Consider the following 111,238-nt stretch of genomic DNA (forward strand, 5'->3'; position numbering starts at 1 on the left):
CGCGAAATGCTGAACATCCTGGCCGAGCGCCAGTTCCCGGTCGATGAACTGGTGCCGCTCGCGTCGCGCCGGAGCCTCGGCACAGAGGTCAGCTTTGGCGATCAGACCCTGAAGACTAAAGATATCGATGGGTTCGACTTCACCGGCTACGACATCGCGCTGTTCGCGATCGGCTCGGACGCCACGAAGAAATACGCGCCCATTGCCGCCAAGCAGGGCTGCATCGTGATCGATAACTCGTCGCTCTACCGCTACGACCCGGACGTGCCGCTGGTCGTGCCGGAGGTGAACCCGGAAGCCGTCGACGGTTACGCGAAGAAAAACATCATCGCGAACCCGAACTGCTCGACCGCGCAGATGGTCGTGGCGCTCAAGCCGCTGCATGACCGCGCCAAGATCAAGCGCGTCGTCGTCTCGACCTACCAGTCGGTGTCGGGCTCGGGCAAAGAGGCGATCGACGAGCTTTGGAACCAGACCAAGGGCATGTATGTCCCCGGTCAGGAAGTGGAGCCGAAGGTCTATCCGAAGCAGATCGCGTTCAACGTGATTCCGCATATCGACGTGTTCCTCGACGATGGGTCCACCAAGGAAGAGTGGAAGATGGTCGCCGAGACCAAGAAGATCGTTGACCCGGCGATCAAGCTGACCGCGACCTGCGTGCGCGTGCCGGTCTTCGTGGGCCACTCGGAAGCGATCAACATCGAGTTCGAGGAGTTCCTCGACGAGGACGAAGCGCGCGACATCCTGCGCGAAGCGCCCGGCATCATGGTCGTCGACAAGCGCGAAGATGGCGGCTACGTCACCCCGGTCGAATGCGTCGGCGATTTCGCCACCTTCATCTCGCGCATCCGTCAGGACTCGACCATCGAGAACGGCCTGAACATCTGGTGCGTGTCGGATAACCTGCGCAAGGGCGCGGCCCTGAACGCGGTGCAGATCGCCGAGACGCTGGGCAAGCGCGTGCTCAAGAAGGGCTGAGCGTTCGGCCTTTTGGGATTTGGGAAACGCCCGGTCGGAAGATCGGGCGTTTTTCTTTTGGCGGTGTTTTCTGAGACGAGGGTTTGCCCGGGCGTCCAGCCCGGGCCGCGCCCGACCCTCCCCCCGGGAGGGCGCATTGGCGATGTCTTCGCGCGCATAACCGTCACTCGGGCTTGCGAGATAAAGCGCCTGGCCACAGGCGGATCGAAGCGCCCACCCAAGGCTCGGGCGCGTCCCTTACCGCGTGACCCGCTTCACCCCCAGATACGGCCCTTCGCCCGCCGCCGCGATCCGCGCCTTGGCGGCCTCGATGCCCTCATAGGCCACGCTCATCGTATGACCGTTGGCATGGATCATCTTCTCGCCATTGCAGGCGAGCGCGACATGGCCTTTCCAGAACAGCAGGTCGCCACGCTGCAGCGGCGCGCCCTCCGGCACCACCTCGCCCATCTCCGCCCATTGCAGGTCGCTGTCGCCCGGCACGGATTGCCCGCACAGCGCGAAACCGATCTGCACCAGACCCGAGCAGTCGATCCCCGCACGGCTGTTGCCGCCCCACAGATAGGGTGTGCCCAGCAGCCGCTCGGCCACCGCGACGGGATCGTCCTCGGGCCGATCGAGAGCGCGCAGATGCTGGCGCGGCACGAAGCCCTCGGCGGTCACGGCGAACATTCCGTCGTCCCCGGTCACTGACAGATGCGCGCCCATCGAGATCTGCATGACTTCGCCGCGCTTGATCGCCGCCTCGCGATAGACATGCGTGGCCGGCGCAGTGACGACATGGGTGGCAGGTTCGGGCGTGCCAAAGGCATCGGCGGCGACCCAGCCGCAATATCCGTCCCATGCGGCCTGCACGAAGGCGAAGCCGTCGCGCTGGTCGATCACCGTCACCTCGGCGCCAAAAAGAAGCTGCCGGTCACGCAGGCTGCCCGGCTCTGGGCAGAGATCGGTCACGGGAACGACGATCCGCGCGGGCATCCCGTGGGTGAAACCCTCCGCCTCGATCTGACCGCGCAGGGTCTCCAACGCGATCTCGCCTGAATAGGGCAGGCGGCGACGGTCGGTCATTTCAGCACCTCGGGCAGGGCCGCGAGGATCGCCCGCGCGCCTTGGCCGGCCCCGCCTTTCGGGCGGGCGGGGGCGGCGGCGGGTTGCCAGCCGTAGATATCGAAATGGGCGAAACGCTCGGTCTGGGTCACGAAGCGGCGCAGGAACAGCGCGGCGGTGATCGAGCCCGCCATGCCGCCCGAGGGGGCGTTGTCGAGATCGGCGATGCCGGGCTCGATCTTCGCCTCGTAGGGCGCCCAGAACGGCATCCGCCAGAGCGGGTCTGCCACCGCGCCCGAGGCCGTCGCCAAAGCCTGCGCGACGCCCTCGTCATCGGTGTAGAACGGGTGGATATCGGGCCCCAGAGCGACCCGCGCCGCCCCCGTCAGCGTCGCCATGCAGATCATCAGATCGGGCGGGGTTTCATCGGCATAGGCCAGCGCATCGGCCAGCACCAGCCGCCCCTCGGCATCGGTATTGTTGATCTCGACCGTCAGCCCCTTGCGGCTGGTCAGGATGTCGCCGGGGCGGAAACTGTCGCCGCCGACCGAGTTCTCTACCGCCGGGACCAACACCCGCAGGCGCAGCTTCGCGCCGGTCGCCATGATCATATGCGCAAGCCCCAACACGGTGGCCGAGCCGCCCATATCCTTCTTCATCAGCCCCATCGAAGCGCCGGGCTTGAGGTTCAGCCCGCCGGTGTCGAAGCACACGCCCTTGCCGACCAGCGTCAGCGCCGGTCCTTCGCTGCCCCAGCTCAGCTCGATCAGCCGCGGCGTGCGCGGGGAGGCGCGGCCCACCGCGTGGATCATCGGGAAGTTCTGCGTCAGAAGATCGTCGCCCTTGATCACCTTGGCCTCTGCGCTGTGACGCTCGGCGAGCAGTCGAGCGGCGCCCTCCAGCTCGTCCGGGCCCATATCGGAGGCGGGGGTGTTAATCAGGTCACGGGTGAAAGCCTCGCCCTCGGCCACGGCTTCGATCTGCGCGGCATCCAAGCCCTCCGGGCAGACCAGCCGCGCTTTCGGCGGCGTGGCTTCGGCATAGCGGCCGAACCGATAGCCCGCGAGCAACCAGCCGAGCGCCGTTTCCGCCTTCAACTCTTCAGACAGGTCGCCCTCGATCCGCCATGCGCCTTCGGGCAGGGCCGAGGCCGCCCGCGTGAGCGAGAACCGCTCGCGCGCCCGTGCCGCATCAGTCCCGAGACCCAGCAGCGCCGCCTCCGCGCCATCCGGCCCAGGCAGAAGCGCGACCTGACCTGCGCTCGCCTTGAACCCCGTGGCCTCGACGAAGGCGCGCTGCGCGGGAGGCAGATCGGCCAGAGCCTGCTCCAACCCCTCGGGTGCGACGGCGATTAGCGCGCGCGCGGGCGCACCCGCCTCGGCGAAGCGCATCGCGGGGCGCGGGGCGAGAAAGGAAAAGTCGGCGGGCACGTTTGCGGTCTTGTCTGCGCTCATGGGGGGCGGCTCCTTGGCTCTGGTGGTTGCTTTCGTCCCAGAGCCTAGCGTTGCCGCGCCTGCCCGCAAGGGCCGATCGCTCACGCCTCAGGAAGACAGGTTGCCGATGTCCCAAACCTCGGTGAGCGAGCGTTCCGCGATCCGGCCCAGCCGCGCCATCACCGCCGCCTGCGCCACCGCATCGCCGCCCGAGAGGCAGTCCAGAAGGTCGCGCGCCGTGCTGACCATCGACACCAGCCCGACTTGTTCGGCAAGCTCCATCACCTCGACGATCGCGCGGCGCAGCTTGCCGCATTGGCCCGACTTCGTGGCCTCTTCCAACGCGCTGAGATGGAAAGCGAGATCTTCGACCGTGGCGCAGATCACCCGCTCCGCCGCGTCCTGTCCCAGCTCCGCATAGAGCACCACCAGCCGCGCCGTATCCAACGACATCTTTTCCTTGCAGCGCAAGCGAGACACCTGTGTCACCCCGACACCCCCTTCGATTTCACCATCACCCGGGCGGTAACGTGATCGAGAGGTCTCAAGATTTCGTTGAGCGATACGGAAAATCTTCTCGAAACCCGGCGCACATCGCGCTATTTGACGCAGCGATAAGACGCAAGACACCAGACGAGGGATCGATGAGAGAGCATGTGAAACCGCTGCCCAGCTACCTTGTGAGCCGATATCAAGGATGGCACGCCACCGCCTATGACGAGAACCGCGCCTGGTATCGCCGTCTCGCCTCCGAAGGGCAGCGCCCGCGTTCGATGATCATCGCCTGCTGTGACAGCCGCGTGCATGTGACCTCGATGTTCGGCGCCGATCAGGGCGAGTTCTTCATCCACCGCAATATCGCGAACCTCGTGCCGGAATTCACGCCCGATGGCGATCACCACGGCACCTCGGCTGCGGTCGAATATGCGGTGACCAGCCTGAAGGTCGCGCATCTGATCGTGCTGGGTCACTCCAATTGCGGCGGTGTCGCGGGCTGCCATGCGATGTGCTCGGGTCATGCGCCGGAGCTGGAGGAGAAAAGCTCCTTCGTCGGCACCTGGCTGAACCTGCTGCGCCCCGGCTACGAGCGCGTGAGCGAGCTGCCCGAGGATCAGCAGGTGCTGGCGCTCGAGCGTGAGGCTGTGAAAGTCAGCCTCGAGAACCTGATGACCTTCCCCTTCGTGCGCGAGGCGCTCGATGCCGACCGGATGACGCTGCACGGGCTGCGCCACGACATCGGCGAAGGCGTTCTCGAACAGTATGACGCCGACACGGATCGGTTCGAGACGTTCTGAGGCTTTGCCATTCCCGTTGGCCCCCGCGCGGGGCCGACGGCTCCGCTGCGGCGGAAATCCGACTGGTGTTCACGGGCTGTTAAGCTCGATGCGCGAGGCTGGGGAGACCCCGCCAATGCGAACGAGCTTCGATCCGCCATGTCACAATCTGCATCCCGCTCCCATTCTCAGCATCGCCTTGTGTCTCTGCGCCTGCCGCTCGATCTGATCGACCGCATCGCGGCGGAAGCGCGTGCGTTCGGTCTGCCCCCGGCAGAGCTGATCCGGCGCGTGTTGCAGGACGGTCTGGCGGAGGAGGCAGCGCTCGAAGCGCCTGCTGCGAAAACGCCGTTGCCGGAAATGCACGCGGTGCAGGAGGCGCTGGATCAGGCGCGCGACTGGTTCGATCTGCAACATCGGCTGCGGGGGGAGGGCTTCGTTCTGCGGCTTGCAGGCGGCGGGGCTTTGGGGCTGCATGCATGGCCTACCAACCGCTTCCTGATGCTGCTCGACGAAATCGGGCCGAGCCTGACGGAGCTTGTGCTGCGCTTCGGCGCGCCGTTTCCGGGCGACGATGGCGGGCGCACCAAGATCGTCGGAGCAACGGCGGGGCAGGGTGCGACCGTGGCGGAGGGCGCGACGGCACGGGCGGCTGCCGCCGAATATGCGGCAGCGCAGGCCGCGCAGGCAGTGGGGCCGCAAGCCGCGCCGGAGGAGAGGGCGCCCGAGGCGACAGAAAAGACCAGCGATGCAGAGGCACAGCCCCCCGAGGCAGCGAAGGCCGAACCTCCCGCGCGCGGGTTTTTGCGCCTGTCACCGGCACTGCTCGCGAAACTGCGCGCTGCGGCCGATCCGCGAAACGCAGCCTGAACGCGCGGGGCTGTTCGCGCAGCCTTGCCTTAGCGCAGCACCTGATCCGTCGGCCAGCTGAGCGTGGTCTCGGTGCGGATCGTCTTGGTCTCGCCTGCGCCCAGATCGAAGCGCCATGCGAGCACGCCGCGGCGATGGTCGTAATCGCTCTCGCTTGCGGGCGGGGTCGCCTTGGTCGTGATCTTCAGGTCTTCCTGTTCGGAATAGGGCACACGGTCGATCACCCGCATCGGCCAGCCTTTGTCGGTGAGGTTCTTCACCTCGATCTCGACCACCTCGCGGCGCTCGTTCGATTTCGAGATGAAGCCGCTATCGCCCTCCATCGTGTCGGGCATGCGGCGGTCCACGCGGATGCCTTCGATCGGTCCGAAACCGAGCGTCAGATCGTCACCTGCGGCCACCATCGGCAGTTGCGACTGGCCGACCAATGCCCCATCCGCATAGAGGTTCGCGGGGCCGGGCAACAGGATTTCGCCGGTGTCGTTCTTGCCCTCGGCTACGCGATAGGCCTGCGGATCGGTCAGCGGCGCGGCCTCTGCGAAGACCTCCATCGGAAGGGTCTTGGAATCGAGGCTCAGGCGCAGATCGTCCACCCCGTCGCGCAGGTCCACCGCGCTTGGGTAATGATAGGTCACCGTCTCGCCTTGCATCTGCAGATCGGCGCGGTCGCTGATCGCCGCCTCCATCATCGGGGCAGAGGCAGCGCCATCGGACGCGGCGAGGGAGCGCTTCATCGGCACCGGCGTGGGCGGCGCATCGGGATCACCGATCCGGGCCAGCCGCGGATAGACTTCGCCCGGCTCCGCCCGCCCGCCGGGACGTGCCGTCGAGAGGGTCAGGTCGACCCCGCGCCAATCCTCGCCCGTCGCCTGATGGACCGAGACGAACCGCTCCATGTCCACCGCACCCTTGTCGCGGTCGAGCCGTAGATCATAGGAGGGCTGCCAGCCCGCATTCTGGACGTAGGAGGTGATGGTCAGCGTGCCCGAACCCTGAACCTTGGCGCTCAGCACGTCACGATCCGTCGCCGGGTTCAGCAGCGCATCGAGCGCAGCCTGTGCCTGTTTCACCGTCTCTTTCGCGGGATCGAGCGCGGCTTCGGCGCGGCGCGCCTCGGCTTCGGCGGCAATTGCGCGTTCCGTTGCTGAGAGGATCTGATCCTCTACCATCTGTGCCAATGCGCGAAGCTGTTCGGGTGCGGTTACCTGCGAGTCGGTGTTCTTGAGATAGGTGATCTGGTCGCGCGCGGCCTGCGCCTTGGCGCGGATCACCGCCACCGCGTCTTCCTGTTCCGCAAGCGCCTCTTGCGCCGAGGCCAACCGATCGCGCGCAGATTTCACTGCGGCGCTGTCCTGCCCGCTGATCGCAGGCGCGCGCCCGGAGAGCAGGCTCACCGCGCCGATCTGCACACCGTCGCCCGACACGCGCAGCGTCGAGATGTCGGTGCCTTCGGGAAAGCCCGGCACCAGCAGGTCATGGCTGCCCTCGGGGGCGTCCAGCGTCACCTGCCGCACCACCTGCGCGCCTTGCGGAAAGAGCGTCACGGCCGTGATCTTACCCGGTGCCTCGATCGTGTCGGCCAAGGCGGGCAGGGCGGTCGCGGCCAGCAGGGCCGCCGTGAGGGTAATGCGCATCGGTTCCTCCCAAATCCGTTCTAGATCGAGCCTGCGTCGCGCCGCGCGCAGTTGCAAGCCATTGAAATCCGGCGCGGGTCGCCACTGGCGGGAACTCGCCAGAGCGTCCGTGCGCGGGGCAGGGACACTGTGCCTGCTTGCCCTTGCGTCCGCAGCCGCGCGCGCTTACGTTGCGCCCTACCTCGGGGTGCCGGACGATCCGGCTGAGATGCGATCCACGCGAACCCGTTGAACCTGAACCGGTTAAGACCGGCGGAGGGAAGGTAGCCGGATCTCCCGGCCCCACTCCGCCCGGCAAGCCCAAGGAGTGAGGCATGAAAACCCACCTGATGCTTGCGGGAGCCCTGAGCCTGATCGCCACGATGGCGGCGGCCGAGGACAAGCCCGTACTCACCGTCTATGCGCCCGATTATTTCACGAGCGAATGGGGCCCCGGCCCCGCGATCGAGAAGGGGTTCGAGGCGACTTGCGATTGCGATCTGAAATTCGTGGCGGGCGATGTGCTGCCGCGGATCCTGCTCGAAGGCGACAAGACCTCAGCCGATATCGCGATCGGTCTGAACACCGACGTGACCGCGAAGGCGCGCGCCACGGGCCTGTTCGCCCCGCATAACGAAGACACCTCCGATCTGACCATGCCGGTCAAATGGGACGATCCGATCTTCCTACCCTTCGACTGGTCGGAGCTGGCCTTCGTCTATGACAAGACCAAGCTGAAAAACCCACCCGCGAGCTTCCAGGACCTGCTCGATGCGCCCGATGACGCCTACAAGATCGTCATTGAAGATCCGCGCAGTTCGGTTGCGGGTCTGTCGCTGCTCTTGTGGGTGAAGGACATCTACGGCGACAAGGCCGAAGAGGCCTGGACGAAGATCGCGCCGAAGGTGTTGACCGTGACGCCGGGCTGGTCCGAGGCGTACGGGATGTTTACCGATGGCGAGGCGGATATGGTGCTCAGCTACGTCACTTCGCCCGCCTATCACATCATGGCCGAGGAGGATGACAGCAAGGTCGCGGCGATCTTCCCCGAGGGGCATTACTTCACCCCCGAACTGGTCGCGCAGCTCAAGACCTCGAAGCATCCCGAGCTGGCGCAGAAGTTCCTCGATTACGTGCTCAGCCCCGATTTTCAGGGCATGATCGCGACGGCGAACTGGTCTTTCCCGGCGAAACTGCCGAAGGATCAACTGCCGGAGGTGTTCCAGAACCTGCCGATGCCCGACAAGACGCTTTATCTGGGTGAGACCGAGGCCGAGAAACTGCGCGGTCCGGCGCTGGACGAATGGCAACGCGCCTTCTCCAGATAAAACGCGCGCCCCTCTGGGCGATGCTGGCGGGTGCGGCTTTGGCCGCGCTCGTCCTTGGCACGTTGGCGGCGGTGACGCTCCGCGCGGGCGGGCTGACGGGGCTGCGCGAGACCGACCTCGCCGCGATCCGCTTCACGCTCTGGCAGGCGGCGGCCTCGGCGCTGATCTCCTGCGTGCTGGCGATCCCGGTCGCGCGGGCGCTACATCGCCGTCGCTTTGCGGGGCGGGGGCTGCTGATCTCGCTCCTCGGGGCGCCGTTCATCCTGCCGGTGATCGTCGCCGTCTTCGGGCTGATCGCGGTGTTCGGGCGGCGCGGGCTGGTCAATGCGGCCCTCGCGCCCTTCGGCATCGATCCGATCTCGATCTATGGCGCGCAGGGCGTCATCATCGCCCATGTCTTCTTCAACCTGCCGCTGGCCACGCGGATGATCCTGCACGGTTGGGAGGCGATCCCGGCCGAGCGGTTCCGCCTTGCGGCCACCCTCGGCTTCGGCCCGGCCGAGGTCACCCGCCACCTCGAACGCCCGATGCTGCGTAGTGTCCTGCCCGGTGCGTTTCTCGCGATCTTCCTCGTCTGCCTGACCTCCTTTGCGGTCGCTCTGACCTTAGGGGGCGGGCCGCGCGCGACTACGGTGGAGCTGGCGATCTATCAGGCCTTCCGCTTCGATTTCGACATGGGTCGCGCGGCGAGCCTTGCGCTGGTGCAGGTCGCGATCTCGGTCGCAGCCCTGCTGGTCGCGGCGCGCGCCACTCTGCCGTCGAGCTTCGGTGCGGGGCATGACCGCCGCGCTACGCCGATCCCGCAGTTGTCCGGCGGGGCGGATCGCGTGGCCTTCGATACGCTCGCGATCCTTCTGGCGGCCGTCTTCCTGCTGCTCCCCATCGGGGCGGTCTTCGCCCGTGGGCTGCCTGCGCTGGCCGATCTGCCCGAGATGATCTGGCCCGCCACGCTGACCTCGCTGGTGATCGCGTTGGCCTCGACGATGATCACTCTTGCCATCGCCCTGCCGCTTGCGCTGGCCGCCACGCGGCAACGCTGGGCGGAGATCGCGGCGATGCTGCCGATGACCGCGTCGAGCCTCGTGATGGGCACCGGCGCTTTCCTGATCGCGCGGCCTTTCGTGAACCCCACGGACCTCGCCCTGCCGATGGTGCTGCTGACCAATGCCGCGTTGTCGGTGCCTTTCGCGACCCGCATCCTGATGCCCGAGATCCGCACGCTTCAGGCTGATTACGACCGGCTCGCCGCCTCGCTGAACCTGCGCGGTTTTGCCCGGCTGCGCCTGCTGACGGTTCCGCGCCTTGCCCGGCCGCTGGGCTTCTCGGCGGGGCTGGCCGCGGCCTTCTCGATGGGCGATCTGGGCGTCATCACGCTGTTCTCCGACGGGCAGACCCGCACCCTGCCGCTGGCGCTTTTCCAGCTCATGGGCTCTTATCGCATGGATCAGGCAGCGGGCGCTGCGAGCCTGCTCCTGATCCTCACCTTCGCGCTTTTCTGGGCGCTCGACCGCGCGGGGCATTATGCTGACCCTCGATAGACTGACCCTCACACAGGGCGATTTCCGCCTCGATGCCGATCTCACCATCCAGACGGGTGCGCGCGTCGCGCTGATCGGCCCCTCCGGCGCGGGGAAATCGACACTGCTTTCGGCCATCGCAGGGTTCTTGTCGCCCGCAAGTGGCCGCATCCTCTGGCAGGGCGAGGACATTACCGCGATGCCGCCGGGGGAGCGCCCGCTCTCGATCCTGTTTCAGGATCAGAACCTCTTCCCGCATCTGCGGCTCGAGACCAATCTCGCGCTTGGCCTGAACCCGAAAGGCAAGATCGACGCCACCGACCGCGCCCGGATCGAGACCGCGCTGGCGCGTGTGGGCCTTGAGGGGATGGGGAGGCGCAAACCCGGCGCGCTGTCGGGCGGGCAGCAAAGCCGGGCGGGGCTCGCGCGGACGCTGCTCCGTGGCCGCCCGATCCTGCTGCTGGACGAGCCTTTCGCGGCGCTGGGGCCCGCGCTGAAATCCGAGATGCTGGCGCTGGTGGCCGAGATCGCGCGCGAACAGGGCACGACGGTGCTGATGGTCAGCCACGATCCCGAGGATGCGCGTGCGCTTTGTCCGCAGACGGTTCTGGTGGCCGAGGGCCGCGCCCATGCGCCGCAAGAGACAGGGCCGCTTCTCGACGATCCGCCGCCTGCGTTGCGAGACTATCTGGGGAGTTAGGGGCGCTGCCCCTCTTCGCTGGCGCGAATTCACCCGGGGATATTTGACCAAGAGCGAAGGGGAGATCACTCCCTTGTCTTCGCCTTGGTTCAAATATCCCGGGGGTCCGGGGGCAGCGCCCCCGGCCTTGGGGTCAGTAGATCACGACCGAGCGGATCGACTCGCCCGCATGCATCAGGTCGAAGGCCTTGTTGATGTCTTCGAGCGGCATCGTGTGGGTGATCATCGAGTCGATCTCGATCTTGTCGTTCATGTACCACTCGACGAATTTCGGCACATCGGTCCGACCCTTGGCGCCGCCGAATGCGGTGCCTTTCCACGTCCGGCCCGTGACGAGCTGGAACGGGCGGGTGCCGATCTCGGCCCCCGCGGGTGCGACGCCGATGATGACCGACACGCCCCAGCCGCGATGCGAGCATTCCAGTGCGTCGCGCATCACCTGCACGTTGCCCGTGGCATCGAAGGAATAGTCCACGCCGCCGATCTGGTCGCGCTCGGTCTTGGTCAGGTTGACGATCTGCTGCACCACCGGAACGTCCGATTTCGACGGGTTCACGAAATGGGTCATTCCGAACTTGCGCGCCATTTCCTCTTTGCCGTCATTCAGGTCCACGCCGATGATCATGTCGGCACCCGCCATGCGCAGGCCCTGAATCACGTTCAGACCGATCCCGCCGAGGCCGAACACGGCGGCGGTCGAGCCGATCTCGACGCCAGCGGTGTTGATCACTGCGCCGATGCCGGTGGTGACGCCGCAGCCGATATAGCAGATCTTCTCGAACGGCGCGTCGTCGCGGACCTTGGCGAGCGCGATCTCGGGCATCACCGTGTGGTTCGCGAAGGTCGAGCAGCCCATGTAGTGATAGATCGGCGTGCCATCGAGCATTTTGAAGCGCGTGGTCCCGTCGGGCATCAGGCCCTGACCTTGGGTGTTGCGGATCGCGGTGCAGAGGTTCGTCTTGCCCGAGAGGCAGGACGGGCATTCGCGGCATTCCGGCGTGTAGAGCGGGATCACGTGATCGCCCGGCTTCAGCGTGGTGACGCCTTCGCCAACCTCGAGCACGACGCCCGCACCCTCATGGCCGAGGATGGTCGGGAAGATGCCCTCGGGGTCAGCGCCCGAGCGGGTGAATTCGTCGGTGTGACAGATGCCGGTGGCCTTGATCTCGACGAGCACTTCGCCCGCTTTCGGGCCGTCCAGCTCCACTTCCATGATTTCGAGCGGTTTTCCCGCCTCGAGCGCGACTGCGGCACGGGTTCTCATGGGCGCATACTCCTTGTATAAATTCCGCAATAGCCTGCGTTATCGGCGCGGCCAATGCAATGAAGGGTGCGACATGTTGAAACGATTTTTCGTCATGGGTTCGATGCTGGCGCTTGCGGCCTGCGATCCCGCGGGTCCGATGAGCGAGACCCCCACGGATGGCGCCGCTCCCGCGCCTCAGGCCGAAGCGCCCGCGCCCTATGTCACCCCGCCTGTCACCCTCACCAAAGGCGGCCTGCAGGAGCGCGAGCCCGACACTTGCGGCGCGGTGAACTACACCTCGGTCCTGGGTCAACCGGCGGCGCAGATCCAGACGCTGGGGATCACCAAACCCTATCGCATCGTGGAATGGCGCGGCGTCGAGGATCAGGTCTACAACCCGCAGCGCGTCGTGTTCCGGCTCGACTCGCGCGGGAACGTCTACAACATCGATTGCGGGTGAGCCTGATGGAACGGAGCAGGGCGCGGATCGGTCTGATCGTCACGCTTGGGGTCGCAGCCCTCGGGCTCGCTGCGTGCCAGCCGCACCGCATGCCGCCGCGGTCGGGTGCGCCCGCGGCCGGCACCTGTCCGCCGCCGGGGCTCGCAGCGCTGGAAGGGCGGCCTGAATCGGTGCTGGCGGGGCTTACCCTCGCGCGGCCCCATCGCATCATTCATCCGGACGATGCGGTGACGATGGATTACGCCCCGGATCGCGTGAATTTCGAGATCGACGAGAGCGGCACGATCGCGGCGGTGCGCTGCTACTAGGGCAGAGAGTGCGACGGATCGGGAAAAGGAAAAGCCCCGTGTCTGACCAGGACACGGGGCTTTTCTGCAGGAAGAAAAGCGCCCGACGATACGAACTGGGTGGGGGCTGTTTACCGCACCGTCGGGCTTTAGCGTTTTCCGCTGATTTGAAGATGGCGTGGAAACCCGGCAGGAAGGCGCAGGAATTCAGGCATTTTCGCGGTCTTATTCCGGCGCGGCAAAGGCGCATGCAACCTTAGCGCGGGTGGGCTTGATTTGCGCCACGCGCGATGTACCCTTTGAAAATGACGGTTCAAACGCCTTCCCCTCATCCGAACCCTTCCGGCGTGCCGGAGCAGATCGCCTTCGATCGCTCCGAGCTTGGCGTGATCCTGTCGCTTTACGGGCGCGCGGTCGCGGCCGGGGAGTGGCGCGATTACGGGATGAGTTTCCTGCGCGATGTCGCGGTCTTCTCGATCTTTCGCCGCGCCGCCGAAGTGCCGATCTACCGGATCGAGAAACGGCCCGCGTTGCGCTCGAAACAGGGGCAATATGCGGTGATCGGGCAGCAGGGGCAGGTGCTGCGGCGCGGCCATGATCTGCGCCAGGTGCTGCGCGTGCTCGAGCGCAAGCTGATCCGCGCGGTGGAGTGAGCGCGCCACGTGCAGTGACGGAGAGTGCCGCGCCGAATGCCATGCGCGTTGCCTCGCAGCCCCTGACTTGCTAAGCCAGCGCCGAAGGAAACCTGCGAGGCGCGCGTCCCATGTCGTTCAACACTTTCGGTCATCAGTTCCGCGTCACCACCTGGGGCGAAAGCCACGGGCCCGCGCTTGGCGCGACGGTGGATGGCTGCCCGCCCGGCATCGAGATCGACGAGGCGTTCATCCAGCAATTCCTCGACCGTCGCCGTCCGGGCCAGTCGAAGGAGACGACCCAGCGAAAGGAGCCCGATGCGGTGCGCATCCTGTCGGGGGTGTTTGAGGGCAAGACGACCGGTACGACGATTCAGCTCATGATCGAGAATACCGATCAACGCTCGAAGGATTACGGCGAGATCGCGCGGCAGTTCCGCCCCGGTCATGCCGATATCACCTATCACCAGAAATACGGTGTCCGTGATTATCGCGGCGGCGGGCGGTCGAGCGCGCGCGAGACGGCGGCGCGTGTGGCCGCCGGCGGTGTCGCGCAGGCCGCGCTGCGCCAATTGATCCCCGATCTGCAGATCTACGGCTACATGGTGCAGATGGGCGCGAAACATCTGGACCGCGCGAAGTTCGACCGGGACGCGATCCTGCAAAACCCGTTCTTCCTGCCCGATGCCGAGGCTGCGGATGAATGGGCCGATTACCTCGCCGCGATCCGCAAGGGTCAGAATTCGGTGGGAGCCGCGATCGAAGTTGTGGCCGAAGGCTGCCCGGCAGGTCTGGGCGCGCCGATCTACGCCAAGATGGATACCGAGCTGGCCGCTGCGATGATGTCGATCAACGCTGTGAAAGGCGTCGAGATCGGCGAAGGTATGGCTGCCGCGGCTCTGACCGGCGTCGAGAATGCCGACGAGATGGTGATGGGCCCCGAGGGCGTGGAATATCTGTCGAACCACGCAGGCGGCATCCTTGGCGGGATCACCACCGGCCAGCCGATCACGGTGCGCTTTGCGGTGAAGCCGACCTCGTCGATCCTGACGCCGCGCCGCTCGGTCAATGTCGCGGGCGAAGAGGTGGAGGTGATCACCAAGGGTCGCCACGATCCTTGCGTTGGTATTCGTGCGGTGCCGGTGGCCGAGGCGATGATGGCCTGTGTGATCCTCGATCAGTTCCTGATGGATCGGGCGCAGACCGGCGGTGTGCGCGGCACGGTCGGCTGAGGGGGGCTCTGCCTCCTTCGCGGGAGGGCGGCATTTGCGAGGAGAGAGGGGGCTCCGCCCCCGCTCCTGCGGAGCCCCCCGGGATATTTTGGCCAAGCCGAAGACAGGCAGCGGTCTGCCGGATCGCCGGTGCAGAGCGCCATGACGTCACGTGTGCGACCTTGCGGGATGTGAACCGCCCGGTTTATTCTGCGAGCCTGGGTCGGTTGCCCGGGACCGGAGGGCAGATGTCACAGGCAGATCAGATCAATCGCGGGCGTAAGTTCGATCAGGTGCTCGAAGGGGCGCGGACGATCTTTCTGCGTGACGGGTTCGACGGGGCCTCGGTCGATGACATCGCCAAGGAAGCGGGCGTGTCGAAAGCCACGCTTTACAGCTATTTCCCCGACAAGCGGCTGATGTTCGTCGAGGTCGTGCGCTCGCAACTGAAAGAGCAGACCGACAGCGCGGTCGCCACGATCGATTTCGGTGCGGCGCCCGAGGTGGTTCTGTCGCTCGCCGCTGCGCAGATCGTCGACTCGATGAGCTGCAAGCTGAATCAGGGGCTCTACCGGCTCTGCGTCGCCGAATCCGAGCGGTTTCCCGAACTGGGCCGCGCCTTCTACGCGGCGGGGCCGGAGTTGGTGCATGAGCTGCTGATGGAGTACCTGCGCTGTGCTGCCGATCGGGGCGAGCTGGTGATCGACGATATCGACCTCGCCGCCTACCTCTTCATCGAGCTGTGCAAGTCGGAACTGCACCCGAAGCTCCTGTTCGGGATTTGCGACAGCTTCACCGGCGAGCAGAAGGAGCGCGTGATCCGGGGCGCGGTCGCGATGTTCCTCGCACGCTACGGGGCGAAGGCCTGATCAGGCCAGATCGCGCACCATCCACTGATTGCCCTCGCCGCGCTGCAACTGGAAGCGGCCGGTCTTGATCAGCAGGTCCGAGAGTTTCGCGCTGCCATAGGTGCGGGTGTCGAAATCCGGGTTTGCCTGCGTGATGAACTGGCCGAGCTGGCCCAGCGAATACCATTCTTCTTCCAGACCGATCGCTTTCATCGCGTTGACGATGATCGGGATAGCAGCTTTGGGTTCCTGCTTGCCGCTCGAGGATTTGGGGGCGCTGGAGCTGCTGGTCTTGTCCGAAGTCGGCTTGGCGGTGGTGTCGGCGGTGCTATCGCCATTGCCGAGGTTCTCGACATAGATGAAGCGTTTGCAGGCCTTGCGGAAGGCCTCAGGCGTCTTCTGTTCGCCGATGCCGTAGACGTCCAGTCCCTGTTCGCGGATGCGGGCGGCGAGGCGGGTGAAATCGCTGTCCGAGGAAACCAGCACGAAGCCGTCGAACAGATCCGAATGCAGGAAATCCATCGCCGCGATGACGAGGCCGATATCGGAGGCGTTCTTGCCCTTCGTGTTGGCGAATTGCTGATCCGCGACGAGGCCCAGTTCGGCTACGCGCTTGGCCCAGCCCGCGAGGCGCTGCGCCGACCAGTCGCCGTAGATCCGGCGCACCGAGGCTTCGCCCAGCGACGCGATCTCTTCGAAAATCGCTTCGGCATATCCGGCGGGGACGTTATCGGCGTCGATCAGCACGCACAGGCGCGGGGCGCGGGAGGCGGGGCTGATATGGGGCAGCTCGGAAATGTCGGGCATTGTTACTCCTGTTGTCCCTTCCCAGATAGCCCTCTTGCCCGCGACATCCAAGAGTGCGGGCGCATTGCGCCGCGTCAGCAGAGGGAGAATTTCAGCGGCTCTCCGGCCCGTCATACTGGCGTTCGACCTTGGCGACACGCAACGCGTAGTGGCCATACCAGCGATCCTTGCCGAGTTGCTGCGCGAGCTGATGCTTCGCCACCGCCTTCCACGCGATCAGCGCGGCCTCGTCGGCCCAGTAGCTGACGGTCAGGCCGAAGCCTGTTCCATCGCGTGCGCTCTCCATCCCGATATATCCGGGCTGCTCTGCGGCGAGCGCGGCCATCTGTTCGGCCATCGCGCCATAGCCCTCATCGGTTGCCCCGCGCAGGGAGGCGAAGATCACCGCGTAATAGGGCGGGTCGGGCAGGGGCGCGAAACCGGGGGGCGGGGTGGACATCGGGCATCTCCAGAGAACGGAAAACGCCCCCTCGCGGGCGAGGGGGCGTTCATCAGTCTAGCAGGTCGAGCCCGGGCTTACAGGTCGAACTTCTTGCCCTTATGGGGCGCCCAGAGCTTCTTGTTGGTCAGGTACAGGAGCGTGCTCAGCACCGCCAGCATCAGTACCGCGACGAAGCCCCAGCGCTTGCGCGATTCCAGCTTCGGCTCGGCCGTCCACATCAGGTAGGCAGCAACGTCCTGAGCCATCTGTTCGACGGTGGCGGGCGTGCCGTCCTCATATTCGATGAGGTCTTCCGAGAGCGGCGGAGGCATGGCGATCCAACCACCCGGGAAGGTGTGGTTGCCGTAGAAATACGAGCCCGCCTCTTCCTTCTCTTCGCCGGTGTAGCCGGTCAGCACCGAGTAGATATACTCGGGGCCGCCGATGCCGCGGAAGAACTGGTTGATGCCGAGACCGTAGGGGCCGTGGAAGCCCGCACGCGCTTTCGCCATCAGCGACAGATCCGGACCCATGCCCATGCCGGAGATGAACGGGAAGTGGTCAGTCTCCTTGCCGGGGCGCTCTTCGCCGGTTTCCTTGTCCATCACGGTGAACTCGGCAGCATAGGCGCGCACCCAGGCCGGGTCCATCATCGGGCCGCCCTGATCAGCGAGTGTGCGGAAGGCGACATAGCGCAGGCCGTGGCAGGCCGAGCAGACCTCCCGGTAGACCTGGAAGCCGCGGCGCAGCTGCTGTTGGTCGAAGGTCCCGAAGGGGCCCTCGAAGGAGAAGTCGATATCCTCGACATGGCTTTCGCCGCTTTCGGCCGCCATCGCCGGGGAGGCCAGGGCGCTTGCCCCGATCACCAGCGCCGACAGGGCAGAGATCAGAAGATGTTTCATTTGGTGTCCCTCTTCCTTACTCATTCAGCCGATTTGATGTCGTAGTGGTGGTTGAAGTCTTCCTCGATCGTCGCCGGCATCGGTTGCGGCTTCTCGATCAGACCCAGCAGCGGCAGGATCACGAGGAAGTAGACGAACCAGTAGGTCGCGCCGATCAGCGAGATGTAGGGGTAGATCCCGTCGGTCGGCATCGCGCCCACCCACATCAGCACCATGAAGTCGATCGCCAGCAGCCAGAACCACCATTTGAACATCGGGCGGTAGGCGCCCGAGCGCACTTTCGAGGTGTCGAGCCACGGGGCCAGCGCCATCACGAGGATCGCGCCGAACATCGCGAGCACGCCGAAGAACTTCGCGTCGACGATGCCGAAGGTGATCCAGTTGACGAACATCACGGCCCAGACGTCCGAGGTGAAGGCACGCAGGATCGCGTAGAACGGCAGGAAGTACCATTCCGGCACGATGTGTGCGGGCGTCGCCAGCGGATTCGCCTCGATGTAGTTGTCGGGGTGGCCGAGATAGTTCGGCATGAAGCCCACGACCGCAGCGAAGACCAGCAGGATCACGGCGAGCGCGAAGAGGTCCTTGATCACGAAATAGGGCCAGAAGGGCAGAGTGTCCTTCTCGGCTTCCGCTTTCGAGCCGGTGCGGACCGGAACGCCGGTCGGGTTGTTGTTACCCGTGGTGTGGAAGGCCCAGATGTGAACGACGACGAGCGCCGCGATCACGAAGGGCAGCAGGTAGTGCAGCGAGAAGAAGCGGTTCAGCGTCGCGTTGTCCACCGCCGGGCCGCCAAGCAGCCAGGCCTGGATCGACTCGCCGATGCCCGGGATCGCGCCGAACAGGCCGGTGATCACGGTCGCGCCCCAGAAGGACATCTGACCCCAGGGCAGAACGTAGCCCATGAACGCCGTGCCCATCATGCACAGGTAGATGATCATGCCGATGATCCAGGTGATCTCGCGGGGCGCCTTGTAGGAGCCGTAATAGAGGCCGCGGAAGATGTGGATATAGACGGCGAGGAAGAACAGCGAGGCGCCGTTCGCGTGGATGTAGCGCAGCATGTAGCCGCCATTCACGTCGCGCATGATGTGCTCGACCGAGGCGAAGGCCAGATCGACATGCGGGGTGTAATGCATCACCAGAACGATGCCGGTGACGATCTGCAGCACGAGGCAGAAGGCCAGCACGATGCCCCAGATCCACCACCAGTTCAGGTTCTTGGGGGTGGGGATCATGATCGTGTCATAGATCAGCCCGATGATCGGAAGACGCTTATGCGTCCATTTCTCGAAGCCCGTCTTGGGCTCGTAATGGTCGTGGGGAATGCCCGACATTTAAATGCCTCCTCAGCCCAGCTTGATGGTGGTTTCATCGGTGAACTGGGCCACCGGGATATCGAGATTGCGCGGTGCGGGGCCTTTGCGGATCCGGCCGGCGGTGTCGTAATGCGACCCGTGGCAGGGGCAGAACCAGCCGTGGTAGTCCCCGGAGCCGTTGCCGATCGGCACGCAGCCCAAGTGGGTGCACACGCCGATCATCACCAGCCATTCGCCCGCTTCGTCGAGGGTGCGGTTCTCGTCGGTCGCTTCGGCGCCCGGCTTGTTCGCGTTCTCGGCGGAGGTGTCGACCAGATCGGAGAGCGGCACTTCACGCCCCAGTTCGATCTCTTCCTCGGTGCGGCGGCGGATGAAGACCGGCTTGCCGCGCCATTTCACCGTGAGCTGCGTGCCGGTCTCGACGCCCGAGATGTCGACATAGATCGACGAGAGCGCCTTGACGTCGGCCGAGGCATTCATCTGGTTCACCAGCGGCCAGACGGCTGCGCCGGTCACCACCGCGCCGGTGCCGGCGGTGGCGTAGTAGAGGAAATCCCTCCGGGTGCCTGCGTTATTATCTGCGTGGGACACGTTGTCTCTCCTTCCCGGGCCCGCGAGGGGGCCGATAGTGACGTGCCGGGGCACGTCGCGAGGTGCCGCCAAACATGGCCGCTCTCATACCAATCACGAATTTGTCAGTCCAGAACACATTCGCCTGAATTTGTGTTGAGGGGCAGTTAAATGTCGCTCTTGCAACAGATCACCCAAGGTCAATGGCCATGCGCATCGGCGAAGGGGGCCGCGCGAGAAGCTCGACGCACAAATACTGCTCCCTATTGGGGAAAAGCGATTCGTGGCCTTAAAAACATATAACAAATTCGCATTTTTGAAGATGATCGGGCCCCACGCGGCGCCTATCGCACCCCGTATGCTGGCCCCTCAACATGTAGTATCCGCCGTCCTTCCATTCAGTCGGGCGCGAGCAGGTAACCCAGACCGCGCACCGTCTGCAGATAGCGCGGCTCGCGGGGGTCGCGCTCGATCTTTCGGCGCAGGCGCGTGATCTGAACGTCGACCGCCCGATCGCCGCCGCCTTCCTCGCCACTGCCGCGCTCGCGGCCCAGCTCCTCGATCAGTTCCGTGCGGCTGACCACGTCGCCCGCATGAGTCGCGAAGATACGCATCAGCTGCACCTCGGTTGCGGTCAGCTTCACCAGCGCATCGCCATCCCACAGCTCGCCCCGCTCCTGATCGTATTTCAGGGGCCCCAGCGAGAGGTATTTCGGACCGCTCTCGGTCTCCTGCGGCACCCGGCGCAGGATCGCGTTGATCCGCAGCAGCAGTTCCTTCGGCTCGAACGGTTTCGCGAGATAGTCGTCGGCGCCCGCTTCCAGCCCCTCGATCCGCTCGCGTGTTTCGCCGCGCGCCGTCAGCAGCAGGATCGGCGTGGCGATCGATCTGGCGCGCAGATCGCGGGTCAGCGACAGCCCGTCCTCGCCCGGCATCATCACATCCATCACGATCAGGCTGAATTCCAGCCCCGACAGCAGCGACCGCGCATGGGCCGCGTCGCGCGCGGCAGTGACGAGAAAACCGTTGCGCTGCAGAAAGCTCTTGAGCAGCGTCCGGATGCGCTCGTCATCGTCGACGATGAGGAGATGAGGGTCGGCCGAGTAGGGCATCAATCGTCTTTCATCATTTGATAGAGCTTGTGCAGGTCGGGGCCCATCATCGCCTCCAGCACCTGCCGGAAGCCTGCCACCGCCTGCGGCCCCGCTGCGCGATAGGCAGAGCGCATCCGACCGCGCTGCGCCTCGGACAGCGCGCGTTCCAGCGTCTCGCCCTCGGCGGTCAGATGCAACCGCCGCTCGCGCTTGTCGCGGGTGCCGACGCGGCTTTCCACCAACCCGTCCTCGATCAGCGTGCGCAGCACCCGGTTGAGCGATTGCTTGGTCACGCCCAGAACCGCGAGCAGCGTCGTCACCGTCAGCCCCGGCTGGCGGTTGATGAAATGCAGCGCGCGGTGATGTGCGCGCCCGTAGCCGTATTCTTCGAGCAGACGGTCAGGATCGGCGGTAAAGGCGCGATAGGCGAAGAACATCGCCTCGATGCCCTTGCGCAATTGTTCGTCCGTCAGGAAAAGAAGTGTCTCGCCCCCGGGGCTTCCGCTATCTGCCATATCGTCCCTCTCTTTTGCGTGACTTTATGTCAGCCTTGTTGACTATCCAAGACTCAACTGCTACCGCAGAGCAGTTTTGACGCAACAAAGTGTCCACTTCGGACGCAAGTTGCGCAATATTCGTAAAATGGCGTGACTGCAAGGAGAGTAAGATGTCGGGCTCGTATGACGATCGTGACGGCAAGATCTGGATGGATGGACAGCTTGTGGAGTGGCGTGACGCCAATGTCCACATCCTGACTCACGCGCTGCATTACGCGTCCTCCGTCTTCGAAGGCGAGCGTTGTTACAACGGCAAGATTTTCAAAGGCGAAGAGCATTCCGCCCGCCTGCGCAAATCGGCGCAACTGCTCGACATGGAAATCCCCTATTCGGTCGAGGAGATCGAAAAGGCCAAATACGACATGCTGAAAGCCAATGGCTGGACCGACGCCTATGTGCGCGCGGTGGCCTGGCGTGGCGCGGGCGAGGATATGGGCGTCTCGGCGCGCAAGAACCCCGTGCGTCTGGCCGTCGCTGGCTGGGAATGGGGCAACTATTACGGCGATGCGAAGATGCAGGGCGCCAAGCTCGACATCGCGAAATGGCGTCGTCCCGATCCGCGTACCATTCCCGCCGAGGCGAAGGCCGCGGGTCTCTACATGATCTGCACCATGTCCAAGCACGCCGCCGAAGATCGCGGCTATTCGGACGCGCTGTTCATGGATTGGCGCGGCTACGTGGCCGAGGCGACCGGTGCGAACATCTTCTTCGTGAAAGACGGAGAGGTTCACACGCCCAAGGCAGACGTGTTCCTCAACGGGATCACCCGTCAGACCGTGATCGGCCTGCTTAAGGAAAAGGGCATCACCGTCCACGAACGCCTGATCGAGCCGACCGAGCTGGCCGAGTTCGAACAGTGCTGGCTCACCGGCACCGCAGCCGAGGTGACCCCGGTCAGTCAGATCCGCGACTTCAACTTCGAGGTCGGCGCGCTGACCCGCGACATCGCCGAGACCTACGAGAAACTCGTGCGCGCCTGATCCGCGCCTCGGTCGAGAAAACAGAAGGGCGTGCCCCCCGGCACGCCCTTTCGCGTTTTCACAGCTAGTGAGCGCCGATCAGGTCGTCAGGTGGCTTCAGCCCGCTCGATCCGCAGGAACTGTTTCATCCGCGCGCCGTGGTCGGGCCGCCCGCGTTTGCTGAGCTCCTTGATCGCCGGGTGGATGCCCTCGCGCCGCTGCAATTCGAGAAACCGCTTCACGCGCGGCCCTTCCGCCTTGAGTTCGGCGCGGTCGATGATGTGACGGGACATATCTTCCTCCTCTCGTCATCGCCTCTGATAGCGGGACTATAGCACGATTCGACCGAGTCGTGACGCAGGGGCAGGCAGGTTTATTGTCGCAGGCGGATCGGCGCTCAGCCTTGGGGGGGACCGGCCTTGCGTGCGCGTTTGCGCTCCAGTCCCAGCTGGTGTTCGCGCAGAATGATCGCGATGCCCGCGACGATGATCAGCGCCGCACCCGCGAGCGTCGCATGGGTCGGAACTTCGGCAAAGACGAAATAACCGATCAGGAGCGCCATGAGCATCGAGGCATAGTCGAAAGGTGCTATCAGCGAGGCGTCGGCGAAGCGATAGGCTGAGGTGATCATGATCTGGCCAGTGCCGCCGATGAGCCCGGCGAGGATCAACAGCGTCGCCTCCCACACTGTCGGCACGACCCAGCCGAAGGGCAGAGACAGGAGTGAAAGCACAGTGGCGGTGCAAGAGAACCAGAAGACGATGGCGGAGGTGCGCTCCGATCCGACCATGCGGCGGATCTGAATTTGCGCGAGCGCGGCGCAGGTAGCCCCCGCGAGTGCCAACCCCGCGCCAAGTGCCTCCGCGCCGCCTTCCGGCCCGCTACCGCCAAGCTTCGGCCAGAGCACGATCAGAACGCCGACCATCCCGAGCCCCACGGCGGAGAACCGGAACACCCGCACCGTCTCGCCCAGCAGGAGCGCCGCGAAGACGACCGTCAGCAGAGGGGCCGCATAGCCCAGAGCGGTCGCCTCGGGCAGTGGCAGGAAGGCAAGTGCGGCGAAACTCAGCGCCATCGCGGTGGTTCCCACGACCCCGCGCATGACGTGGTTGATCGGTTTCTCCACCCGCAACCCGCCCTGCAGCTCACCGCGCCACAGCAACCAGAGCAGGATCGGCACGATGCCGAAGAAAGACCGGAAGAACACCGCCTCGCCCGGCGGCACCCGGTCGGAGACCGATTTGATCAGCGCCTGCATGATGACGAAGCCCGTGACCGTGCCGAGCTTCAGCGCGATCCCGAGGAGTGGGCGAGGGGTCTGGGTGGTAACCGGTGTCATGACCGCGATCAGATAGGCCGTGAGCGGGGCGCGGCAATCGGTTTCGTCACGCTGCTTGCTCCAGCCGTGAGAGCGCCCATTGCGCGGCCTCGGCCACCACTGGATCGGGATCGTCCAGATGCGGGCGCGCAGCCTCGGCCAAACCCGGATCGCCAGAGTTTCCAATCGCATAGAGCACATTGCGCAGGAAGCGGTCGCGGCCGATCCGCTTGATCGGCGAGCCCGCGAACCGCGCCCGGAACCCGGCATCGTCGAGTGCGGCCAATTCCGCCAGAGGCGGCGCGCCGACGCCGCCGTGATAGCGCGCCTCACGCGCCTCGGCGGCGAACTTGTTCCACGGGCAAACGGCCAGACAATCGTCGCAGCCATAGATGCGGTTGCCCATCTTGGCGCGCAGCTCCTCATCGATCGGCCCCTTATGCTCGATCGTCAGATAGGAGATGCAGCGTCGCGCATCGAGTTGGTAGGGCGCGGGAAAGGCCTCGGTCGGGCAGATGTCGAGGCAGGCCGTGCAAGACCCGCAATGACTGATCTCCGGCGCGTCGGGCGGCAGCTCCACCGTGGTGAAGATCGCGCCGAGGAAGAACCAGCTGCCCAGATCGCGCGCCAGAAGGTTCGTGTGCTTGCCCTGCCAGCCCAGCCCCGAGGCCTCGCCCAAGGGCTTTTCCATCACCGGGGCGGTGTCGACGAAGACCTTGATCTCCTCACCTTCGGGCGCCTGATCGAGCAACCAGCGTCCGACGCGTTTGAGCCGCTTCTTCACCAGATCATGGTAGTCCTTGCCCTGCGCATAGGCCGAGATCACCCCGTGATCGCGCGCTTTCAGCAGGTCCAGCGGGTCGTATTCGGGCGTGTAGGTCTCGGCCAGCATCACGACCGAGCGCGCCTCGGACCACAGCGCTGTGGGATCGCCGCGCCAGCCCATGCGCTCTTCCATCCAGCCCATCTGGCCATGCATGCCCGCGCCCACGAAGGCGGCCAGCCGCTCGGCGGCCTGCGGGATCGCGTCAGGCGTGGTGATGCGCGCCTTCGAGAAACCCTCGGCAAGGGCCGTCTCGATCAACCGCGCTTTCAACTCCGCACTCATGGCTTCGCCTTGGTCCAAATATCCCGGGGGGCCGCGCCGCAGGCCGGCGGGGGCAGAGCCCCCTCGGCGCGTGACGAATGCGGCCCGATCGCACCGTCGCCGTATCCTTTCGAAGCCGGGCGGGCAAGACAAGGGGCGGGGCAGCACGCGTCAGGTGGCGAAATGCGCCTCCGCGTAAGCCGCCACCGCGCGGGCTGCGTCGGCAAGCGGCGCGCTCAGCGCGACATATCCGTCGGGCCGCACCAGCACCGCCGCGCCGTCGCGGCCGAAGACTTGCGTGAATTCCTCCGCGTGATCGGGCGCAGGGCGCAGTTTCAGGCTTTTGGCAAAAGGGCTTTCCGGGGCGGGGCCATCCCCCGCGCAGAGCAGGACGAAGCCCGACGGATCGACCAGATCCTGCGCGCGGGCCGGATGCCATGCCCCATCGCGCGCCACCTCCAAGAGCGGGTCGGGAAGCCGCGCACCCGGTGCGATGGTGCCGCGCGCATGCGGGCCGTCGGCGAGCGGCCCGCCCTCATAGCCGATCGCGATCTGGCCCATCCGGGCCGCGACTTTCTCCTGCACGAGGTCGCGGCTGCCGAGATAGGGGCTGATATGGTCGATCAGCATCCGGCGCACCGGCGAGGTCGAAGCCATATTGGCGGTCAGCGCCTCGGTCCCGTGCAACAGGTCGCGTATCACCGGCAGGCGCTCGGCCTCGTAGCTGTCGAGCAGGTTTTCGGGTGCCGTGCCCTCGATCACCCGCGCGAGTTTCCAGCCGAGGTTCATCATGTCCTGCATGCCGGTGTTCATTCCCTGACCACCTGCGGGCGAGTGGATATGCGCGGCATCGCCGCCCAGCAGGAAGCGCCCCACGCGCAGCGTCCCGACCATCCGGCTGTTGATCGCGAAGCGCGAAGACCACGTCAGGTCATGCAGCGTCGCAGGCAGATGGGCGCGGGCGTCGAAGACCTGCTGCAGCGTTTCAAGGTCGGGCTGTTCGCTGTCCGCAACATCCGAGGCGATCAGACGGAAACGTCTGCCACCTAAGGGGAACATGCCCAGAAAGCCCTCGCCGGAGGAAAAGATATGCAGTTCCTCGGGGGCCATCGCGCCGCTGACCATCTGGTCGCCGAGTACGAAACCCTGACCCACGGATTTTCCCTCGAAGGGCAGATTGAGCGTGCGGCGGATCAGGCTATGCGCCCCGCCGCTGGCGATCACCCAATCGGGGCGCAGCTCTTCGAGCGTGCCGCCGGGGCCGCGCAGCACCGCTATGGGGCCCGCCTGCGCATCATGGCCCTCGCGGGCGATCGCGACGAGTTCGGTGTTCCACTCCGTCTCGACGCCAAGGGCCGCGCAGGCCTCGCGCAGCACGGTCTCGGTTTCGACCTGTGAGACGAAGAGGATATAGGGGAAGCGGCTCTCGAGATGGGCGAAGTCGAGCCGGAAGAGCGGGGCGCCCTCGCCATAGAACTGCGCGATCCGGGTCTGCACGCCGCGCGCGACAAGGGCGTCCGCCAGACCGCGCTGCGCCAGCATCTCCAGCGTGCGGGCCTGAACCGCGATCGCGCGCGAGGTGGTGGCGGGGCTTGCAGATTTCTCGATCAGGCGGACGGGCACGCCCTGGCGGGCCAGTTCGTAAGCGGCGGTGAGACCGGTCGGGCCGGCCCCCACGATCAGCACGGGATGGGGCATGGCAGTCCTCGCTTTGCAGTCCGGGCCAAGCTCTGGATCGGCTTGGGCCTGTCCCTGAGGTAGCGAAGCGAATGATTAAATCAATTGTTTGAATTTTGCGAGACGCGCACCTTTGCGTGAGCCAGCACCGTGCCGCGCCAAATGACTGCGCCGCCCGCTGGGGCGGACGGCGCAGTGTAAGAATGGCGAGTTTGGGTAGGACGCGCGCGGCGCTTAGAAATCCAGCTCCGCATATTGCGACGCGGGCGGCATGCCGGGCAGCTGATCGGCCAGAAGCGAGCGGAAGGCCGGGCGCGACTTGATTTTCGCATACCAGTCCTTCACGGCCTCCTGCCGGTTCCAGTCGACGTCGGAAATGTAATCGAGGCAGCTCAGATGCGCGGCCGCCGAGAAATCCGCGAGCGTCATCACGTCGCCCGCAAGCCAGCGCCGCTGTTCCAGCAGCCAGCCCATGTAATCGAGGTGATACTTGATCGCCGTAAGGCCCGCCTTCACCGTCTTGCTGTCCGGATAACCTTCCTTGCGGACCTTCTTCCAGACCCGCTCGCCCATGATCCGCGCGGTGACCTCGGCGTTGAACTTGTCGTCGAACCACGCACACAGGCGGCGCACCTCGTAGCGCGCGGCCGGATCGCGCGGCATCAGCGGCGCGTCGGTATGGGTCTCGTCGATATATTCGCAGATCGCCTGACTTTCGGCCATCATCATGCCGTCCATCTTGAGAACCGGGACCTTGCCCGCCGGGTTGCGGCGCAGGAAATCGGGCTGCTGTTCCCAGTAGCGTTCCTCGACGAGTTCGACCTCGAGTTTCTTCTCGGCCAGCGTGAGGCGGACCTTGCGGCAGAACGGGGAGAGGGCGACATGGTAGAGGCGGATCATCGGGGCGACGCTCGCAATTCTCGTTGGGGGATTTGAGAAACTGATAACGGCGGGCGCGGGCGGGTTCAATGGCGACAATCCCGCCGATGGCGCTCCCTTGCCGGAAGGTGATCGGGACGGCACAGGTCAGATGCCTCCGGCGGGGATATTTTTGCCAAGTCGAAGGGGCGCCGGGACTAGGCTTTCGGTTTGGGTTTACGCTTTGGTTTGGGGGCGGGCAGGGCGGTCTCGATCACGCTCAGAAGGCCCACGAGCCACTCCGTGTCTTCCCAGAGGTCCGGGTCGATCTGCCAGTGATCCTTGGCGCGCGGATGGGGTTTGCCTGCGACGGGCGCGTGGCCGCTGTCTTCAAGGTAGCGCGTGGCCTCGGGCAATTGGCGCACGAACAGCGTGTCGTCGCACAGAAGAGCCACCGTCTTGCCGCCCATATAGACCGCGTATTCGCCGAACATCGGCCGGGTCGCGATCCGGTCGCCGAGACAGTCGCGCAGCAGCGCCTCCGTCTCGGGTCGGGTGCCCATCAGAAACTTTTGCGGGCGCGCAGCGCCGCCTGGATCGTGCCGTCATCGAGATAGTCCAGCTCGCCGCCGATCGGCACGCCTTGGGCAAGGCTGGTCACTGCGATGCCGCGCCCTTCGAGCGCCTCGGCGATGTAATGCGCGGTGGTCTGGCCCTCGACGGTGGCGTTGAGGGCGAGGATCACCTCGGTGATGCCTTCCTCGGTGGCGCGTTCGAGAAGGTCGGGGATGCGCAGGTCTTCCGGGCCGATCGCATCGAGCGCAGACAGCGTGCCGCCAAGGACGTGGTAGCGGCCCTTGAAGGCGTGGCCGCGCTCCATCGCCCAGAGATCGGCGACATCCTCGATCACGCAGATCTCGCCGGTGGCGCGTTTGGGGTCTTCGCAGATGTCGCAGATCGGCGCGGTCGAGATATTGCCGCAGCGGCTACATTCGCGCGCGGTGCGGGCCACTTGCGCCATCGCCTCGGCCAAGGGGCCCATCAGCTGCGCGCGTTTCGAGATCAGATGCAGCACCGCGCGCCGGGCGGAGCGGGGACCAAGCCCCGGCAGCCGCGCCATCAGGGCGATCAGCGCCTCTATCTCGTCGCGCGCGCCGCTCATCGGATCAGACCGGCAGGTCCATGTTCTCGGGCAGACCGAGTTCGCGCAGAAGGCGTTTCTGCTCTTCCTGCTCGCGGAACTTGGCCTTTTCCTGCGTGTCCTTGATCGCGGCGAGGATCAGGTCTTCGACGACTTCCTTTTCGGAGGCCTGCAGGATCGAGGGATCGATGGAGAGCCCGGTCAATTCGCCCTTCGCGGTGGCGCGGGCCTGCACGAGACCGGCCCCGGCCTCGCCGGTGACGACGATGGATTTGAGCTCTTCCTGGAGCTCGCCCATCTTCTCCTGCATTTCCTTGGCGGCCTTCATCATCTTGGCCATGTCGCCCATGGCGCCCAATCCCTTGAACATCGCTTTCTCCGTCACGTTTGGCTTGAGTGAGAGATACGCATCGCTGCGCGAAGGGACAAGGGACAAGGCGGGAAAACGGCGCGGCAGGGCGGCGCGTGCGATCGCGCGGGGCCGCCCTTGGCGTGGCTCAGCCTTCCTCGAAGGGGTCCCATTCGTCTTCGACCTCGGCCAGGGCCTCGGCCTCGATCGCGGCGGTGTCTTCCTCGGGCAGGATTTCGATCTTCGCGCCGGGGAAGCGGGCGAAGATCTCCGCCACCAGCGGGTTCTTCATCGCCTCGGCTTCGGCCTTCGCCATTTCCTCGGCCTTCACCTCGGCAATCGTGGGCGCGCCGCCTTCGGAGACGACCGAGACGCCCCAGCGCGCGCCGGTCCAGCCTTGCAGCCGTGCCGAGAGCGTCGCGGCGAGATCGCGCGAGGCCCGCGGGGTCGGTTCGAATTCGATCCGGCCGGGGCGGTAATTCACGAGACGCAGATTGCTCTCGACCTCCAGCAGCAGGGTCATGTCGCGCATCCGGGCGATCAGGTCGACAACGTCGTCGAAGCTCGCGAAACGGGCGAGCGCGTCGGCCATCGGATCGTGCTGCGGGGCAGGGGCCGCGGCGGCGACCGCGCCGCCACCGGCACGCCGGGCGCGCAGCGTCGCGCCATGGACCGGCCCGGTCGAGGGCGCGGGACCCCGGCCTGCGGCTTGCGTGTTCGTGCTGCCCTGCTGGATCTTCTTGATGAGCGTTTCCGGGTCGGGCAGGTCGGCCACATGGGTCATGCGGATCACGGCCATTTCGGTCGCCATCATCGCATTGGGCGCGCTCGCGACTTCTTCGAGCGCTTTGAGCAGCATCTGCCAGAGCCGCGAGAGCACCCGCATCGGCAGGGCGGCCGCCATTTCCTGACCGCGATTGCGCTCCTCGGGCGGAACGGTCGGGTCTTCGGCGGCTTCGGGCGTGACCTTGATGACGGAGACCCAATGGGTGATCTCGGCCAGATCGCGCATGATCGCCATCGGATCGGCGCCATCGGCATATTGTGCGGCAAGTTCGGTCAATGCCTCTGCCGCCTGACCGTGCAGGATCATGTCGAAGAGATCGAGGACGCGGGCGCGGTCGGCCAGACCCAGCATCGCGCGGACCTGTTCGGCGGTGGTCTCGCCTGCGCCATGCGCGATTGCCTGATCGAGCAGCGAAGTCGCATCACGGGCGGACCCTTCGGCGGCGCGGGTGATCAGCGCGAGCGCGTCATCGGCGATCTCGGCGCCTTCCGCATCGGCGATCCGGCGCAGCAGCGCGATCATTTCCTCCGGCTCGATCCGGCGCAGGTCGAAGCGCTGGCAGCGCGAGAGCACGGTGACTGGGACCTTGCGGATTTCGGTGGTGGCGAAGATGAACTTCACATGGGCGGGCGGTTCCTCGAGCGTCTTCAGGAGCGCGTTGAAAGCGCTCGTCGACAGCATGTGAACCTCATCGATGATGTAGACCTTGTAGCGCGCCGAGGCCGCCCGGTAATGCACGCTCTCGATGATCTCGCGGATATCGCCCACACCGGTGCGCGAGGCGGCGTCCATTTCCATCACGTCGACATGGCGGCCTTCCATGATCGCGCGGCAATGTTCGCACTCGCCACACGGGTCGGTCGTGGGGGTGCCGTTGCCGTCGGGGCCGATGCAGTTGAGCCCTTTGGCGATGATCCGCGCCGTGGTGGTTTTCCCGGTGCCGCGAATCCCCGTCATGATGAAAGCCTGCGCGATCCGGTCGGCCGCGAAGGCGTTCTTCAGCGTGCGCACCATTGGCGCCTGTCCGATCAGGTCGGCAAAGGTCTCGGGACGGTACTTGCGGGCGAGAACCTGATATTGGGTGTCGGTCATCGAAGCTCCGGTGTCATAGGCAGCCGTCAGACTAGGCCCCCGGGGCGTCGGCGTCCACCCGGCTCATTCCCATTCCATCTGGCTGAACACCGCCTGCGCGTTGCGTTTGGCGAGCGTGTCGAAATCCTCGAGATATTCGAACTGCGACTGGTCGACATTGACCGAACCGATGATGTCGCCGCCCTCGTCGATATAATCCGCCATCTGGCTGCGCAGATTGGTCAGGTAATCATAGGTGTCTTTCGTCGCGGTCGCGAGATCGGTGGCGGGGCCGTGGCCCGGAACGACATGGGCGGGCTCATAGGCGGCCATCGCCTCGAAGGCCTCGACCCAGCCGATTGACGAGGACATGTCGAGCACGCCGAGGATGCGGCCCACGAAGACGATATCGCCGGTGAACATCACCTTCTCCGCGGGCAGCCAGACGAAGCTGTCGCCGGGTGTGTGGGCGGGGTCGGGATGGGAGATCTCGATCTCGCGCCCGCCGAGGGTGAGCGTGTAGCTCTCGTCGAAGGTCGTATCGGCATAGACGGGTTCGGTGCCCGCGAGCGCCTCATTGCCCACCAGCGCATCCAGCATCGTCAGCTCCAGCGACGCGCGGGCCTTCTGGTCGGCGAGCGCATCCTCTGAGGTGATGATCTCGGCACCATGCTCTTTCCAATAGCCATTGCCGAGCCAGCGGTGATCCTGCCCGCCGGTGTCGATCACGTATTTCACCGGCTGATCGGTCAGCGTGCCGATCACTTCGTCGAGTGCCGCCGCCCCCTTATAGGTGCCGCCCGCATCGACGAGCACCGCGCCCTCATCCGTGACGATCAGCCCGAAGGTCGCGTTATTGCCGAGATTCTCGGCATCGCGCTGCCCGAAAGGGCCCTCGATCGCGTAGGTGTTCGGTGCGACTTCGACGGTTTTGAGCGTGCCCGCGAAGAGCGGCACAGGCAGAATGGCCAGAGTGGCCAGAGCGAAACGAAACATGGTGAACCTCCCTTTTGACGGGAAGATTAACGCGACGACGTCATCTCACAACCGGGCATGGTGACGCGGCGGTAAAACAGAAGCGAGCTTGTAGGGGATAGGGTGAGAGGCTGGACAGCGACCCAAGCGGGGCTCGTTGCGGCTGCTTCCTTCCGGACCTGACCGGGTTGGCGAGGCGCTCGCCCGCGCCAACCTCTCGAGGGGCGATATAGGAAACCCGGATCAGATTCGCAAGCGTTGTGCAGGAAGAGGTTGAAGGAGAGGGGGCGCTGCCCCCTCGGCGCGTCCGCGCCTCACCCCCGGGATATTTCAGCCAAGCCGAAAATGGGCCGATTTGTGCGGTCGAGCGGCCCGGCTTTACTCAGGCTGGAAGCCGTGGATCAGCTGGCGCAGGCCGATCAGACCGCCGATCACGATGGAGGCCAGCGTGACCGGTGCGGAGAAGGAGAGCACAGCCATCGCGCTCACCCCCTGGCCGATCGAGCAGCCGACCGCGATCGTGCCGCCGATCCCCATCAGGGCCGCGCCGCTGACCTGACGGCCCAGTTCGCGCGGGTCTTCGCAGGCTTCCCATTTGAAGAGGCCGCGAATGGCCGAGCCGAGGAAGGCCCCGCCCAGCACGCCCGCGACGAGACCCACGGAGAAGGTGAGCCCGCCTGCCGTGGAGGTCATGAAATAGAGGATCGTGCGCCCGAGCGGGGCGGTGAAGGACGGCGCTTCTACGCCGGTTTCGCCCATGCTCTCGGCGAAGAGATAGGAGGTGCCGACGTAACACCAGACCACTGCGAGACCCGCGGCCACGCCCCAGGCGAGGCGGCGTTTGTCGGCGCGCAGCGGCTGATAGCTCAGCGCCCAGGCAAGGAAGCCGGCGGCGACGGGCAGGGCGAAGACCAAGGGCGGAAGCCCGGTCCGCGCCGAGAGCCAATGCGCGATGCCTTGCGGGGTGTCGGCGGCCTGCTGGTCAAAGATCAGAAGGCGCAGATGGGCGAGGGGGCCGGACAGCGTCACGAAGGCGAAGATGCCCATCACCACGACCACGACCATCGCGCGCAGATCGCCGCCGCCGAAGCGCACCAGCGCTCCGAAGCCGCAATTGCCGGCGAGTGCCATGCCATAGCCGAAGACGAGCCCGCCGACGATAGAGGCGAGCGGCGACCATTTGATCGTGTGATAGAAGCTGCGGGTGATGTCGGCATAGCCCAGGGCTTCGGCCACGAAGGCGCCGGTGATCGCCACGCCCAGCACGATCCCCCAGAGACGCAGGCGCCTCTGGTCGTCGCCATAGGCCGCGCTCTCCAGCGCACCGAGGGTGCAGAAATCGCCCAGGCGCGCAGCGAGGCCGAGAATGATGCCGCCGATCGCCCCGACCATGGCTGCCAAGGCACCCATCGGAATCTGTTCCATTGCCCTTCTCCCTCCCGGATCACCCAGTGTCCGGTCTCATGGCTCACCGGCGTCAGTCGGTGGCGCAGAACATGTCGTAAATCGTCTCGACGAGGCGACGCGCACGCGGATCCGAGAGCGTGTAGTAGATCGCCTTGCCTTCGCGGCGTGCGCTGACGAGCCCCTCGAGACGCAGCCGCGCCAATTGCTGGCTCACCGCGGCCTGGCGCGATTCCAGCAGGTTTTCCAGCTCGGTCACCGATTTCTCGCCCGAACTCAGATGGCACAGAATCATCAGCCGCCCCTCATGGGCGAGCGCCTTCATGAGGTTGGAGGCGTCTTGCGCGCGATCGAGTAGCTCTTCTGCATCCATGCGGGAACACCTCGACTCGGCCGTGGCAGAGGCAAGCTTTTCGGCATGACCGTCAGGCACCAGATGCCGCACCGCATCGTCCTTCCTTGGAAGCCGCACAGAGTGCGACCGTATTGATCGAATGACTCAGGCTTTAGCATGTCGATTCGCTGGAACAAAGCCCGAGAGCGCAAAAACCCGCCAAAAGCGAGACAAAAGCGCGCAGGTCAAACCTCAGTTCGATGGGGCCTGATACGTCGCGCCATTCTTTTTCAGGGCCTGATCGAGCAGGCCCCAGAAGAAATCTTCGCTCGCATAGCCTTCGATGCGGGCGACTTCGACCCCGTCTTGCAGCAGGATGAAGGTCGGTGTGAAAAGCGGTTTGCCCCCGGTGATGGTGATGTCCTCGGGGAAGGGTTTGTGCAGATCGACTCGCTGCAGAGGGGCCGTCTTGCCCTCGGGAGTCTTCGGATAGATCGGCGCGAGGTCGTTGTTCCACATCCGGCAATAGATGCAGCCGACCTGCTCGACCATCAAAAGCCGGAACTCGCTGTCGGCTATCGCCTCGCTGGTCTCGGCCTCGGAGGTGGCGGCGACCGTCGTGTCGGCGGCTTGCGATGCGGTCTCGGCGCGCGCGACAACGCCCGTCGCGCCCAGCGTGACCGCCAGCGCCGCGGTGATGGAAATCGTATGCCACACAATGCGGAACATTGACGGACCCCTTTTTACATATAAAGATCGTAATGTGTTTGACGGGCCCCTTCAAGGACGGTTGGGAGACCGAGGCCATATAGGCTAGGGCGCGTCACGAGGGAGGAAACAGTGCCGATCGATATTACCTATGGCGGGGCGTTTTTTGCTGGCCTGCTGTCTTTTCTGACGCCGTGCATTCTGCCGATGGTGCCGTTCTACCTGTCCTACATGGCCGGGCTGTCGATGTCCGAGCTGCGTGGCGACGGCAAGATCGCCCCGGGCGCGCAGGCGCGCATGGTCGCGTCTTCGGTGGCCTTCGCGCTGGGCGTGACCACGATCTTCGTGCTGATGGGAATGGGGGCGACCGCGCTGGGGGCTGCATTCCGCGAATGGATGGGGCCGCTGAGCTGGGTGGCCGCGGCGATCCTGCTGGTTTTCGGTCTGCATTTCCTCGGCGTGATCCGCATCCCGTTCCTCTATCGCGAGGCTCGGATGGAGGCGAAGGCCGATCCTACGACCTTCCTCGGTGCCTATGTGATGGGGCTCGCCTTCGGCTTCGGCTGGACGCCCTGTGTCGGCCCCGCGCTTGCGGCGATCCTGATGGTGGCGTCGGGCATGGGCGATATCTCCAAGGGCGGGTTGCTGCTCTTTGCCTATGGGATCGGGATGACCTTGCCCTTCATCATCGCGGCCTTCTTCACGCGGCCTTTCCTCGCCTTCATGGCGAAGCACCGTGCCAAGCTCGGCTATGTGGAGAAGGCGATGGGGGTTATGCTGATCCTGTTCGCGGTTCTCATCGTGACCGGGGGGCTGCGCTACATTGGTGAGTTTCTGATCGACGTCATGCCGAGTGGGAGTCTCGGCTGACGGTCTGTTTCTAGGGAGGACGATCATGCGTCATTTTCTGACTGCCGCTTTCACCACCGCGATGCTGGCCCTGCCGGTCCATGCGGCCGAGCTGGGCGATGACGGGCTGCACAAGGAGCCGTGGTTCCACGACACGTTCAAGGACATGTCGGACGATCTTGCGACTGCCAATGACGAGGGCAAGCGCTTCATGGTCATCTGGGAGCAGCGTGGCTGCATCTACTGCAAGAAGATGCATGAAGAGGTCTTCTCCGACCCCGAGATCGCGAAATACATTACCGATAACTACTACGTGGTGCAGATGAACCTCTTCGGCGATGTCGAAGTGACCGATTTCGACGGCGAGGCTTTGCCCGAAAAAGAGATGGCGATGAAGTGGGGCGTGATGTTCACGCCGACCATGATGTTCTTCCCCGAAGAGGCCTCCGACCAGCCCGCCAACAAACAAGCTGTCGCGCAGATGCCGGGGGCTTTCGGGAAGGGCACGACGATGGCGTTGCTCGAGTGGGTAAAGACTCACGGCTATGAGAGCGGGCAGAACTTTCAGAAGTACGTTGCCGAGAAAGTTATGGCGAAGTGAGCGCTCTCTTGGCGATTCTGACAGAGTCGTGATCGCTTGCTTGCCAGTGCAGCATTCGTGCTGCACCCGCGAATGTTTCTGATTTTGCTAAAAAAATCTTGGGTATACGGCTGTATGCTTCGATATATCCGAGTGAACATATTGGAAAATATGCGGTTTTTTGAATTTATCCATTGCACCACTGTAGCGCGCTCGCTTAAAAGTGAGTCAGGGAGAGAATTTGGGAGGACTTCTATGAAACGCCACGTTGCGTGGGCCGCAATGGCCGTCACCTTCGCAGCCAGCGCCGCGATCGCAGAAACCGCGCCGATGGATGTCAAATTCACCGATGTGGGCGCGGTGGCCGAGTCGCTGACCGGCCAGCCGGGCGATGCAGCTAAAGGCGCAGAAGTCGCGGCGACCAAGTCGCTGGGCAACTGCGTGGCCTGCCATAAGGTCTCGGCGCTCGACGCGTCGTTCCAAGGCAATGTCGGCCCGGAGCTGAACGGCGCCGCCGACCGCTGGGACGAGTCGCAGCTGCGCGGCATCGTCGTCGATGCCAAGCACACGTTCGAAGGCACGGTAATGCCGGCGATGTATAAGACCGGCCCCTTCATTCGCCCCGGCGACGGGTACACCGGCAAGGCTGCGCCTGCCGATCTGCCGCCGATTTTGAATGCACAACAGGTTGAGGATGTGGTCGCTTTCTTGATGACCCTCAAGGAAGAGTGACCCTCTGAACGACAAACCCGAGAGGAGAAGATACAACATGACCATGACCAGACGTGACGCGCTGGCGCTGGCGATGGGCGGCGTTGCCGCTTCCATGCTGCCGCTGCCCGCGCTGGCCGATGCCGGTGCCGACGCCATCGCCAAGTTCACCGGCGGCGCCGACGCCGCAATGGGTGACGGCGTCACCCTGACCGCGCCGGAAATCGCCGAGAACGGGAACACCGTTCCGATCTCCGTGGATGCGCCCGGCGCAACCGAGATCGCGGTCTTCGCGACCGGCAACCCGACGCCCGACGTCGTGACCTTCAAGTTCGGTCCGTTGGCTGGCTCGCAGATGGCTTCGACCCGCATTCGCCTCTCGAAGACCCAGGACGTGATCGCTGTCGCCAAGATGGCTGACGGCAGCTTCGTCCAGGCGAAATCGACCGTGAAGGTCACCATCGGCGGCTGCGGCGGCTAAATTCGGTATCTGAGGAGACAAGACCATGAAAGGCGTGAGACCCCGCGTAAAAGTGCCGAAAAAAGCTTCGGCCGGTGACACGATCACCATCAAAACCCTGATCTCGCACCCGATGGAATCGGGTCAGCGCAAGGATAAAGACGGCAACGTCATCCCGCGCGAGATCATCAATCGCTTCACCTGCGACTTCAACGGTGAGAACGTCGTCGACGTGACCCTCGAGCCGGCGATCTCGACGAACCCCTACATCGAATTCGAGGCGAAAGTCCCGGAATCGGGTGAGTTCAAGTTCACCTGGTACGATGATGACGGCTCGACCTACGAAGACAGCCAGAAGATCGAAGTGAGCTGATCGGCCGAATGGCTAGCGGCGCGTGAGGGAGCGCGCCGCCTCACCAAGAACAGAGAACCGCGCCTGTTTGGGGAGATCGATGGGCGCGGGGCACACCCAGGGAGGACACAGAATATGACGTTGCGCACCAGCCGCACCATCCTAGCCGCCACTGCAGCCTTCGCGCTCAGCACCGCGGCGCTGCACGCCGAAATGGCTGACGACGAACTCGTCATCAACGGCGACACCCCGATCACGGTGAAGGCGCCCGCCGCCGATCACCTCGAAGGGCACCTCGACGAGGTCTATTCCGGCTGGCTCTTCCGCACGGACGAGACCCGCGCGATGGAACAGGACGACTTCGACAACCCGATCATGATCTTCGCCGAGCAAGGCCAGGAAACCTGGTCGACCGCTGACGGCTCCGAGGGCAAGTCCTGCGCGGATTGCCACGGCGACATCAGCGAAGGCATGAAAGGCGTCCGCGCCTCGATGCCGAAGGTGAACGAAGCCGGCAAGCTGTGGTCGATGGAAGATTACATCAACGATTGCCGCACCAACCGCATGGGCGCCGAAGCCTGGGGCTGGGACAGCACTCCGATGCACAACATGACCACCGCGATCGCGGTCGAGTCGCGTGGTATGCCCGTCAGCGTCAAGATCGACGGCGACGCCCAGCCTTTCTGGGAGAAGGGCAAGGAGATGTACTACACCCGCTACGGCCAGCTCGAACTGTCCTGCGCGTCGTGCCACGAAGAGAACTACGGCAACTACATCCGCGCTGACCACCTCAGCCAAGGCCAGATTCAGGGCTTCCCGGTATACCGTCTGAAGAACGCGGGCGTGGTTTCGATCCACAACCGCTTCAAAGGCTGTATCCGCGACACGCGCGCGGAAACCTACAGCCCCGGTTCGGACGAGTTCCGCAATCTTGAGCTCTACGTCGCCTCGCGCGGCCTGGGTCTCGACATCGAGGGCGGCGGCGTCCGTCCCTGACCTTTGACTTGATGCGCGGGGCAGGGGCCTCCCTGTCCCGCGCATTTCGTTTCAACATATTCAAAATTTCATATCTGTCTGAATTTGTTTGTCAATTTACCCGAATGAAACGACCGCCGGGCGCACGGGCCCGGTGAGAAGAAGGAGACACATCGCATGATTTCCCGGCGGGAATTTCTTCAGGCGAGCTTGGCCGCCTCGACTATCCTCGGTGCTTCGGGCCTGTCGCGCTGGTCGCGCGCCATGGCGCAGCAGTCGCTGACTCAGGACCAGCTCCTGCAGTTCGAGCCGCTGGGCAACGTCACGCTGATCCACATCACCGACATCCACGCGCAAGCGATGCCGATCTATTTCCGCGAGCCGGAAATCAACCTCGGCGTGGGCGAGGCCAAGGGCCGTCCGCCGCATGTCACCGGCGCGGATTTCCTCAAGATGTTCAACATCGAGCCGAACACGCCTGACGCCTACGCGCTGACCTACGAGAACTTCACCGATCTCGCGAAGTCCTACGGCAAAATGGGCGGCATGGACCGCGTGGCGACGATCGTGAAAGCGATCAAGGCCGAGCGTCCCGAAGCGCTGCTGCTCGATGGCGGCGACACCTGGCATGGCTCGATGGTCGCGCTGAAGACCAAGGGCCAGAACATGGTCGACGTCATGAACACGCTCGGCGTCGAGGCGATGACCTCGCATTGGGAATGGACCTATGGTCAGGACCGCGTGAACGAGATCGTCGACGGCCTTCCCTTCCCCTTCCTCGGCGCGAACATCTTCGACGCGGAGTGGGACGAGCCCGCCTACGAGCCCTACAAGATCTTCGAGCGCAACGGCACGCAGATCGCGGTCATCGGTCAGGCCTTCCCCTACATGCCGATCGCGAACCCCGGCTGGATGTTCCCCGACTACTCCTTCGGCATCCGCGAAGAGCGTATGCAGGCGGTGGTCGACGAGGTCCGCGAAAGGGGCGTCGATCTGGTCGTCTGCCTGTCGCATAACGGCTTCGACGTGGACCACAAGATGGCGAGCCGCGTGAAGGGCATCGACGTGATCCTCACCGGTCACACCCATGACGCCATTCCGGAGCCGGTCCTCGTGGGCGAGACGATCCTGATTGCCTCGGGGTCGAACGGCAAATTCGTCTCCCGCGTCGATCTCGACGTGCGCGACGGCAAGATGATGGGCTTCCGCCACAAGCTGATCCCGATCTTCTCGGACGTGATCGAGCCCGACAAAGAGATGACCGACGTCATCATGGGCCATCGCGAGCCCTACAAGGCCGAGCTCGAGGAAGTCGTGGGCGAAACCAACTCGCTGCTCTACCGCCGCGGCAACTTCAACGGCACCTGGGACGACCTGATCTGCGAAGCGATGCTGTCCGAGCAGGACGCCGAGATCGCGATGAGCCCGGGCGTGCGCTGGGGGCCGTCGCTGATCCCGGGGCAGAAGATCACCATGGAAGACGTGCTCAACGCCACTTCGATGACCTATGGCGAGAACTATCGCACCGAGATGACGGGCGAGCTGATCAAGACCATTCTCGAAGACGTGGCCGACAACATCTTCAACACCGACCCCTACTACCAGCAGGGCGGGGACATGGTTCGTGTGGGTGGCATGGGCTACCACATCGACGTTTCGAAGCCGATCGGCGAGCGGATTTCCAACATGACGCTCCTGAAGGACGGCTCCGATATCGACCCGGCACGCAACTACGTCGTGACGGGCTGGGCCTCGGTCAACGAAGGCACCGAAGGGCCGCAGATCTGGGACGTGATCGCCGATCACCTGCGCAAGATCAAAACCGTTGACTTGAAACCGAATGACTCGGTGGTCGTGACCGGCATTTAAGCCGGTCCCGCCCGTCGATGATTGCGCCCCGCAGGGGGTTAGAGACTGGAGGAAAACACATGGACGACAAGGAACGCCAGGGCAACCCGGCCACCAATGCCGCCCTCAGCCGCCGCGGGTTCCTCCGCGCAGGGGCTGCGGTCGGTGCGATGGCCGCAGGTGCTGGTGCCGCGCGCGCGCAAACGCAACCCGATCCGTTGATCACCGAAGTTCAGCCTTGGGCTTCGGGCTGGGGCGACGGGGTCGATGCAACCCCCTATGGCCTGCCGATCGAATTCGAAGATGACGTCATCCGCCGCAACGTCGGCTGGCTGACGGCGGACACGATTTCGTCGATCAACTTCACGCCGATCCACGCCCTCGACGGCACGATCACCCCCACCGGCTGCGCTTTCGAGCGTCACCACTCGGGCGCGATCGAGCTGAAGAAGGAAGACTATCGCCTGATGATCAACGGCCTCGTCGATAAGCCGCTGGTCTTCACCTACGAGGATCTGGAGCGTTTCCCGCGTGAGAACCGCACCTACTTCCTCGAATGCGCCGCGAACTCGGGCATGGAATGGGCTGGTGCACAGCTCAACGGTGCGCAGTTCACCCAGGGCATGATCCACAATATGCAATATTCGGGCATCCCGCTGCGGACGCTGCTCGAAGAAGCGGGGATCACCAATCTCGGCGACCAGATCAAGGACAAGTGGGTCTATGCCGAAGGCGCCGATGCGTCCTCGAACGGCCGCTCGATCCCGCTGGAGAAAGCGCTCGACGACTGTCTCGTGGCCATCAAGGCCAACGGCGAGGCGCTGCGCAAGGAGCACGGCTATCCGGTGCGCCTCGTGGTTCCGGGCTGGGAAGGCAACATGTGGGTGAAGTGGCTCCGTCGCCTCGAAGTCACCGACGAGGCCGTGCAGTCGCGCGAAGAAACCTCGAAATACACCGACACGCTCGCCGATGGCACGTCGCGCAAGTGGACCTGGGTCATGGACGCCAAATCGGTCGTCACCTCGCCCAGCCCGCAGATGCCGATCAAGCACGGCAAGGGCCCGCTGGTCATCACCGGCATGGCCTGGTCGGGTCGCGGTCACATCACCAAGGTCGACGTGTCGATCGATGGCGGTGCGAACTGGCAGGAAGCCCGTCTGGCCGAGCCGGGCACCGACAAGGCGGTCTCGCGCTTCTACCTCGAGATCGACTGGGACGGTTCGGAGATGCTCCTTCAGTCCCGCGCTACCGATTCCACCGGCTACGTTCAGCCGACCAAGGACGCGCTCCGCGCGATCCGTGGCGAGAATTCGGTCTATCACAACAACGGTATCCAGACCTGGTGGGTCAAGGAAAACGGGGAGTCCGAGAATGTCGAAGTGTCGTCGTAATCTGCTGCTGGCCACGTTTCTGGCCGCTCCGCTCGTCGCGACGCCCGCTCTGGCCGAGAAATACGGTCTGGGGCGCGAAGCGCTGCCCGAGGAAATCAACGCCTGGACCGTCGAGGTCTTCCCCGATGGCAAGAACCTTCCAGAAGGGTCGGGTTCGGTTGCCGATGGCGAGAAAATCTTCGGCGACAATTGCGCGGCGTGTCACGGCGACTTCGCCGAGGGCGTCGACAACTGGCCGAAACTGGCCGGGGGCGATGGAACGCTGGCCGACAAGGACCCGGTGAAAACCGTCGGTTCCTACTGGCCGTACCTGTCCACCGTCTGGGACTATGCGCACCGCTCGATGCCGTTCGGCAACGCGCAGACGCTGACCGTCGACGAGACCTACGCCATCGTCGCCTACATCCTCTACTCGAACTATCTCGTGGACGACGATTTCGTCCTCACGAAGGATAACTTCCTCGACGTGGAGATGCCGAACGCCGATGGGTTCATCGTGGATAACCGCGATGAGGTCGAAGTGCCGAAGTTCTCGGAAGCCGCTTGCATGAGCGACTGTAAGACCGACGTGCAGATCACCAAGAAGGCGACCATTCTCGACGTGACCCCCGATGAGGGCAACGGCGAGGACACGGCGGCTGCCGATACTGCGGCGGAAACCGACACGGCCCAAAGCGATACGGCCCAAACCGACACTGCCGAAGCTCCGGCGCAGGACGCTCCGGCGGCTGCGGAGGAAGCCAAGGCAGAGGCCGCACCGGCGGAAAGCCTCTCGGCTGACCCGGAGCTGGTCGCAGCTGGCGAGAAGGTCTTCAAGAAGTGTAAGGCCTGCCACCAGGTCGGCGACGGCGCGAAGAACCGTGTCGGTCCCGTGCTCAACGGGCTGATCGGGCGCCAGGCCGGGACGGTCGACGGCTTCAAATACTCGAGCGCGATGACCCAGCACGGCGAGGACGGTCTGGTCTGGACCGAGCAAACCGTCGAGGAGTATCTCGCCGACCCGAAGGGCTACATTCCGAAGAACCGGATGTCCTTCGCCGGTCTGAAAGACCCCGAAGACGTCAAGGCGGTGCTCGCCTATATCGAGAGCCAAGGTGGCTAATACCCTCCCCGGGCGGGGGCTTCGGTCCCCGCTCACTTAAACCGACAGGGGCCTTCCGCCTGATCGTGTTTCGACGCCCGCGCTCCCCGCGGGCGTCTTTTTATTTGGTTCTGCCTTTGGCTTGTCTTCCCCCGGCGGGGTTGCAGCCCGCCGCTCCCCGGGGATACTTGCACCAAACCACGGGGGGCAGGAATGGATCTGGAAGCACGCGCGCGCGAATTGTTCGACATCGGGGTGAAGACGGCCGACCCGGCAGCGGGGGTGACCCGCGCGATGGGCTGGGCGATGGACAACCCGCCGGGACCGGGCGGGCGCTGGCAGGTGATCGCGCTCGGCAAGGCGGCGCTAGCGATGACTGCGGCGGCGCTGGACGCGCTGCCCGAAGAGGCGCAGGCGCTGGTTGTCACCAACCCCGAGAATGCCGAAGCGGCGCCCCCGCGCGCGGGCGTTACGCTGATCGCGGGCGACCACCCCGTGCCGGGAGACGGCAGCGAGCGGGCAGGGCGCGCGATCCTGGAATGCCTGCAGGGCTGTGGGCCGGAGGATCGCGTTCTGGCGCTGATTTCCGGCGGTGGCTCCGCGCTGGCCGTCGCGCCCGCCGAGGGCTTGAGCCTGTCGGACAAGGCCGAGGTCAGCCGTCTGCTGCTCGGCTGCGGGGCGGATATCACGCAGATGAATCTGATCCGCCAGCAGCTTTCCCAGCTCAAGGGCGGCGGCTGGCTGCTTGCCAGCGCGGCCCCCGTGACCGGCCTGATCCTGTCCGATGTGCCGGGCGACGATCTGCGCGTGATTGCCTCGGGGCCTACGGTCGAGCCGATCGGCACGCGGGCCGAGGCGGCGCAGATTTGTCGTGATCTCGGGATCTGGGAGGCTTTGCCCGCCCCTGTGCAGGCGCATCTCGAAGCCTTGGGCGCAGAGCCCGCTTTGCCCGCCGCCCGCAACCGTCTGATCGGGGCGAACGGGCTGTCGGTCGCGGCGATGGTCTCGGCTGGAGCCGAGGCGGCGCCCTTCGCGCTCGACGGGGACGTGGCCGATCTCGCGCCGCAGATCGTGGCTCTGCTGCGCGATATGCCCGCAGGCGCTTTGGTCATGGGCGGTGAGACTACCGTGACGATCAAGGGTGACGGCCGCGGCGGGCGCAATCAGGAGCTCGCTCTGCGCGTGGCTTGCGCGGCGGAGGCGGCCGGGGTCGAGGGCGCGTGGCGCTTCCTCTCGGGCGGCACCGATGGCCGTGACGGGCCGACGGATGCGGCGGGCGGTCTGGTGGGGCCGGAGACCTGCGCGGCGGCGCGGGCGGCTGGCGTCGATTGCGACGCGGCGCTTGCGCGCAATGACAGCTATCACGTCCTGCAGGCGGCCGATGCGCTGCTGATGACGGGGGCGACCGGCACGAATGTGGCCGATCTCGCGGTTCTGGTGAAAGGCTAGCTTAGCCGCGCTCTGCTTCGGCAGAGCGCATCATCGGGCGCAGGCGGAGATAGGCTTCGCGAATGGCGGCGACGGTGATGATCGCGAGAGCGAGGGTGTCGAAAGCAACCATGCGTGTTTTCCTCGTAACGAAGCCTGAGTGGCGCGGCCTGAGCGGCGGGCGCCCTCGGAGCCTCGGCAAAGATTGAGGCGCAAAAAAGGCAGGATCACGACGATTGCGGGCCGGGCCCGCTCAGCGTTCGAGGATCAGCGTGCCGCGCGCGAATTCCACCTTCGCGAAGCGGGTGAGATAAGTCATGCCCAGAAGCGAAGTGTCCATCGAACCGCGATTGACCACGGCGCGCAGGTTGCTGTCGTGGATCGGCCCCAGATCGAAGCGCTCCAGCCGTACCGGCGCGGTCGCGACGATGCCATTGGCGGTGCGCGCCTGCCCGATATAGGCGAGATCGGAGGTGTTGATGCCCGCGCGCTCGGCGGCGCGCTGGGTCAGCACGATCTGGCTCGCGCCGGTATCGACGACGAAGCGGATCGGCGTGCCGTTGACCTCTGCGGTGAGGTAGTAATGCCCGTCGGCCGCTTGCGGAACCTCGATCCGGCCATCGCGCATCACCGCCTGATCGGGAATCGAGACCTGCCGCTGGATGTCGGTCCAAAGCCCGACCGCGGCGAGCGTGCCGAGAAAGATCAGCCCCCAGATCGCGGCCTGTTGCATGGTGCGACCGGGGCGGCGGCGGATCTCCAGCACGAAATACCCGCCCACGGCGACGAGCAGGAGGCTCAGATAGACCAGCCGTCCCCAGTTTTCGCTGATGATCGTCTCCACCATGATCCTCGTTACCCCTACCGATCTCTTTCAGATAGGTCCGCTCAGGTGACTTTCCCAGAGGGCGGATTGCCTCAGCCGGTCGGGACGCTGCCCATCAGCCCCGCACCGTGCAGCCCGTCGAGGATGAACTGGATCGCCAGCGCGGCCAGCAGCATCCCCAGAAGCCGGGTGACGACCATCGTGCCGGTGCGCCCCAGCGCGCGCTCGATCGGCGTGGCGAGCAAGAACATCACGAGGACGCAGCCCAGCACCAGAAGCATCATGGCGATGATCGCCACGACATGCAGCCAGTCGCCGCCCTCGCGCCCTGCCAGCAGGATCATCGTGGCCATCGCGCCGGGCCCGGCCAGCAGCGGCGTCGCCAGCGGGAAGACGGACGGATCGGTTTCGGGGTCGGCCTCGTGCTCCTCGCCTTGCGCCTCGCGGCGCTTGGTGCGGCGTTCGAACAGCATGTCGAGCGCGGTGAGGAACAGAAGGACCCCGCCCGCGATGCGGAAGGCGGGCATGGAGATGCCAATCCCGGCAAGGATCTTGTCGCCGAAGATACCGAACAGCGTCAGCAGCACGGCGGCGATGATGAGCGCGCGGAAGGCGATGCGCAGACGCGCGCGGTGGCTTTCGCCCAGCGTCAGCGCGATGAAGACCGGGGCCAGACCGATTGGATCGATGATGACGAAAAGCGTCACGAAAGCAGTGATGTATTCGGCACCGATCACGTGGGGGCATCCCTTCCAAGTTTCGCAGGCGAGCCTAGCGTCATCCCCGGTCCCCCGCCAGCCCTTCCCCGGCGTCTTCGGGAGAGGCTTCGGCGGGTGCAGAGGGCAGGGCGGCGCGGATCTTCGCGGCCAGGCTCGCGGCTCCTCCGGCAAGGCGCGGATCGTCCACCGCCTCGGCCAGATCGAGCAGGTGATCGAGTGCCGCCAGCTCCTCGCGGGTCAGCACCAGAGGCGGCAGGCCCACGGCCCGGCGCAGGATGTAGCCCACGCCGCGTTCGCCCTCTACCGGCACCCCATAGGCCGAGATTTCCGCCATGTCGCGCCAGATCGTGCGGGCGGAAACGCCCAGCCGCTCGGCCAGATCGCTGGCACGATGCATCTTGCCGTCGCGCAGGATGGCGATGATCTGTTGCAGCCGCTCGTCGCGGGTCATGGGGCTCTCCGATCGGGTCGCTAGAAGGGTAACGCGAGGGAGGGCAACTGACAATGAACTGTCAGTAATCTGCCCCTCAAAGCCCCGTTTGGGCGGAATCGGTCTAGGATTGAGGCCCGCATGATCCTAAAACTCGGGACCGACATAAGGCGCGGGCGGCGGGCCCGTGACCAGAGGAGAGACAACAATGCTCAACAATATCGGCCTTCCCGGCCTTCTTCTGATCGCCGTCGTGGTTCTGGTTCTTTTTGGCCGCGGCAAGATTTCCTCGCTCATGGGTGAAGTCGGCAAAGGCATCACCGCCTTCAAGAAAGGCGTGAGCGACGGCTCGAAAGAAATCGAGGACGGTACCGTCGACGAGGCACGTGACGTGACCCCGGCTGACGAAGTCCAGAAAGAAAAAGACAAGGCCTGAGCCTGATCGCATTCGGGGGTTGCGGGCGATTGCCCGTTTGCCTTTGCGTCCTCAATCGGCCGGAGGCCTGAGCACTCATGTTAGACATCGGTTGGAGCGAGCTTCTGCTGATCGGCGTCGTGGCGCTGATCGTCGTGGGGCCGAAGGATCTGCCCAAGATGTTCCACCAGCTTGGCCGCATCACTGCGAAGGCCAAGGCGATGGGGCGCGAGTTTTCGCGGGCGATGGAAGATGCGGCGAAGGATACCGGGCTCGATGAAGCCGCGGGCTCCGTGCGCGACCTGAAATCGCTGGCGTCCAAGAAATCGCTCGGGCTCGACGCGCTGGAAAAAGCGACCGACGCTTTCGAGAAATGGGAGCCGGGCCGGTCCGAGAGCGGGAAGACCTCGCTCAAGCCCGATCCCGAGGCGGAGCCGCCCAAGCCTGAGGCAGCCCAACCCGAGGCGAGCCCGGCCGAGACGGCCAAACCCGAGACATCCAAGACGGCAAGCAAGCCGGCGGCCAAGCCCGCTGCGAAGAAAGCCGCGCCGAAGACCGCAGCCAAGACTGGCGCCAAGACGACTGGCACCAAGACGGGCACTTCGACCGCCGCGAAATCCAGCGCCAAGCCGGCAACCAAGTCGAGCAGTAAACCCGCCGCGAAAACCGGTGCCAAACCGGCGGCCAAAAAGACGGCGGCGAAGAAACCCGCCGCGAAGAAGGGTGACGCATGAGCGACAATAACGAGATCGAGGAAAGCTCGGCCCCGCTGATCGAGCACCTTGCCGAACTGCGCACGCGCATCCTCTATTCGCTGGGGGCCTTCATCGTCGCGATGGTGGTCTGCTACACGGTCTGGAACCCGATCTTCAACTTCCTGACCCGTCCGGTCTGCTCGGCACTGGAATCGCGCGGCGAGCAATGCGGCCTCTACCTGATCAAGCTGCAGGAAGGCTTCTTCGTCGCGATCAACATCTCTTTCCTCGGCGGTTTTGCCCTGGCTTTCCCGATCATCGCCTATCAGATGTGGCGGTTCGTGGCGCCGGGCCTCTATCGCAACGAGAAGAACGCGTTCCTGCCCTTCCTGATCGCCTCGCCGGTGATGTTCTTCCTTGGCGCGGCGTTTGCCTATTACATCATCCTGCCGCTGGCCTTTAACTTCTTCCTCGGCTTCCAGCAGGGCGAGATCGGCGCGACTTCGGGCGCGAACGAGATGGCCGCCATCGGCTTCCAGGGTTCGGTGCAGGAATATCTCAACCTGACGATCAAGTTCGTCATGGCTTTCGGGATCTGCTTCCAGCTGCCCGTGCTGCTGTCGCTGATGGGCAAGGCGGGGCTCGTGTCCTCCGAAGGTCTCGGCAACATGCGCAAATACGCGGTGGTCGCGATCCTCGTGGTGGCGGCGATCGCCACGCCTCCGGATGTGATCTCTCAGGTCATTCTGTTCACGGTGGTTTACGGTCTCTACGAGATTTCCATCCAGCTCGTGAAACGGATCGAGAAGACCCGCGAAGCCCGGATGCGCGCCGAAGGCACCTGGATCGACCCCGACGAATGGGACGATGACGAGGACGAAGAAGACGAGAAGGACGGCAAGGCATGAGTGACGCGGCGCTGAACCGGATCGCCACGGCGCTGGAGCGGCTCTCGCCCGCTCCGCAGCCCGCGCCCGACTTCGCCTCGGCCAGCGCGTTCATCTGGCACACCTCGCCGGATCGGCTGGAGCCCGTGCCGCAGGTGAACCGCGTCGACCTCAGCCTGCTGCACGGCATCGACCGCTCGCGCGACACGCTGCTGGCCAACACGCTGCAGTTTGCGCGCGGGGCGGCGGCGAACAACGCGCTCCTCTGGGGCGCGCGCGGGATGGGGAAGAGCTCGCTCGTTAAAGCGGCCCACGCGGCGGCGGTGGCCGAAGGGCTGCCGCTCAAGCTGGTGGAGCTTGCTCGTGAAGACCTTCCCTCGGTCGGCCGTCTGCTCGCGCATCTGCGCGACGCGCCCGAGATGCGCTTCATCCTGTTCTGCGACGATCTCTCGTTCAGCCATGACGACCAGCATTACAAATCGCTCAAGGCGGTGCTGGATGGCGGGATCGAGGGCCGGCCCGCGAACGTGATCCTCTATGCCACGTCGAACCGGCGCCACCTGATGCCGCGCGACATGATCGAGAACGAACGCTCGACCGCCATCAGCCCGTCCGAGGCGGTGGAAGAGAAGGTCTCGCTGTCCGATCGGTTCGGGCTGTGGCTGGGCTTCCATCCCTGTTCGCAGGACGAATACCTCACGATGATCCGCGGCTATTGCGACAGCTACGGCGTGGAGATTTCCGACGAAGACCTGCGCGCCGAGGCCATCGAATGGCAGGCCACGCGCGGGGCGCGTTCGGGCCGCGTGGCATGGCAGTATTTCACCGATCTGGCCGGGCGGCGCGGCGTCGCGCTGTAAGCGCGTCTCTCCGCATCACTGGCGTCGCGGGCAGGGGGCTTACACCCCCAGCCGGTCGCGCAGCGCATACCACCACGACCCCGCGACCGAGTAAGGCACGCGGAAGGTGCGCCCGCCGGGGAACGGGATCCACGGCAGTTTCGCGAACGTGTCGAACCGGGTCAGATCGCCGTTGATCGCCTCCGACAGGATGCGTCCGAAAGTGTGCGAGCCGGTGACGCCGTGGCCCGAGTAGCCATGCGCGAAATAGGTGTTCTGCCCGATCCGGCCCATCTGCGGCACGCGGCTGAAGGAGAGCGCGAAATTGCCCGACCAGGCGTAGTCGATCTTGGTGCCCTTCAATTGCGGGAAGACCTTCTCGAGGTTCTTCCAGAGCTTCGCCTTGATGTCCTTGGGGTCGGCCCCGCCATAGACCGTGCCGCCGCCAAACAGCAGGCGGTTGTCGGCAGACATGCGGTAATAGTCGAGGATGTAGCGCACGTCCTCGATACAGGCGTCAGACGGCATCAACTCGTGGGCTTTCGCCTCGCCCAGAGGCTCGGTCGCCATCACCTGCGTCGAGACGGGCATCACGCGGCGCTCCAGCGTGGGCACCACATGGCCGAGATAGGCATTGCCACACAGCACCAGCGTCTTCGCGGTAATCTGGCCCTTCGCGGTCTTGATAACCGGGCGCGCGGCCTCGGTATCGACGGAGGTCACAGGCGACATCTCGTAGATCGTGCCGCCCAGTTTCTCGACTGCCGCCGCCTCGCCAAGTGCGAGATTGAGCGGATGCAGATGGCCGCCCTTATGATCAATCATCCCGCCCGCATAGAGGTCGGAATTCGCATGCTCGCGCATCTGCTCGCGGCTCAGCATCTCCTGGCTTTCGATGCCGTAGCTGCGCCAGAGCTTCCAGCGCGCTTCCAGTTCCTGCATGTGCTTGGCCGTAAGCCCCGCGAAGACATTGCCGGGCTTAAGGTCGCATTGGATGTCATAGGTCGCGACGCGCTCGCGGATGATGTCGCCGCCTTCCATCACGAGGCCGGCTACGAAATTCGCGGTGTCCTGCCCGTAGCGGCTCTCGATTACGTCGAGGCTGGCGTTCAGCCCGTTCACGACCTGACCGCCATTGCGGCCCGAGGCGCCCCAGCCGATGCGTGCGCCCTCGACGACGGTGACGCTATAGCCCTTTTCTGCCAGATGCAGCGCGGTGGACAGCCCCGAGAAGCCTGCGCCCACGACGCAGATATCCGCCTCCTGTTCACCCACCAGTTCTGCGCGCAAGGGCGCCGGATTGGCCGAAGCCGCGTAGTAGCTGCCGGTGTGGCTGCCGTCGCCCGCATAGGGATGGGTCTGATGGGTCATGTCGCGCACTCGTCTGAAAGGGGCGTTTGGCTTTCGGTGCCACGCGCGCGCGCCGAGCGCAAGCGGGGCTCAGCCCGCCCGCGTCAGCATCCCGAACAAATCGCGCGGATCGTCGGGGTCTGCCATAAGATCGAGCATCTGCGCGTAGTCGCCCCCCTTCACACGGTCGTGGATGTAGCGCAGCGCGCTGAAATCCTCGATCGCGAAGCCGACGCTATCGAACAGCGTGATCTGTTTCGCGTCGCGACGGCCCTCGGCCTCGCCGCGCATGACCTTCCACAACTCGGTCACCGGATGGTCTTCGTCGAGTGCCTGGATCTCGCCCTCGATGCGGGTCTGCGGCGGGTATTCGACGAAGATCTCCGAGCGGGTGAGGATGTCGCGGTGCAGTTCGGTCTTGCCGGGGCAGTCGCCGCCGATCGCGTTGATGTGGATGCCGGAGCCGACCATGTTGTCGGTCAGGATCGTCGCATATTGCTTGTCGGCGGTGCAGGTGGTGATGACCTGCGCGCCCTCGACGGCTTCCTCGGCCGAGCGGCATTTAGTGACGTTGAACCCCTGCGCGGTCAGGTTCTTCGCGGCCTTCTCGGTCGCCGTCGGGTCGATGTCATAGAGCCGCAGCGTGTCGATGCCGCAGATCGCACGGAAGGCCAGCGCCTGAAACTCGCATTGCGCGCCATTGCCGATCATGCCCATGACCGTCGCGCCTTTCGGGGCGAGGTATTTGCCCACCAGCGCCGAGGTGGCGGCGGTGCGCAGCGCGGTCAGCATCGTCATCTCGGTCATCAGCAGCGGATAGCCCGTCGCGACCGAGGACAGCACGCCGAAGGCGGTGACAGTCTGGTGCCCCGTGCGGCCGTTCTTGGGGTGGCCGTTGACGTATTTGAAGCCGTAATTCTCCGCGTCCGCGGTCGGCATCAGCTCAATCACGCCCTCCGCCGAGTGGCTCGCGACGCGCGGGGTCTTGTCGAAATCCGGCCAGCGGCGGAAATCTTCTTCGATATAGGCGGCGAGGTCGCGCATCACCTGTTCGGGGCCGATCTCGTTCACCAGCTTCATCATGTTGGCAACGGAAACGAAGGGCACGAAGGCCAGTTTGGAGGGGGCGAGAGGGGACATATCCATCAAAAGCTCCGTGTCATGCGGTCGAGAACGCGGCGGCCAAAGAGGCTGGCTGCGAGGTCGCAGAGCAGTTTCGCCGTGCGGCCGCGTTCGTCGAGGAAAGGGTTGAGCTCGACAATGTCGAGCGAGGTCACGAGGTCGCTGTCGCCGACCTCTTCCATGATCAGATGCGCCTCGCGGAACGTGGCGCCGCCCGGCACGGTGGTGCCCACGGCGGGCGCGATGCCGGGGTCAAGGAAATCGACGTCGAAGCTGACATGTAGAAGGCCGTTGGCTTCGCGCACGCGGTCGAGGAAGGCGCGCAGGGGCGCCAGCACGCCGGTCTCGTCGATGGCGCGCATGTCATGGACTTCCAGGCCGATCTGCTTGATGCGCGCGCGTTCCGCCGGATCGACCGAGCGGATGCCCATCATGCAGAAATTCTTCGGATCGATACTGGCTTCCAGCGGCGGGAAGGCCTCGAAATCGGGCTGGCCGGTGACATAGGCCACGGGCGTGCCATGCAGGTTGCCGCTGGTGGTGGTCTCCAGCGTGTGCAGGTCCGGGTGGGCGTCGAGCCACAGGACGAACAAGGGGCGATCTTGCGTCTTCGCGTGCCGTGCGAGGCCGCTCAGCGTGCCTGCAGCCAGCGCGTGATCGCCGCCGATGAAGATCGGGCGGTCATGGGTCTGCGCGGCATCGAAAGCCGCCTGCGAGAGCGCCTCGATCCAGGCACGGGTTTCGGCCAGATCGTGGATCGCGGGGTTCTTGTGCGGCACCGGCTCTTGCGGGGGAATCGACAGGTCGCCCAGATCATCCACCTCCCAGCCCAGCTCGGTCAGGATGTCGCCCAGCCCGGCGATGCGCAGACTGGCCGGCCCCATGATACAGCCGGGTTGCGAAGCGCCAGTTTGAATAGGCGCGCCCAGAATCGAAACTGTGCGTGTCATCGAAATCTCCCTTGTTGGTCTTAGTCTGACGAAATGGCGCAGAGGTTTCGCTTGTCAATTTGCGCAAAACGGAACTAAATTTGATCAATTCGACTAGACGATTGATCAAAACGGAGGGTAAATGCAGCTCGACGATACGGACCGCGCGATCATGGCCGCGCTGCGCGCGGATGCGCGGCTCTCGATGACCGATCTCGCGCTGCAGGTGGGGGTGTCGCGGACCACCGCGCGCGCCCGGCTGGAAGCGCTGGTCGCCTCGGGGCAGATCCGGCGCTTCACCATCGAGACAGAGACGGATGTCGAGGGGCAGGTGCGCGCGATCACGCTGGTCGAGTTGCAGGGCAAGATGTCGCGCGCGGTGATCCGGGCGCTGCACCGCATCCCGGAGGTGACGACGGTCTTCGCGACCAATGGCAACTGGGATCTGGTGGCGGAAATCCGGGCCGAGACCCTGGGCGAATTCGACCGGGCCTTGCGCGATATTCGTGAAATTCCGGGGGTGCTCAACAGCGAAAGCTGTCTGCTGCTCGCGCCTGTCGCGGGGTGAGCGGGCAGGGCGTGCGGGCGGGCCGGAACATCTCCGGCCCGCCGCGCAAGATCAGTTGAGGTAGGGCATCGGATCGACGGAATCGATCCCCTTGCGGACCTCGAAATGCAGATAGCCCTGATCGCCGGACGCGACCTTGGCGATGGTCTGGCCGCGCTTGACGCTCGCGCCTTTCTTCACCGTGATGCCGGTCACGTTGTAATAGACCGTCACCAGATTGTCGGGATGCTTGATCGCGAGGAAGGCGACATCGTCGGTGTCCTGGCTGATCAGCAGCACGGTGCCGCTCTCGGCGGCTTTCACCGCCGTCCCGGCCGAAGCCGAGATATCCACGCCGTCGTTCGAGCCCTTCTTGTAGGGTCGGATGATCGAACCCGGCACCGGCATCGCCATCTTCGACGTGTCCGACGCCTTGGTGCGATCGGTGCTCATGTCCGGAGTCTGCGTCTTGACCGGCTCGGATGCTTTCGGCGGCGTCTTCTGGGGCAGGGGCTCTGCCGCGGACGGCGGCACCGGGGTCGGCGAGCCGGTGCCCGGCGCGGTCGTGGCCGTCGCGGTCTCGACTTTCGCGGGCTGACGGCTCGACGCGACCGGGATGATCAGGACCTGACCTTCGCGCACCCGCAGATCGTTCGGCAACCCGTTCCACTCGGCCAGCGCCTTCACCGGCACCGAGTAGTAGCGCGCGATGGAATAGGCGGTCTCGCCGCGTGCGACCTTGTGGCGGATCGGCTCGGCGCTGTTTGTGGAGACCGGGGCCGAGGCCGGGGTCGGTTTGGCGGGTTGGTTCGCCTGCGATCTATCGATCGCGTTCGAGGCGAGCGAGGTGATGTCGATCGTCTCCGAGGTCAGCGCGCTGGAGTTGCCCGGCGTCGCGGAGCCGCCCGTGGTCGCGACCTTGTTGGGTAGGGCCAGGACTTCGCCCGCGTTCAGCACCGCATCGGGGGCGACCGCGTTATAGCGAGCCAGCGCGCCCGGATCGGTGCCGATCCGCTGCGCGACGGAGTTGACCGTATCGCCGCGGCGCGCCACGACGACCTGATAATTCGGGTAGGTGATGATGCCCTGATCATTCGGGCGCGGGCGATCCTGCACCGCCTGCCGGGCGGCGGCGCTCGTGTCGAGCCCGCCATTGCCATAACCGCGCATGTCCAGATCGAACCCGTTCGGGTTACAGGCGGCCAACGCCGTCAGCGCGGCTCCACCTGCCAGGATCAGCCGCAGCCGGGAAATCTTCGTTGCCATCCGCTCGTCCTCACTGTCTCTCAGACCTCTTCGGGGTCCGTTCTTACCTGCCACTTAGTCGTTTGCCACGCCCTCTACGAGGGGAACAAAGCGCACCGGACGTAATTCTTCGTAATCGAAACCCGTCTCGAGCCGGCGCACCCGGATCAGGCTTTGCACCGTGTCCGACTGGCCCACGGGCAGAACCATGATACCCCCGATCTTCAGCTGGGCCAAGAGCGGCCCGGGAGGGTCTTCCGCGGCGGCAGTCACGATGATTCGATCAAAGGGCGCCTGATCGGGCAGCCCGTGCGAGCCATCCCCGGAAATCGCGACGATATTGGTGAGCCGCAGCGCGTTGAAGACGCCTTCGGCCTCGCGCACCAGCCTGCGGTGTCGGTCCACAGTATAGACGCGGCGGGCGAGCTGGCTCAGGATCGCGGCCTGGTAACCCGAGCCGGTGCCGATCTCGAGTACGGTGTCGCGTGAACCCACATCTGCGGCTTGCGTCATCAGCCCCACGACCGAGGGCTGCGAGATCGTCTGCCCGCAGGCGATGGGCAGCGGCATGTCCTCATAGGCACGATCGGCGAAAATGCCGCGCACGAACTGGCCGCGGTCGATCCCCTCCATCGCGTGCAGCGTGCGCGCGTCGGTCACGCCCTTGGAGCGCAGTGCGAAGAGGAACCGCATCTTGCGCTCGGCCAGATCCTCTTCTGCGTCCTCGCTCATCCCAAACGGGCCTCCAGATCGGCGATCACGTCATGCGCGGTCAGATCGGCGCGCATCGGCGTGACCGAGATATAGCCGTCGAGGTTCACCGCCGCATCGGTGCCCGGCTGCGTCGGCGTGTGCTGCGGACCGCCCTTGATCCACAAGAAGCGCCGCCCCGAGGGCGCGTGATGCGCCTCGGTCGAGAAGAAGCAATCCTTGCGGAAGCCTTGGGCTGCGACCTTGTGGCCTTTTACGTCCTTGGCCAGCACCGGCGGGAAGTTGACGTTGTAGAAGACCCGGTAATCGCCGTCGTCCCAGATGCCATCATCGATCAGCTTGCGCACCAGCGCCGCGCCATGGACCCGGGCTGCCTCGAACATGTCGGGGGCGTTGAAGACCTCGGGGCCGATGAATTGCGACAGGGCGATCGCGGGCACGCCTTGCAGTGCCGCCTCCATCGCGCCGCCCAACGTGCCGGAATAGAGCGCGTTATCTGCGGAGTTGTTGCCCCGGTTCACACCCGAGAGCACCAGATCGGGCCGCTGACCTTCCAGCACGTCATACAGCCCAGCCATCACGCAATCGGCGGGGCTGCCTTCGGCTGCGAAACGGCGTTCGGCCAGTTTCGAGATCATCATCGGCCGGGTGTACGAGATGCAATGCCCGACGCCCGATTGCTCGAAAGCCGGCGCGACCGTCCAGACCTCGCCATCGGGGCCTGCAAGTTCTTCGGCGATCTCGCCCAGAACGGCCAGTCCCGGTGCGTCGATCCCGTCGTCATTGGTGATGAGAATACGCATGTTGCCCCCAGTTCGCCGTCGCGTCACCCGATGCTTACCGTGCGGCGGATGAAGGGTAAAGCGGGGGCGGGCGACAGCGCGGATGTGTCGCCAAAGCGCCGCAGCCGAAGGGCATTTCGGCGGCGCTTTGGTCGTTCTCAGAGCGTGTCGAGGATGCGCCGCGCCTCGGCGTGGCGGTCGGCCAGCGCGTCGCGATCTTCGCCGGGGAAGAACCGTCCGCGCAGCGCGGTCGCCATCGGCGCAGGCTCCGCAATCATCACGCGCGGCCCGATCTTCACGGTCTCGGCCTGCCACGAGCGCATCATCGCCATCTGCGCGGCTTTCGTAGCCCCATAGATGCCGAAGAATTTCTGCCCTGCACGCGGATCGTCGAAGGCCAGCGCGGTGCCTTCGCGCGCGAGCAGCAGCGGCTCCATCAGCCCGATCAGCTGCGCGGTCGCGGTCACGTTCACCTTGACCGAATTGGCCAGTTCCTTCGCGTCGATATGACCCGTCGGCGACAGCGGCGCGGCATGGATCGCCGTGTGCACCCAAAGATCGAGCCCACCCCAGCGCGCGCCGATCGACTGCGCGAGATGCGCCATCTGATCGGGTTCGGTCACGTCGAGCGGACCGAGCGAGGCGGTACCGCCCTTCGCCTGAATGCGGTCGTCGAGCTCTTCCAGCGCGCCGGTGGTCCGTGCGACGGCCATGACATGCCAGCCATCTGCGGCCAAAGCTTCGGCGATCGCCCCGCCAAGGCCACGCGAAGCGCCTGTGACAAGCGCCAGTTTCTTGCCCTGCGAAGGGTCTTGGGTCTGATCCGTGCTCATGGCGCGTTTCTTGCCACCACGCCCGCCGTCGCGCAAGCGTGCAGATGCACGTCCCGCGCCTTTCCCGCTGTTTTGCAGCTTGGCGCGCAGGCCGGGTTGGTCAGCTTTGCGGCGCCGCCACCCTCCTGACGGGGGGCGGCGCTACGCCTCGTCCTGAAGTCGCGCGAGAGCGGCGGCGCACATGCCCGCGCCCAGCCATTGGCATTCGGCGCAGATCGTCTGATGCACATCGGCGGGCAGGGCGGCCATCCGCTCCTGCGCCTCGCCCCATGTCAGCACATCGCCCGGCGCAATATCCAGCGCCTCGGCATGGGCCGCGTCCAGCCGGTCGATCTTCGCCTGCGCGGTGCATCCCGATCCGCGCCGCGACGGGCAGGGGCCGCAGATGTCATCCGCCGCGCCCACCACTTCGATCTCCACTGCGGCGCCCTCCGGTTGCCGCAAGCGTCCTTCGACGATCTCGGTCATATTCGCGGTGAAGCGATCCGAATATCCCTTCCCCTCGAAACCGAGCGAGCAGAGGAAATGATGCGGGCGATATGTCAGACGGTCAGCCATGTCTTCGCTCTTGGGTAAATATCCCGGGGGATGAATGGCGCAGCCAGAAGGGGGCAGCGCCCCCTTTTCCCGGGTATCAGAATAGAAAACGGGCCGGAAGGTCTCCCCTCCGGCCCGCAATGATTTGGCATACGCTCAGCGCTTGGCGATATCGACGTAATCGCGATAGGTCGCGCCGGTATAAAGCTGACGCGGGCGACCGATCTTGCCGGTCGGATCCTCGATCATCTCTTTCCACTGCGAGATCCAGCCGACGGTGCGCGAGAGCGCGAAGATCGGGGTGAACATCGAGGTCGGGAAGCCCATCGCCTCGAGGATGATGCCCGAGTAGAAGTCGACATTCGGATAGAGCTTCTTGGAGACGAAATAGTCGTCCTCCAGAGCGATCTTCTCGAGTTCCTTGGCGACCTGAAGGGTCTCGTTGTCGTGGATGCCGAGCAGGTCGAGCACCTCGTCCGCCGATTCCTTCATGACCTTCGCGCGCGGGTCGAAGTTCTTGTAGACGCGGTGGCCGAAGCCCATCAGGCGGAAGGGGTCATCCTTGTCCTTGGCGCGCTTGATGTATTCCGGGATCTGATCGACGGTGCCGATTTCGCGCAGCATCTCGAGGCAGGCCTGGTTTGCGCCGCCGTGGGCAGGGCCCCAGAGGCAGGCGATGCCGGCTGCGATACAGGCGAACGGGTTCGCGCCCGAGGAGCCTGCCAGACGCACGGTCGAGGTCGAGGCGTTCTGCTCGTGATCGGCATGGAGCGTGAAGATACGGTCCATCGCCTTCGCGAGCGCCGGCTCGATCTTGTAGTCTTCGGCCGGGACCGAGAAACACATGTGCAGGAAGTTCTCGGCGTAGCTCAGCTCGTTCTTCGGATAGACGAAGGGCTGACCGATCGAATACTTGTAGGCCATCGCGGCGATCGTCGGCAGCTTCGCGATCAGACGGATCGAAGCGACTTCGCGCTGCCACGGGTCCGAGATGTCGAGGCTGTCGTGATAGAAGGCCGAGAGCGCGCCCACGACGCCGACCATGGTCGCCATCGGGTGGCTGTCACGGCGGAAGCCCTGGAAGAACTGCTTCATCTGCTCGTGGATCATCGTGTGACGGGTCACGCGATATTCGAAATCTTCCATCTGCTGCTTGCTCGGCAGTTCCCCGTAGAGAAGCAGGTAGCACACTTCGAGATAGTGCGATTCCGAGGCGAGCTGGTCGATCGGGTAGCCGCGATACAGCAGCTCGCCCTTGCCACCATCGATGAAGGTGATCTTGGACTCGCAGGCTGCGGTCGAGGTGAAGCCCGGATCGTAGGTGAAGACGTCGGCTTGACCGTAGAGCTTGCGGATATCGAGCACGTCGGGACCAGCCGAGGGCGAGAGCACGGGAAGCTCATAGGTTTGTCCGTCAAGCGAGAGCGTGGCGGTCTTCGAGTTGTCTGCCATGTAAATTCCCTTTCATCCTCCGGCTGGGCCGCGCCGGTCTATCGCGTCCGGACAGGCGTCCGGAGAGGGCGGCCAGGCCTCAGGCCGCCTGATCGTCGAGTCGTGCCAGAGTTTCCTCTTGGCCCAAAACGAGCATCATATCGAATACGCTGGGGGTAGCCGCTCGCCCCGCCAAGGCCGCCCGCATCGGAGCAGCGACCTTCCCAAGGCCCAGTCCATGCGCTTCGGCAACCTGTCCGACGGCGGCTTCCAGGTCTTCCCGCGACCAATTAGCGCGTTGCAGCGCAAAGGTCAATTCACTCAGTATACCACGGGATACATCATCGAGCGCCTTGGCCGCTTTCTCTTCGATCTCGAGCGGGCGCTGCGTCAGAGAGAAGTGCGCCTTTTCAATAAGTTGCGGCAACATCTTCGCCGAGCCCTTTACGACGGGAAGCGTGCGCATAAGCGCAGATTTCTGTGCGTCACCCAGCGGGGGTTTTTCTGCAGCTGCGAGATAACCCTCAATTTCACGCAGCAATTCGGCCTCATCGGTGATGGCGATATGCTGACCGCAGATATTCTCGAGCTTCTTGAAATCGAGCCGCGCCGGCGCCTTGTTGATGCCGGTAATGTCGAACCATTCCTTCGCCTGATCGTCGGTGAAGAATTCGTCGTCGCCATGGCTCCAGCCGAGCCGCGCGAGGTAGTTGCGCATCCCCGTCGCCGGATAGCCCATCGCCTGATACTGCTCGAGGCCGACCGCGCCATGGCGCTTCGACAGCTTCTTGCCGTCGGGGCCGTGGATCAGCGGGATATGCGCGAAGGTGGGCACGTCCCAGCCCATCGCGCGATAGACCAACATCTGCCGCGCGGCATTGACGAGATGGTCGTCCCCGCGGATCACATGGGTCACGCCCATATCATGGTCATCGACGACAACGGCCAGCATGTAGGTGGGTGTGCCATCGGAACGTAAACAAATCATGTCATCGAGCTGATCGTTGCGGATCGTCACCTCGCCCTGCACGGCGTCGGTGATCACGGTCGTGCCTTCGCGAGGTGCTTTCAGGCGGATCACATAGGGCGCATCCGGGTGCGTCGCGGGATCGGCATCGCGCCACGGCGAGGGAAACATCTGCCCCTTGTTCGCCGGGTCCTCGCGGAAGGCCGCGATCTCTTCCTGCGTGGAGAAGCACTTGTAGGCGTGGCCCTTCTCCAGCATCTGATGGGCGACCTCGGCATGGCGCGCCGCGCCCGCAGCCTGGCTCACCACGTCGCCGTCATAATCGAGCCCCAGCCATTCGAGCCCCTGCAGGATCGCCGCCGTCGCCTCGGGGGTGGAGCGTTCGCGATCGGTATCCTCGATACGGAGCAGGAATTTGCCACCGCGCCCACGGGCATAGAGCCAGTTGAACAGGGCCGTGCGCGCACCGCCGATATGCAGATAGCCGGTGGGAGAGGGGGCGAAACGGGTGACAATCTGGTCGGACATGTCGGGACCTTTCTTCGCGGGCTCTTACCGGCCCGCGTTAACCTATCGGAAACCATCAAGCGCATAGGCTTTCTCGGCTCGATGCATAAGCAGGGACGGGGCCGAGGACAAGCATGGCGATCAATGCCGAACCCGGCGACTGGGCGCAGGCGGAGGGCGCGACGGGCGCGGGCCGCGCTCCGCGTCTGATCGCGGCGCTCTTCGGGGGGCTCTCCGATCCGCTGGGCGCGCTGGCGCGGGCGCGCGCGCAGCTTTTCCTGTGGATGCCGGTGGCGCTCGGCGTCGGGGTCGGGGCGTATTTCTCCCTCGGGGTCGAGCCGGGATGGTCTATCTACCTGACCGCACTCACAATCTGCGCGGTCTCGCTGACGCTTTGGCTGCGCGGCGCGGCGTGGTTTCGGCTGCCCGCGGCGCTGATCGCCCTCTCGGCTCTGGGGCTGATGCTCGCGGGGCTGCGCGCCCATCTCGTCGCCGCCCCGGTGCTGCAGTATCGCTACTACGGCCCCGTCAGCGGGCGGATCGTGAAGATCGATCGCGCGCGGTCGGACCTGATCCGGCTGACGCTGGACCGGGTGCGGATCGACCGGATTCCCCCCGCCAAGACCCCGGCGCGGGTGCGCGTGACGCTGCATGGCGATCAAAGTCAGTTCAGCCCCGAGCCCGGCACGCAGGTCATGCTGACGGCGAATCTCTCGCCCCCGCCGCCGCCCGCTGCGCCCCGGGGTTACGATTTTCGCCGCACCGCCTGGTTCGACCGGCTCGGCGCGATCGGCTATACTCGCGCTCCGGTGCTGCGCATCGCGCCTCCCGATCCCGGCGATTGGGCGATGGCGGCCCACCGTGCGCGGATGCGGCTTTCTGCGGCGATCCAGTCGCGGATCGCGGGCCAGCCCGGCGCGGTCGCGGCGGCTTTGATGACGGGCGATCGCTCGGGCCTCAGCGAGGCCACGCGGGAGGCGATGCGCCGCTCCAGCCTCGCCCATCTGATCGCGATTTCCGGGCTGCATATGGGGATGCTCGCGGGCTTCGTCTTCGGTCTGGTGCGCTACGGTCTGGCGCTGGCGGGGCGCCCGGCCCTGATCTGGCCTACGAAGAAACTGGCCGCCATCGCAGCGCTGATCGCGGCCAGCGGCTACCTCTGGCTCGCGGGGCCTGCTGTCTCGACCCAGCGCGCCTGGATCATGGTGTCGATCATGCTTCTCGCCGTACTGGCCGACCGCCGCGCGCTGAGCCTGCGCACTGTCGCGCTCGCCGCCTCGCTCCTGCTGATCTGGCGGCCCGAGAGCCTGACCGAACCCGGCTTCCAGATGTCCTTCGCCGCGACCACCGCGCTGATCGTGGCGCTGGGTCCGTGGACCCGCACGTCGCGGCATCTGCCGCGCCTGCTGCGCCCGGTGCTGATGCTGGTTGCGACCTCTCTGATCGCAGGCGCAGCCACCGCACCGATCGTGGCCGCGCAGTTTCACAGGCTCTCGGAATACGGGGTGCTGGCCAATCTCTTCGCGGTGCCCGCAATGGGGCTCGTGATCATGCCGATGGGCGTGCTCGCGGCGCTGCTCGCGCCCCTCGGCCTCGCTGGGCCCGCGCTTTGGGCGATGGGGCAGGGCACGGCGTGGATCTTGCGCGTGGCGGAGTGGGTGAGTGGCCTCGAGGGCTCGGTTCTCGCGATCGTCCAGCCGGGGCCGTGGGTGATCCCTTCGATTGCGCTTGGCGCGTTGGGGGGGATCCTGACGCGCGGGGCCGGGCGCAGCGCGAGCGTTGTGCTGATCCTTCTGGGCGGCGCCCTTTGGCTGCGCGCCGGGGCGGAGCGTCCGGCACTGCTGATCGCGCCCGAGGCGCAGCAGGTCGGTCTGATGACCTCGCAAGGCCGGGCGCTGTCGAAGCCGGGCGCGGGGTTCATCTCCGAGCGCTGGTTGGCTGCGGATGGCGACGAGGCCACGCTCGAAGAGGCCGCGGCGCGACCTGCTTTCTCTGGGCCGCGCGGTGCGCGGATTGCGCAGTTTAGACGCGCGCCGCTCACCCATCTCACGGGAAAATCGGCAAAAGAGGTCCTGCCTGCGATTTGCGCGAAGGGCGGCATTGTCGTGATTTCCACCGGGGTCGAAACCCCCACGGGCCCCTGCGATCTATGGGACGCCGCGCGCCTGCGCGAAACTGGTGCGGTCGCGATCAGCGCCAAGGGCGAGGTTACGACGACCGCGCAAATCAAAGGCCGCCGTCTCTGGACGCGCCCCTGATCTTCGCTCTTTCCAAATATCTCCGCCGGAGGCTCCAGCCCACGCCACCCGCGCGACATACGAAAAAGAGCGCCCCGCAGGACGCTCTTTCCCAGGAATTCACCAAATCTCAGTAGCTCCGGATCAGCCCGACGAGCCGCCCCTGCACCTTCACCTGATCGTCGCGCAGCAGCCGCGTCTCATAGGCCGGGTTCGCGGCTTCCAGCGCGATCATCCCGCTGCGCCGGTAGAAGCGTTTCAGCGTCGCCTCATGGCCCTCGACCAGCGCGACCACGATATCACCATTGTCGGCGGTGCCCTGTTCGCGGATCACCACAACATCGCCGTCGTTGATCCCGGCCTCGATCATCGAGTCGCCTTTGACCTCGAGCGCGTAATGCTCCCCACGACCGCTCAGCATGGAGCCGGGAACGGCAACATGATGCGAGACTTCCGAGATCGCCTCGATCGGGACACCGGCGGCGATCCGGCCCATCACAGGCAGTTCCAGCGCGTGAATCACGTCGACCGGCATCGCGCCGCGCGGCGGGTCGGTCTTGTCACCTTCGATCACCTGCGGCGCGAAGCTGCCAGCGCTATCGCCTGCGGGCGCGCCGAATTTCTTCTCCAGCGCCTCGGGCAGTTTCACGATCTCGATCGCGCGGGCCCGGTGGGCGAGGCGGCGGATGAAGCCACGTTCTTCCAGAGCGGTAATCAAACGGTGGATGCCGGATTTCGAGCGCAGGTCCAGCGCGTCCTTCATCTCGTCGAAAGAGGGTGGAACACCGTCCTTCATCATCCGTTTTTGAATGAATTCCAGCAATTCCAGCTGCTTGCGCGTCAGCATCCGCGACCCTCCGTTCCCCGGTCAAGGCACATGTTCAAGGATTGTTCTACCCTTGTTCACGGGGGCTGTCAACGCCCGAGGCGGGTGCGGCTCAATCCAGCGGCAGGATTTCGACCGTCTCGCCCGCCTTGCGCGGCCCGTCGCCCAAGGGCCGGATCAGCAGGCAATCGGCCTGCGACAGGAGGCTCAGCATCGCGGAGTCCTGATTGTCGAAGGGCGTGACGCGGGGCAGGGGATCGCCGGGCGCGAGGCGCGCGCGCATGTAATGGGTGCGCGGGCCGGTCGGGCCGGTATCGGTCGCGAGGATCGCCTGTTGCACGCGGCTTTCCGGCGGCAGACCCGAAAGCTTGCGCAGCATCGGGCGCAGGAACAGCTCGGCGCAGACGGTGGCCGAGACGGGGTTGCCCGGCAGGCCCAGCATCGCGGCCTCGCCGATCCGGCCCGCCATCAAGGGCTTGCCGGGGCGCATCGCGATCTTCCAGAAGCTGCGGTCGAGCCCCAGTTCCGCGGCGACCTCACCCACCAGATCATGCGCACCGACCGAGGCGCCGCCCGAGGTCACCACCAGATCGGCGCCTTTCGCGAGCTCGAACACGGTGCGCAAGCTGTCGCGGTCGTCGCGCGCGATCGGCAGCATGCGGGCCTCGGCGCCCATGCGCTCGGCCAGTGCCGCGACGATGAAGCTGTTGGAGCAGATGATCTGGTCCGGCCCCGGCTCTTCGCCCGGCATCACCAGCTCGTCGCCGGTGGCGATGATTGCGACGATGGGGCGGCGGCGCACGGTGACCGCGGCCACGTTCATCGCGGCCAGCAGGCCCAGATCGCGCGCGGTCAGCGGGCGGTCGGGGCAGAAGCTCTCGCCCTGCGCGAAGTCCTGACCCTTGGGGCGGATATTGGCGTTGCTATCAAGCTCTTGCGGCAGGGTGATCGTGTCGCCTTCACGCGTCACGTTCTCCTGCAGAACGACCACGCCATTCGGGCCCGGCACCGGTGCGCCGGTGAAGATGCGCACGGCTTGGCCCGGAGTCGGCGTGCCTTCATAGGCGCGACCGGCGGCGGCCTCGCCCTCGACGGTGAGCGTCGCGCCGGGCAGGTGGTCGGCCACGTCGATCCAGTAGCCATCCATCGCCGAGCCCGAGAACGGCGGCTGGGTCAGTTGCGCCGTGGCGGGCTCCGCCATGACGCGGCCAAGGGCGTGACGCAGGCTCACGCGCTCGGTGCCCAGCGGCTCGACCAGTGCCAGAACCTTTTCCAGCGCCTCTTCGACGGGCAACAGGCTCATGATGCGCTCCCTTCGGCCTCGTATTTGCCGGATTTCCCGCCGTCTTTCAGCACGACGCGGATACCTTCGATCTGCATGGATTTCTCGACCGCCTTGAGCATGTCATAGACCGTCAGCGCCGCCGCCGACACCGCCGTCAGCGCCTCCATCTCGACGCCGGTCTGACCCGAGGTCTTCACGGTCGCGCGAATCCGAACGCCGGGCAGCGCCTCGTCGGGCTCCAGGTCCAGCGTGACCTTGGTGATCGGCAGCGGGTGGCAGAGCGGGATCAGATCGGAGGTCTTCTTCGCGGCCATGATCCCCGCAATCCGTGCGATGCCCAGAACGTCCCCCTTCTTCGCGGTGCCCTTCAGGACATAGTCCAGCGTTTCGGGCAGCATCACCACGCGGCCCTCGGCCACGGCGATGCGGTCGGTCACCTCCTTATCGGAGACGTCGACCATATGGGCCTGACCGTCCTTGTCGAAATGCGACAGGCTCATGCGACCTCCAGAAGCGTCCGGGTGGCGCCCGCGACATCGTCCTGCCGCATCAGGCTTTCGCCGATAAGGAAGCGGCGCGCGCCGACCTCGGCCATCGCGGCCATGTCGTCGCGGGTGAAGATGCCGCTCTCGCAGACCAGATCGCGGCCTTCGGCGAGGATGCTCGGAGCAAGCTCGCGGGTCACGTCGAGCGTAACCTCGAAGGTCTTCAGGTTGCGGTTGTTCACGCCCAGAAGCGGCGATTTCAGATGCTTGAGGGCGCGTTCGGTCTCTTCCATGTCATGTACCTCGACGAGCACATCCATGCCCCAACCGAAGGCTGCGTCTTCCAGCTCGGCGGCCAGATCGTCCTCGACCGAGGCCATGATGATCAGGATGCAATCGGCGCCCCAGGCACGGGCTTCCGCGACCTGATAGGTGTCATAGAGGAAATCCTTGCGCAAAGCGGGCAGCGAGCAGGCCGCGCGCGCCGCCGACAGGAATTCCGGCGCGCCCTGGAAAGAGGGCGTGTCGGTCAGCACCGACAGGCAAGCCGCGCCGCCCTCTTCATAGGCTTTCGCGAGCGAAGGCGGGTCGAAATCGGGGCGGATCAACCCTTTCGAGGGCGACGCCTTCTTGATTTCGGCGATCAGCCCGTAGCCCGTTTCCGCCTTCGCGGTAAGGGCGTTGGCAAAACCGCGCGTGGACGCCTGCGCCTTGGCCTGAGCCTCAACTTCGCTCAGCGGGCGCGCGGCTTTGGCCGCTTTGATCTCTTCCAGCTTATAGGCTTTGATCTTGTCGAGGATCGTGCTCATCCGGCGACCTCCTGCGTGATGCGGGCGAGCGTTTCCAGCGCGGTCTTCGCCTTTCCGCTATCGATGCTCTCGGCGGCCATTTCCGCCCCGGATTTCAGGTCTGCGACCTTGTCGGCCACGACGAGCGCGGCAGCCGCGTTGAAGATCACCGCGTCGCGATAGGCAGAAGCCTCGCCATCCATCAGCGCGCGCAGGGCGGTGGCGTTCTCGGCCGCCGTGCCGCCAACCAGATCCTTGAACTTGTGCACGGGCAGGCCCGCATCCTCGGGGTGGATCTGGATCGACTCGATGCGGCCATTTTCCAGCGCGGCGACTTCGGTCGTGCCGCAAATGGTGATCTCGTCGGTCCCGTCCGAGCCATGCACCAACCATGCCTTCTCGGAGCCGAGCATCTGCAGCGTCTCGGCCATCGGGAAGATCAGGTCGGGCGCGAAAGCCCCGGTCAGCTGCCGCTTCACGCCTGCGGGGTTGGTCAGGGGGCCGAGGATGTTGAAGATCGTCTTGCAGCCCAGTTCCTGACGCACCGGCATGACGTGGCGCATCGCGGGGTGGTGGATTTGCGCCATCATGAAGCCGATCCCGGCCTCGGCCAGACCACGCTCGGTCGCCTCGGGACCGGCCATCACGTCGATGCCCAGCTCGGATTGCACATCCGCCGTGCCCGATTTCGACGAGGCCGCGCGGTTGCCATGTTTCGCGACCGGCACGCCCGCGCCCGCCACGACGAAGGCCGCAGCCGTCGAGATGTTGAGCGTGTGCATCCCGTCGCCGCCGGTGCCCACGATATCCATCGCGCCTTCGGGGGCTTTGACCGGCACGCATTTCGCACGCATCGCGGCGGCGGCGGCGGCATATTCCGACACGGATTCCCCGCGCGCCCGCAGCGCCATCAGCAAACCGCCGACCTGCGCGGGCGAGGCTTCGCCTTCGAACAGCAACTGGAATGCCATCTCGGCCTGCGCGCGGCTCAGCGGACCTTCCGACGCCGCGAAAATCAGCGGCTTCATCGCTTCGCTCATCGGTTGGCTCATGCGGGCACCTTCAGGCTGACGCCTGCCTCTGTCAGGAAATTCTTCAGCATCGCGTGGCCATGCTCGGAGGCGATGGATTCCGGGTGGAACTGGACGCCCTCGATCGGCAGCTCGCGATGGCGCAGCCCCATGATCGTGCCGTCGTCCAGCTCGGCGGTGATCTCGAGGCAGTCGGGCAGGCTATCGCGCTCCACGATCAGCGAGTGGTAGCGCGTCGCTTTCAGCGGAGAGGGCAGGCCCTTGAAGCAGCCTTTGCCCTCGTGGCGGATCTCGCCCATCTTGCCATGCACGATCTCGGAGGCGCGCACGACTTTCCCGCCAAAGGCCTGACCGATGGTCTGATGCCCCAGACAGACGCCGAACAGAGGCAGCTTCGCCTCGGCCGCGGCCATCACCAGAGGCAGGCAGATGCCCGCCTGATCGGGATCGCAGGGGCCGGGCGACAGCACGATCGCCTCCGCGCCCATGCCCATCGCCTCCTGCACGTTCAGAGCGTCGTTACGCCAGACCTTCACATCGGCGCCCAGCTCGCCAAAATAGTGCACCAAATTATAGGTGAAGCTGTCATAATTATCGATGAGCAGCAGCATGGCCGGGCCCTTTCGTTTGTTGGCCCCCGGCGTCCCCCATGCACTCAAGCGCCGATGCGCTTATCAAGGGGGGTGAACCGGGGAACGGGTCGGGCTATAGATGCTATCAGCGAAGGGTCGGGGTCAAGGGCAGTCCCCGGGAAAAGCCGCGCATCAAGAGCGGTGAAGATGGAGGCAGGCAATGATGCGATCTGTGATGAAGGGCGGACTGGCCGGTCTGCTGGTCGCGGTACTCGGTGCGGGCGTGATGTCGTTGATCTTCCCGGCGCCGAAAGAGCCCGGCGCAGAAATCAAGCTCGCCGGAAGCCCGACGCCCGAAGAACCGGCGAATGTGGACCTGCCCGCAGGCTCCGATTTCTCGCGCCCTGCGACCGATCGCACGCCCTCAATGCCGACGCCGGACGGGGCGCCGATTTCAGCGCCGACCAAGACGCCGCGCGTGTCCGAGCCGCAGCCGAGCCTCGCGCCGCCCAGTGCCGACGAAATCCAAAGCGCCGCACGCCCGGAGATGGCGACCGAGATGGCCGAGCCGCTTCCCGACGCGGACGGGGAGACCGTCGCGCTCGCCGAGCCGGTCACGCCGGAGGCAGGGGCCCAACCCGACAGCGCGCCGCCTGCCTCTTTGCAAGGCGCGCCCGCGCCCGATGCCACGCCCGAGATTGCCGCCGCGCGCGCGCCTGCGCCCGAAGCACAGCCGGAGCAGACCGCTGAAACTGCGCCCGCAGCCGAAATGCCCGCGCTGCCCGACGTGACCCTGCAGCCGCCGAAAGCGCCCGAGCAAGCGACACCGCCTGCCGATGAGGGAAACACGATTGTGGCGGCGAGCGAGATGCCCGCACTGCCTGAGGCCGAGATCACGCCCCCCGAAGCGCAGCCTCAAGCGGCCCCGTCGCTCGGTGAGATGCCCGCGGCGGATCAGTTGCCGCCCGAGGGCGAGGGGATCGACACTGCGCAGGCGGACAAACCCGAGATATCGAACGACCCGACCGCAAGCCCGGACCTGCCCGCCGGGCGCGCTCTGCCGCAAGGCGGAGATGCGGCCCCGATCAAGCCGCGCATCTTTTCGTTGCAAGACGCCCCGTCGCTGCCGGGCAAAGCGATGGGCGGGTTCAAATCCGCGCCCGGCGTGGTGGTGGATCGCCTGCCGCAAGTAACGCCTTCGACCGCGCCTGCGCCGGGGGAGGGCCCTGACGCGCAGTCTGCGCAGGACATGCCCGAGGTCGCCGCGGTCGATGCGGCCGATCTGAACCCGATCCGGAAATTCGCAGCCCCCGCACCGATCAGCGACAAGCCGCAAATATCGCTGGTGCTGATCGATCCGGGCGTGACGGCTGGCGGGCTCGACCCGGCGACGATCACGGCGAGCGATCTGCCGATGACCATCGCGATCGATCCGACCCGCGAAGGCGCGGCTGACGATGCGAAAGCCTTCCGCGCGGCGGGGTTCGAGGTCGCGATCCTTGCCGCCGGACTGCCCGCGAACGCCGCGCCCGAAGATGTCGAGGTGGCGCTGGAGGCCTGGCGTCACGTGATCCCCGAGGCGGTCGCCGTCGTGGAGCCGCCGCAGCCGCAATTCCAGAACAACCGCCCGCTTGCGCGCCAGATGATCTCGGCGCTCAGCCGCGGCGGGCTGGGTGTTGTTACCCAGAAGAAGGGCTTCGACAGCGCCAACCAGATCGCGACCTCCGCCGATCTGCCGCGCGCTCAGGTCTGGCGCGTGATCGATGACGGGCGCGAGAAGGCTGCCGTGATCTCGCGGATGCTGGCGCGCGCCGATTTCGAGGCGGAGCGCAACGGCTCGGTCGTGGTGATGCTTTCGGCCTGGCCGGAGTCGGTTCAGGGGATTGAGGACTGGTATGTCGATGCGCAAAACAAGGTGACGCTGACCCCGGTTTCTGCGCTGGCGCTGGATAGCGTGGTGGCTGGCGCTCCTGAAGCGGAGCCGGAAATGGAAAACGCGGGCCAGTAAGCCCGCGTTCTCAAAGCTTGGGAAAAGGCGACTGCCTCAGCCGTTGCCGCGAGTGGCCACGAACAGCCCCGCATCCTCGGCCGCCTTGCGCAGCGCCTTGGACTTGTTGACCGTCTCCATCCATTCGGCCTCGGGGTCGCTGTCATAGACCACGCCGCCGCCCGCCTGAATATAAAGCGTCTTGTCCTTCACCACCGCCGTGCGCAGCGCGATGCACATGTCCATCTCGCCATTGGCCGCAAAATAGCCCACGGCGCCGCCATAGATGCCGCGTTTCTCCGGCTCCAGCTCGTCGATGATCTCCATCGCGCGCACCTTGGGCGCGCCGGAGACCGTGCCTGCGGGCAGACCGGCCAGCAGCGCCGAGAGCGCGTCCTGATCGTCGGCCAGCTCGCCCACGACGTTCGAGACGATATGCATGACGTGGCTGTAGCGCTCGATGATGAATTTCTCGGTCGGGTGGACCGAGCCGATCTTCGCGACGCGCCCCACATCGTTGCGCCCCAGATCGAGGAGCATCAGGTGCTCGGCCAGTTCCTTCTTGTCGGCCAGCAGGTCTTCTTCCAGCGCCTTGTCCTCGGCAGGGGTCGCACCACGCGGACGGGTGCCCGCGATCGGGCGGATCGTCACCTCGCCCTCGCGCACGCGCACGAGGATCTCGGGCGAAGCGCCGACGATCTGGAAGCCCCCGAAGTTCAGGAAGAACATGAAGGGGGAGGGGTTGGTGCGCCGTAGCGAACGATAGAGCGCGAAGGGCGGCAGCGGGAAATGCGCCGACCAGCGCTGTGCCGGAACCACCTGGAAGATGTCGCCCGCGCGGATGTAATCCTTCGCCTTCTCCACTGCGGACATGTAGCCCTCTTTGGTGAAGTTCGAATGCATCTCGCCGACCTGCAGGCTCTCGCCCAGATCGCGGCTCTCCACCGGCGTGCGGTCGAGATCGCGCAGCGCATCCGAGACCCGCTCGGCGGCCTGCGCATAGGCCGCGCGCGCGGACTTGCCCTCGGCTTGGAAGGCCGGCGCACAGATGATCACGTCGCCCTTCACCCCGTCGAGCACGGCCACGACCGACGGGCGCAGCAGCATCGCGTCGGGCACGCCCAGCGGATCGGGGTTCACGTTCGGCAGCTTCTCGACCAGCCGGATCGTGTCATAGCCGAGATAGCCGAACAGACCAGCCGCCGCGGCGGGCAGATCGTCGGGCATCTCGATGCGGCTTTCCGCGATCAGGGCGCGCAGGCTGTCGAACGGGTGGCCCGGAAGGTCTTCCCACGCCTCGTCGAAGCGCGCCGAGCGGTTGATCCGCGCCTGCTCGCCACGGCATTCCCAGATCACGTCAGGCTTCATGCCGACGATCGAGTAGCGCCCGCGCACCTCGCCGCCGGTCACCGATTCCAGCATGAAGGAATTGGGCTGCGCCTCGGCGAGCTTGAGCATCAGCGAGACGGGCGTGTCCAGATCGGCCGCGAGCCGCGCGTAGACCAGCTGGTTTTCACCCTTGGCCCAGCGTTCCTCGAACGCCTCGAAAGAAGGGGAGAGAGCGACCACGGTGGGCCTCCTTACTGCATCTGCGACTGCACGGCGGTCACGGTCTGGTTGTCGAGATCGAGCCCGGCCTCCGACTCCACGGCGGTCGCGTAGAAATTGAGCAGGTCATTGGCCAGCGAATTCGACAGCTGCGTGCCGATCTGACCCGAGATCAGCTTGGTGTCGGCATCTTCCATATCCGCCGGGATGACCTTGTCGGTGACGAAGACATAGACCTTGCCGTTGGCGGTGATCTGCGCGGGCTTGCCCGGCTCGGTCTTGAAGACCTTCGAGATCACCGGCGGCGGGAGTTCGTCGGAATAGCCGCCACGGCCGATGCTCGCGACCTTCGTGGTCAGCACGCCGGTCTCGCCCAGCGACTTGCCGCCCTCGACCGCCGAGACGATCTCCTTGGCGCGGTCCTCTTCGGCTTTCACCACCTGATCGGCGCGCCATGCCGCTGCGACCTCGTCCTTCACATCGGCGAAGGGCTTGGGCTGGGGCGGCACGATCTTGTTGAGGCGCAACGCGAAGACGCCGCCATCCGAGAGCGTCTGCAGATCGGGATAGGCGTCGGTCGTTGCCTCATCAGCCGCTTTGCGGAATTCGTCATAGCCCGCGATGCCATCGGTGCTGTCGGCGGTGTAGTCGATCTGGCCAAGCTCCATATCGGTTTCCTTGGCCATCTCTTCGAGCGTCGCGCCGCCTGCCAGACGGTCCTGCAGGTCTTCGCTCATCTTGCCGATCTCGTTGCGCGCCTTCTCGGCTTCGGCATCGCCCGCGAGTTCGTCGCGCGCTTCGGCAAAGGAGGTTTCCTGCGCATCTATGATGCCGTTCACCTTGAAAAGGGCCGGGCCCAGATCGGTCTCGACCGGGCCGACCACGGTGTTGTTCTCGGCCGAGAAGACCGGATCGGCGGCCTTGCCCAGATTGTCGCGGGTCACATCGCCCAGATCGGCGTCGTCGAGCGACAGGCCGCGATCCTTGGCGAGATCGGCGAAGGTTGCGCCGCCATCCAGCTTGGCTTTCGCGGCCTTGGCTGCGTCCATGTCGGAGTAGACGAGACGCTCCACGAGGCGCTTCTCGGGCTGCTTGAACTCGTCGGCGCGGCGCTCGTATTCGGCCTTCAGCGTGGCGTCGTCGATCTTGACCTTGTCGGCCAGCATGTCCGGCGTCAGCCACGCATAGGTGATGTCGCGCGTCTGCGGCGCGGTGAACTGATCGATATGGTCGTTGTAATAGGTCTGAAGCTGATCGTCGGTCGGGTCCGGGATCGCCTTGGTCAGATCGCTTTCGCTTACCTCGGCCCAAGTGAAGCCGCGCTTCTCGCTGACATATTTGGTATAGGCGTCGACCACCGGTTTGGGCGCATCCACGCCGCCCGCGACGGCGCCCTGAATGATCGAGCGCGAGAGATCGTCGCGCAGCTGAGCCTCGAATTGCGGCTCGGTATAGCCCTGCTGGCGCAGCGCGAATTTATAGGTTTCGCGGTCGAATTTACCCGAAGCGTTCTGGAACGCCTGAACGTCGTAGAGCTGCTTTTGCAACTGCTGGTCGCCCACCGACACGCCAAGACGCCGCGCGCCTTCGCCGATCGCGGCCTGACCGATCAGCTTGCCCAGCACCTGCTGGTCGACGCCGGAGGACCGCATCTGCGCCATCGTGACCGGCTGGCCAAGCTGCTGGCTGCGTTGCTGCATCTCCTGACGCAGGGCGCGGGCGTAATCATCGACGGTGATCTTGGTGTCGCCGACCGCGCCGACCGCTTTGGCCGAACCGGAGAAATTGCGTAGCCCGAAACCGCCGAGACCAAGGATCAGCATGGCCAGCAAGATCCAGACGACGACACTCTTGCCGTGGCTGCGCATCTTCATCGGGGTTCCTCCTCGGGCATTGTTTGTTGGGCGCTGTTTAGGGCTTTGATTACTGGCCTGCAAGGCTAGCCGCGCGCGAGGCCCGCCAGCCGGTCGCGAAGGGCCGCGATCCCGTCCGTATCGACATTGGCGAAGGCGATCCGCATCTGCTGCGCGGCCCCGTTTGCGCCTTGCGGCATGAACATCGTACCGGGCAGCATCAGCACGCCCGCCTCGCGCACCAGAGCCTGCGCAAAATCAGGAGAGGGGCGGGGATCGGGATGCGTCACATAGGCGAAATAGGCCCCGCAGCCGAGCATCTTCCAGCCTTCCAGATCGGCGAAGGCGGCCTCCATGGCCGCGCGCCGGCGCAGGATTTCCGCGCGTTCGCCCGCCACCCATTGCGACAGGTGCAGCATGCCCCAAAGCGCGGCCATCTGACCAAGCTGCGAGGGACAGATAGCGACCGTGTCGAGGAATTTCTCGACCTCGGCGAGGCGTGCCTCGCCCGCGACGATGGCGCCGACGCGGTGGCCCGTCAGGCGATAGGCTTTCGAGAAGGAATAGAGATGGATGAAATAGTCCGGCCAGTCGGGATCCGAGAACAGGTCATGCGGCGCGCCGCTACGCGAGTCGAAATCGCGATAGGTCTCGTCCACGATCAGCGCGAGCTTGTGCTGCTTGGCCAGATCGGCGAAGGCGCGCAGCAATTCGGCCGGATATTCCGCCCCGCCCGGATTGTTGGGCGAGACCAGCACGATCGCGCGCGTTTTGCCGGTGATCTTCGCGGCGGCCTCATCGGGGTCGGGCAGAAGCCCCGCGCCGGGGGCCAGCGGCACCGTCTGCACGCCCGCCATGTCGAGCCACATCTTGTGATTGAAATACCAAGGCGTCGGCAGGATCACCTCGTCGCCGGGACCTGCGAGCGTGGCCAGCGTTGCGCAAAACGCCTGATTGCAGCCTTGGGTGATCGCGACCTGACGCGCTGCGATCTCGCCGCCATAGGCGAGGCCCCATTGATGCGCGAGTTCCGCACGCAAATCGGGCAGGCCCAGAACGGGGCCGTAAAGATGCGCCTGCGGATCGTTCAGCGCGGCCTCTGCGATCGCCTGACGCAAAGCCTCGGGCGGCGGATCGACAGGGGCTGCCTGAGAGACATTGATCAGCGGGCGATCGGCAGTGAACTCGACCCCGTCGAGCCAGCGCCGCGCCTCCATGACCGGGGGCGGGAAGGTGGCGGCGAGGGCGGGATTGAGCGGATGCGGCATGGGGGTCCTTCTGGATGATCGGCGCGAGATCAGCAGAGCGTCGCGCGCTTGGCAAGAGGCGGGAGCCTCCGGCGGGGATATTTGGATCGAGAAGAAGGGAGACTTTCTTCCTCTTGGCGGAACTATCCCGGGGGGCAGGCGCAAGCGGTGGGCAGAGGGGGGGGGGCAGCGCGCCCTAGCTGCGTCTCTCACGGTGGTTGCGCCAGGCAAAGCTGTGGCGCACGTACCATTCGCGCAGCGTCAGCGCGATCACCACGAGGTCCAGCACCGTCAGCGCCAGCATGCCCGCGCCATGGTTCAGGCTATAGAGATACATCTGGTAGGCCACGAAGCCCGTCATCATCACGATCGCCATCGGATAGGCCCAGATCAGCCCGCGGATCAGCAGCAGCACGACGACAAGTTTCAGCAGGCCGTGGCTGGTGAAATAGAAGCCGTAGAAATCCTGCGTCTGGATCGAGAAGTGATGGGCCGCGTTCAGGAATGCGTTGGCGATCCGGTCATTGGGATCCTCGCGCAGCTCGCGCGCGGTCAGCCAATGCGCCGCATCGAACAGCGCATTCTTCGGCAGGCCGAGCAGCGCGAGGCCAGACAGCGTTTCCGCGATCTCGAAGATTGCCTTGATGATCAGGCTGACCTCGAAGAGCCAGTGCAGGAACCGACCCAGAGGGGTTCCGGGCGCGCCGAATTTCACCGATCAGTCCGTGCCGCGATACGGCTGCACATATTGCAGCGCCATGTCCCAGGGGAAGAAGATCCAGGTGTCTTGGCTGACCTCGGTGATGAAGGTGTCGACCAGCGGCGCGCCCATCGGTTTGGCGTAGACGGTGGCGAATTGCGCCTTCGGGAAGAGGTCGCGCACCAGCTTCAGCGTGTTGCCGGTGTCGACGAGGTCGTCGACGATCAGCACGCCTTCGCCGCCGTTTTCCATCAGGCTCACTTGCGTCGGCTTGATGACCTGCGCTTCGCGCTGTTCCTGATGGTTGTAGCTTTTGACCGAGATCGTATCGACCGTGCGGATGTCCAGCTCGCGCGCGACAATTGCCGCCGGAACGAGCCCACCACGGGTGATGCCCACCACCGCGCGCCAGCTGCCGTCGCCCGGGCCCTTGCCGTCGAGGCGCCATGCGAGCGCGCGCGCATCGCGGTGGATCTGGTCCCAGCTGACATGGAAGCCTTTTTCATGCGGCAGACGATCGGACATCGGGGGTCTCCTCAGCTCAGAGCGAGTTTCAGACCGAGCAGCGCCAGCAGGCCGCCAAAGCAGCGCTCGATCACGGTTTTCAGGTTCAGATAGGCCGCGCGCGTTTTCTCGAGCGAGAAGATCCGCGCGACGATGACGTTCCATCCCGCATCGTTGAACATCACGATGCCGAGGATCGCGACATAGGCCCAGGCGGGTGCCGACGGCGGGATGAAGGTCAGGAAGACAGTGCCGAAGAACACGGCGGGTTTGGGGTTGGCGAGCTGGGTCGAGACGCCGAGCCAGATCAGCCGGGGGATCGAGCGGGTGCGCGGCAGGTCGGGGATTTCTTCATCCATCGGATCGCCCGCATGGCGCCACATCTTATAGGCGAGCCAGAGCAGATAGGCGGCGCCCGCGATCTTGAGCGTGGTCAGCAGGGCAGGGGCGACCTTGAAGACGAGGGCGAGGCCGAAAAGTGCCGCCGCTGCCCAGATCACCGCGCCCAGGCCGATGCCGAGCGCGAGCCAGATGCCGCGTCCGAAGCCTTCGCGCAGACCCGTGCGCGCAGCCAGCAGCACCGCTGGCCCCGGCGACATCGCCGCGGCCAGATGCACGAAATAGATCGCGGTGAGGGCCGCGAGGGTCATCTCATTCCTTCCGCTTGGTGACCACGTCGATATCGGGCGCGTCGACCGCTTTCATGCCCACCACGTGATAGCCAGCGTCGACATGCAGCGTCTCGCCGGTGGTGCCGGAGCCGAGATCGGAGAGCAGGTAGAGCGCGGCCTTGCCGACCTCTTCCTGCGTCACGTTGCGGCGCAGCGGCGAATTCAGCTCGTTCCACTTCATGATGTAGCGGAAGTCACCGATGCCCGAAGCCGCGAGGGTCTTGATCGGGCCGGCGGAGATCGCGTTGCAGCGGATGCCGTCCTTGCCCAGATCCTCGGCGATATACATCACGCTGGCTTCCAGCGCCGCTTTCGCCACGCCCATCACGTTGTAATGCGGCATGACCTGCTCGGCACCGTAATAGGTGAGCGTGAGCAGCGAGCCGCCCTCGTTCATCATCGCTGCGGCTTCCTTGCACACGGCAGTGAAGGAATAGACCGAGATGTCCATCGTGGTTTTGAAATTGTCGCGCGACGTGTCGACGTAGCGTCCGCGCAGCTCCGACTTGTCGGAGAAGCCGATCGCGTGGACGACGAAATCGATGCTGTCCCAATGGGTGCGCAGCGTCTCGAAGAGCGTCTGGATCGAGTCGCCGCTGGCGACGTCGCATTCCACGAGGATATCGGAGCCGAGCTGTTCTGCCAGCGGCCCCACGCGCTTCTTGAGCGCCTCGCCCTGGAACGAGAAGGCCAGCTCCGCACCGGCATCCGCGAGGGCTTTGGCGATGCCCCAGGCGATGGATTTGTCATTCGCAAGGCCCATAATCAGCCCGCGTTTGCCTGCCATCAGGTTGTTTGACATGTCAGGTTTTCCCCCGCTTCGCTCTGGTAAGTCCGAATGCTTTAGGCGAAAGGTGGAGACGCATCAAGGCTACTGACCTCCGGTCAAGCATGATCGTGTGGATCGTGTTGCAGATCGGGGCGTTGCGCCTGATGTGCGAAGCGGCGGCGAGACTGGAGGCGAGTATGAGTGACAGAACCGGAATTTTCGCAGGCGACGATCCTTTTGCCATCGCGCAGACATGGCTGGATGAGGCCGCGGACACCGAGATCAACGATCCCAATGCGATTGCCCTGGCGACGGTCGATCCGGACGGGTTGCCCAATGCGCGTATGGTTCTTCTCAAGGAAATCGAAGGGCGCGACATGCCCTCCGGCGGGGCTTTCGTCTTCTACACCAACTACGGATCGGTGAAGGCGCAGGAGATCGAAAGCGCCGGAAAGGCCGCCTTCGTGATGCATTGGAAATCGCTGCGCCGGCAGATTCGGGTTCGCGGTATGGTTGAGCGCGAGGAGGGGCCGCAGGCTGATGCCTACTACAAGTCGCGCTCGCTGAAATCGCGTCTCGGCGCCTGGGCCTCACGGCAAAGTGAGCCACTGAGTTCGCGCAGCGCCTTGATGGCGGAGGTCGCGAAGGTGACCGCGAGCCACGGCGCGAATCCCGATCGACCGCCGTTTTGGGGAGGGTTCAGAATCAAGCCGTTGGAGTTGGAATTCTGGGCGGACGGTTCTTTTCGCCTTCATGATCGCTTCCGCTGGAGCCGGCAAACCCTTGCCGATCAGTGGGTTGTAACCCGCCTGAACCCCTGACACTCGCGCTTCGTGAATTGCATAGGGTCTTGAAACTTTGGGCAATCTCTTGAAGTGTCCCCTAAACACCGCATTTCCAGAAGGACGTGCGGAGGAAATGCGAACAGGAAAGCCCGCGAATGCAAACGGGATGGAATATGCTGGGGGAGTCCGAGGCAGAGCTTCGTGAGGTGACCGGCACCGTCAAATGGTTCGACCCTGTCAAAGGGTTCGGCTTCATCGTCGATGGTGAAGGGGGGCCGGACATCCTTCTTCATGCGAATGTTCTGCGCAATTTCGGTCAGGGCTCGATTGCCGACCACGCACGGATTCGCGTCCAGATGCAGCTGACCCCGCGCGGCGCGCAGGCGGTCGAGGTTTTGGAGATTCTTCCTCCGGAAGGCGAGCCCGTCGCTCCGATCGAGGATTTGGGCGACAACACGTTCGACGATATCGCGGCGCTGCCATTGGAGCCTGCGCGGGTGAAATGGTTCGAAAAATCCAAGGGCTTCGGCTTTGCCAATGTCTTCGAGAATGACGAGGACATCTTCATCCATATGGAAGTTCTGCGCCGGTCGGGTTTTGCCGATCTTACCCCCGGCGAAGCGGTGTGCCTGCGCGTGATCGAAGGCAAGCGCGGTCGGATGGCGGCACAGGTTCTCGCATGGGATGCAGGCTTGAAATCCGGGCGCTGAGCGCCGCGCTTTTCCTTGCCGTAACGCCGGGCCTCGCCGCGGCGGAAGGGGCGCAGTGCCGCGATGACCTCGCCATTCTGCGCACCGGGGACCAGCCGGTCAGCTTCACCGTCGAAATTGCCGATAGCAGCGCCGAGCGCGCGCAGGGCCTGATGGGGCGGCGCGAGATGGACGAAGGGGCAGGGATGCTCTTCATCTACGAGCATGCGCGGGAGGTTGCCTTCTGGATGCATGACACGCCGCTGCCGCTCGATATGGTGTTCATCGACCCGACGGGCGAAGTGGTGAAGGTCGCGGCCAATACGACGCCCAATGACGACACCCCGATTCCCTCCGGCGCACCGGTGCGCTACGTGCTCGAGATCAATGCCGGGATGGCGGCGCGCCACGGCATCGCGCCGGGGGCGCAGCTGGCGCATCCCAGCGTCGATCCCGCGCTGGCCGCATTTCCCTGCGAATGACCCTTTCCTTGGGCCGAACCTCTTTGTAAGGAGAGGGCGTCGGGGCGTAGCGCAGCCTGGTAGCGCGTCTGTTTTGGGTACAGAAGGTCGTGAGTTCGAATCTCGCCGCCCCGACCATCCCCTCGAAATCGCCGGAATCGGGCCCTCTATATCTAGTGGTAGGCTCTTGATTGTGACACTAGCGACACGCTCTTCGGCTTTGCCCAATTTTTGCGCAACCTCGGCGAGGCTATCCACAAGATATTGCGTTCTGTGGATTGAAATTGCCAGATGAGCGGCTAAAGCCCCCGAATCTTCAATGAAATTTGGCCCTTATTGGTGCCGCAATGCAGCGCCCATGCGTTAACCAAATGTGGAGGAATCGTGCAGCGCGCTTCCCTTGGGGTCGGTCAACTGAAAAATGGACTGACTCAAGGTGAAAGTTTCGTTGACGGCGCGGTGCGCCTACGGCAGGTTGTGTGGTGTCGGAGGCTAACCCACCAGATGTAGTGGAGCCTAGGGCCAAGGGACAGATTTCGGACATTGCACCCCCGAATCCGGGGCGCGCAGCCCTCGCGGTGTCGACTGCGAGGCCCGGGCTTCTTTGTCTTCTGCGGCTCCCGCCGGCACCGGATTGGACTGACTGCAAACGGGGACAGGGCAATGAAGATCGAACGGAAGTTCACCACCGACGAAACCGGCGCTTACGGCGCGCTGGAATTCACGACGACCACGTCTGAGATTCGCAACCCCGACGGGAAAGTGGTGTTCCGAAATGAGTCGGTCGAAGTGCCCGGCCGCTGGAGCCAGGTGGCATCCGACGTGCTCGCGCAGAAATACTTCCGCAAGGCCGGCGTTCCGGCGGCGCTGAAGAAGGTCAAAGAGAAGGGCGTGCCGGAATTCCTGTGGCGCTCGGTTCCCGATGAAGAGGCGCTTGCTCAGCTCCCCGAAGAGGCGCGCTACACCGGTGAAAACTCGGCCAAGCAAGTGTTCGACCGTCTCGCTGGTGCCTGGTGCTATTGGGGCTGGAAGGGCGGCTACTTCTCCACGGAAGCTGATGCGCAGGCTTACTATGACGAGATGCGCTTCATGCTGGCCGAACAGATGGCCGCGCCGAACTCGCCGCAATGGTTCAACACCGGCCTGCACTGGGCTTACGGCATCGACGGCCCCGGTCAGGGTCACTTCTATGTCGATCACAAGTCGGGCACGCTGACCTCCTCGACCTCGGCCTACGAGCATCCGCAGCCCCATGCCTGCTTCATTCAGTCGGTCTCCGACGATCTGGTGAAAGAGGGCGGGATCATGGACCTCTGGGTCCGTGAGGCGCGCCTGTTCAAATACGGCTCGGGCACCGGCACCAATTTCTCGAGCCTGCGCGCCGAAGGCGAGAGCCTCTCGGGCGGCGGCAAATCCTCGGGCCTGATGGGCTTCCTCAAGATCGGCGACCGCGCAGCGGGTGCGATCAAGTCGGGCGGCACAACGCGCCGCGCGGCGAAGATGGTGATCTGCGACATGGATCACCCCGATATCGAGGAATTCGTCAACTGGAAGGTCATCGAAGAGCAGAAAGTGGCCTCGCTGGTCGCGGGCTCCAAGCTGCATGAGCGTGAGCTGAACGGCATCTTCACCGCCATTCGCGAATTCGACGGCTCGACGGAAACCTCGGTCGATCCGACCCAGAACGAGGCGTTGAAAGACGCGATCAAATCCGCCAAGCGCGTGATGATCCCGGAGACCTACATCAACCGCGTGCTGCAATATGCGCGGCAGGGTTATGCCAGCATCGAATTCCCGACCTACGACACCGACTGGGACTCGGAAGCCTATGTCTCGGTTTCGGGCCAGAACTCGAACAACTCGGTACGCGTCACCAACGCTTTCCTGAAAGCGGTGAAGGACGATGCCGATTGGGAGCTGGTGCGCCGCACCGACGGCAAGGTCGCGAAGACCGTGAAAGCCCGCGATCTGTGGGAGCAGGTTGGCCACGCCGCCTGGGCCTGCGCCGATCCGGGCATCCAGTTCCACGACACGGTCAACGAATGGCATACCTGCCCCGAAGACGGCGCGATCCGCGGATCGAACCCGTGCTCGGAATACATGTTCCTCGACGACACGGCGTGTAACCTCGCTTCGATGAACCTGCTGACCTTCTACAAGGACGGCAAGTTCGACGCGGAAAGCTACATGCACGCCACCCGTCTGTGGACCGTGACGCTGGAAATCTCGGTGCTGATGGCGCAGTTCCCCTCGAAGGAAATCGCGCAGCGCAGCTACGACTTCCGCACGCTGGGCCTCGGCTATGCCAATATCGGCGGCCTGCTGATGAACATGGGTCTGGGCTACGACAGCAAAGAGGGCCGGGCGCTCTGTGGCGCGCTGACTGCCGTGATGACCGGTGTCTCCTACGCCACCTCGGCCGAGATGGCGGGTGAGCTGGGCGCTTTCCCGGGCTACGAGAAGAACGCCAAGCACATGCTGCGCGTCATCCGTAACCACCGCAACGCGGCATACGGCAAGACCGAGGGCTACGAGGGGCTCGAGACCAAGCCGGTCGCGCTTGATCACAAGGGCTGCCCCGATCAGGATCTGGTCGCGCTCGCCACCCAAGCCTGGGACGAGGCGCTGGCGCTGGGCGAGAAGCACGGCTACCGCAACGCCCAAGTGTCGGTGATCGCGCCGACCGGGACGATCGGTCTCGTGATGGATTGCGACACCACCGGGATCGAGCCGGACTTCGCGCTGGTGAAGTTCAAGAAGCTCGCAGGCGGCGGCTACTTCAAGATCATCAACCGCTCGGTGCCGGGCGCGCTCGAGACGCTGGGCTACGGGTCGGCGCAGATCGAAGAGATCATCGCCTATGCCGTGGGTCACGCGAGCCTCGGCAACTGCCCCGACATCAACACCACGGCGCTGATCGGCCACGGCTTCGGCCCGCGCGAGATCGAGAAGGTCGAGGCCGCGCTGCCGACCGCCTTCGATATCCGCTTCGTCTTCAACCAGTGGACGCTGGGCGAGGAGTTCTGCACCCAGACGCTGGGCATCCCGGCCGAGAAGCTGAACGATCCGACCTTCGACATGCTGCGTCACCTCGGCTTCACCAAGAAGCAGATCGACGCCGCAAACGACCATGTCTGCGGGACGATGACGCTGGAAGGGGCGCCGCACCTGAAGGACGAGCACCTGAGCGTGTTCGACTGCGCCAACCCCTGCGGCAAGAAGGGTAAGCGTTACCTCAGCGTCGACAGCCACATCTACATGATGGCCGCCGCGCAGAGCTTCATCTCGGGGGCGATCTCGAAGACGATCAACATGGCGAACCACGCCTCGATCGAAGACGTGAAAGCGGCTTACGAGCTCAGCTGGTCGCTCGGCATCAAGGCCAACGCGCTCTATCGTGACGGCTCCAAGCTGTCGCAGCCGCTGGCCGCCGCGCTGGTCGAGGATGACGAGGAGGCCGAGGAAATTCTCGCCACCGGTTCGACCCAGGAAAAGGCCGCCGTTCTCGCCGAGAAGATCGTCGAGAAGGTGCTGGTCAAGGAGATCGTGCGCAGCCACCGCGAGAAGCTCCCCGAGCGCCGCAAGGGCTACACCCAGAAGGCGGTCGTGGGCGGCCACAAGGTCTATCTGCGCACCGGCGAATACCACGACGGCACGTTGGGCGAGATCTTCATCGACATGCACAAGGAAGGCGCTGGCTTCCGGGCGATGATGAACAACTTCGCGATCGCCGTGTCGGTCGGCCTGCAATACGGCGTGCCGCTGGAGGAGTTCGTGGACGCCTTCACCTTCACCAAGTTCGAACCCGCCGGGATGGTTCAGGGCAACGACTCGATCAAGAACGCGACCTCGATCCTCGATTACGTGTTCCGCGAACTCGCCGTGTCCTATCTCGACCGCACCGATCTCGCGCATATCAAGCCGCAGGGCACCAGCTTCGACGATCTGGGCGGCGGCGAGAACGAGGGCAAGCGCGCCGATGGCAATGTCGAGCCGATGTCCGAGAACGCGTCGAAATCGCTCGAAGTGCTGCGCCAGATTTCCTCGACCGGCTACCTGCGCAAGCGCCTGCCGCAAGAGCTGATGGTGCTGCAGGGCGGTGTGGACGTCGTGACCTCGCAGATGCCCGCGCAAAGCGCGCAGGCCCGTGCGTCCAGCTCCACGGCGGTCTCCTCTGGCGGTGTCCAGATGGATGCCCGCGCCAAGGCGAAGATGCAGGGCTACGAGGGCGAAGCCTGCGGCGATTGCGGCAACTACACGCTCGTGCGCAACGGCACCTGCATGAAGTGCAACACCTGCGGGGCGACCAGCGGTTGCTCTTGAGGGACAGGGGTCTCGGTCTGGCGGCCGGGGCCCCGACGACGACGCCACGCGATCCGCGTGGCGGGGACTGGGACGTGACGACCGGGGCCCATTCGCATGGCGGGCTGAGGGACAGAACGACCGCCAAAGGCGGCAAAAGGAGCGGAAATTGGATCTGATCGTCGGCAATAAGAAGGTGACCCCGAAAGCCACGCGCCGGATTCCCGGTGGCATCGAGGCCGAGCTGGTGGGCGAGGAACTGACCTCGCTGATCGACGCAACCTTCACCGGCATCGAGATCGCCTGCCTCGGCGGCGACCTCGATCACCACGCGCTGGACGTGACCGATATCCGCATGGCCGGTAGCGCGACAACCGTCACGCTGATGACCGCGCGCGAGATGGCGCTGCACTAAGCGCCGCGCGCGAAAACGAGATCCGGGGCGGGTGCGCTCGCCCCAGACGCTGAGAAGGCCCAGGCAAAACGACGATAAATTCGGGCGGTCAACGAATGAGCCTGATCGGCGAAACTGGCCCTCTCCAACCCCCCGGAGAGGGCCGCATTATTTCTTGCGGAGAGGGCAGGGGCGGGTTCTGGTCATTTGCGCGGCCTCGCGTCACGATATGCGCTGGGGCCCGAGGGGGCCGAGGATCGAAACCCGCAACCGGAAGGACCGCAGATGACCGCATCCGGACCGACAGTCTCCTTCACCCAGATGAAAGACGGCACCCGCGAGGATTACGAACTGCTCGAAGAGCTGGAAAAGCCCTTCCTTGCAGGCACGGCGGACCGGCTGTTGCGCGAATTGGCCGCGCAGGCGGAGGAGACGCTGTCGGGCTACCAGATCACGCGGCTCGAACACGGGCTGCAGGCGGCGACGCGGGCCCGGCGCGACGGGGCGGATCTCGATTGGGTCGTAGCGGCGCTGCTGCACGATATCGGCGACCGGCTCGCCCCGCAGAACCACGACCGGATGGCCGCTGAAATCCTGCGCCCCTATGTCCGCGAAGAGGTCTCGTGGGTGGTGGAGCATCACGGCATCTTCCAGATCGCCTATTACGGCCATCACTACGGCTGGGACCCGGAAGAGCGGCAGAAATTCAAGGATCATCCCTGCTACAACAGCTGCGAGCAATTCTGCGAGCGCTGGGATCAGTCGAGCTTCGATCCGGCCTATCCGATGGACCCGCTGGAGAGCTTCGTCGAGGATGTCCGCGAGGTGTTCGCCCGCAAGGCCTATGCGCCCGAGGTGCTGCGTGCGGGCGAGGTTCACGGCCTGCCCGATCCCGCCTGAGTGGGCTGGAGCCGCGCCGGTCGCACCGGTGCATCTCGCTTTTTGTCGCAGGTGAACGATTTTTCTGGCGATAACAGGCGCGTGAGACTAAGGGCATGACCCATGAGCGATACCTTGCCCCCGTGCCCCGAATGCAACTCGTCCTTCACCTACGAGATGGACGCTCTCCTGATCTGTCCCGAATGCGGCCATGAATGGTCGGCCTCGGGTGACGCGGATGCGCCCGCCGAGGTGCGCGATGCGGTCGGCAACGTACTGAACGACGGCGACACGGTGACGGTGATCAAGGACCTCAAGGTGAAGGGCTCCTCCTCGGTCGTGAAGGTCGGCACCAAGGTGCGCGGCATTCGTCTCGTGGATGGCGATCACGACATCGACTGCAAGGTGCCCGGCATCGGTCAGATGGGGCTGAAGTCGCAATTCGTGAAAAAGGTTTCCGAGTAAGCCTCCTCACTGTCGCGTGGCGACCCAGCTGCCCCTGCATCCGTCGACGTTTTCATAATTCCCCACGAGGCGCCCCTCGACGAGGTGCCCCTTGAGCGAGCCGACAGAGCGCGTCCGGAAGTAGAAATTCCCGACGATCCGGTCGGCCCCGACGACATGCCCGGAAATCCTGTAGGATGCTCCGTAGGTGTTGGTGGCCTGGCCCGAAAGCCGGCCGCCCCGGATGAGTATCCCGCCGTAGCCCGGCGTGCAGGGGCGATCCATCACATGCATGGTCTGGGGAGTGTACCTTCCGACCCAGTGCCCATCGAGCGGGCTTGGCCGTCCGTCGGGTGGCTCTGGAACGCAGGCTGCGAGCGCGATCAGGGTCACGCCCGAGAGGATCGCGGTTGCGGCCCTGCGTGTGAGTGTCGTCATCCTCGTCATCTAGCTGTCCTCCCCGATTTGCGCCGCCCGCGCTCACTCGATCCCGACGATCATCGTGAAGGGGGCCGGGGCGTCACCGATATTGTAGACCGTGATCCGGTTCTCCCCGTTGAGCCAGAGCTGGCCGCGATAGTCCCGCCTGCCGCCGCGGCTCTCGTAGAGAAGCTCGCCGTCCGGGGTGAAGATGTTGAAATGCACCGCAGGCGAGTCGGTCTGGAGCTGTGCCGTCAGGAACTGCTTTTCCCGGGCGCCGAGCCGGTAGTTCACCGCGGCTCCGGGGGCGAGGGTCGATCTCAGCACCGCGCCGCTCGTGCCGGGGGCGAACTGGACCTGCTGATCGCGGGTCTCGGGTTCGGCCACGCGTGGCGGCGGGGAGGAGCCTTCACGAAGGTAGCGCCCGGCAACCCAGCCGGTCAGAGACCCTTCGGTCGCCGCGACCTGACACCAGCGCTGGCCCTCGGCCATCCGACAACCCATGTTGCGCAGGATCGCCCCCTCGGGGAACCGCCCGAGGATCGCCGCCCCCGTCGAGGGCCCCGCGCGCAGGTTCAGCGGGTCGTTGATATCGCCGGTCTGGACCTGCCAGAAATCCGGCCCGCCCTGTAGCCCGTCGGCATAATCGCCCTGCACGATCGCGCCGGTCTTCCCGGTGATCCCGATCCGGATGTCGAATTTCGCAACTTCGTCGCGCCGCGCCGCCGAGCGCATCATGTAGACCGAGATCTTGTAGGTTCCCGAACTGGGCAGCGTGCCTGTGTAGTGGTTCAGCTCGGGCGTTAACTGGCTGGTCATGATCGCCTGATCGCCCGGGCCGCTCCCGGGACCGTAGAGGTTGAAATACGTGGCGGTGTGGTTCGTGGACAGCTTGATATCGATCGTCTGTCCGGCCTCGGCGCCGATCGTGTAGATCACGCTATCATAGCCCTTGATGCGGTCGCTCAGAACCGCGTTATCCGCTCCGGCTGAGAAATAGACCGGAACCTCACGCATCTCCTCGGCAAGGACAGGTGTGGTGAATGACAAAGCCGCGACGAAGACATAACCCAGAAACCGGTTCATACCGATCCTCCCTCTTTGGTTTATGGCGCGCGTCATCGGGGAGTGTAGCACGAAAATCGTACAGAGGCGCGGGGTCAGGCAGTGCCGATCTGCGGGCGTCCGAAATAGGCCCGCAGATGGGGCAGGGCGGCAAGTTGCACCGCGATCAGGATCAGCGCGACCGGCCAGATCACCAGCGTGCCGGGCGCGGCGAGTGTGATCAGCGGGATCGCGACCAGCACGAGTGCGGTCGTCAGCGCGGCGCGGCCGACCTGAGGCAGCGCCATGATCCGCGACAGCCGCCAGAGCGCCACGCCAAGACCGATCGCCTCGCCCGCGACCCCGAGCCAGATCACCGGCACGACCGAGGCGGTCTCAATCAGCGCCCAATAGCTCAGCGGGAGAACCGCGATCCGGGGCAGGTTCCCCCAAAAGCCGTTATCGGTCTGCCCCGCCGAGAGCGCGACCGTGCTCGGCCCGTTCTTGATCGCGCGGATCGCGTTCATCAGCGCGAAGGGGATCAGGAGCGGCAGGAGGTTTGCATATTTCGCCCCCAGAAGGGCCGTGACGACGAGCGGTCCGATCAGGACCGTGCCCAGCAGCAGGATCGATCCGGTGAGGAACATCCCCTCGAAGGTCGCCCCGGCAAGCTGGCGATGCGCGGAGGCGTCCGTACGGCCATGCGCGGCCGAGAGTTTCGGCAGAAAGAGATTCTGCACCGATTTCGCGCCAATCAGCGTGGGCGTCAGCGTCAGCGTCATGCCCATCGCGAAGATCGCCAGCGCTTCCATCCCCGCCAGCCGCCCGACGATGATCTTGTCGCCCTGAAAGACCAGATACATCAGGGCAGCATTGGCCAGAAGCGGTGCGCCGAAACGCAGGTTCGCGCGCATCTCGGCATGGTCGAGGCGCGGGCGGTAGCGGCGCTCGGCCATCAGGTGCGAGACCAGAACGCCGAGGGCCGCGTGCAGCAGGATCGCCCAAAGCGCCACCTGCCAGTCGTCGAAGAGGCGCGAGAGCGGCCAGATCGCGATCAGCGCGGCCAGTGCGGGCAGGGCGCCTGTCAGCAGCATCGGGCGATAGTGGCCCCTGCGCTGGGCGCGGTGGATGTCGAAATGCTGCGCCGCCGTCAGGAGCGGCACAAGCGCGAGCCAGCGATAGGCAGATGCGGCCTCGGGGATATCGAGGAAGCCTGCGATCGGCCCGGCCAGCACGAACAACGCCGCCGCCGCAATCACGCCGCGCAGCAGTTGAAAGCCTTGCAGTGCTGCCTGAAACGCGGGGTCGTCGCCGCGTTTCGACTGCACGATCTGCTGCTGCAGCCCCAGCGTCGAGCCCATCTCGATCACTGCCATTACCATCGCGAAAGTCGCGGCCACGCCGTAATCGGCGACCGGGATCAGCCGCGCGATCAGCAGATTGCGCGCGAGCATCAGCGCCGAGGTGGCGGCGTTCCCGCTGAGGATGAGGATCGCGGTGCGAAGCATGTACTGTCCGATATGGCGCGGGGTTTGGCCGCCCGCGCATGTTTTGCGCCCATAATCCCGCCCGAGGGGCCGTCGGGTCAAGCGCGCTGTGACGGCTGTGGCTTGACGGCCACGTCACGCGCGCCGACCGACCCAGCCAAGCCTTGCCAGATTCACGGCTTTGCTGTTCAACTCCTTGAAAAACCAGATCGGCCGAGCATGACCCATCACAGCCCCATTTCGACGCCTTCGAGCGAGGCGCTCGCCCATGTCGCGGCGGGCGATCTCTGCGCGGGCTGCGGGCTGTGTGCCGGGGTCGCGCCGGACGCGATCGCGATGGCGCCCGATGCGCGGGGCTTCCTGCGCCCGGTGCAAAGCGCCGAGATCAGCGCGCGAGCGGAGACCGCGATCGCCGCCTGCTGCCCGGGCTTGGGCCAGAGCGCGCAGCGCGTCGCGCCCGGAGAGGAGCCGCTCTGGGGGCGCTTCATCGAGATGAAAAGCGGCCATGCCACCGATGCCGACCTGCGCCATGCGGGGGCCTCGGGCGGGGCGCTCTCGGCGCTGGCGCTGCATCTGCTGCAATCGGGTCGCGTCGACGCCATCGCCCAGATCGAGCCCGATCCCGACAACCCGATCGGCAACCGGATGCGGCTGAGCACCACGCGCGACGAGGTTCTGGGGGCGGCGGGCTCACGCTATGCGCCTTCGGCCCCGCTGGCCGATCTGTCGTTGCTGATCGCGGACGGGCGGCGCTTCGCGGTGATCGGAAAGCCTTGCGATGCGGTGGCTTTGCGGGCGCTGGTCGCGCGAGATCCGAAACTTGCGCGGAGTTTCCCGGTGATCCTGTCCTTCTTCTGCGCGGGCGTTCCCAGCGCGGAGGGCGCGCGGGAATTGCTGGCGGAGATGGGCGCGCCCGAGGCTCAGCTGGCGGGCCTGCGCTATCGCGGCAATGGCTGGCCGGGAAAGACGGTGGCCGCGCTGCATGATGGCTCTACCCGCGAGACGAGCTATCACGCGGCCTGGGGCGGGGTGCTCTCGCGCCATGTCCAGCACCGCTGCAAGATTTGCGCCGATGGCACCGGCGTCGCCGCCGATCTGGTCTGCGCCGATGCGTGGGAGGCCGACGATGCGGGCTATCCGCTGTTCGAGGAGGCGCCGGGACGCAGCCTGATTGTGGCGCGCACGCGGCTCGGCGCGGAAATTCTGAGGGAGGCCGAGGCGGCCGCGGCGGTCGAGACCGCGCCGTTCGATGTGGCGGAACTGGCCGCGATCCAGCCCGGTCAGCGCGAACGTCGCCGCGCCCTTTTTGCGCGTCTCGCCGCGCTCAAACTGATGGCCCGTCCGATCCCGTGCTACGAGGGGATGAACCTGCGCGCCTGCGCGCTGCAAAACCCGGTCACGCGGAACCTGCGCAATTTCGCGGGCACGGTCCGACGTGTGTTGCGGGGCCGAAAATGAGCCGCACGCTGCGCGTCTGCCTGATCTTCCACTCGACGCGCTCGGACAATCTTGGCGTCGGCGCACTGACCGTGTCGGAGATCGCCCTGCTGCGCGATCTTGCCGCCAAAGCGGGGCGCGAGATTGCGATCACCGTGCTCGACTGGAAGGACCGACGCGCGCCCTATGTGTCAGGCGATGATTTGCGGCTGATCGAGGTGGATGGCGCGTTTCTGAAATCTCCCAAAGGGTTGTGGGCCGAAGTTAAGGCTGCTGATCTGGTGATCGACATTGGTGGCGGCGACAGTTTCGCCGATATCTACGGGGCCTCGCGGTTGGTGAAGATGTTCTGGATGAAGTTCGCCACCCATCTCGCGGGCACGCCTCTGGTGGTCGCGCCGCAGACCGTGGGACCCTTCACCAAAGGCTGGTCGAAGCGGCTGGCGCGGTTGAGCCTCAACCGCTCAGCTTTGGTGGCGGTGCGCGACGAACGCTCGCGCGCGGCGCTGGACGATCTGGGCTATCGTGGCGTGCCGGTTCTGGCCTCCGATCTGGCGCTGCGGCTGCCCTATGATCCGCCCGCGCCGCGCGACGGTGGGCCGGTGCGCGTCGGGATCAATGTCTCGGGGCTGTTGATGGCAGGGGGCTATCACGGGGGCAATGATTTCGGGATGGCGCTGGATTATCCCGCGCTGATCTCGCGCGCGATTGATTGGTTCAAGGGGCAGGGGGCCGAGGTCCATTTGGTGCCGCATGTGATCGTTCCCGAAGGCCCGATGGTGATCGAGGATGACCTGCGCGCCTGTAAGACGCTGGCGGCTGCGCATGAGGTGATCTGCGCGCCCGCCTTCGCAAGCCCGTCCGAGGCGAAGAGCTATATCGCGGGGCTCGATTTCTTCACCGGCGCACGGATGCATGCCTGTATCGCGGCGTTCTCGTCCGGTGTCGCTGTGGTGCCGCTCGCCTATAGCCGCAAATTCGCGGGGCTGTTCGGCGCGCTGGGATTTGACCACACGGTCGATGCGACCTCGGCGGATGCGGATGCGGTGATGGCGGCGCTGGAGCAGGGCTTCACCAATCGCGGCAGGCTTGCGGCAGAGGCGAAGGCGGCGCTGGTGCGCGGGATCGACCGGCTTGGGGCTTATGACGCGGCGCTGCTCGAGTTGATGGAGGCGCTGTGATGGCCGAGGCCGCGATCATCATTCCGCATTACAACGACGTCACGCGGCTCTTGCGCTGCCTCGAGACGCTTGCGCCGCAGCTGGATACGCGTTGCGAGCTACTGGTGGTCGACAATGGCTCGACCGATGATCTGGGCCCCGTCCGCGCCGCCTATCCCGACCTTCGGATCGTGACCGAGACCAAGAAGGGCGCGGCAGAGGCCCGCAATCGCGGGGTGGCGGAGACGACGGCGGCGAGGCTGTTCTTCATCGACAGTGACTGCGTGGCCGACCCGGACTGGATCGCGACCGCCTTCGCCGTGGCCGGGCAGGGCGATCTGGTTGGCGGGCACGTCTTCGTCTTCGACGAGACCCCGCCGCCGCGATCCGGCGCAGAGGCCTTCGAGACCGTCTTCGCCTTCGATTTTCGCCGCTACATCGAGGAGAAAGGGTTCTCCGGCACCGGTAACCTGCTGACCCGGCGCGATGTCTATGAAGCCACCGGCCCCTTCATCGCGGGGCTGTCGGAGGATCTCGACTGGTGCCGTCGGGCGACCGCGAAGGGCTATTCGCTGGTCTATGCGGAAGGCTTGCGTGTGGGCCACCCGTCGCGGCAGGACTGGGCGGCGCTCTCGCGCAAATGGCGGCGCCTGACCGAAGAAGGCTTCGGCGTGAACGGCTCGAACCTGCCCGCGCGGCTGCGCTGGGGGGCGAAGGCGCTCTTGATGCCCGTCTCGATCCTCGCCCATCTGCCGAAGGTGCTGCGCCATCCCGACCTGCGCGACGCGACCGAGCGGTGGCGCGCCGTGGCGACGCTTGCGAGGCTGCGGCTCGCGCGGATGGGCTGGATGCTGCGGCAGGCGATTTTCGGGCGGCTTTAGCGGCGCGAAGGCCACAATGGCGATGTGCAAGGTTTAATCTGGGTTAAAGCGCTTGCTGCGTCGATCTTCCTCACGCTAGCGTGACGTCAAGATATCAGAGCCGCAAAAAGCGGCCCGGAACAGGCAGGCAGCGATGGAGCAGATCGCATTCACCACGAGGCATGCAGCCCGCGTCGGACGGCGTGGGCTTTTGGCCGTCGGTTTTCTGGTGCTCGGGGCGTGGCCCGCGATAGCGCGCGACTGGCAGGTCTCGGATACGGCCGGGCTGGCGCGGATCGGGGCGAAGCTGGAGCCGGGCGACACGGTTCTGATCGCGCCGGGCGACTATGACGCGCTCGATCTGCGGGGGCTGACAGGGCGCGAGGATGCGCCGATAACCTTCCGCTCTGCCGATCCGGGCAACCGGGCGGTGATCGCGCAGATGAACCTGCGGGAAGTCAGCCATGTCGTGATCGAGGCCGTGACCTTCGATTACCGTTACACCGAGGGCGACCGATCCAACTTCCGCCCGTTTCAGGTCTTCACCACCCGCGATCTGACGATCCGCAATGCGCTGTTCGATGGGGACCTCGCCCCCGCCGATCCCGATCTGATTGAGCAGGGCCCGCTGCCCACGGCCTTCGGGCTGGCGGTGCGCGCCTCGACCGGGATCACGGTCGAGCGGTCCGAGTTTCGTCGCTTTTATCGCGGCGCGATCTTCACCGACTGCACCGATCTGGTGGTGGTCGCCAACGACATACATGACATGCGGATGGACGGGCTGAACTTCGCCCAGATCGAACGCGCAGAGATCGCAAACAACCACATTCACGATTTTCGCCGTGCGGTCGCGTCTGGCGATCATGCCGACATGATCCAGTTCTGGACCGCCGGGACCGAACGGCCCAGCCGTGACATCGCGATCACGAACAACCTGCTCAATTCCGGCGAGGGCGGCTTCACCCAGTCGATCCTGATGCGCAACGAGCTGGTCGATCGCGGCAAGGCGGGCGCGGAGATGTTCTACCGCAATGTCGAGATCAGCGGGAACGTCATCATCAACGCCCATCTGCACGGGATCACGGTGGGCGAGGCGGAGGGCGTGAAGATCGCCAACAACACGCTCATCCATGACGTCTATTCCGAGGGCGAGAAACGCGATCCGGTTCTCTGGATCCCGCAGATCCGCGTGGCGCGCGATGCCCGCGCCGTGGAGATCGCCCGCAATGCGGTGAGCGAGATCGCAGGCCCGGCGGGGCAGCCCGACTGGAAGCTCCGCGACAACCTGCTGATTCAGGACATCACGCCGCAGCGGGCGAGCTATTACGACCAGCTCTTCGTCGCCGCGCGCACCGGTGCGCCGCGTGAGATCATGAATTACGCCTATCTTCCGGGTGGGGCTTTGGCCGGGAGCGGGATCGGTGCGCCGATGCTCGATATCCTCGGCGGTCCGGACGCGTTCCAGCCGGTCATGCGGTTCGCGCGCAGCGACGGCGGCGGCACCACGCTGCAATTCGACGCGAGCGAGAGTGTGCTGCCCGAAGGGGTGGCCCCTGCCGAGGTTGCCTATCGCTGGGGGATCGACGGGCAGACCAGTCTCGAGGGCGCGCAGGTGCCGGTGGGCTTCCGCATGCCGGGGCGGCACAAGGTGACGCTGTCGCTGACGCTGCCCGACGGGCGGAGCGCGCAGAGCAGCGGCTATGTCATGGTCCGCGACGACCGTATTCTCAGCTATGATCCCGAACTGGGCCGTGTGATCTCGCATGCCGGGGCGCAGCCCGAGGCGCTCGACTCGATCCCGCTCAGCCCCGGCGCGCTGGAATTCGGATTGGGCGGCGGGGCCGTGGTAATCCCGCGCGAGATGGTCGCGCCGCTCTACGGGGCGGACCGCTTCGCGCTGCATATGAAGCTGCGCGCGGTGGGCGACTACAAATCCGCCGGAGAGCTGTTGCGCCTGCATCAGTCGCTGATCGTGCGGGTGACGGGGCGCGGCACGTTCGAGGTCGAGTTCTGGCCCGAGAGCGGGCAGCGGCTGTTCCTGCGCACCAAGCGCGTGCCGTTCTATGACGGCAAGTGGCACGACATCACCTTCCGCTACGCCTCGGAAGGCAGCCTGTTCGAGGTGCTGGCGGGCGAGAAGGTGATCGGCAAGGGCACCGTCTCGGGGCGGCTCAAGCCGATGGAGTATTGGGGCCTCGCGCTGGGCAATCCCTTCGGCAAGGGCAGCTTCCACGGCGAGATCGAGGCGCTTGATCTGACCGCGAGCCGCCCGGCGGTGAGCGGGGCGATGCGCTGATGCGCGCCGGGGCGATTGGCAGTGTCACTCCGCAACGTGCGCGCCCGACAAGCCGCGCGGGCGGGCGATCCCGTATCGCCGAGACCGCCGCGCTCGCGACCGCGAAACTGCCGTGGCCGGTGCTGCTGTTCGTGCTGTCGATCCTGCTGCCCTTCAAGTTCAACCTCGGCCCGCTTGCGATCACCGGGAGCCGCCTTGTGCTGATGGCCTTCATCCTGCCCGCCTTCGCGCGGGTCTTCAGCGGGCGGGCAGGGCGGATACTGCCGGTCGATTGGCTGTTCCTGTTCCATGCGCTGTGGCTGTCGGTCGCGCTGGCGGTGAACAACCCCGACCGGGTGATCCAGCAGGCGGGCTCGGTCGGGCTGGAGGTTCTGGGCGGCTACCTGATCGGGCGCGCCTATATCCGCTCGCGCGAGGATTTCGCGGCGCTGGGCAAGGTGCTGATCTGGTCGGTGCTGATCCTGACGCCCTTCTCGCTTTACGAGACGAAGACCGGCACGACCCTGATCCCGACGCTGATCGACAAGCTGCCGGGGATGGGCACGATCACCTACAACTTTCAGGAGCCGCGCCTGGGGCTGGAGCGGGTGCAGGGCCCCTTCGCGCATCCGATCCATTTCGGGCTCTATTGCTCGGTCGTTTTCGCCTTCGCCTTCGTGGCCTTCGACGGGATCAAGTCGCTGGGCTGGCGGGTGGTGGCGAGCGGACTGATCCTGCTCAACGGCTTTCTTGCGCTCTCCTCGGGGGCGCTTCTCTCGCTGCTGCTGCAGCTGGGGCTGATCGGCTGGTACATCACGTTCGTGCGGATCGAATGGCGCTGGTGGCTGCTGACGGGGCTGTGTGCCTTCGCCTATGTTACGGTCGACCTGCTGTCGAACCGCTCGCCGATCATGGTGTTTCTTAGCTACGCGACCTTCTCGGCCCATACCGCCTATTGGCGCACGATCATCTTCGACTGGGGGCTGAAGAATGTCTGGGCCAACCCGATCTTCGGCATCGGGCTGAATGACTGGGTGCGGCCGTGGTATATGTATTCCGGCTCGATGGATAATTTCTGGCTGGTGATGGCGGTGCGCTATGGCATCCCGGGCTTCCTGCTGGTCACGAGTGGCTATGTCTGGGGGCTGTTCAAGGTGATGTTCCGCGATTTCAGCGGCGATCCGCGAATGCAGAATTTCCGCCGCTCCTGGGTGTTCACCTTCGCGGGGATGACCTTCACGCTCTGCACCGTCTATGTCTGGGAGTCGATCTACGCCTTCACCTTCTTCCTGTTCGGGGCAGGCATGTGGATGCTGACCGAGGCGGTGAAGGAGCGGGCCGATGAACCCGAGGACGCGGCACGGCCTGAGGCGCGCGGTACCAGCTACACGCGGTTTGCGCAGACGCATCGGCGGGGCGATTAACGCCCGATCTTCGCCCGTGTATCGGGGCTGAGCGCGGCCAGCACCGCTCCGGGCGGCGCCATCCCGAAGAAGCCCCGCAAGAGCGCTGCGGCTTCCGCCCCATGCCCCTGGGCCCGCAGTTGCGCGGCTTTCGCCAGCGACCACGCCGCACCGCCGATCAGCCCGGCGGGGAAATGGCGGCGCAGGAACATCGCCCGTGCGCGATGCTTGAAGTACTGCGAGAAAGGCGAGGCGACCGAGCCCATCCGCTGCGAGCCGATCGCCGTGCCCGCGACGTGATGGACGACCGCGCCTTCGCAATAGGAGATCGGCAGATCGCCCCGGCGCAGCGCCCAGTCGACCTCCTCGTAATAGAGGAAATAGTCTTCTGTCATCGGCCCTGCACGCTCGAGATGGGCGCGGGTGGCGACAAGGCTCGCGCCGGTGACGAAGTCGATGCGCGCAGGATCCGGAGTAGGGCTGTCGGCGGGGGCGAACTGATTGAGGTTATGGGTGATCCCGGTGCGCCGGTCGATCACCCCGCCGTCGATCTGGATCGTGTCGGGCGCTTCGCCATAGACCACCCGATGCGCGATCATCGCGGCGCCCTGCGGTCCGGGATCATGGGAGGCGAGAGCGGCTGGCGTCTCGGGCGGCACCACGCAATCGGGGTTGAGCAACCAGAACCGGTCGACCGCGGGATTGGCCGCGAGCCGCGCCAGCCCCAGATTGACGCCCGCAGCAAACCCTCCATTGCTCCCCGCTTCGATCAGAGCAATGCCTTCCTGACCCGCCTCCGCTGCCCCCATCAGATCGGGGACGGCTGCGCGGATCACCTCCACCGTGTCATCGGGCGATGCATTGTCGACTACCACCACATGCAGCGCCACGCCGGTCGCTGCCCGCAGCGAGGCAAGGCAGGCCGCGATCACGTCCGAAGACCGATAGGTGACGATGACGACACCCAGAGCAGGACCTGAGGCGGGATGCGGCTCGGCCATGTCGCTCTGGCTCAGGCCCCGCGCGAGAGGGCCGCGACCCCGGTGCGGGCCACTTCGGCCAGACCCAGCGGGCGCATCAGATCGGCGAAAGCGTCGATCTTCTCGGGCGTGCCGGTGATCTCGAAGACAAAGCTCTCCAGCGTCGAGTCGACCACATTGGCGCGGAAGATCTCGGCCAGACGCAGCGCTTCGATGCGCTTGTCGCCCGTGCCCGCAACCTTGATCAGCGCCAGTTCGCGCTCGACCGGGTAGCCCTCGACGGTGAGGTCCTTCACCTCATGGACCGGCACGATCCGGCCCAGCTGCGCCTTGATCTGGTCGATCACGTTCTCGGTGCCGCGGGTGACGACGGTGATCCGGCTACGGTGACCCTTATGATCCACCTCGGCCACGGTCAGGCTGTCGATGTTGTAGCCGCGGCCCGAGAACAGCCCGATCACACGGGCCAGAACCCCGGCCTCGTTATCCACGATCACCGCGAGCGTATGGCTGCGCTCAATCTGGTCGTGGCTGTCGCGCAGGTCGTAAGCGGAATGGCTCGAGGAGCCTTTCTTGATCTTCAGAGCGGCCATTGCCTCTCTCCTTTTCCTAGTTCGGACCCGATCTTCGGCTTGGTCCAAATATCCCGGGGGTCCGGGGGCAGCGCCCCCGGCGTCGCTCACACCAGCGCCGCGCCTTCCTTGAAGACATCGGCATCGGCCGCCAGCAGCATCTCGTTATGCGGCTTGCCGGACGGGATCATCGGGAAGCAGTTCTCGTGCTTCTCCACGAGGCAGTCGAACAGCACCGGGCCGTCATGCTTGATCATCTCCATGATCGCATCGTCGAGATCGGCGGGGTCGGAAACCTGCATCCCCTTCCAGCCGAAGCTCTCGGCGAGCTTCACGAAATCGGGCAGGCTTTCGGACCAGCTATGCGAGTAGCGCTCGCCATGCAGCAGTTCCTGCCACTGACGGACCATGCCCAGACGCTCGTTATTGAGGATGAACTGCTTCACCGGCACGCGGAACTGGGTCGCGGTGCCCATCTCCTGCATGTTCATCAGCCAGCTCGCCTCGCCCGCCACGTTGATCACGAGGCTCTCGGGATGGGCGATCTGCACGCCGATCGAAGCCGGGAAGCCGTAACCCATCGTGCCCAGACCCCCGGAGGTCATCCAGCGGTTCGGGTCCTCGAAGCCGAGGAACTGCGCGGCCCACATCTGATGTTGGCCGACTTCGGTGGTGATGTAGCGATCCATGCCCTTGGTCAGCTCTTCGAGCCGCTGCAGGGCATATTGCGGTTTGATCGTCTTTTCCGAGTTGGTGTAGGCGAGGCAGTTCACCTTCTTCCACTCGGCGATCTTCTTCCACCATTTCTCGATCGCGGGCTTGTTCACCTTGCGTCCGCGCGATTTCCAGACCTTGAGCACGTCTTCGAGCACATGGCCGATGTCGCCGAGGATCGGCAGGTCGACGGCGATGATCTTGTTGATCGAGGAGGCGTCGATATCGACATGCACCTTGGTCGATTTCGGCGAGAAGTCCGCCACGCGGCCGGTGATCCGGTCGTCGAAGCGCGCGCCGAGGTTGATCATCAGGTCGCAGCCATGCATCGCGAGGTTGGCTTCATAGAGACCGTGCATCCCGAGCATGCCGAGCCAATTCTTGCCCGAGGCGGGGTAGGCGCCCAGACCCATCAGGGTCGAGGTGATCGGGAAGCCGGTCGCGTCCACCAGTTCGCGCATCAGCTGGCTCGCGGCGGGGCCCGAGTTGATCACGCCGCCGCCGGTATAGAAGACCGGTTTCTCGGCGGTCTCGATTAGCTCGACCAGCTTGGTGATCGCGTCGAGATCGCCCTTCACCTGCGGCTGGTAATGGTCGACCTTCGCGGCTTTCGGCTCGGTATAGGTGGCCACCGCGAATTGCACGTCCTTGGGCATGTCGATCAGCACCGGGCCGGGACGGCCCGAGGTCGCCACGTGGAAGGCCTGATGGATCGTCTCGGAGAGTTTCGCGGGGTCCTTCACCAGCCAGTTATGCTTGGTGCAGGGGCGGGTGATGCCCACCGTGTCGGCCTCCTGGAAACCATCGGTGCCCACGAGGAAGGTCGGCACCTGACCCGACAGCACGATCAGCGGGATCGAGTCCATCAACGCGTCGGTCAGCCCGGTCACCGCATTGGTCGCGCCCGGACCCGAGGTCACCAGCGCCACGCCCGGCTTGCCGGTCGAGCGCGCATAGCCTTCGGCCATGTGGATCGCGGCCTGCTCGTGGCGGACGAGGATGTGACGGATGTCGTTTTGCTGGAAAATCTCGTCATAGATCGGAAGGACCGCGCCGCCCGGATAGCCGAAAATTACCTCGACCCCGTGATCCTTCAGCGCCTGAACCACCATCTTCGCGCCGGTCATCTGCCGTGCCATATGCTCACTCCATCCTTGCGCGAGGGCCATGCCGCCCACCGCTAACTCTCAAGCATCCACCTGTCCAAGAAAAAGCCCCCGGCTTTGAGGCGGGGGCGCATGGGAACCTTCATGGTTGTACCGTTACCGGCCCATGCGCTTGGCTCCTACGACGACAAGAAGAATCGCATCCATTGCGGATCCCTTTCGGACTGCTTTGCGCGGACATTAGGATCGGGCGTTGGGGGCGTCAATGCCCAAACGCTGAATAAAATGTCGCGGGCGGCGGATTTTCCTTCCCGATTATTGCGCGCCGCGACCTGCGAGTCGCAACTTTGAGAAACATGAAGGGGCTCCCGAGCCGCGTGCCGCAGGGGCAGTCGCGGTGAATTGATCTCGTTGACGCTTGGTTAGTCGCGATATCGGTCTCAGAGACGGGGCTTTTAGGCCGATCTGGTCAAGTGAACAGACCAGATGAAGCCTTAATTGCTTGACCTTTCTCCCCCACTCGGCCAATCACGGGCAAAGCCTCAGGCAGGCTTTCGGGACAAAATTAGGGAGGAAGTGAGATGGGCGCTTTGCTGGCCCTTTCACGCGCGATCGACCGGATAAACGAGACCATCGGCAAGGCGGTGTCGTGGCTTATTCTGGTGTCGGTCCTCGTGAGTGCGACCAACGCCATTGTGCGCAAAGCCTTCGACATGTCGTCGAACGCTTGGCTGGAATTGCAATGGTATCTTTTCGGCGCGGCGTTTCTGGGCGCTGCCGCTTACACGCTCAAGCAAAACGAGCATATCCGCATCGACATCGTCTATGGTGCCTTCTCGCGGAAAGTGCAGCACTGGATCGATCTGCTCGGGCATATCTTCTTCCTGATGCCGTTCGTCTTGCTGATGCTGTTCAAGCTGACGCCCTTCGTGATGATCTCGATCCGCTCGGGCGAGATGTCGACGAATTCGGGCGGTCTGATCCTGTGGCCGGCCAAGCTCCTGCTGCTGATCGGCTTCTGGCAGCTGTTCTTCCAAGGCGTGTCCGAGATCATCAAGAAGATCGGCGTGATGCGTGGGTTGATCGAGGATCCCCATGCCGACAGCGCGGGCCATCACGGCCATGATCCCATCGCCGAAGAGGAGGGTCTGTAATGCTCGAGCTTATCGCTCAGAACATGGCCCCGATCATGTTCATCTCGCTGATCGTCTTCCTGCTGATCGGCTATCCCGCGGCCTTCGCGCTTGCGGCCAACGGTCTTTTGTTCTTCGTCATCGGCGTTGAACTGTCGGGTTACTCCGGCGGGACGATCAATCTTGACTGGCCGTTGTTGAATGCGATGCCGCAACGGTTCTACGGGGTCTTGTCGAACGAGACCTTACTTGCCATTCCATTCTTCACATTCATGGGCATCGTGCTCGAGAAATCGGGCATGGCCGAGGATCTCCTCGACACGATCGGTCAGCTGTTCGGCCCGGTGCGCGGCGGTCTCGCCTATGCGGTGATCATCGTGGGCGCGCTTCTGGCGGCGACCACGGGTGTCGTCGCGGCCTCGGTGATCGCGATGGGCCTGATCTCTCTGCCGATCATGTTGCGCTACGGCTATGATCGGAAGGTGGCCACAGGTGTCATTGCGGCGTCAGGGACACTGGCGCAGATCATCCCGCCCTCGCTCGTGCTGATCGTTCTGGCTGACCAGCTGGGCGTTTCGGTGGGCGACATGTACAAGGGCGCGCTGATCCCCGGTATGGTGCTGACCGGCATCTACCTCGGCTATGTGCTCGTGATGTCGATCATCAAGCCGAAGTCGATGCCGGCTCTGCCGAAAGAGGCGCGCACGCTGGGCTCCGGCGTGATGTCGCTCCTGGTGGCGCTGGCCGGTGCGGTCGCGATCTTCATCTTCGCCGAGAAGTATTTCGAGGCGAGCGGGTCGAGCGTCAACAACTCCGAGATCCTCGCAGCCGGTGTGGCCGTGATCGCGATCTATATCGTGGCGTTGCTGGACAAGGCGCTGAAAACCAACCTGATGAGCCGTCTGGCGCAGCAGGTAGTGATCGTGCTGATCCCGCCGCTGGCGCTGATCTTCCTCGTGCTGGGCACGATCTTCCTCGGCGTCGCGACGCCCACCGAAGGCGGCGCAATGGGCGCAGTCGGCGCGCTGGTGCTGTCGGCGGTGAAGAAGCGTCTGACCTTCCCCGTCGTGCGTGACGCGCTGGCGGCGACGACGCGCCTGTCGGCCTTCGTGCTGTTCATCCTGCTGGGCGCGCGGGTCTTCTCGCTCACCTTCTACGGGGTGAACGGGCAGGTCTGGGTCGAGCATCTGCTGACCTCGCTTCCGGGTGGCCAATTGGGCTTCCTGATCGTGGTGTCGTTCCTGGTGTTCTTCCTCGCCTTCTTCCTCGATTTCTTCGAGCTGGCCTTCATCATCGTGCCGCTTCTGGCGCCTGCCGCACAGGCGCTGGGGATCGACCTGATTTGGTTCGGGGTGATCCTGGGCGTGAACATGCAGACCTCGTTCATGCACCCGCCATTCGGCTTCGCGCTGTTCTACCTGCGCTCGGTCGCGGCCAAGGTGCCCTATATCGACAAGGTCACCGGCAAGAAGATGGAGCCGGTGAAGACCTCGCAGATCTACTGGGGCGCCATTCCCTTCGTGTTCATCCAGGTTGCGATGATTGCCATCGTGATCGCCTTCCCGGCCATGGTGATGCACTACAAGGGGCCGCAGGTGGATCTGAAGGATGTCGAGATCAAGCTGCCGCAGATGCCCGGCATGGGCGATGGCGGCGGCCTCGGTGGCCTGCCGTCGCTGGCGCCTCTGGGCGGGTCGACCTCTGGCGGGTCGGGCTCGGGAAGCGCGGCTCCGGGCGGGCTGCCCCCGCTTCCCACACCGGGCAGCAACTGATCGACCGGAAAATGAAAGATCGGGGCGGCCTTCAGGGGCCGCCCCTTTTTTATAGAGAGAGAGTGGAGGGCGAGGGATGCAGTATCCTCTTTTCGTTATTGTCGGGGTTTCGTTGCTTGCGCTGGCGGGCTGCGGCGAGACCAAGGAACAGCGCGCAGCGACGGGCGGCGTGGCCGGTCTCGTGGTGGCGGGACCTGTCGGAGCGGTCGTCGGAGCCGGGCTGGGCGTCGTGACGCGCAAGAATTGACGACCAGCTATTCGCGGTACTTGGGAACCGCGGCGGGCGTTTCGGCGTCTTGTCCTTGGGGAAGCCGCGCGTTGCGGCTGCTATCGAAAGGACGAGAAGATGCGAATTGCGACGATCTTGATGGCGGGCGGCCTGCTGGTTTCGCTCGCGGCATGTGGTGATAACGCGACCGAACGTGCAGCCACCGGCGGTGTCGGCGGCCTCGTGGTTGCAGGTCCGGTTGGTGCGGTGGCCGGTGCCACGGTTGGCGCGGCCACGACGAAGTGAGTTTTGTGACCAGACCAAGAGAAAAGGCCCCGGGGCGCGAACCCCGGGGCCTTCTCAATTCACGCTAGACGCGGCTTAGACCTTCAGATTGCCCGCAGCCTGCTGACGCATCATGAAGTAGTCAGAGTTGAACTCCGACAGCTGCCACCAGCCATAGGCGTCGTTGCGGAAGCCGAACTGGCTGTCGTAGATCTTCTTGAACGCTGCGTTCGAGCTGTTGATCTCGGCGTAGACTTCGTTCGCTGCGTTGAAGCAGGCTTCCAGGATTTCCTGGCTGAACGGACGCAGCTGCGCGCCTTGGCCCAACAGCTTCTTCAGCGCGCTCGGGTTCTTGTAGTCATAGGACGCCATCATGTCCGAGTTCGCCGCCTGCGTCGCCGCCGTCAGCGCGATCTTGTAGGCCTCGGGCAGTTGCTCATAGGCGTTCTTGTTGAACATCGCGTGCAGACAGGCGCCGCCTTCCCACCAGCCGGGGTAGTAGTAATAGGGCGCGACTTTGTAGAAGCCGAGCTTCTCGTCATCGTACGGGCCGACCCATTCGGTGGCGTCGATCGTGCCTTTCTCGAGCGACGGGTAGATGTCGCCACCCGCGATCTGCTGCGGAACCACACCGAGCTTCTCGACGACCTTGCCGCCGAAGCCACCGATGCGCATTTTCACGCCCTTCATGTCTTCGACGGTGTTGATTTCCTTGCGGAACCAGCCACCCATCTGGGCACCAGTATTGCCGCACGGGAAAGCCGTGATGTTGTAGTTCGAATAGAACTCGTTCATCAGGTCGTTGCCGCCGCCATAGTAGAACCAGGCGTTCTGCATGCGCATGTTCAGGCCGAACGGCACTGCGGTCGCGAAGGCGAAGGTCGGATCTTTACCCCAGTAGTAGTAGGAGGCGGTGTGGCAGGCCTCGACGGTGCCGTTCGACACCGAGTCCATTGCCTGCAGGCCGGGGACGATTTCGCCCGCCGCGAAGACCTGAATGTTGAATTTCCCGTCGGTCATGCCCTTGACGTAATTCGCCATCGTCTCGGCGGCGCCGTAGATCGTGTCGAGCGATTTCGGGAAAGACGAGGTCATGCGCCACGTCACAGTAGGGGTTTCTTGCGCAATAGCCGGTGCGGCGAGCGCGCTACCTGCAGCTGCGGCTGCCCCGCCAAGCGCACCTTTGCGCAGGAAAGAACGACGATCCATATGGTATCCTCCCAAGTCGTGGATGTCTGTCAATTTTTCTGACCACACCGCTCCATTATTAGCGTTCCCTCCGGTGTGGGCATTGCGGTCACAATACTTGACCGGTTCCGCGTGTAAACCGACCTGCAAGTAATTTTATGTCGCATATGGTCACAGTTTCGAAAGCTTGCTGCAGTGTGGCAATGCAGGCGCAGAATATCCGTTGGGTATCTTCGGTCGTCAGGGCATAGAAAAAGCCCCGGCGCAGGTTGCGCCGGGGCTTCGGTTATCTGGCTTGACCAGTTTGGGCGGCTTACAGCTCGCCTTTGTTGGCTTCGCTCATCATGAAGTAGTCGTAGTTGAACTCGGCCAGCTGTTCCCAGGTGAACCAGTCCTTGCGGAAGTCCTTGATCGAACCCCAGATCTTCGCGAATTCGGCGTTGTTCGCCTCCATCTCCGAATAGACCTCGTTGGCTGCCTTGAAGCAGGCCTGCATGATCTCGGGGGAGAAAGCGCGCAGCTGGGTGCCGTTGGCGACCAGCGTCTTGAGCGCCTTCGGGTTCTTCATGTCGTATTTCTGCAGCATGTCCGCATCGGCCGCTTGCGATGCGGTGTGCAGGAGCTGCTGGTACTGTTTCGGCAGGCTTTCCATCTTCTCTTTCGAGAACATGAAGTGGACCGTCGGGCCACCTTCCCACCAGCCGGGGTAGTAGTAGTAGGGCGCGACTTTGTAGAAGCCGAGCTTCTCGTCGTCATAGGGGCCGACCCATTCGGTCGCGTCGATCGTGCCTTTTTCCAGCGCCGGGTAGATGTCGCCGCCGGCGATCTGCTGCGGCACGAGGCCGAGCTTTTCCATCACCTTGCCCGCGAAACCGCCGACACGCATCTTGAGGCCCTTGAGGTCTTCGACCGTCGAGATCTCCTTACGGAACCAGCCGCCCATCTGTGCGCCGGTGTTGCCGCCCGGCAGACCATAGAGGCCCTGCTTGCCGAGGAACTCGTTATAGAGCTCGATGCCGCCGCCGTGGTAGTGCCACGCGTTCATGCCGCGTGCGTTGAGCGAGAAGGGCACCGCTGCGCCGAGCGCCCAGGTCGGGTCTTTGCCCCAGAAATAGTAGCCGACGGTGTGGCAGGCTTCGACCGTGCCGTTCATCACCGCGTCGGCGACCTGAAGGCCGGGGACGATCTCGCCAGCCGCGAAGACCTGAATCTTGAAGTTGCCGTCCGAGGCTTCCTCGACCATCTTCGACATCACTTCCGCGCCGCCATAGATCGTGTCGAGCGACTTCGGGAAGGACGAGGCGAGACGCCAGGTGATTTGCGGATTGCTTTGTGCGATCGCGGGGGCTGCCAGCGTGCTCGCGGCCGCGCTACCCAGCGCGGCTTTCGTCAGAAAGGAACGACGGTCCATTTAGGATCCTCCCATTATTGCTCCGTTGTGCGAGGCCGGTCCTCGCCGCCCGCCTCGTGTCCTCCGCGGCGGGTCTGTCGGGACCGTTTCACCACGGGCCGGGAGTGTCCAGAGTTCACGGGCCCGTAATCGTCGGAAGTCACGGAATAGTTTTGAAAAAATGAGTTGACAGATGGTGTCTGCCGAACGGTTGAGCAATTGCCTGCGAGAGTGACGTCCGTTGCTGGGTGTTGCTCAACTATTGCGTGTATCGGGGAGTTGAATCCGGGCGACCTGTTCCGCGATGGGCGGCACGGAAAGCGGATGAGTCTCCGTCTCGTGCGTGGCCGGATCGCCAAGATCGGTCCATTGCCCGCCCTTGTAGATTTCGAGCGCGGAGAAGTTCGCCTTGTAGTTCATCTTCGGCGAGCCGGGCACCCAATAGCCCAGATAGACGTAGGGCAGGCCCACGCGTTGCGCGATCTCGACATGGTCGAGGATCAGGTAGGTGCCGAGGGAGTCGCGGATTCGCTCGGGCTCGTAGAAGGAATAGACCATCGACAGCCCGTCATCGAGCACATCGGTCAGGCAGGTCGCGATCAGGGCGCGCATGCTGTCCGGCGTGGCGGCGGTCTCGCGATATTCGATGACGCGCGACTTCACGGGCGTCTCCTCGATCATCGCGGCGAATTCGAAGATATCCATGTCGGCCATGCCGCCATCGGCATGGCGTGCATCGAGATAGCGGCGGAACAGTGCGAATTGCTCTTCAGTCGCCCAGGGCGAAGTCGCGGTACGCTTTAGGTCGCCGTTTTTCTTCAGCACCCGGCGTTGCGATTTCGACAGTTTGAAATCTGCGACCCGGATGCGGGCCGACAGGCAGGCGGTGCAATCTGCGCAGGAGGGCCGATAGAGCACATTCTGCGAGCGCCGAAAGCCTTGCCGCGACAGCGCATTGTTGAGCTTCTCGGCCGACTCCCCCTGCAATGCGGTGAACAATTTCCGCTCCGACCTGCCGTCCAGATAGGGGCAGGGCTGCGGCGCGGTTACGTAGAACTGCGGTGCAAGCGGAAGCGAATGGCGCATTAGTAGCCTCGTCGGGGAGGGGTCGCGGCAGGCTAGCAAAGGAGCGCGCACCCGCCAAGTGTTTCATGTTGATGACATAGAAAGCGCCCCGGTTACGTCAACCGGGGCGCCGAAATCGCATTGCGAACTGTCTATATGGTTAGGCTTTCGCGTCCTCGGAGGTGTCCTCTGACTGAGCCGCTTCCTTGGCGCGCTCTTCCATGTACTGGTCGAACTCTGCCTTGTCGCGGGCTTCGCGCAGACGGCCGAGGAACTCTTCGAATTCCTGCTGTTCGCGCTGCAGTCGGTCGAGCGTGTCGGCCTTGTAGGCGTCGAACGCCGCGTTTCCGGTCGAACGCGAGACATGGACGCCACCGACGCCAGAGCAACCGAAGCTGCGTTTTTGAACCGCCTGACCCGTGCGCCAGCGACGCCCGAAGCGGCCGGTGAACAGGATGAAAGCGAGAATGACGAGGCCGAGGGGGCCTGCGAAAATGAAACCGGCCACCATCAGCGCGATCCAGGCGCCGGGGCCGTTCCCATCCATCCAGTTAACGGCGCGGGTAAACCAGTTACCAACCGCGACGGGCATGGAGTTGGTGGAATAGGCGGACATTTGAACCTCCGGGTTGAGCATGTGAATTCCTTTCACATACCCAAGATCGGAAGTCAGGGCGGTTCTTGCAAGGGGGTATGTAAATGATTTTTACATTTTCTCGCAAATCACTGGATTCTCTTTGTTTTATTCGGTGAAATCGGCCTGTTTCGCACCGCTGATCCGCTCCAGATCGGCCGGGGCGATGGCGAAAACATGCCGTGGCGTGCCTGCTGCAGCCCAGACGGTATCAAATTCGAACAGTCGGGGGTCGAGGAAAGCCGTCACCGGGCCGACATGGCCAAGGGGCGCGACGCCGCCGATCGCGAAGCCCGTCTCCGCCCGGATCAGCGCCGCATCGGCCTTGCCCAAGGGCTGGCCCGCGACCGCGTTTGCCTTCTCCGCGCTCACCCGGTTGCCGCCTGCGGTGATGAACAGCACGACATGGCCGCTGTCTTCGCCGCGAAAGATGATGGATTTGGCGATCTGGTCGACCTCGCAGCCTACCGCCTGTGCGGCCATCTCGGCGGTGCGGGCCTCGCCCGGCTCGGTGATCTCGAAGGGCACGCCTGCGGCTTCGAGGGCGGCACGGACGCGTTTGAGGGATTTGCTCATGGCGAGGCTCCGGAGGATCTGAGGTCGGGCGCGGAGGCGCCGGGGCGGGGTGTAGTTATGGCCAGATGTCGCGCGACAGCAATCCCCATTGACCGGCTCGCGTGGCGGCGTAAGCATGGCGCCATGCCGTTTGCCTCGCGTCTCACCCGTTCGCCCCTGCCTTTCGAGCGCGACCGCGCCGCCGAAGCCGAAGAGCTGTTCTCCGATCTCGCGCCGGAGCTGCGCGAATTGCTCGGGGGGACGGCAGGGTGCAGCCCTTATCTCAAAGGCCTGATGGAGAAAGAGGCCGAGTGGCTGCGCCCCGCGATTTCGGGCAATCCCGAAGCCGCGCTGGCCGAGGAATTCGCGCGGATCACGCCCGTCAGCCTCGCCGATCTGCCGTCAGAGCTGCGTCGGGCGAAGCGTCGCGTCGCGTTGCTGGCCGGGCTTGCCGATCTGGGCGGTGTCTGGTGTCTCGAAGAAGTGACCGGCGCCTTGACCCGGCTTGCCGATATTGCGGTCGATCTGGCGATGAAGCGGCTGGTGGCCGAGGAAATCCGCCGCGGCAAAATCCCCGGGGCGACCAACGATGATATAGATAGTGCCGCCGGGATGGTCGCGCTCGCGATGGGCAAGATGGGGGCGGGGGAGCTGAACTACTCCTCCGATATCGACCTGATCTGCCTGTTCGACGAAAGCCGCTACGATCCCGACGATGCGATGGAGGCACGCAGCGCGCTGATCCGGGCGACGCGCAAGATGGCGGCGATGCTCAACGACCGCACCGCCGAGGGCTATGTCTTTCGCACCGATCTGCGTCTGCGCCCCGATGCCGCCGTGACGCCGGTCTGTATCTCGATGGGCGCGGCGGAATTGTATTACGAGGCAGAAGGCCGGACATGGGAGCGCGCGGCCTATATCAAGGCGCGTCCCTGCGCCGGTGACATCGCGGCGGGCGAGCAATTCCTTGAGCGGCTGCGGCCCTTCGTCTGGCGCAAGCATCTCGATTTCGCGGCCATTCAGGACGCCCACGACATGCGCCTGCGCATCCGCGAGCATAAGGGGCTGCATGGCCCGATCGAAGTGGCGGGTCACAATATCAAGCTCGGCCAGGGCGGCATCCGCGAGATCGAGTTCTTCACCCAGACCCGGCAATTGATCGCAGGCGGGCGCGACGAGAGCCTACGCGACCGGACCACCGTGGGCGGGCTGCGCGCGCTCGCGGCGAAGACTTGGGTGCCCGAGGATGTGGCGGAGGAGTTGATCGATCACTACCGCGAGCATCGCGAGATCGAGCACCGTCTGCAGATGGTGGGCGACGCCCAGACCCAGATTCTGCCCGGCAACGAAGAGGGGCTCGCGCGGATCGCCGCGATGATGGGCGAGGGGGATGTGGCGCGCTGGCGCGACCGGCTGCGCGACCGGCTGGAGCGGGTCGAAGGGCTGACGAATGATTTCTTCGCCCCCGATGCCGCCGCCGAGCGTCCCGACCTGAGCGAAGCCGCGCGCGAGATCGTCGAGGGCTGGACGGGCTATCCGGCGCTGCGATCCGAACGGGCGCGCGCGATCTTCAAGCGGCTGGAGCCGGAACTGCTCGACCGGATGCGCCGCGCGGCGAATATGGAGGAGGCGCTGACGCAGTTCGACGGCTTCCTCAAGGGGCTGCCCGCCGGGGTGCAGTTGTTCTCTCTCTTCGAGGCCAATCCGCAACTCGTCGATCTGATCGTCGATATCTGCGCCACGGCGCCGGGGCTGGCGAGCTACCTTTCGCGCAATGCCGGTGTGCTGGACGCGGTTCTGGGCGGCTCGTTCTTCGCGCCATGGCCGGGCAAACCGGCGCTGGAGGCCGATCTTGCGCGGCTGCTGGGGCGGGCGGGCGACTACGAGGCCGCGTTGATCGCGGCGCGGCGCTGGGCCAAGGAATGGAAGTTCCGCGTCGGCGTCCACCACCTGCGCGGTCTCGTCGATGCGTCAGAAGCCGCGGGCCAATATGCCGATGTGGCGGGGGCGGTGCTGGGCGCGCTCTGGCCGATTGTACAGGGCGAATTCGCGCGTCGCTACGGGCCGTGCCCCGGCAAGGGCGCGGTGGTTCTGGGGATGGGCAGCCTTGGAGCAGAACGCCTGAACGCGCAATCCGATCTCGATCTGATCGTGATCTACGATGCGGACGGGCAGGAGTTTTCCGAAGGCAAGAAGCCCATCGCCTCAAGGGCTTATTACGCGAAGCTCACGCAGGCCCTGATCACCGCGCTCAGCGCGCCGATGCCGGAGGGGATGCTCTACGAGGTCGATATGCGGTTGCGGCCTTCGGGGCGACAAGGGCCCGTCGCGACCTCGGTGCAAAGCTTCGAAAGCTACCAGATGGAAGAGGCCTGGACCTGGGAGCATCTGGCGCTGACCCGGGCGCGGCCCGTCGCGGGATGCGCCGATCTGGCCGACCGGGTCGAGGCGATCCGCCTCAAGGTTCTGGAGGCGAAAGGCGGCGGAGACGCGGTGCTCCACGAGCTGGCGCAGATGCGCGCCCGGATCTTCGCGGCCAAGGCCCCCGATGGCGATTGGGAGGCGAAGGTCGGCCCCGGACGGCTGCAGGATATCGAGCTTCTGGCGCAAAGCTTCGCGCTTCGTGCGGGCGTCCCGGCGCGCAAGGTCGAGGCACAGCTGCGCGCGGGGCCGCGTGGCGGCTTCGTGACGCGCGAGGAGGGCGAGCAGCTCGCCACCGCCTATCGCTTCCTCTGGCGACTGCAGGCAGGCGGGCGCTTGCTGAGCGAAAAACGCCTGGATATGGCGGCGATCGGAGAGGGCGGCCGCGCTTTCCTGTTGCGCGAGACGGGGCTGGATGATCTCGATGCTCTGGCGGCGCGTCTGAACGAGGTCTCGACCGAGACGGCCGCCATCGTGGACAGGGCTCTGGAGGGCTGAATGGCGCGCAAACTGATGGAATTGAGCGAGGCGGACCCGAAAGGGCTGATCCGCGAGAGCTTCAAGATCGACGGAATCACCACGGAAGAGTGCCGCTCGATCTTCATGGATTGGGCGCTGAGCCTCGGGCCGGGGATGGACGCGAACGAAGCGATGCGCACCGTGCTCGCGGCCTATCAAGCGCCGCCCGAGCACCCGATGACCCGGGTGCTCGAGGAAGGTCTGACCCGCGAGAGCGGCCCGCCGATGCGGCGCGGCGGCTGGCGGGCGCGCCGTCCCTAGCAGGGTGATTAGCGCGGCAGCGCTGCCGCCTCGCGTGCAAGCGCCTCGATCCCGGCCCAGTCGCCCGATTGCACCATCGCATCGGGCGCGACCCAGGACCCGCCTGCGCAAAGAACGTTCGGCAGGCTCAGGTAATCATTGGCGTTTTTCATGCTGACGCCGCCGGTCGGGCAGAAGCTGACCTGCGGGATCGGCGCTCCGATCGCCTTCAGCGCAGGCGCGCCGCCCGAGGCTTCCGCCGGGAAGAACTTCAGCACGTCATAGCCCATCTCGAGAAGCTTCATCACCTCCGACGCGGTGGCGGCACCCGGCAGAAGCGGCAGGCCTTCATCTTCGCAGGCTTTCACCAGCGTTTCGGTCGCGCCGGGCGAGACGCCGAATTTCGCGCCCGCGGCTTTCGCGGCTTTCACGTCGGCCGGGGTCAGCAGCGTGCCCGCGCCGACCACGCCGCCTTCGACATCGGCCATCGCGCGGATCGCGTCGAGCGCGCAGGGCGTGCGCAGCGTCACTTCCAGCGCAGGCAGGCCGCCCGCGACGAGCGCCTTGGCCAGAGGGGCGGCATGGGCCACATCCTTCACCACGATCACCGGCACGATCGGGGCCAGTTCGCAGATCTTGCGGGCGGATGCGGATTGTTCGCTAGGGGTCATCGGATCACTCCAGTCTGGGCCGCCCGCGCGGGCGGAGAGGGCAGGACGCTCCGCGGGGGATATTTATCGCCAAGCCGAAAGCAGAACCCTGTCTTCGCCTTGGTACAAATATCCCCGCCGGAGGCAAGAAAACTCAAAGCACCACGGAGGCGCCTTTGGTGGACGGGCCGACATGGGTGCGGAAGGCGCCGAACAGCTCGCGGCCGAGGCCGAACTGGTTGCCGCTGAGGTCGGGCACGACCGGCGTGCGGCTCTCGAAACCTTCGGTCAGGCAGGTCAGCTCGCCCGTCGTCGCGTCGAGCCGCACCATATCGCCGTCCTGCAGCTTCGCAAGCGGTCCGCCATCGGCGGCCTCCGGCGAGACATGGATCGCCGCCGGGACCTTGCCCGAGGCGCCCGACATCCGGCCATCGGTGACCAGCGCCACTTTCAGCCCGCGATCCTGCAGAACGGCGAGGGTCGGGGTCAGCGAGTGCAGCTCCGGCATCCCGTTCGCTTTCGGCCCCTGGAAGCGGACGACGACGATCGTGTCCGAGGTGAACTCGCCGTTCTTGAAGGCGTCCTTCACCTCGTGCTGTTCCTTGAAGACGCGGACCGGCGCTTCGATCACATGGCGCTCGGGCTTGACGGCGGAGACCTTGATCACGCCGCGCCCGAGATTACCCTCGAGCTGCTTGAGGCCGCCCGTTTTCTGGAACGGATCGGCGGGCTTGCGCAGGATTTTCTCGTTCTGGCTCTCGGGATCGGACTCTTCCCAGATCAGACCGCCCTCGGTGATCTTCGGCTCCTGCGTGTAGCGAGTGAGCCCGTCGCCGGCGACGGTCTTGGCGTCCTCATGTAGCAGGCCTGCCTCGAGCAGGTGGCGGATCATGAATTGCAGCCCGCCCGCCGCATGGAAGTGGTTCACGTCGGCGAGGCCGTTCGGATAGACCTTCGCCATCAGCGGCACGACCGAGGAAATCTCGTCGAAATCTTCCAGATCGAGCACGATCCCGGCGGCGCGCGCCATCGCGGGCAGGTGCAGGACGTGGTTGGTCGAACCACCCGTCGCCATCAGACCGACCATGCCGTTCACGAAGGCTTTCTCGTCGAGCACTTCCGAGGCCGGGCGGTAGTCGTTGCCAAGCGCGGTGATCTCGGCGGCGCGTTTCGCGCCTGCGACCGTCAGTGCCTCGCGCAGCGGCGTGTTCGGGTTCACGAAGGATGCGCCCGGAAGGTGCAGACCCATGAACTCCATCAGCATCTGGTTGGTGTTCGCAGTGCCGTAGAAGGTGCAGGTGCCCGGGCCGTGATAGGAGGCCATCTCGGCGGCCATGAGCGCGTCGCGACCGACTTCGCCGGCTGCGAATTGCTGGCGCACCTTGGCTTTCTCGTCGTTAGGCAGCCCGGTGGTCATCGGCCCCGCGGGGATGAAAATCGCCGGGATATGCCCGAAGGTCGCCGCCGCCATGATCAGGCCGGGCACGATCTTGTCGCAGACGCCCATGTAGAGCGCCGCGTCGAAGGTGTTGTGGCTCAGAGAAACCGCCGCCGCCATCGCGATCACGTCGCGCGAGAAGAGCGACAGGTCCATCCCCGGCTGGCCCTGCGTGACCCCGTCGCACATCGCGGGCACGCCGCCCGCGACCTGCGCCGTGGCGCCGACTTCGCGCAGCGCGGCCTTGATCGTCTGCGGGAAGGTCTCGAAAGGTTGGTGCGCCGAGAGCATGTCGTTATAGGCCGTCACGATGCCCACGTTGGGGGCGCGATCGCCTGCCAACGTGTCTTTGTCCTCGCCCATGGCCGCATAGGCGTGGGCCTGATTGCCGCAGCTGAGATGCGCGCGGGCGGGGCCTGCATCGGCAGCCGCCTGCATCCGCGCAAGATAGTCGCCGCGCGGGCCTTCGGAGCGGGCGCGGATTCGGTCGGTCACACGGGCGATTGTGGCATCGAGGGTCATCGGCGGGGCCTTTCCTTGCTATGCATCTGATGCGGAACACGCAGCCCTAGCGGGCCGCTCGCGCAGCGGGCGCG

At 65.0% G+C, this 111,238-nt stretch carries 112 protein-coding genes, 1 tRNA gene, 1 other RNA gene and 1 riboswitch (1 of these 115 running past the window's edge); of the genes, 49 read left to right on the forward strand and 65 right to left on the reverse strand.

Features of this window, described 5'->3' with window-relative positions:
* Positions 1–978, forward strand: partial view of an aspartate-semialdehyde dehydrogenase gene (locus BMI85_RS13750; RefSeq protein ID WP_078601688.1) — the 3' portion only. Its footprint begins 45 nt before the window's first position; only the last 978 of its 1,023 coding nucleotides appear in the window; its start codon lies off the left edge, out of view; its stop codon occupies positions 976–978.
* Between the two features lie 237 nt (positions 979–1,215).
* On the opposite strand, the gene BMI85_RS13755 is transcribed toward BMI85_RS13750, so the two are convergent.
* The 3 genes from BMI85_RS13755 to BMI85_RS13765 form a co-directional block, all read right to left on the reverse strand.
* Positions 1,216–2,046, reverse strand: coding sequence for an NlpC/P60 family protein (locus tag BMI85_RS13755; protein WP_078601689.1), 831 nt, complete (start codon positions 2,044–2,046; stop codon positions 1,216–1,218).
* On the reverse strand, positions 2,043–3,479 hold the full coding sequence (locus BMI85_RS13760) for a leucyl aminopeptidase family protein (RefSeq protein ID WP_246832562.1): 1,437 nt from the start codon (positions 3,477–3,479) through the stop codon (positions 2,043–2,045). The genes BMI85_RS13755 and BMI85_RS13760 overlap by 4 nt, the downstream gene beginning before the upstream one ends.
* Positions 3,480–3,566: 87 nt before the next feature.
* Positions 3,567–3,911, reverse strand: a complete 345-nt coding sequence (locus BMI85_RS13765) for a hypothetical protein (protein ID WP_078601690.1) — start codon at positions 3,909–3,911, stop codon at positions 3,567–3,569.
* Between the two features lie 191 nt (positions 3,912–4,102).
* Here BMI85_RS13765 and BMI85_RS13770 point away from each other — a divergent pair, with 191 nt between their 5' ends.
* Together BMI85_RS13770 and BMI85_RS13775 are read left to right on the forward strand one after the other, a co-directional pair.
* The gene (locus BMI85_RS13770) at positions 4,103–4,753 is read left to right on the forward strand and encodes a carbonic anhydrase (protein WP_078571997.1); all 651 of its coding nucleotides are present in this window, start codon (positions 4,103–4,105) and stop codon (positions 4,751–4,753) included.
* A 138-nt stretch (positions 4,754–4,891) separates the two neighbouring features.
* A complete protein-coding gene (locus BMI85_RS13775; protein WP_078601691.1) occupies positions 4,892–5,602 on the forward strand; it encodes a hypothetical protein in 711 nt (236 codons plus the stop codon).
* Positions 5,603–5,631: 29 nt separating this feature from the next.
* Here the strand turns inward: BMI85_RS13775 and BMI85_RS13780 are convergent, their stop codons facing one another.
* Positions 5,632–7,236, reverse strand: coding sequence for a DUF4139 domain-containing protein (locus BMI85_RS13780; protein WP_078601692.1), 1,605 nt, complete (start codon positions 7,234–7,236; stop codon positions 5,632–5,634).
* A 173-nt stretch (positions 7,237–7,409) separates the two neighbouring features.
* Positions 7,410–7,514, forward strand: a riboswitch (TPP riboswitch).
* 36 nt (positions 7,515–7,550) lie between these two features.
* Here BMI85_RS13780 and thiB point away from each other — a divergent pair.
* From thiB to BMI85_RS13795, 3 genes are read left to right on the forward strand one after another with little or no spacing between them, the layout of a single operon-like run.
* Positions 7,551–8,543, forward strand: coding sequence for a thiamine ABC transporter substrate binding subunit (gene thiB, locus BMI85_RS13785; protein ID WP_078601693.1), 993 nt, complete (start codon positions 7,551–7,553; stop codon positions 8,541–8,543).
* A 20-nt stretch (positions 8,544–8,563) separates the two neighbouring features.
* Positions 8,564–10,081 (forward strand): thiamine/thiamine pyrophosphate ABC transporter permease ThiP, encoded by a 1,518-nt coding sequence (locus tag BMI85_RS13790; protein ID WP_246832563.1) that lies wholly within the window; start codon positions 8,564–8,566, stop codon positions 10,079–10,081.
* Entirely contained in the window at positions 10,065–10,760 is a 696-nt protein-coding gene (locus tag BMI85_RS13795) for an ATP-binding cassette domain-containing protein (protein WP_078601695.1), read from the forward strand. The genes BMI85_RS13790 and BMI85_RS13795 overlap by 17 nt, the downstream gene beginning before the upstream one ends.
* A gap of 133 nt (positions 10,761–10,893) precedes the next feature.
* On the opposite strand, the gene BMI85_RS13800 is transcribed toward BMI85_RS13795, so the two are convergent.
* A complete protein-coding gene (locus BMI85_RS13800; protein WP_078547837.1) occupies positions 10,894–12,024 on the reverse strand; it encodes an S-(hydroxymethyl)glutathione dehydrogenase/class III alcohol dehydrogenase in 1,131 nt (376 codons plus the stop codon).
* A 73-nt stretch (positions 12,025–12,097) separates the two neighbouring features.
* On the opposite strand from BMI85_RS13800, the gene BMI85_RS13805 reads away from it, so the two are divergent.
* From BMI85_RS13805 to BMI85_RS13825, 5 genes are all read left to right on the forward strand, one after another.
* Positions 12,098–12,466 (forward strand): I78 family peptidase inhibitor, encoded by a 369-nt coding sequence (locus tag BMI85_RS13805; RefSeq protein WP_078601696.1) that lies wholly within the window; start codon positions 12,098–12,100, stop codon positions 12,464–12,466.
* Positions 12,467–12,471: 5 nt separating this feature from the next.
* Positions 12,472–12,774 (forward strand): I78 family peptidase inhibitor, encoded by a 303-nt coding sequence (locus BMI85_RS13810; RefSeq protein ID WP_168174790.1) that lies wholly within the window; start codon positions 12,472–12,474, stop codon positions 12,772–12,774.
* A 284-nt stretch (positions 12,775–13,058) separates the two neighbouring features.
* Positions 13,059–13,406, forward strand: a complete 348-nt coding sequence (locus BMI85_RS13815) for a DUF2794 domain-containing protein (RefSeq protein ID WP_078547833.1) — start codon at positions 13,059–13,061, stop codon at positions 13,404–13,406.
* A 110-nt stretch (positions 13,407–13,516) separates the two neighbouring features.
* Positions 13,517–14,617 (forward strand): chorismate synthase, encoded by a 1,101-nt coding sequence (gene aroC, locus BMI85_RS13820; RefSeq protein WP_078601698.1) that lies wholly within the window; start codon positions 13,517–13,519, stop codon positions 14,615–14,617.
* Positions 14,618–14,844: 227 nt separating this feature from the next.
* Complete coding sequence (locus BMI85_RS13825) at positions 14,845–15,465, forward strand: TetR/AcrR family transcriptional regulator (RefSeq protein ID WP_078571979.1); 621 nt, start codon at positions 14,845–14,847, stop codon at positions 15,463–15,465.
* On the opposite strand, the gene BMI85_RS13830 is transcribed toward BMI85_RS13825, so the two are convergent.
* The 7 genes from BMI85_RS13830 to BMI85_RS13860 form a co-directional block, all read right to left on the reverse strand.
* The gene (locus BMI85_RS13830; protein ID WP_078601699.1) at positions 15,466–16,251 is read right to left on the reverse strand and encodes an NYN domain-containing protein; all 786 of its coding nucleotides are present in this window, start codon (positions 16,249–16,251) and stop codon (positions 15,466–15,468) included.
* 91 nt (positions 16,252–16,342) lie between these two features.
* Entirely contained in the window at positions 16,343–16,690 is a 348-nt protein-coding gene (locus BMI85_RS13835) for an antibiotic biosynthesis monooxygenase (protein WP_078601700.1), read from the reverse strand.
* Between the two features lie 77 nt (positions 16,691–16,767).
* Positions 16,768–17,505, reverse strand: coding sequence for a cytochrome c1 (locus tag BMI85_RS13840; protein WP_269780201.1), 738 nt, complete (start codon positions 17,503–17,505; stop codon positions 16,768–16,770).
* Positions 17,506–17,594: 89 nt separating this feature from the next.
* Positions 17,595–18,911, reverse strand: a complete 1,317-nt coding sequence (gene petB / locus BMI85_RS13845) for a cytochrome b (protein ID WP_078520170.1) — start codon at positions 18,909–18,911, stop codon at positions 17,595–17,597.
* A 12-nt stretch (positions 18,912–18,923) separates the two neighbouring features.
* A complete protein-coding gene (petA, locus tag BMI85_RS13850; protein ID WP_078520169.1) occupies positions 18,924–19,484 on the reverse strand; it encodes a ubiquinol-cytochrome c reductase iron-sulfur subunit in 561 nt (186 codons plus the stop codon).
* A gap of 377 nt (positions 19,485–19,861) precedes the next feature.
* Positions 19,862–20,575 (reverse strand): response regulator transcription factor, encoded by a 714-nt coding sequence (locus BMI85_RS13855; protein WP_078542808.1) that lies wholly within the window; start codon positions 20,573–20,575, stop codon positions 19,862–19,864.
* Entirely contained in the window at positions 20,575–21,072 is a 498-nt protein-coding gene (locus tag BMI85_RS13860) for a MarR family transcriptional regulator (RefSeq protein ID WP_075775697.1), read from the reverse strand. Before BMI85_RS13860 ends, BMI85_RS13855 begins: the two co-directional genes overlap by 1 nt.
* Positions 21,073–21,224: 152 nt before the next feature.
* On the opposite strand from BMI85_RS13860, the gene BMI85_RS13865 reads away from it, so the two are divergent.
* Positions 21,225–22,094 (forward strand): branched-chain amino acid aminotransferase, encoded by an 870-nt coding sequence (locus tag BMI85_RS13865; RefSeq protein WP_078547823.1) that lies wholly within the window; start codon positions 21,225–21,227, stop codon positions 22,092–22,094.
* A gap of 86 nt (positions 22,095–22,180) precedes the next feature.
* Here BMI85_RS13865 and BMI85_RS13870 read toward each other — a convergent pair whose 3' ends face one another.
* From BMI85_RS13870 to BMI85_RS21810, 14 genes are all read right to left on the reverse strand, one after another.
* Complete coding sequence (locus tag BMI85_RS13870) at positions 22,181–22,366, reverse strand: hypothetical protein (protein WP_078601701.1); 186 nt, start codon at positions 22,364–22,366, stop codon at positions 22,181–22,183.
* A gap of 104 nt (positions 22,367–22,470) precedes the next feature.
* Positions 22,471–23,412, reverse strand: coding sequence for a DMT family transporter (locus BMI85_RS13875; RefSeq protein WP_078549724.1), 942 nt, complete (start codon positions 23,410–23,412; stop codon positions 22,471–22,473).
* A 46-nt stretch (positions 23,413–23,458) separates the two neighbouring features.
* Complete coding sequence (gene queG / locus BMI85_RS13880; protein WP_078601702.1) at positions 23,459–24,499, reverse strand: tRNA epoxyqueuosine(34) reductase QueG; 1,041 nt, start codon at positions 24,497–24,499, stop codon at positions 23,459–23,461.
* 150 nt (positions 24,500–24,649) lie between these two features.
* Complete coding sequence (locus tag BMI85_RS13885) at positions 24,650–26,176, reverse strand: FAD-dependent oxidoreductase (protein WP_078601703.1); 1,527 nt, start codon at positions 26,174–26,176, stop codon at positions 24,650–24,652.
* A 213-nt stretch (positions 26,177–26,389) separates the two neighbouring features.
* A complete protein-coding gene (locus BMI85_RS13890; RefSeq protein WP_078542813.1) occupies positions 26,390–27,055 on the reverse strand; it encodes a glutathione S-transferase family protein in 666 nt (221 codons plus the stop codon).
* A 176-nt stretch (positions 27,056–27,231) separates the two neighbouring features.
* On the reverse strand, positions 27,232–27,576 hold the full coding sequence (locus BMI85_RS13895) for a TfoX/Sxy family protein (RefSeq protein ID WP_078601704.1): 345 nt from the start codon (positions 27,574–27,576) through the stop codon (positions 27,232–27,234).
* On the reverse strand, positions 27,576–28,175 hold the full coding sequence (gene recR / locus BMI85_RS13900) for a recombination mediator RecR (RefSeq protein ID WP_078601705.1): 600 nt from the start codon (positions 28,173–28,175) through the stop codon (positions 27,576–27,578). Before recR ends, BMI85_RS13895 begins: the two co-directional genes overlap by 1 nt.
* Positions 28,176–28,179: 4 nt before the next feature.
* Positions 28,180–28,524: a YbaB/EbfC family nucleoid-associated protein gene (locus tag BMI85_RS13905; RefSeq protein WP_078520159.1), complete on the reverse strand. Its 345-nt coding sequence runs from the start codon at positions 28,522–28,524 to the stop codon at positions 28,180–28,182.
* Positions 28,525–28,651: 127 nt separating this feature from the next.
* The gene (locus BMI85_RS13910) at positions 28,652–30,412 is read right to left on the reverse strand and encodes a DNA polymerase III subunit gamma/tau (RefSeq protein ID WP_348638979.1); all 1,761 of its coding nucleotides are present in this window, start codon (positions 30,410–30,412) and stop codon (positions 28,652–28,654) included.
* A gap of 33 nt (positions 30,413–30,445) precedes the next feature.
* A complete protein-coding gene (locus tag BMI85_RS13915; protein ID WP_078601707.1) occupies positions 30,446–31,357 on the reverse strand; it encodes an MBL fold metallo-hydrolase in 912 nt (303 codons plus the stop codon).
* A 101-nt stretch (positions 31,358–31,458) separates the two neighbouring features.
* Positions 31,459–31,555, reverse strand: an RNA gene (gene ffs, locus BMI85_RS13920) — signal recognition particle sRNA small type.
* A gap of 159 nt (positions 31,556–31,714) precedes the next feature.
* Positions 31,715–32,761 carry a YeeE/YedE family protein gene (locus BMI85_RS13925; RefSeq protein WP_078601708.1) on the reverse strand — a complete coding sequence of 349 codons (1,047 nt, stop codon included), beginning with the start codon at positions 32,759–32,761 and terminating at the stop codon, positions 31,715–31,717.
* A 52-nt stretch (positions 32,762–32,813) separates the two neighbouring features.
* The gene (locus tag BMI85_RS13930; protein WP_078520155.1) at positions 32,814–33,113 is read right to left on the reverse strand and encodes a metalloregulator ArsR/SmtB family transcription factor; all 300 of its coding nucleotides are present in this window, start codon (positions 33,111–33,113) and stop codon (positions 32,814–32,816) included.
* A gap of 213 nt (positions 33,114–33,326) precedes the next feature.
* On the reverse strand, positions 33,327–33,803 hold the full coding sequence (locus tag BMI85_RS21810) for a hypothetical protein (RefSeq protein ID WP_348638978.1): 477 nt from the start codon (positions 33,801–33,803) through the stop codon (positions 33,327–33,329).
* 111 nt (positions 33,804–33,914) lie between these two features.
* Here BMI85_RS21810 and BMI85_RS13940 point away from each other — a divergent pair, with 111 nt between their 5' ends.
* The 10 genes from BMI85_RS13940 to BMI85_RS13985 all read left to right on the forward strand — a co-directional run bounded on the left by BMI85_RS13940 (position 33,915) and on the right by BMI85_RS13985 (position 43,478).
* The gene (locus tag BMI85_RS13940) at positions 33,915–34,652 is read left to right on the forward strand and encodes a cytochrome c biogenesis protein CcdA (protein ID WP_246832564.1); all 738 of its coding nucleotides are present in this window, start codon (positions 33,915–33,917) and stop codon (positions 34,650–34,652) included.
* A 25-nt stretch (positions 34,653–34,677) separates the two neighbouring features.
* Positions 34,678–35,232 carry a thioredoxin family protein gene (locus BMI85_RS13945; protein WP_078601709.1) on the forward strand — a complete coding sequence of 185 codons (555 nt, stop codon included), beginning with the start codon at positions 34,678–34,680 and terminating at the stop codon, positions 35,230–35,232.
* A gap of 234 nt (positions 35,233–35,466) precedes the next feature.
* Positions 35,467–35,943, forward strand: coding sequence for a sulfur oxidation c-type cytochrome SoxX (soxX, locus tag BMI85_RS13950; protein ID WP_078520153.1), 477 nt, complete (start codon positions 35,467–35,469; stop codon positions 35,941–35,943).
* A gap of 37 nt (positions 35,944–35,980) precedes the next feature.
* Positions 35,981–36,403 carry a thiosulfate oxidation carrier protein SoxY gene (gene soxY, locus BMI85_RS13955; RefSeq protein WP_078520152.1) on the forward strand — a complete coding sequence of 141 codons (423 nt, stop codon included), beginning with the start codon at positions 35,981–35,983 and terminating at the stop codon, positions 36,401–36,403.
* A 25-nt stretch (positions 36,404–36,428) separates the two neighbouring features.
* Positions 36,429–36,755 carry a thiosulfate oxidation carrier complex protein SoxZ gene (soxZ, locus tag BMI85_RS13960; RefSeq protein ID WP_078520151.1) on the forward strand — a complete coding sequence of 109 codons (327 nt, stop codon included), beginning with the start codon at positions 36,429–36,431 and terminating at the stop codon, positions 36,753–36,755.
* A 114-nt stretch (positions 36,756–36,869) separates the two neighbouring features.
* Complete coding sequence (soxA, locus tag BMI85_RS13965; RefSeq protein WP_078520150.1) at positions 36,870–37,730, forward strand: sulfur oxidation c-type cytochrome SoxA; 861 nt, start codon at positions 36,870–36,872, stop codon at positions 37,728–37,730.
* A 156-nt stretch (positions 37,731–37,886) separates the two neighbouring features.
* Positions 37,887–39,578 (forward strand): thiosulfohydrolase SoxB, encoded by a 1,692-nt coding sequence (soxB, locus tag BMI85_RS13970; protein WP_078601710.1) that lies wholly within the window; start codon positions 37,887–37,889, stop codon positions 39,576–39,578.
* A gap of 59 nt (positions 39,579–39,637) precedes the next feature.
* Positions 39,638–40,948 carry a sulfite dehydrogenase gene (gene soxC / locus BMI85_RS13975; protein ID WP_078520148.1) on the forward strand — a complete coding sequence of 437 codons (1,311 nt, stop codon included), beginning with the start codon at positions 39,638–39,640 and terminating at the stop codon, positions 40,946–40,948.
* Positions 40,929–42,050: a c-type cytochrome gene (locus BMI85_RS13980; RefSeq protein ID WP_078601711.1), complete on the forward strand. Its 1,122-nt coding sequence runs from the start codon at positions 40,929–40,931 to the stop codon at positions 42,048–42,050. Before soxC ends, BMI85_RS13980 begins: the two co-directional genes overlap by 20 nt.
* A gap of 192 nt (positions 42,051–42,242) precedes the next feature.
* On the forward strand, positions 42,243–43,478 hold the full coding sequence (locus tag BMI85_RS13985; RefSeq protein WP_078601712.1) for a DUF4147 domain-containing protein: 1,236 nt from the start codon (positions 42,243–42,245) through the stop codon (positions 43,476–43,478).
* A gap of 232 nt (positions 43,479–43,710) precedes the next feature.
* Here the strand turns inward: BMI85_RS13985 and BMI85_RS13990 are convergent, their stop codons facing one another.
* The 3 genes from BMI85_RS13990 to BMI85_RS14000 all read right to left on the reverse strand — a co-directional run bounded on the left by BMI85_RS13990 (position 43,711) and on the right by BMI85_RS14000 (position 45,453).
* The gene (locus tag BMI85_RS13990) at positions 43,711–44,304 is read right to left on the reverse strand and encodes a TIGR02281 family clan AA aspartic protease (RefSeq protein ID WP_078601713.1); all 594 of its coding nucleotides are present in this window, start codon (positions 44,302–44,304) and stop codon (positions 43,711–43,713) included.
* A gap of 71 nt (positions 44,305–44,375) precedes the next feature.
* Positions 44,376–45,020 (reverse strand): MarC family protein, encoded by a 645-nt coding sequence (locus tag BMI85_RS13995; RefSeq protein WP_078601714.1) that lies wholly within the window; start codon positions 45,018–45,020, stop codon positions 44,376–44,378.
* Positions 45,021–45,060: 40 nt separating this feature from the next.
* Positions 45,061–45,453, reverse strand: coding sequence for an HTH domain-containing protein (locus BMI85_RS14000; protein ID WP_078601715.1), 393 nt, complete (start codon positions 45,451–45,453; stop codon positions 45,061–45,063).
* A gap of 187 nt (positions 45,454–45,640) precedes the next feature.
* Here BMI85_RS14000 and BMI85_RS14005 point away from each other — a divergent pair, with 187 nt between their 5' ends.
* The 4 genes from BMI85_RS14005 (at position 45,641) to BMI85_RS14020 (ending at position 48,289) form a co-directional block, all read left to right on the forward strand.
* Positions 45,641–45,868, forward strand: coding sequence for a twin-arginine translocase TatA/TatE family subunit (locus tag BMI85_RS14005; RefSeq protein WP_078520142.1), 228 nt, complete (start codon positions 45,641–45,643; stop codon positions 45,866–45,868).
* Between the two features lie 77 nt (positions 45,869–45,945).
* Positions 45,946–46,581, forward strand: coding sequence for a Sec-independent protein translocase protein TatB (tatB, locus tag BMI85_RS14010; RefSeq protein ID WP_078601716.1), 636 nt, complete (start codon positions 45,946–45,948; stop codon positions 46,579–46,581).
* On the forward strand, positions 46,578–47,450 hold the full coding sequence (tatC, locus tag BMI85_RS14015) for a twin-arginine translocase subunit TatC (protein WP_078601717.1): 873 nt from the start codon (positions 46,578–46,580) through the stop codon (positions 47,448–47,450). Before tatB ends, tatC begins: the two co-directional genes overlap by 4 nt.
* On the forward strand, positions 47,447–48,289 hold the full coding sequence (locus BMI85_RS14020) for an ATP-binding protein (protein WP_078601718.1): 843 nt from the start codon (positions 47,447–47,449) through the stop codon (positions 48,287–48,289). Before tatC ends, BMI85_RS14020 begins: the two co-directional genes overlap by 4 nt.
* Positions 48,290–48,328: 39 nt before the next feature.
* Here BMI85_RS14020 and BMI85_RS14025 read toward each other — a convergent pair whose 3' ends face one another.
* The 3 genes from BMI85_RS14025 to rocF all read right to left on the reverse strand — a co-directional run bounded on the left by BMI85_RS14025 (position 48,329) and on the right by rocF (position 51,690).
* Positions 48,329–49,639 carry an FAD-binding oxidoreductase gene (locus tag BMI85_RS14025; protein ID WP_078520138.1) on the reverse strand — a complete coding sequence of 437 codons (1,311 nt, stop codon included), beginning with the start codon at positions 49,637–49,639 and terminating at the stop codon, positions 48,329–48,331.
* Positions 49,640–49,708: 69 nt separating this feature from the next.
* Positions 49,709–50,758, reverse strand: a complete 1,050-nt coding sequence (locus BMI85_RS14030; protein ID WP_078549719.1) for an ornithine cyclodeaminase — start codon at positions 50,756–50,758, stop codon at positions 49,709–49,711.
* A gap of 5 nt (positions 50,759–50,763) precedes the next feature.
* Complete coding sequence (gene rocF, locus BMI85_RS14035) at positions 50,764–51,690, reverse strand: arginase (protein WP_078547787.1); 927 nt, start codon at positions 51,688–51,690, stop codon at positions 50,764–50,766.
* Positions 51,691–51,811: 121 nt separating this feature from the next.
* Here rocF and BMI85_RS14040 point away from each other — a divergent pair, with 121 nt between their 5' ends.
* Positions 51,812–52,237: an Lrp/AsnC family transcriptional regulator gene (locus tag BMI85_RS14040; RefSeq protein WP_078520136.1), complete on the forward strand. Its 426-nt coding sequence runs from the start codon at positions 51,812–51,814 to the stop codon at positions 52,235–52,237.
* 51 nt (positions 52,238–52,288) lie between these two features.
* Here the strand turns inward: BMI85_RS14040 and BMI85_RS14045 are convergent, their stop codons facing one another.
* The 7 genes from BMI85_RS14045 to gltX all read right to left on the reverse strand — a co-directional run bounded on the left by BMI85_RS14045 (position 52,289) and on the right by gltX (position 59,250).
* Entirely contained in the window at positions 52,289–53,482 is a 1,194-nt protein-coding gene (locus BMI85_RS14045) for a LysM peptidoglycan-binding domain-containing protein (RefSeq protein ID WP_078601719.1), read from the reverse strand.
* 54 nt (positions 53,483–53,536) lie between these two features.
* A complete protein-coding gene (locus tag BMI85_RS14050; RefSeq protein WP_078520134.1) occupies positions 53,537–54,193 on the reverse strand; it encodes a protein-L-isoaspartate(D-aspartate) O-methyltransferase in 657 nt (218 codons plus the stop codon).
* Positions 54,190–54,975, reverse strand: coding sequence for a 5'/3'-nucleotidase SurE (gene surE, locus BMI85_RS14055; protein WP_078601720.1), 786 nt, complete (start codon positions 54,973–54,975; stop codon positions 54,190–54,192). The genes BMI85_RS14050 and surE overlap by 4 nt, the downstream gene beginning before the upstream one ends.
* A gap of 137 nt (positions 54,976–55,112) precedes the next feature.
* Positions 55,113–55,787, reverse strand: coding sequence for an SDR family oxidoreductase (locus BMI85_RS14060; protein ID WP_078601721.1), 675 nt, complete (start codon positions 55,785–55,787; stop codon positions 55,113–55,115).
* A 141-nt stretch (positions 55,788–55,928) separates the two neighbouring features.
* Positions 55,929–56,345 carry a DUF1284 domain-containing protein gene (locus BMI85_RS14065; RefSeq protein ID WP_078601722.1) on the reverse strand — a complete coding sequence of 139 codons (417 nt, stop codon included), beginning with the start codon at positions 56,343–56,345 and terminating at the stop codon, positions 55,929–55,931.
* A 135-nt stretch (positions 56,346–56,480) separates the two neighbouring features.
* Entirely contained in the window at positions 56,481–57,776 is a 1,296-nt protein-coding gene (gene gltA, locus BMI85_RS14070; protein ID WP_078520131.1) for a citrate synthase, read from the reverse strand.
* A gap of 79 nt (positions 57,777–57,855) precedes the next feature.
* Positions 57,856–59,250 (reverse strand): glutamate--tRNA ligase, encoded by a 1,395-nt coding sequence (gene gltX, locus BMI85_RS14075; protein WP_078601723.1) that lies wholly within the window; start codon positions 59,248–59,250, stop codon positions 57,856–57,858.
* Between the two features lie 113 nt (positions 59,251–59,363).
* Here gltX and BMI85_RS14080 point away from each other — a divergent pair, with 113 nt between their 5' ends.
* Entirely contained in the window at positions 59,364–61,487 is a 2,124-nt protein-coding gene (locus tag BMI85_RS14080; protein WP_078601724.1) for a ComEC/Rec2 family competence protein, read from the forward strand.
* A gap of 109 nt (positions 61,488–61,596) precedes the next feature.
* On the opposite strand, the gene lexA is transcribed toward BMI85_RS14080, so the two are convergent.
* The 6 genes from lexA to BMI85_RS14110 all read right to left on the reverse strand — a co-directional run bounded on the left by lexA (position 61,597) and on the right by BMI85_RS14110 (position 66,492).
* A complete protein-coding gene (lexA, locus tag BMI85_RS14085; RefSeq protein WP_078547774.1) occupies positions 61,597–62,313 on the reverse strand; it encodes a transcriptional repressor LexA in 717 nt (238 codons plus the stop codon).
* Between the two features lie 91 nt (positions 62,314–62,404).
* Positions 62,405–63,589 (reverse strand): gephyrin-like molybdotransferase Glp, encoded by a 1,185-nt coding sequence (glp, locus tag BMI85_RS14090; protein ID WP_078601880.1) that lies wholly within the window; start codon positions 63,587–63,589, stop codon positions 62,405–62,407.
* A 2-nt stretch (positions 63,590–63,591) separates the two neighbouring features.
* The gene (gene moaC, locus BMI85_RS14095; protein WP_078520127.1) at positions 63,592–64,077 is read right to left on the reverse strand and encodes a cyclic pyranopterin monophosphate synthase MoaC; all 486 of its coding nucleotides are present in this window, start codon (positions 64,075–64,077) and stop codon (positions 63,592–63,594) included.
* Positions 64,074–64,871 carry an indole-3-glycerol phosphate synthase TrpC gene (gene trpC, locus BMI85_RS14100; RefSeq protein WP_078601725.1) on the reverse strand — a complete coding sequence of 266 codons (798 nt, stop codon included), beginning with the start codon at positions 64,869–64,871 and terminating at the stop codon, positions 64,074–64,076. Before trpC ends, moaC begins: the two co-directional genes overlap by 4 nt.
* Entirely contained in the window at positions 64,868–65,890 is a 1,023-nt protein-coding gene (gene trpD / locus BMI85_RS14105) for an anthranilate phosphoribosyltransferase (protein ID WP_078542893.1), read from the reverse strand. Before trpD ends, trpC begins: the two co-directional genes overlap by 4 nt.
* A gap of 8 nt (positions 65,891–65,898) precedes the next feature.
* The gene (locus BMI85_RS14110; RefSeq protein ID WP_078601726.1) at positions 65,899–66,492 is read right to left on the reverse strand and encodes an aminodeoxychorismate/anthranilate synthase component II; all 594 of its coding nucleotides are present in this window, start codon (positions 66,490–66,492) and stop codon (positions 65,899–65,901) included.
* Between the two features lie 181 nt (positions 66,493–66,673).
* On the opposite strand from BMI85_RS14110, the gene BMI85_RS14115 reads away from it, so the two are divergent.
* Positions 66,674–68,461, forward strand: a complete 1,788-nt coding sequence (locus BMI85_RS14115) for a divergent polysaccharide deacetylase family protein (RefSeq protein WP_078601727.1) — start codon at positions 66,674–66,676, stop codon at positions 68,459–68,461.
* Between the two features lie 36 nt (positions 68,462–68,497).
* Here the strand turns inward: BMI85_RS14115 and trpE are convergent, their stop codons facing one another.
* From trpE to fabI, 7 genes are all read right to left on the reverse strand, one after another.
* On the reverse strand, positions 68,498–70,009 hold the full coding sequence (gene trpE / locus BMI85_RS14120; protein WP_078542842.1) for an anthranilate synthase component I: 1,512 nt from the start codon (positions 70,007–70,009) through the stop codon (positions 68,498–68,500).
* An 11-nt stretch (positions 70,010–70,020) separates the two neighbouring features.
* Positions 70,021–71,862, reverse strand: coding sequence for a SurA N-terminal domain-containing protein (locus BMI85_RS14125; RefSeq protein ID WP_078601728.1), 1,842 nt, complete (start codon positions 71,860–71,862; stop codon positions 70,021–70,023).
* A 65-nt stretch (positions 71,863–71,927) separates the two neighbouring features.
* Complete coding sequence (locus tag BMI85_RS14130) at positions 71,928–73,109, reverse strand: aminotransferase (protein WP_078601729.1); 1,182 nt, start codon at positions 73,107–73,109, stop codon at positions 71,928–71,930.
* Between the two features lie 175 nt (positions 73,110–73,284).
* The gene (locus BMI85_RS14135; protein ID WP_078601730.1) at positions 73,285–73,803 is read right to left on the reverse strand and encodes a DUF2127 domain-containing protein; all 519 of its coding nucleotides are present in this window, start codon (positions 73,801–73,803) and stop codon (positions 73,285–73,287) included.
* A 3-nt stretch (positions 73,804–73,806) separates the two neighbouring features.
* A complete protein-coding gene (gene gpt, locus BMI85_RS14140; protein ID WP_078601731.1) occupies positions 73,807–74,313 on the reverse strand; it encodes a xanthine phosphoribosyltransferase in 507 nt (168 codons plus the stop codon).
* A gap of 11 nt (positions 74,314–74,324) precedes the next feature.
* The gene (locus BMI85_RS14145; protein ID WP_078547756.1) at positions 74,325–74,942 is read right to left on the reverse strand and encodes a LysE family translocator; all 618 of its coding nucleotides are present in this window, start codon (positions 74,940–74,942) and stop codon (positions 74,325–74,327) included.
* 1 nt (position 74,943) lies between these two features.
* Entirely contained in the window at positions 74,944–75,765 is an 822-nt protein-coding gene (fabI, locus tag BMI85_RS14150) for an enoyl-ACP reductase FabI (RefSeq protein WP_078520117.1), read from the reverse strand.
* A 164-nt stretch (positions 75,766–75,929) separates the two neighbouring features.
* On the opposite strand from fabI, the gene pdxH reads away from it, so the two are divergent.
* The 8 genes from pdxH (at position 75,930) to BMI85_RS14190 (ending at position 83,707) form a co-directional block, all read left to right on the forward strand.
* Positions 75,930–76,553 carry a pyridoxamine 5'-phosphate oxidase gene (gene pdxH / locus BMI85_RS14155; protein WP_078542894.1) on the forward strand — a complete coding sequence of 208 codons (624 nt, stop codon included), beginning with the start codon at positions 75,930–75,932 and terminating at the stop codon, positions 76,551–76,553.
* A gap of 137 nt (positions 76,554–76,690) precedes the next feature.
* Complete coding sequence (locus BMI85_RS14160) at positions 76,691–77,227, forward strand: cold shock domain-containing protein (RefSeq protein WP_078520559.1); 537 nt, start codon at positions 76,691–76,693, stop codon at positions 77,225–77,227.
* Positions 77,197–77,688 (forward strand): DUF192 domain-containing protein, encoded by a 492-nt coding sequence (locus BMI85_RS14165; RefSeq protein ID WP_078601732.1) that lies wholly within the window; start codon positions 77,197–77,199, stop codon positions 77,686–77,688. The genes BMI85_RS14160 and BMI85_RS14165 overlap by 31 nt, the downstream gene beginning before the upstream one ends.
* Before the next feature lie 40 nt (positions 77,689–77,728).
* Positions 77,729–77,805: transfer RNA gene (locus BMI85_RS14170), tRNA-Pro, on the forward strand.
* 525 nt (positions 77,806–78,330) lie between these two features.
* Positions 78,331–81,990, forward strand: coding sequence for a vitamin B12-dependent ribonucleotide reductase (locus tag BMI85_RS14175; RefSeq protein ID WP_078601733.1), 3,660 nt, complete (start codon positions 78,331–78,333; stop codon positions 81,988–81,990).
* 148 nt (positions 81,991–82,138) lie between these two features.
* Positions 82,139–82,384, forward strand: coding sequence for a hypothetical protein (locus BMI85_RS14180; RefSeq protein WP_078601734.1), 246 nt, complete (start codon positions 82,139–82,141; stop codon positions 82,382–82,384).
* A gap of 264 nt (positions 82,385–82,648) precedes the next feature.
* The gene (locus tag BMI85_RS14185) at positions 82,649–83,263 is read left to right on the forward strand and encodes an HD domain-containing protein (protein ID WP_246832055.1); all 615 of its coding nucleotides are present in this window, start codon (positions 82,649–82,651) and stop codon (positions 83,261–83,263) included.
* 102 nt (positions 83,264–83,365) lie between these two features.
* The gene (locus tag BMI85_RS14190) at positions 83,366–83,707 is read left to right on the forward strand and encodes a zinc ribbon domain-containing protein YjdM (protein ID WP_075775641.1); all 342 of its coding nucleotides are present in this window, start codon (positions 83,366–83,368) and stop codon (positions 83,705–83,707) included.
* Between the two features lie 6 nt (positions 83,708–83,713).
* On the opposite strand, the gene BMI85_RS14195 is transcribed toward BMI85_RS14190, so the two are convergent.
* The 3 genes from BMI85_RS14195 to BMI85_RS14205 all read right to left on the reverse strand — a co-directional run bounded on the left by BMI85_RS14195 (position 83,714) and on the right by BMI85_RS14205 (position 86,658).
* Entirely contained in the window at positions 83,714–84,133 is a 420-nt protein-coding gene (locus BMI85_RS14195; protein ID WP_078601735.1) for a hypothetical protein, read from the reverse strand.
* 33 nt (positions 84,134–84,166) lie between these two features.
* Positions 84,167–85,192 (reverse strand): SH3 domain-containing protein, encoded by a 1,026-nt coding sequence (locus tag BMI85_RS14200; protein ID WP_168174791.1) that lies wholly within the window; start codon positions 85,190–85,192, stop codon positions 84,167–84,169.
* A 74-nt stretch (positions 85,193–85,266) separates the two neighbouring features.
* Entirely contained in the window at positions 85,267–86,658 is a 1,392-nt protein-coding gene (locus BMI85_RS14205; protein WP_078601737.1) for an oligosaccharide flippase family protein, read from the reverse strand.
* Positions 86,659–86,856: 198 nt separating this feature from the next.
* Between BMI85_RS14205 and BMI85_RS14210 the strand changes: the two genes are divergently transcribed.
* The 5 genes from BMI85_RS14210 (at position 86,857) to BMI85_RS14230 (ending at position 93,793) form a co-directional block, all read left to right on the forward strand.
* Positions 86,857–88,095, forward strand: coding sequence for a Coenzyme F420 hydrogenase/dehydrogenase, beta subunit C-terminal domain (locus tag BMI85_RS14210; protein WP_078601738.1), 1,239 nt, complete (start codon positions 86,857–86,859; stop codon positions 88,093–88,095).
* Positions 88,092–89,255: a polysaccharide pyruvyl transferase family protein gene (locus BMI85_RS14215; protein WP_078601739.1), complete on the forward strand. Its 1,164-nt coding sequence runs from the start codon at positions 88,092–88,094 to the stop codon at positions 89,253–89,255. The genes BMI85_RS14210 and BMI85_RS14215 overlap by 4 nt, the downstream gene beginning before the upstream one ends.
* Positions 89,255–90,115: a glycosyltransferase family 2 protein gene (locus BMI85_RS14220; RefSeq protein ID WP_078601740.1), complete on the forward strand. Its 861-nt coding sequence runs from the start codon at positions 89,255–89,257 to the stop codon at positions 90,113–90,115. Before BMI85_RS14215 ends, BMI85_RS14220 begins: the two co-directional genes overlap by 1 nt.
* Before the next feature lie 133 nt (positions 90,116–90,248).
* Positions 90,249–92,390 carry a right-handed parallel beta-helix repeat-containing protein gene (locus BMI85_RS14225; RefSeq protein ID WP_078601741.1) on the forward strand — a complete coding sequence of 714 codons (2,142 nt, stop codon included), beginning with the start codon at positions 90,249–90,251 and terminating at the stop codon, positions 92,388–92,390.
* The gene (locus tag BMI85_RS14230; RefSeq protein ID WP_078601742.1) at positions 92,390–93,793 is read left to right on the forward strand and encodes an O-antigen ligase family protein; all 1,404 of its coding nucleotides are present in this window, start codon (positions 92,390–92,392) and stop codon (positions 93,791–93,793) included. The genes BMI85_RS14225 and BMI85_RS14230 overlap by 1 nt, the downstream gene beginning before the upstream one ends.
* Here the strand turns inward: BMI85_RS14230 and BMI85_RS14235 are convergent.
* The 3 genes from BMI85_RS14235 to BMI85_RS14245 form a co-directional block, all read right to left on the reverse strand.
* Positions 93,790–94,773 (reverse strand): glycosyltransferase family 2 protein, encoded by a 984-nt coding sequence (locus tag BMI85_RS14235; protein ID WP_078601743.1) that lies wholly within the window; start codon positions 94,771–94,773, stop codon positions 93,790–93,792. The two genes, BMI85_RS14230 and BMI85_RS14235, sit on opposite strands and share 4 nt — an antisense overlap.
* A gap of 11 nt (positions 94,774–94,784) precedes the next feature.
* Complete coding sequence (gene ilvN, locus BMI85_RS14240; protein WP_075775634.1) at positions 94,785–95,345, reverse strand: acetolactate synthase small subunit; 561 nt, start codon at positions 95,343–95,345, stop codon at positions 94,785–94,787.
* 86 nt (positions 95,346–95,431) lie between these two features.
* Positions 95,432–97,177, reverse strand: coding sequence for an acetolactate synthase 3 large subunit (locus BMI85_RS14245; RefSeq protein WP_078601744.1), 1,746 nt, complete (start codon positions 97,175–97,177; stop codon positions 95,432–95,434).
* 99 nt (positions 97,178–97,276) lie between these two features.
* On the opposite strand from BMI85_RS14245, the gene BMI85_RS21145 reads away from it, so the two are divergent.
* From BMI85_RS21145 to BMI85_RS21450, 5 genes are all read left to right on the forward strand, one after another.
* A complete protein-coding gene (locus BMI85_RS21145) occupies positions 97,277–97,495 on the forward strand; it encodes a hypothetical protein (protein WP_141536276.1) in 219 nt (72 codons plus the stop codon).
* A gap of 230 nt (positions 97,496–97,725) precedes the next feature.
* Positions 97,726–98,298, forward strand: coding sequence for a TRAP transporter small permease subunit (locus BMI85_RS14250; protein ID WP_078601745.1), 573 nt, complete (start codon positions 97,726–97,728; stop codon positions 98,296–98,298).
* Entirely contained in the window at positions 98,298–100,049 is a 1,752-nt protein-coding gene (locus BMI85_RS14255) for a TRAP transporter large permease subunit (protein WP_078542859.1), read from the forward strand. The genes BMI85_RS14250 and BMI85_RS14255 overlap by 1 nt, the downstream gene beginning before the upstream one ends.
* 76 nt (positions 100,050–100,125) lie before the next feature.
* Positions 100,126–100,296 carry a hypothetical protein gene (locus BMI85_RS21445; RefSeq protein ID WP_168174792.1) on the forward strand — a complete coding sequence of 57 codons (171 nt, stop codon included), beginning with the start codon at positions 100,126–100,128 and terminating at the stop codon, positions 100,294–100,296.
* Between the two features lie 99 nt (positions 100,297–100,395).
* Positions 100,396–100,563, forward strand: coding sequence for a hypothetical protein (locus BMI85_RS21450; protein ID WP_158522199.1), 168 nt, complete (start codon positions 100,396–100,398; stop codon positions 100,561–100,563).
* A 75-nt stretch (positions 100,564–100,638) separates the two neighbouring features.
* Here the strand turns inward: BMI85_RS21450 and BMI85_RS14260 are convergent, their stop codons facing one another.
* The 5 genes from BMI85_RS14260 to BMI85_RS14280 form a co-directional block, all read right to left on the reverse strand.
* Positions 100,639–101,751 (reverse strand): TRAP transporter substrate-binding protein, encoded by a 1,113-nt coding sequence (locus tag BMI85_RS14260; RefSeq protein WP_078547720.1) that lies wholly within the window; start codon positions 101,749–101,751, stop codon positions 100,639–100,641.
* A 292-nt stretch (positions 101,752–102,043) separates the two neighbouring features.
* Positions 102,044–103,141 (reverse strand): TRAP transporter substrate-binding protein, encoded by a 1,098-nt coding sequence (locus tag BMI85_RS14265; protein WP_078520100.1) that lies wholly within the window; start codon positions 103,139–103,141, stop codon positions 102,044–102,046.
* 234 nt (positions 103,142–103,375) lie between these two features.
* Entirely contained in the window at positions 103,376–104,206 is an 831-nt protein-coding gene (locus tag BMI85_RS14270; RefSeq protein ID WP_078520099.1) for an arginyltransferase, read from the reverse strand.
* A gap of 139 nt (positions 104,207–104,345) precedes the next feature.
* Complete coding sequence (locus BMI85_RS14275; protein WP_078520098.1) at positions 104,346–104,801, reverse strand: DUF2852 domain-containing protein; 456 nt, start codon at positions 104,799–104,801, stop codon at positions 104,346–104,348.
* Between the two features lie 126 nt (positions 104,802–104,927).
* Positions 104,928–105,395 (reverse strand): YbaK/EbsC family protein, encoded by a 468-nt coding sequence (locus tag BMI85_RS14280; protein WP_078542861.1) that lies wholly within the window; start codon positions 105,393–105,395, stop codon positions 104,928–104,930.
* Between the two features lie 123 nt (positions 105,396–105,518).
* Between BMI85_RS14280 and BMI85_RS14285 the strand changes: the two genes are divergently transcribed.
* Together BMI85_RS14285 and BMI85_RS14290 are read left to right on the forward strand one after the other, a co-directional pair.
* Positions 105,519–108,293 carry a glutamine-synthetase adenylyltransferase gene (locus BMI85_RS14285; RefSeq protein ID WP_078601746.1) on the forward strand — a complete coding sequence of 925 codons (2,775 nt, stop codon included), beginning with the start codon at positions 105,519–105,521 and terminating at the stop codon, positions 108,291–108,293.
* Positions 108,294–108,308: 15 nt separating this feature from the next.
* Entirely contained in the window at positions 108,309–108,575 is a 267-nt protein-coding gene (locus BMI85_RS14290; RefSeq protein ID WP_078601881.1) for a hypothetical protein, read from the forward strand.
* Positions 108,576–108,583: 8 nt separating this feature from the next.
* On the opposite strand, the gene eda is transcribed toward BMI85_RS14290, so the two are convergent.
* Together eda and edd are read right to left on the reverse strand one after the other, a co-directional pair.
* Positions 108,584–109,225: a bifunctional 4-hydroxy-2-oxoglutarate aldolase/2-dehydro-3-deoxy-phosphogluconate aldolase gene (gene eda / locus BMI85_RS14295; RefSeq protein WP_075775624.1), complete on the reverse strand. Its 642-nt coding sequence runs from the start codon at positions 109,223–109,225 to the stop codon at positions 108,584–108,586.
* A gap of 133 nt (positions 109,226–109,358) precedes the next feature.
* Complete coding sequence (edd, locus tag BMI85_RS14300; RefSeq protein ID WP_078601747.1) at positions 109,359–111,164, reverse strand: phosphogluconate dehydratase; 1,806 nt, start codon at positions 111,162–111,164, stop codon at positions 109,359–109,361.
* Positions 111,165–111,238 lie beyond the last annotated feature (74 nt).

The organism is Thioclava sp. DLFJ4-1 (assembly GCF_002020145.1).
In the GTDB taxonomy this organism is placed as follows: domain Bacteria; phylum Pseudomonadota; class Alphaproteobacteria; order Rhodobacterales; family Rhodobacteraceae; genus Thioclava; species Thioclava sediminum.

Bases quoted from the DNA above. Each gene is read 5' to 3' on its own strand.
- BMI85_RS14165 (WP_078601732.1), top strand. From the start codon at position 77,197: ATGGGATGCAGGCTTGAAATCCGGGCGCTGAGCGCCGCGCTTTTCCTT.
- BMI85_RS14060 (WP_078601721.1), bottom strand. From the start codon at position 55,787: ATGAGCACGGATCAGACCCAAGACCCTTCGCAGGGCAAGAAACTGGCG.
- BMI85_RS13810 (WP_168174790.1), top strand. From the start codon at position 12,472: ATGGAACGGAGCAGGGCGCGGATCGGTCTGATCGTCACGCTTGGGGTC.
- ilvN (WP_075775634.1), bottom strand. From the start codon at position 95,345: ATGGCCGCTCTGAAGATCAAGAAAGGCTCCTCGAGCCATTCCGCTTAC.
- BMI85_RS14000 (WP_078601715.1), bottom strand. From the start codon at position 45,453: ATGACCCGCGACGAGCGGCTGCAACAGATCATCGCCATCCTGCGCGAC.
- rocF (WP_078547787.1), bottom strand. From the start codon at position 51,690: ATGACACGCACAGTTTCGATTCTGGGCGCGCCTATTCAAACTGGCGCT.
- tatB (WP_078601716.1), top strand. From the start codon at position 45,946: ATGTTAGACATCGGTTGGAGCGAGCTTCTGCTGATCGGCGTCGTGGCG.
- BMI85_RS21450 (WP_158522199.1), top strand. From the start codon at position 100,396: ATGCGAATTGCGACGATCTTGATGGCGGGCGGCCTGCTGGTTTCGCTC.
- BMI85_RS21145 (WP_141536276.1), top strand. From the start codon at position 97,277: ATGGGAACCTTCATGGTTGTACCGTTACCGGCCCATGCGCTTGGCTCC.
- BMI85_RS14065 (WP_078601722.1), bottom strand. From the start codon at position 56,345: ATGGCTGACCGTCTGACATATCGCCCGCATCATTTCCTCTGCTCGCTC.
- BMI85_RS13815 (WP_078547833.1), top strand. From the start codon at position 13,059: ATGACGGTTCAAACGCCTTCCCCTCATCCGAACCCTTCCGGCGTGCCG.
- BMI85_RS13945 (WP_078601709.1), top strand. From the start codon at position 34,678: ATGCGTCATTTTCTGACTGCCGCTTTCACCACCGCGATGCTGGCCCTG.
- BMI85_RS14030 (WP_078549719.1), bottom strand. From the start codon at position 50,758: ATGTCCCCTCTCGCCCCCTCCAAACTGGCCTTCGTGCCCTTCGTTTCC.
- BMI85_RS13835 (WP_078601700.1), bottom strand. From the start codon at position 16,690: ATGTCCACCCCGCCCCCCGGTTTCGCGCCCCTGCCCGACCCGCCCTAT.
- BMI85_RS13930 (WP_078520155.1), bottom strand. From the start codon at position 33,113: ATGGATGCAGAAGAGCTACTCGATCGCGCGCAAGACGCCTCCAACCTC.
- soxC (WP_078520148.1), top strand. From the start codon at position 39,638: ATGGACGACAAGGAACGCCAGGGCAACCCGGCCACCAATGCCGCCCTC.
- BMI85_RS21445 (WP_168174792.1), top strand. From the start codon at position 100,126: ATGCAGTATCCTCTTTTCGTTATTGTCGGGGTTTCGTTGCTTGCGCTG.
- trpC (WP_078601725.1), bottom strand. From the start codon at position 64,871: ATGAGCACGATCCTCGACAAGATCAAAGCCTATAAGCTGGAAGAGATC.
- BMI85_RS13760 (WP_246832562.1), bottom strand. From the start codon at position 3,479: ATGAGCGCAGACAAGACCGCAAACGTGCCCGCCGACTTTTCCTTTCTC.
- BMI85_RS13825 (WP_078571979.1), top strand. From the start codon at position 14,845: ATGTCACAGGCAGATCAGATCAATCGCGGGCGTAAGTTCGATCAGGTG.
- BMI85_RS13800 (WP_078547837.1), bottom strand. From the start codon at position 12,024: ATGAGAACCCGTGCCGCAGTCGCGCTCGAGGCGGGAAAACCGCTCGAA.
- soxA (WP_078520150.1), top strand. From the start codon at position 36,870: ATGACGTTGCGCACCAGCCGCACCATCCTAGCCGCCACTGCAGCCTTC.
- BMI85_RS14005 (WP_078520142.1), top strand. From the start codon at position 45,641: ATGCTCAACAATATCGGCCTTCCCGGCCTTCTTCTGATCGCCGTCGTG.
- BMI85_RS14225 (WP_078601741.1), top strand. From the start codon at position 90,249: ATGGAGCAGATCGCATTCACCACGAGGCATGCAGCCCGCGTCGGACGG.
- BMI85_RS13790 (WP_246832563.1), top strand. From the start codon at position 8,564: ATGCTGGCGGGTGCGGCTTTGGCCGCGCTCGTCCTTGGCACGTTGGCG.
- BMI85_RS14255 (WP_078542859.1), top strand. From the start codon at position 98,298: ATGCTCGAGCTTATCGCTCAGAACATGGCCCCGATCATGTTCATCTCG.
- BMI85_RS13895 (WP_078601704.1), bottom strand. From the start codon at position 27,576: ATGGGCACCCGACCCGAGACGGAGGCGCTGCTGCGCGACTGTCTCGGC.
- BMI85_RS13885 (WP_078601703.1), bottom strand. From the start codon at position 26,176: ATGCCCCATCCCGTGCTGATCGTGGGGGCCGGCCCGACCGGTCTCACC.
- surE (WP_078601720.1), bottom strand. From the start codon at position 54,975: ATGCGTATTCTCATCACCAATGACGACGGGATCGACGCACCGGGACTG.
- BMI85_RS14280 (WP_078542861.1), bottom strand. From the start codon at position 105,395: ATGAGCAAATCCCTCAAACGCGTCCGTGCCGCCCTCGAAGCCGCAGGC.
- tatC (WP_078601717.1), top strand. From the start codon at position 46,578: ATGAGCGACAATAACGAGATCGAGGAAAGCTCGGCCCCGCTGATCGAG.
- BMI85_RS14215 (WP_078601739.1), top strand. From the start codon at position 88,092: ATGAGCCGCACGCTGCGCGTCTGCCTGATCTTCCACTCGACGCGCTCG.
- BMI85_RS13860 (WP_075775697.1), bottom strand. From the start codon at position 21,072: ATGGCAGATAGCGGAAGCCCCGGGGGCGAGACACTTCTTTTCCTGACG.
- BMI85_RS14270 (WP_078520099.1), bottom strand. From the start codon at position 104,206: ATGCGCCATTCGCTTCCGCTTGCACCGCAGTTCTACGTAACCGCGCCG.
- trpD (WP_078542893.1), bottom strand. From the start codon at position 65,890: ATGAGCGAAGCGATGAAGCCGCTGATTTTCGCGGCGTCGGAAGGTCCG.
- lexA (WP_078547774.1), bottom strand. From the start codon at position 62,313: ATGCTGACGCGCAAGCAGCTGGAATTGCTGGAATTCATTCAAAAACGG.
- moaC (WP_078520127.1), bottom strand. From the start codon at position 64,077: ATGAGCCTGTCGCATTTCGACAAGGACGGTCAGGCCCATATGGTCGAC.
- BMI85_RS14190 (WP_075775641.1), top strand. From the start codon at position 83,366: ATGAGCGATACCTTGCCCCCGTGCCCCGAATGCAACTCGTCCTTCACC.
- BMI85_RS14290 (WP_078601881.1), top strand. From the start codon at position 108,309: ATGGAATTGAGCGAGGCGGACCCGAAAGGGCTGATCCGCGAGAGCTTC.
- recR (WP_078601705.1), bottom strand. From the start codon at position 28,175: ATGAGCGGCGCGCGCGACGAGATAGAGGCGCTGATCGCCCTGATGGCG.
- BMI85_RS14275 (WP_078520098.1), bottom strand. From the start codon at position 104,801: ATGTCCGCCTATTCCACCAACTCCATGCCCGTCGCGGTTGGTAACTGG.
- BMI85_RS14250 (WP_078601745.1), top strand. From the start codon at position 97,726: ATGGGCGCTTTGCTGGCCCTTTCACGCGCGATCGACCGGATAAACGAG.
- BMI85_RS13980 (WP_078601711.1), top strand. From the start codon at position 40,929: ATGTCGAAGTGTCGTCGTAATCTGCTGCTGGCCACGTTTCTGGCCGCT.
- BMI85_RS14130 (WP_078601729.1), bottom strand. From the start codon at position 73,109: ATGCCGCATCCGCTCAATCCCGCCCTCGCCGCCACCTTCCCGCCCCCG.
- BMI85_RS14025 (WP_078520138.1), bottom strand. From the start codon at position 49,639: ATGACCCATCAGACCCATCCCTATGCGGGCGACGGCAGCCACACCGGC.
- BMI85_RS14185 (WP_246832055.1), top strand. From the start codon at position 82,649: ATGACCGCATCCGGACCGACAGTCTCCTTCACCCAGATGAAAGACGGC.
- petB (WP_078520170.1), bottom strand. From the start codon at position 18,911: ATGTCGGGCATTCCCCACGACCATTACGAGCCCAAGACGGGCTTCGAG.
- pdxH (WP_078542894.1), top strand. From the start codon at position 75,930: ATGAGTGACAGAACCGGAATTTTCGCAGGCGACGATCCTTTTGCCATC.
- BMI85_RS13870 (WP_078601701.1), bottom strand. From the start codon at position 22,366: ATGTCCCGTCACATCATCGACCGCGCCGAACTCAAGGCGGAAGGGCCG.
- BMI85_RS14020 (WP_078601718.1), top strand. From the start codon at position 47,447: ATGAGTGACGCGGCGCTGAACCGGATCGCCACGGCGCTGGAGCGGCTC.
- BMI85_RS13915 (WP_078601707.1), bottom strand. From the start codon at position 31,357: ATGTTTCGTTTCGCTCTGGCCACTCTGGCCATTCTGCCTGTGCCGCTC.
- eda (WP_075775624.1), bottom strand. From the start codon at position 109,225: ATGACCCCTAGCGAACAATCCGCATCCGCCCGCAAGATCTGCGAACTG.
- BMI85_RS14040 (WP_078520136.1), top strand. From the start codon at position 51,812: ATGCAGCTCGACGATACGGACCGCGCGATCATGGCCGCGCTGCGCGCG.
- BMI85_RS13780 (WP_078601692.1), bottom strand. From the start codon at position 7,236: ATGCGCATTACCCTCACGGCGGCCCTGCTGGCCGCGACCGCCCTGCCC.
- BMI85_RS13765 (WP_078601690.1), bottom strand. From the start codon at position 3,911: ATGTCGTTGGATACGGCGCGGCTGGTGGTGCTCTATGCGGAGCTGGGA.
- BMI85_RS14160 (WP_078520559.1), top strand. From the start codon at position 76,691: ATGCTGGGGGAGTCCGAGGCAGAGCTTCGTGAGGTGACCGGCACCGTC.
- BMI85_RS13775 (WP_078601691.1), top strand. From the start codon at position 4,892: ATGTCACAATCTGCATCCCGCTCCCATTCTCAGCATCGCCTTGTGTCT.
- BMI85_RS14145 (WP_078547756.1), bottom strand. From the start codon at position 74,942: ATGACCCTCGCGGCCCTCACCGCGATCTATTTCGTGCATCTGGCCGCG.
- gltX (WP_078601723.1), bottom strand. From the start codon at position 59,250: ATGTCCGACCAGATTGTCACCCGTTTCGCCCCCTCTCCCACCGGCTAT.
- BMI85_RS14205 (WP_078601737.1), bottom strand. From the start codon at position 86,658: ATGCTTCGCACCGCGATCCTCATCCTCAGCGGGAACGCCGCCACCTCG.
- gltA (WP_078520131.1), bottom strand. From the start codon at position 57,776: ATGGCAGACAACTCGAAGACCGCCACGCTCTCGCTTGACGGACAAACC.
- queG (WP_078601702.1), bottom strand. From the start codon at position 24,499: ATGAGTGCGGAGTTGAAAGCGCGGTTGATCGAGACGGCCCTTGCCGAG.
- thiB (WP_078601693.1), top strand. From the start codon at position 7,551: ATGAAAACCCACCTGATGCTTGCGGGAGCCCTGAGCCTGATCGCCACG.
- BMI85_RS14045 (WP_078601719.1), bottom strand. From the start codon at position 53,482: ATGGCAACGAAGATTTCCCGGCTGCGGCTGATCCTGGCAGGTGGAGCC.
- BMI85_RS13770 (WP_078571997.1), top strand. From the start codon at position 4,103: ATGAGAGAGCATGTGAAACCGCTGCCCAGCTACCTTGTGAGCCGATAT.
- soxB (WP_078601710.1), top strand. From the start codon at position 37,887: ATGATTTCCCGGCGGGAATTTCTTCAGGCGAGCTTGGCCGCCTCGACT.
- BMI85_RS14115 (WP_078601727.1), top strand. From the start codon at position 66,674: ATGATGCGATCTGTGATGAAGGGCGGACTGGCCGGTCTGCTGGTCGCG.
- BMI85_RS14080 (WP_078601724.1), top strand. From the start codon at position 59,364: ATGGCGATCAATGCCGAACCCGGCGACTGGGCGCAGGCGGAGGGCGCG.
- BMI85_RS14200 (WP_168174791.1), bottom strand. From the start codon at position 85,192: ATGAACCGGTTTCTGGGTTATGTCTTCGTCGCGGCTTTGTCATTCACC.
- BMI85_RS13990 (WP_078601713.1), bottom strand. From the start codon at position 44,304: ATGGTGGAGACGATCATCAGCGAAAACTGGGGACGGCTGGTCTATCTG.
- soxY (WP_078520152.1), top strand. From the start codon at position 35,981: ATGACCATGACCAGACGTGACGCGCTGGCGCTGGCGATGGGCGGCGTT.
- BMI85_RS13925 (WP_078601708.1), bottom strand. From the start codon at position 32,761: ATGGAACAGATTCCGATGGGTGCCTTGGCAGCCATGGTCGGGGCGATC.
- BMI85_RS13840 (WP_269780201.1), bottom strand. From the start codon at position 17,505: ATGGCGGCCGAAAGCGGCGAAAGCCATGTCGAGGATATCGACTTCTCC.
- BMI85_RS14175 (WP_078601733.1), top strand. From the start codon at position 78,331: ATGAAGATCGAACGGAAGTTCACCACCGACGAAACCGGCGCTTACGGC.
- BMI85_RS13855 (WP_078542808.1), bottom strand. From the start codon at position 20,575: ATGCCCTACTCGGCCGACCCTCATCTCCTCATCGTCGACGATGACGAG.
- BMI85_RS14245 (WP_078601744.1), bottom strand. From the start codon at position 97,177: ATGGCACGGCAGATGACCGGCGCGAAGATGGTGGTTCAGGCGCTGAAG.
- BMI85_RS14230 (WP_078601742.1), top strand. From the start codon at position 92,390: ATGCGCGCCGGGGCGATTGGCAGTGTCACTCCGCAACGTGCGCGCCCG.
- BMI85_RS13890 (WP_078542813.1), bottom strand. From the start codon at position 27,055: ATGATCCGCCTCTACCATGTCGCCCTCTCCCCGTTCTGCCGCAAGGTC.
- BMI85_RS14265 (WP_078520100.1), bottom strand. From the start codon at position 103,141: ATGGACCGTCGTTCCTTTCTGACGAAAGCCGCGCTGGGTAGCGCGGCC.
- soxZ (WP_078520151.1), top strand. From the start codon at position 36,429: ATGAAAGGCGTGAGACCCCGCGTAAAAGTGCCGAAAAAAGCTTCGGCC.
- BMI85_RS13795 (WP_078601695.1), top strand. From the start codon at position 10,065: ATGCTGACCCTCGATAGACTGACCCTCACACAGGGCGATTTCCGCCTC.
- BMI85_RS14125 (WP_078601728.1), bottom strand. From the start codon at position 71,862: ATGAAGATGCGCAGCCACGGCAAGAGTGTCGTCGTCTGGATCTTGCTG.
- BMI85_RS13875 (WP_078549724.1), bottom strand. From the start codon at position 23,412: ATGACACCGGTTACCACCCAGACCCCTCGCCCACTCCTCGGGATCGCG.
- BMI85_RS14220 (WP_078601740.1), top strand. From the start codon at position 89,255: ATGGCCGAGGCCGCGATCATCATTCCGCATTACAACGACGTCACGCGG.
- soxX (WP_078520153.1), top strand. From the start codon at position 35,467: ATGAAACGCCACGTTGCGTGGGCCGCAATGGCCGTCACCTTCGCAGCC.
- BMI85_RS14285 (WP_078601746.1), top strand. From the start codon at position 105,519: ATGCCGTTTGCCTCGCGTCTCACCCGTTCGCCCCTGCCTTTCGAGCGC.
- BMI85_RS14050 (WP_078520134.1), bottom strand. From the start codon at position 54,193: ATGAGCGAGGACGCAGAAGAGGATCTGGCCGAGCGCAAGATGCGGTTC.
- BMI85_RS14260 (WP_078547720.1), bottom strand. From the start codon at position 101,751: ATGGATCGTCGTTCTTTCCTGCGCAAAGGTGCGCTTGGCGGGGCAGCC.
- edd (WP_078601747.1), bottom strand. From the start codon at position 111,164: ATGACCCTCGATGCCACAATCGCCCGTGTGACCGACCGAATCCGCGCC.
- BMI85_RS13985 (WP_078601712.1), top strand. From the start codon at position 42,243: ATGGATCTGGAAGCACGCGCGCGCGAATTGTTCGACATCGGGGTGAAG.
- BMI85_RS14110 (WP_078601726.1), bottom strand. From the start codon at position 66,492: ATGCTGCTGCTCATCGATAATTATGACAGCTTCACCTATAATTTGGTG.
- fabI (WP_078520117.1), bottom strand. From the start codon at position 75,765: ATGTCAAACAACCTGATGGCAGGCAAACGCGGGCTGATTATGGGCCTT.
- BMI85_RS13755 (WP_078601689.1), bottom strand. From the start codon at position 2,046: ATGACCGACCGTCGCCGCCTGCCCTATTCAGGCGAGATCGCGTTGGAG.
- BMI85_RS14210 (WP_078601738.1), top strand. From the start codon at position 86,857: ATGACCCATCACAGCCCCATTTCGACGCCTTCGAGCGAGGCGCTCGCC.
- BMI85_RS13865 (WP_078547823.1), top strand. From the start codon at position 21,225: ATGTCGGGCTCGTATGACGATCGTGACGGCAAGATCTGGATGGATGGA.
- BMI85_RS14195 (WP_078601735.1), bottom strand. From the start codon at position 84,133: ATGACGAGGATGACGACACTCACACGCAGGGCCGCAACCGCGATCCTC.
- gpt (WP_078601731.1), bottom strand. From the start codon at position 74,313: ATGTCCGATCGTCTGCCGCATGAAAAAGGCTTCCATGTCAGCTGGGAC.
- aroC (WP_078601698.1), top strand. From the start codon at position 13,517: ATGTCGTTCAACACTTTCGGTCATCAGTTCCGCGTCACCACCTGGGGC.
- BMI85_RS21810 (WP_348638978.1), bottom strand. From the start codon at position 33,803: ATGTTCCGCATTGTGTGGCATACGATTTCCATCACCGCGGCGCTGGCG.
- BMI85_RS13905 (WP_078520159.1), bottom strand. From the start codon at position 28,524: ATGTTCAAGGGATTGGGCGCCATGGGCGACATGGCCAAGATGATGAAG.
- BMI85_RS13805 (WP_078601696.1), top strand. From the start codon at position 12,098: ATGTTGAAACGATTTTTCGTCATGGGTTCGATGCTGGCGCTTGCGGCC.
- BMI85_RS13830 (WP_078601699.1), bottom strand. From the start codon at position 16,251: ATGCCCGACATTTCCGAGCTGCCCCATATCAGCCCCGCCTCCCGCGCC.
- BMI85_RS14235 (WP_078601743.1), bottom strand. From the start codon at position 94,773: ATGGCCGAGCCGCATCCCGCCTCAGGTCCTGCTCTGGGTGTCGTCATC.